The organism is Streptomyces pluripotens (assembly GCF_000802245.2).
GTDB lineage: Bacteria > Actinomycetota > Actinomycetes > Streptomycetales > Streptomycetaceae > Streptomyces > Streptomyces pluripotens.
Genome location: NZ_CP021080.1, coordinates 3,791,172 through 3,905,890, shown reverse-complemented (window position 1 = coordinate 3,905,890; position 114,719 = coordinate 3,791,172). Strand labels below are relative to the sequence as shown.

Annotated in this window: 103 protein-coding genes, 1 tRNA gene, 3 rRNA genes, 2 pseudogenes and 1 riboswitch (2 of these 110 cut by a window edge); of the genes and pseudogenes, 55 read left to right on the top strand and 54 right to left on the bottom strand. The window is 68.8% G+C overall.

The genetic code is table 11. The features are described 5' to 3' along the window. Both LK06_RS17690 and LK06_RS17685 read right to left on the bottom strand, forming a co-directional pair. On the bottom strand, nt 1-700 hold the 5' portion of the coding sequence (locus tag LK06_RS17690; RefSeq protein WP_039654713.1) for a GNAT family N-acetyltransferase. The gene continues 542 nt to the left of window position 1, outside the view; 700 of the gene's 1,242 nt are visible here — the first part of the coding sequence; the start codon lies at nt 698-700; its stop codon lies beyond the left edge, outside the window. A 57-nt stretch (nt 701-757) separates the two neighbouring features. Further along, nucleotides 758-1,357, bottom strand: a complete 600-nt coding sequence (locus LK06_RS17685) for an RsiG family protein (RefSeq protein WP_039654712.1) — start codon at nt 1,355-1,357, stop codon at nt 758-760. A gap of 159 nt (nt 1,358-1,516) precedes the next feature. On the opposite strand from LK06_RS17685, the gene dtd reads away from it, so the two are divergent. Further along, the gene (gene dtd, locus LK06_RS17680) at nt 1,517-1,942 is read left to right on the top strand and encodes a D-aminoacyl-tRNA deacylase (protein WP_043433940.1); all 426 of its coding nucleotides are present in this window, start codon (nt 1,517-1,519) and stop codon (nt 1,940-1,942) included. Nucleotides 1,943-1,989: 47 nt separating this feature from the next. On the opposite strand, the gene ygfZ is transcribed toward dtd, so the two are convergent. The 6 genes from ygfZ to LK06_RS17645 form a co-directional block, all read right to left on the bottom strand. Further along, complete coding sequence (ygfZ, locus tag LK06_RS17675) at nt 1,990-2,955, bottom strand: CAF17-like 4Fe-4S cluster assembly/insertion protein YgfZ (protein ID WP_039654710.1); 966 nt, start codon at nt 2,953-2,955, stop codon at nt 1,990-1,992. Nucleotides 2,956-2,964: 9 nt separating this feature from the next. Continuing rightward, on the bottom strand, nt 2,965-3,402 hold the full coding sequence (locus LK06_RS17670; RefSeq protein ID WP_039654709.1) for a Fur family transcriptional regulator: 438 nt from the start codon (nt 3,400-3,402) through the stop codon (nt 2,965-2,967). 68 nt (nt 3,403-3,470) lie between these two features. Next, nucleotides 3,471-4,046 carry a heme-binding beta-barrel domain-containing protein gene (locus LK06_RS17665; RefSeq protein ID WP_039654708.1) on the bottom strand — a complete coding sequence of 192 codons (576 nt, stop codon included), beginning with the start codon at nt 4,044-4,046 and terminating at the stop codon, nt 3,471-3,473. Between the two features lie 317 nt (nt 4,047-4,363). After that, entirely contained in the window at nt 4,364-5,287 is a 924-nt protein-coding gene (locus LK06_RS17655) for a hypothetical protein (RefSeq protein ID WP_039654707.1), read from the bottom strand. Next, nucleotides 5,284-6,183, bottom strand: coding sequence for a hypothetical protein (locus tag LK06_RS17650; RefSeq protein ID WP_217350000.1), 900 nt, complete (start codon nt 6,181-6,183; stop codon nt 5,284-5,286). Before LK06_RS17650 ends, LK06_RS17655 begins: the two co-directional genes overlap by 4 nt. A 26-nt stretch (nt 6,184-6,209) precedes the next feature. Then, a complete protein-coding gene (locus LK06_RS17645) occupies nt 6,210-7,001 on the bottom strand; it encodes a hypothetical protein (protein WP_078858920.1) in 792 nt (263 codons plus the stop codon). Nucleotides 7,002-7,143: 142 nt separating this feature from the next. Between LK06_RS17645 and LK06_RS17640 the strand changes: the two genes are divergently transcribed. Both LK06_RS17640 and LK06_RS17635 read left to right on the top strand, forming a co-directional pair. Beyond that, nucleotides 7,144-7,506: a DsrE family protein gene (locus LK06_RS17640; protein WP_039654706.1), complete on the top strand. Its 363-nt coding sequence runs from the start codon at nt 7,144-7,146 to the stop codon at nt 7,504-7,506. A gap of 362 nt (nt 7,507-7,868) precedes the next feature. Next, nucleotides 7,869-8,990 (top strand): aminotransferase class I/II-fold pyridoxal phosphate-dependent enzyme, encoded by a 1,122-nt coding sequence (locus LK06_RS17635; protein ID WP_159025309.1) that lies wholly within the window; start codon nt 7,869-7,871, stop codon nt 8,988-8,990. 203 nt (nt 8,991-9,193) lie between these two features. Here LK06_RS17635 and LK06_RS17630 read toward each other — a convergent pair whose 3' ends face one another. Further along, nucleotides 9,194-9,457: a DUF3099 domain-containing protein gene (locus tag LK06_RS17630; RefSeq protein WP_039654813.1), complete on the bottom strand. Its 264-nt coding sequence runs from the start codon at nt 9,455-9,457 to the stop codon at nt 9,194-9,196. Between the two features lie 188 nt (nt 9,458-9,645). On the opposite strand from LK06_RS17630, the gene LK06_RS17625 reads away from it, so the two are divergent. The 6 genes from LK06_RS17625 to LK06_RS33240 all read left to right on the top strand — a co-directional run bounded on the left by LK06_RS17625 (nt 9,646) and on the right by LK06_RS33240 (nt 14,357). Next, nucleotides 9,646-10,383 carry an LmeA family phospholipid-binding protein gene (locus LK06_RS17625; protein WP_043405053.1) on the top strand — a complete coding sequence of 246 codons (738 nt, stop codon included), beginning with the start codon at nt 9,646-9,648 and terminating at the stop codon, nt 10,381-10,383. Between the two features lie 199 nt (nt 10,384-10,582). Beyond that, nucleotides 10,583-10,690, top strand: coding sequence for an Ms5788A family Cys-rich leader peptide (locus LK06_RS35295; RefSeq protein ID WP_348273507.1), 108 nt, complete (start codon nt 10,583-10,585; stop codon nt 10,688-10,690). A 128-nt stretch (nt 10,691-10,818) separates the two neighbouring features. Continuing rightward, complete coding sequence (locus LK06_RS17620; RefSeq protein WP_039654705.1) at nt 10,819-11,664, top strand: sulfurtransferase; 846 nt, start codon at nt 10,819-10,821, stop codon at nt 11,662-11,664. Between the two features lie 32 nt (nt 11,665-11,696). Next, a complete protein-coding gene (locus LK06_RS17615) occupies nt 11,697-11,987 on the top strand; it encodes a DUF1416 domain-containing protein (RefSeq protein WP_039654704.1) in 291 nt (96 codons plus the stop codon). A 1,185-nt stretch (nt 11,988-13,172) separates the two neighbouring features. Further along, nucleotides 13,173-13,715, top strand: a complete 543-nt coding sequence (locus LK06_RS17610) for a hypothetical protein (RefSeq protein ID WP_039654703.1) — start codon at nt 13,173-13,175, stop codon at nt 13,713-13,715. 471 nt (nt 13,716-14,186) lie between these two features. Next, nucleotides 14,187-14,357 carry a hypothetical protein gene (locus tag LK06_RS33240; RefSeq protein ID WP_159025168.1) on the top strand — a complete coding sequence of 57 codons (171 nt, stop codon included), beginning with the start codon at nt 14,187-14,189 and terminating at the stop codon, nt 14,355-14,357. Between the two features lie 172 nt (nt 14,358-14,529). Here the strand turns inward: LK06_RS33240 and LK06_RS17605 are convergent, their stop codons facing one another. The 4 genes from LK06_RS17605 to LK06_RS17590 form a co-directional block, all read right to left on the bottom strand. Then, on the bottom strand, nt 14,530-14,817 hold the full coding sequence (locus tag LK06_RS17605) for a hypothetical protein (protein ID WP_234367436.1): 288 nt from the start codon (nt 14,815-14,817) through the stop codon (nt 14,530-14,532). 364 nt (nt 14,818-15,181) lie between these two features. Next, nucleotides 15,182-16,543, bottom strand: coding sequence for a hypothetical protein (locus tag LK06_RS17600; protein WP_043433942.1), 1,362 nt, complete (start codon nt 16,541-16,543; stop codon nt 15,182-15,184). 3 nt (nt 16,544-16,546) lie between these two features. Next, nucleotides 16,547-16,801: a MoaD/ThiS family protein gene (locus LK06_RS17595; protein WP_039654700.1), complete on the bottom strand. Its 255-nt coding sequence runs from the start codon at nt 16,799-16,801 to the stop codon at nt 16,547-16,549. Nucleotides 16,802-16,857: 56 nt separating this feature from the next. Continuing rightward, nucleotides 16,858-17,709, bottom strand: a complete 852-nt coding sequence (locus LK06_RS17590) for an alpha/beta hydrolase family protein (RefSeq protein ID WP_071659267.1) — start codon at nt 17,707-17,709, stop codon at nt 16,858-16,860. Nucleotides 17,710-17,888: 179 nt separating this feature from the next. On the opposite strand from LK06_RS17590, the gene LK06_RS17585 reads away from it, so the two are divergent. The 10 genes and pseudogenes from LK06_RS17585 to LK06_RS17540 all read left to right on the top strand — a co-directional run. Next, nucleotides 17,889-18,668, top strand: coding sequence for a response regulator transcription factor (locus LK06_RS17585; protein WP_039654699.1), 780 nt, complete (start codon nt 17,889-17,891; stop codon nt 18,666-18,668). Nucleotides 18,669-18,808: 140 nt separating this feature from the next. Next, a complete protein-coding gene (locus LK06_RS17580; RefSeq protein WP_071659266.1) occupies nt 18,809-19,834 on the top strand; it encodes a LacI family DNA-binding transcriptional regulator in 1,026 nt (341 codons plus the stop codon). Nucleotides 19,835-19,967: 133 nt separating this feature from the next. Next, complete coding sequence (locus tag LK06_RS17575) at nt 19,968-21,086, top strand: S1C family serine protease (protein WP_043405062.1); 1,119 nt, start codon at nt 19,968-19,970, stop codon at nt 21,084-21,086. 42 nt (nt 21,087-21,128) lie between these two features. Continuing rightward, nucleotides 21,129-21,350: a hypothetical protein gene (locus LK06_RS17570; RefSeq protein ID WP_039654696.1), complete on the top strand. Its 222-nt coding sequence runs from the start codon at nt 21,129-21,131 to the stop codon at nt 21,348-21,350. 105 nt (nt 21,351-21,455) lie between these two features. Continuing rightward, nucleotides 21,456-22,190: a response regulator transcription factor gene (locus LK06_RS17565; RefSeq protein ID WP_039654695.1), complete on the top strand. Its 735-nt coding sequence runs from the start codon at nt 21,456-21,458 to the stop codon at nt 22,188-22,190. Further along, the gene (locus LK06_RS17560; RefSeq protein ID WP_039654694.1) at nt 22,187-23,644 is read left to right on the top strand and encodes a sensor histidine kinase; all 1,458 of its coding nucleotides are present in this window, start codon (nt 22,187-22,189) and stop codon (nt 23,642-23,644) included. The genes LK06_RS17565 and LK06_RS17560 overlap by 4 nt, the downstream gene beginning before the upstream one ends. A gap of 187 nt (nt 23,645-23,831) precedes the next feature. After that, a complete protein-coding gene (gene mshD / locus LK06_RS17555) occupies nt 23,832-24,758 on the top strand; it encodes a mycothiol synthase (protein WP_039654811.1) in 927 nt (308 codons plus the stop codon). Between the two features lie 537 nt (nt 24,759-25,295). Then, a complete protein-coding gene (locus tag LK06_RS17550) occupies nt 25,296-27,653 on the top strand; it encodes an RNA degradosome polyphosphate kinase (RefSeq protein ID WP_374208149.1) in 2,358 nt (785 codons plus the stop codon). Then, on the top strand, nt 27,634-28,749 hold the full coding sequence (locus tag LK06_RS17545; protein ID WP_039654692.1) for a CHAD domain-containing protein: 1,116 nt from the start codon (nt 27,634-27,636) through the stop codon (nt 28,747-28,749). The genes LK06_RS17550 and LK06_RS17545 overlap by 20 nt, the downstream gene beginning before the upstream one ends. Before the next feature lie 18 nt (nt 28,750-28,767). Beyond that, nucleotides 28,768-29,163: pseudogene (locus LK06_RS17540) on the top strand (NUDIX hydrolase); the annotation flags it as partial. 217 nt (nt 29,164-29,380) lie between these two features. On the opposite strand, the gene LK06_RS33775 reads toward LK06_RS17540, so the two are convergent. Further along, complete coding sequence (locus LK06_RS33775) at nt 29,381-29,554, bottom strand: hypothetical protein (protein ID WP_167747946.1); 174 nt, start codon at nt 29,552-29,554, stop codon at nt 29,381-29,383. Between the two features lie 154 nt (nt 29,555-29,708). Between LK06_RS33775 and LK06_RS17535 the strand changes: the two genes are divergently transcribed. Next, complete coding sequence (locus tag LK06_RS17535; protein ID WP_039654691.1) at nt 29,709-30,566, top strand: SCO4651 family lipoprotein; 858 nt, start codon at nt 29,709-29,711, stop codon at nt 30,564-30,566. Between the two features lie 112 nt (nt 30,567-30,678). Continuing rightward, on the top strand, nt 30,679-30,846 hold the full coding sequence (locus LK06_RS33770; RefSeq protein ID WP_167747945.1) for a hypothetical protein: 168 nt from the start codon (nt 30,679-30,681) through the stop codon (nt 30,844-30,846). Between the two features lie 42 nt (nt 30,847-30,888). Here the strand turns inward: LK06_RS33770 and LK06_RS17530 are convergent, their stop codons facing one another. Further along, nucleotides 30,889-31,233 carry a metal-sensitive transcriptional regulator gene (locus LK06_RS17530; RefSeq protein ID WP_039654690.1) on the bottom strand — a complete coding sequence of 115 codons (345 nt, stop codon included), beginning with the start codon at nt 31,231-31,233 and terminating at the stop codon, nt 30,889-30,891. A gap of 206 nt (nt 31,234-31,439) precedes the next feature. On the opposite strand from LK06_RS17530, the gene LK06_RS17525 reads away from it, so the two are divergent. The 3 genes from LK06_RS17525 (at nt 31,440) to LK06_RS17515 (ending at nt 33,356) form a co-directional block, all read left to right on the top strand. Then, nucleotides 31,440-32,060: a DUF47 domain-containing protein gene (locus tag LK06_RS17525; RefSeq protein ID WP_039654689.1), complete on the top strand. Its 621-nt coding sequence runs from the start codon at nt 31,440-31,442 to the stop codon at nt 32,058-32,060. A 7-nt stretch (nt 32,061-32,067) separates the two neighbouring features. Continuing rightward, on the top strand, nt 32,068-33,066 hold the full coding sequence (locus LK06_RS17520) for an inorganic phosphate transporter (RefSeq protein ID WP_039654688.1): 999 nt from the start codon (nt 32,068-32,070) through the stop codon (nt 33,064-33,066). Between the two features lie 92 nt (nt 33,067-33,158). Then, on the top strand, nt 33,159-33,356 hold the full coding sequence (locus LK06_RS17515) for a hypothetical protein (RefSeq protein ID WP_039654687.1): 198 nt from the start codon (nt 33,159-33,161) through the stop codon (nt 33,354-33,356). 117 nt (nt 33,357-33,473) lie between these two features. On the opposite strand, the gene pstB is transcribed toward LK06_RS17515, so the two are convergent. The 4 genes from pstB to pstS form a co-directional block, all read right to left on the bottom strand. Then, nucleotides 33,474-34,250 (bottom strand): phosphate ABC transporter ATP-binding protein PstB, encoded by a 777-nt coding sequence (pstB, locus tag LK06_RS17510; RefSeq protein ID WP_039654686.1) that lies wholly within the window; start codon nt 34,248-34,250, stop codon nt 33,474-33,476. A 38-nt stretch (nt 34,251-34,288) separates the two neighbouring features. After that, entirely contained in the window at nt 34,289-35,365 is a 1,077-nt protein-coding gene (pstA, locus tag LK06_RS17505) for a phosphate ABC transporter permease PstA (RefSeq protein WP_039654685.1), read from the bottom strand. Next, nucleotides 35,362-36,351: a phosphate ABC transporter permease subunit PstC gene (gene pstC, locus LK06_RS17500; protein ID WP_039654684.1), complete on the bottom strand. Its 990-nt coding sequence runs from the start codon at nt 36,349-36,351 to the stop codon at nt 35,362-35,364. The genes pstA and pstC overlap by 4 nt, the downstream gene beginning before the upstream one ends. Nucleotides 36,352-36,509: 158 nt before the next feature. Further along, nucleotides 36,510-37,646 carry a phosphate ABC transporter substrate-binding protein PstS gene (gene pstS / locus LK06_RS17495; protein WP_039654809.1) on the bottom strand — a complete coding sequence of 379 codons (1,137 nt, stop codon included), beginning with the start codon at nt 37,644-37,646 and terminating at the stop codon, nt 36,510-36,512. 322 nt (nt 37,647-37,968) lie between these two features. Between pstS and LK06_RS17490 the strand changes: the two genes are divergently transcribed. After that, a complete protein-coding gene (locus tag LK06_RS17490; protein ID WP_039654683.1) occupies nt 37,969-39,588 on the top strand; it encodes an FAD-binding oxidoreductase in 1,620 nt (539 codons plus the stop codon). Between the two features lie 260 nt (nt 39,589-39,848). Here LK06_RS17490 and LK06_RS17485 read toward each other — a convergent pair whose 3' ends face one another. From LK06_RS17485 to LK06_RS17475, 3 genes are all read right to left on the bottom strand, one after another. Further along, nucleotides 39,849-40,556, bottom strand: a complete 708-nt coding sequence (locus tag LK06_RS17485) for a phosphatase PAP2 family protein (RefSeq protein WP_039654682.1) — start codon at nt 40,554-40,556, stop codon at nt 39,849-39,851. A gap of 229 nt (nt 40,557-40,785) precedes the next feature. Continuing rightward, nucleotides 40,786-41,793 carry a C40 family peptidase gene (locus LK06_RS17480; protein ID WP_039654681.1) on the bottom strand — a complete coding sequence of 336 codons (1,008 nt, stop codon included), beginning with the start codon at nt 41,791-41,793 and terminating at the stop codon, nt 40,786-40,788. Between the two features lie 105 nt (nt 41,794-41,898). Further along, the gene (locus LK06_RS17475) at nt 41,899-42,501 is read right to left on the bottom strand and encodes a ScbR family autoregulator-binding transcription factor (RefSeq protein ID WP_039654680.1); all 603 of its coding nucleotides are present in this window, start codon (nt 42,499-42,501) and stop codon (nt 41,899-41,901) included. A 131-nt stretch (nt 42,502-42,632) separates the two neighbouring features. On the opposite strand from LK06_RS17475, the gene LK06_RS17470 reads away from it, so the two are divergent. The 3 genes from LK06_RS17470 to LK06_RS17460 all read left to right on the top strand — a co-directional run bounded on the left by LK06_RS17470 (nt 42,633) and on the right by LK06_RS17460 (nt 44,607). After that, complete coding sequence (locus LK06_RS17470) at nt 42,633-43,577, top strand: ScbA/BarX family gamma-butyrolactone biosynthesis protein (RefSeq protein WP_063837895.1); 945 nt, start codon at nt 42,633-42,635, stop codon at nt 43,575-43,577. Between the two features lie 2 nt (nt 43,578-43,579). Further along, complete coding sequence (locus LK06_RS17465) at nt 43,580-43,843, top strand: LysR family transcriptional regulator (RefSeq protein ID WP_039654679.1); 264 nt, start codon at nt 43,580-43,582, stop codon at nt 43,841-43,843. A 65-nt stretch (nt 43,844-43,908) separates the two neighbouring features. Continuing rightward, nucleotides 43,909-44,607, top strand: a complete 699-nt coding sequence (locus tag LK06_RS17460; RefSeq protein ID WP_043433946.1) for an HAD family hydrolase — start codon at nt 43,909-43,911, stop codon at nt 44,605-44,607. Nucleotides 44,608-44,692: 85 nt separating this feature from the next. Here LK06_RS17460 and LK06_RS17455 read toward each other — a convergent pair whose 3' ends face one another. After that, nucleotides 44,693-45,259: a TetR family transcriptional regulator gene (locus tag LK06_RS17455; protein WP_234367435.1), complete on the bottom strand. Its 567-nt coding sequence runs from the start codon at nt 45,257-45,259 to the stop codon at nt 44,693-44,695. 98 nt (nt 45,260-45,357) lie between these two features. Between LK06_RS17455 and LK06_RS17450 the strand changes: the two genes are divergently transcribed. The 4 genes from LK06_RS17450 (at nt 45,358) to LK06_RS17435 (ending at nt 50,929) form a co-directional block, all read left to right on the top strand. Then, nucleotides 45,358-46,491, top strand: coding sequence for an acyl-CoA dehydrogenase family protein (locus LK06_RS17450; RefSeq protein WP_039654677.1), 1,134 nt, complete (start codon nt 45,358-45,360; stop codon nt 46,489-46,491). 140 nt (nt 46,492-46,631) lie between these two features. After that, on the top strand, nt 46,632-48,221 hold the full coding sequence (locus LK06_RS17445; RefSeq protein WP_071659265.1) for an aminotransferase class I/II-fold pyridoxal phosphate-dependent enzyme: 1,590 nt from the start codon (nt 46,632-46,634) through the stop codon (nt 48,219-48,221). A gap of 7 nt (nt 48,222-48,228) precedes the next feature. Then, on the top strand, nt 48,229-49,818 hold the full coding sequence (locus tag LK06_RS17440) for a class I adenylate-forming enzyme family protein (protein ID WP_043405077.1): 1,590 nt from the start codon (nt 48,229-48,231) through the stop codon (nt 49,816-49,818). 91 nt (nt 49,819-49,909) lie between these two features. Next, nucleotides 49,910-50,929 carry a DMT family transporter gene (locus LK06_RS17435; protein WP_039654675.1) on the top strand — a complete coding sequence of 340 codons (1,020 nt, stop codon included), beginning with the start codon at nt 49,910-49,912 and terminating at the stop codon, nt 50,927-50,929. 99 nt (nt 50,930-51,028) lie between these two features. On the opposite strand, the gene LK06_RS17430 is transcribed toward LK06_RS17435, so the two are convergent. Further along, nucleotides 51,029-51,799 carry a trypsin-like serine peptidase gene (locus tag LK06_RS17430; protein WP_039654674.1) on the bottom strand — a complete coding sequence of 257 codons (771 nt, stop codon included), beginning with the start codon at nt 51,797-51,799 and terminating at the stop codon, nt 51,029-51,031. Between the two features lie 391 nt (nt 51,800-52,190). Here LK06_RS17430 and LK06_RS17420 point away from each other — a divergent pair, with 391 nt between their 5' ends. Both LK06_RS17420 and LK06_RS17415 read left to right on the top strand, forming a co-directional pair. Further along, a complete protein-coding gene (locus LK06_RS17420; RefSeq protein ID WP_308355509.1) occupies nt 52,191-52,826 on the top strand; it encodes a DUF5753 domain-containing protein in 636 nt (211 codons plus the stop codon). 11 nt (nt 52,827-52,837) lie between these two features. Next, nucleotides 52,838-53,185, top strand: a complete 348-nt coding sequence (locus LK06_RS17415; RefSeq protein WP_043433949.1) for a DUF397 domain-containing protein — start codon at nt 52,838-52,840, stop codon at nt 53,183-53,185. 13 nt (nt 53,186-53,198) lie between these two features. On the opposite strand, the gene LK06_RS17410 is transcribed toward LK06_RS17415, so the two are convergent. Then, entirely contained in the window at nt 53,199-55,211 is a 2,013-nt protein-coding gene (locus LK06_RS17410; RefSeq protein WP_043405081.1) for an NHL repeat-containing protein, read from the bottom strand. A gap of 223 nt (nt 55,212-55,434) precedes the next feature. Continuing rightward, nucleotides 55,435-56,382 (bottom strand): oxidoreductase, encoded by a 948-nt coding sequence (locus LK06_RS17405; RefSeq protein WP_043405083.1) that lies wholly within the window; start codon nt 56,380-56,382, stop codon nt 55,435-55,437. A gap of 89 nt (nt 56,383-56,471) precedes the next feature. Between LK06_RS17405 and LK06_RS17400 the strand changes: the two genes are divergently transcribed. The 7 genes from LK06_RS17400 (at nt 56,472) to LK06_RS17370 (ending at nt 64,797) form a co-directional block, all read left to right on the top strand. Next, entirely contained in the window at nt 56,472-57,095 is a 624-nt protein-coding gene (locus LK06_RS17400) for a TetR/AcrR family transcriptional regulator (RefSeq protein ID WP_052318954.1), read from the top strand. 443 nt (nt 57,096-57,538) lie between these two features. Further along, nucleotides 57,539-57,847, top strand: a complete 309-nt coding sequence (locus LK06_RS17395) for a hypothetical protein (RefSeq protein ID WP_014673544.1) — start codon at nt 57,539-57,541, stop codon at nt 57,845-57,847. A 175-nt stretch (nt 57,848-58,022) separates the two neighbouring features. Then, entirely contained in the window at nt 58,023-58,853 is an 831-nt protein-coding gene (locus LK06_RS17390; protein WP_043433953.1) for a DUF8175 domain-containg protein, read from the top strand. After that, nucleotides 58,843-60,183, top strand: coding sequence for a hypothetical protein (locus LK06_RS17385; RefSeq protein WP_043433954.1), 1,341 nt, complete (start codon nt 58,843-58,845; stop codon nt 60,181-60,183). The genes LK06_RS17390 and LK06_RS17385 overlap by 11 nt, the downstream gene beginning before the upstream one ends. Then, nucleotides 60,180-61,739: an SCO6880 family protein gene (locus LK06_RS17380; RefSeq protein WP_039654667.1), complete on the top strand. Its 1,560-nt coding sequence runs from the start codon at nt 60,180-60,182 to the stop codon at nt 61,737-61,739. Before LK06_RS17385 ends, LK06_RS17380 begins: the two co-directional genes overlap by 4 nt. A 14-nt stretch (nt 61,740-61,753) precedes the next feature. Further along, nucleotides 61,754-63,166, top strand: a complete 1,413-nt coding sequence (locus LK06_RS17375; protein WP_039654666.1) for an ATP-binding protein — start codon at nt 61,754-61,756, stop codon at nt 63,164-63,166. A gap of 11 nt (nt 63,167-63,177) precedes the next feature. Further along, entirely contained in the window at nt 63,178-64,797 is a 1,620-nt protein-coding gene (locus LK06_RS17370; RefSeq protein ID WP_043432176.1) for a type IV secretory system conjugative DNA transfer family protein, read from the top strand. Here the strand turns inward: LK06_RS17370 and LK06_RS17365 are convergent. Then, the gene (locus tag LK06_RS17365) at nt 64,794-65,384 is read right to left on the bottom strand and encodes a GNAT family N-acetyltransferase (RefSeq protein WP_174673888.1); all 591 of its coding nucleotides are present in this window, start codon (nt 65,382-65,384) and stop codon (nt 64,794-64,796) included. The genes LK06_RS17370 and LK06_RS17365 overlap by 4 nt on opposite strands. 52 nt (nt 65,385-65,436) lie before the next feature. Between LK06_RS17365 and LK06_RS17360 the strand changes: the two genes are divergently transcribed. Further along, nucleotides 65,437-66,000: a cysteine hydrolase family protein gene (locus tag LK06_RS17360; RefSeq protein ID WP_043410174.1), complete on the top strand. Its 564-nt coding sequence runs from the start codon at nt 65,437-65,439 to the stop codon at nt 65,998-66,000. Between the two features lie 124 nt (nt 66,001-66,124). Here the strand turns inward: LK06_RS17360 and LK06_RS17355 are convergent, their stop codons facing one another. From LK06_RS17355 to LK06_RS17330, 5 genes are all read right to left on the bottom strand, one after another. After that, complete coding sequence (locus tag LK06_RS17355) at nt 66,125-68,623, bottom strand: bifunctional YncE family protein/alkaline phosphatase family protein (protein WP_199838663.1); 2,499 nt, start codon at nt 68,621-68,623, stop codon at nt 66,125-66,127. Between the two features lie 171 nt (nt 68,624-68,794). Next, a 5S ribosomal RNA gene (gene rrf, locus LK06_RS17350) occupies nt 68,795-68,911 on the bottom strand. Nucleotides 68,912-68,981: 70 nt separating this feature from the next. After that, nucleotides 68,982-72,103, bottom strand: a 23S ribosomal RNA gene (locus LK06_RS17345). 307 nt (nt 72,104-72,410) lie between these two features. Next, nucleotides 72,411-73,937 (bottom strand): 16S ribosomal RNA (locus tag LK06_RS17340). Together the 16S, 23S and 5S rRNA genes form the textbook arrangement of a ribosomal RNA operon. Before the next feature lie 653 nt (nt 73,938-74,590). Further along, on the bottom strand, nt 74,591-75,139 hold the full coding sequence (locus LK06_RS17330) for a MarR family winged helix-turn-helix transcriptional regulator (protein ID WP_039650269.1): 549 nt from the start codon (nt 75,137-75,139) through the stop codon (nt 74,591-74,593). 110 nt (nt 75,140-75,249) lie between these two features. Here LK06_RS17330 and LK06_RS17325 point away from each other — a divergent pair, with 110 nt between their 5' ends. Next, the gene (locus LK06_RS17325) at nt 75,250-76,539 is read left to right on the top strand and encodes an MFS transporter (protein ID WP_234367434.1); all 1,290 of its coding nucleotides are present in this window, start codon (nt 75,250-75,252) and stop codon (nt 76,537-76,539) included. Nucleotides 76,540-76,661: 122 nt separating this feature from the next. Here LK06_RS17325 and LK06_RS17320 read toward each other — a convergent pair whose 3' ends face one another. Next, a complete protein-coding gene (locus LK06_RS17320) occupies nt 76,662-78,341 on the bottom strand; it encodes an ATP-binding SpoIIE family protein phosphatase (RefSeq protein WP_043434197.1) in 1,680 nt (559 codons plus the stop codon). Nucleotides 78,342-78,475: 134 nt separating this feature from the next. Then, on the bottom strand, nt 78,476-79,852 hold the full coding sequence (locus tag LK06_RS17315) for an NAD(P)/FAD-dependent oxidoreductase (RefSeq protein ID WP_039650273.1): 1,377 nt from the start codon (nt 79,850-79,852) through the stop codon (nt 78,476-78,478). A 373-nt stretch (nt 79,853-80,225) separates the two neighbouring features. On the opposite strand from LK06_RS17315, the gene LK06_RS17310 reads away from it, so the two are divergent. Both LK06_RS17310 and LK06_RS17305 read left to right on the top strand, forming a co-directional pair. Then, the gene (locus LK06_RS17310) at nt 80,226-81,014 is read left to right on the top strand and encodes a TetR/AcrR family transcriptional regulator (RefSeq protein WP_039650397.1); all 789 of its coding nucleotides are present in this window, start codon (nt 80,226-80,228) and stop codon (nt 81,012-81,014) included. Between the two features lie 353 nt (nt 81,015-81,367). Beyond that, nucleotides 81,368-83,290, top strand: a complete 1,923-nt coding sequence (locus LK06_RS17305) for a sigma-70 family RNA polymerase sigma factor (RefSeq protein WP_174673887.1) — start codon at nt 81,368-81,370, stop codon at nt 83,288-83,290. A 47-nt stretch (nt 83,291-83,337) separates the two neighbouring features. Here LK06_RS17305 and LK06_RS17300 read toward each other — a convergent pair whose 3' ends face one another. Then, nucleotides 83,338-85,416 (bottom strand): asparagine synthase-related protein, encoded by a 2,079-nt coding sequence (locus tag LK06_RS17300; RefSeq protein WP_039650275.1) that lies wholly within the window; start codon nt 85,414-85,416, stop codon nt 83,338-83,340. Between the two features lie 733 nt (nt 85,417-86,149). Between LK06_RS17300 and LK06_RS17295 the strand changes: the two genes are divergently transcribed. From LK06_RS17295 to LK06_RS17280, 4 genes are all read left to right on the top strand, one after another. After that, complete coding sequence (locus LK06_RS17295; protein WP_039650277.1) at nt 86,150-87,574, top strand: NsdA family TPR-like regulatory protein; 1,425 nt, start codon at nt 86,150-86,152, stop codon at nt 87,572-87,574. A gap of 69 nt (nt 87,575-87,643) precedes the next feature. Then, nucleotides 87,644-88,861, top strand: coding sequence for an L-2-hydroxyglutarate oxidase (lhgO, locus tag LK06_RS17290; protein WP_039650278.1), 1,218 nt, complete (start codon nt 87,644-87,646; stop codon nt 88,859-88,861). Between the two features lie 245 nt (nt 88,862-89,106). After that, nucleotides 89,107-89,931: a tRNA (guanosine(46)-N7)-methyltransferase TrmB gene (gene trmB / locus LK06_RS17285; protein WP_039650280.1), complete on the top strand. Its 825-nt coding sequence runs from the start codon at nt 89,107-89,109 to the stop codon at nt 89,929-89,931. A 40-nt stretch (nt 89,932-89,971) separates the two neighbouring features. Next, the gene (locus tag LK06_RS17280; protein ID WP_043408882.1) at nt 89,972-91,273 is read left to right on the top strand and encodes a PrsW family intramembrane metalloprotease; all 1,302 of its coding nucleotides are present in this window, start codon (nt 89,972-89,974) and stop codon (nt 91,271-91,273) included. Between the two features lie 130 nt (nt 91,274-91,403). On the opposite strand, the gene LK06_RS17275 is transcribed toward LK06_RS17280, so the two are convergent. The 3 genes from LK06_RS17275 to LK06_RS17265 form a co-directional block, all read right to left on the bottom strand. Next, nucleotides 91,404-92,435, bottom strand: coding sequence for a M23 family metallopeptidase (locus LK06_RS17275; RefSeq protein ID WP_039650284.1), 1,032 nt, complete (start codon nt 92,433-92,435; stop codon nt 91,404-91,406). A gap of 9 nt (nt 92,436-92,444) precedes the next feature. After that, nucleotides 92,445-92,611, bottom strand: a riboswitch (cyclic di-AMP (ydaO/yuaA leader). A gap of 323 nt (nt 92,612-92,934) precedes the next feature. After that, a tRNA-Met gene (locus LK06_RS17270) sits at nt 92,935-93,008 on the bottom strand. Nucleotides 93,009-93,246: 238 nt separating this feature from the next. Then, nucleotides 93,247-94,380 carry a dihydrofolate reductase family protein gene (locus LK06_RS17265; RefSeq protein ID WP_039650287.1) on the bottom strand — a complete coding sequence of 378 codons (1,134 nt, stop codon included), beginning with the start codon at nt 94,378-94,380 and terminating at the stop codon, nt 93,247-93,249. Nucleotides 94,381-94,461: 81 nt separating this feature from the next. On the opposite strand from LK06_RS17265, the gene LK06_RS17260 reads away from it, so the two are divergent. Both LK06_RS17260 and LK06_RS17255 read left to right on the top strand, forming a co-directional pair. Continuing rightward, nucleotides 94,462-94,992: a MarR family winged helix-turn-helix transcriptional regulator gene (locus tag LK06_RS17260; RefSeq protein ID WP_043408879.1), complete on the top strand. Its 531-nt coding sequence runs from the start codon at nt 94,462-94,464 to the stop codon at nt 94,990-94,992. A 206-nt stretch (nt 94,993-95,198) separates the two neighbouring features. Further along, a complete protein-coding gene (locus LK06_RS17255; RefSeq protein ID WP_043408876.1) occupies nt 95,199-95,834 on the top strand; it encodes a GTP cyclohydrolase II in 636 nt (211 codons plus the stop codon). Nucleotides 95,835-96,038: 204 nt separating this feature from the next. Here the strand turns inward: LK06_RS17255 and LK06_RS17250 are convergent, their stop codons facing one another. The 3 genes from LK06_RS17250 to LK06_RS17240 all read right to left on the bottom strand — a co-directional run bounded on the left by LK06_RS17250 (nt 96,039) and on the right by LK06_RS17240 (nt 98,311). Then, on the bottom strand, nt 96,039-96,554 hold the full coding sequence (locus LK06_RS17250; protein ID WP_052318969.1) for an SRPBCC family protein: 516 nt from the start codon (nt 96,552-96,554) through the stop codon (nt 96,039-96,041). Nucleotides 96,555-97,140: 586 nt separating this feature from the next. Beyond that, nucleotides 97,141-97,608 carry an NUDIX hydrolase gene (locus tag LK06_RS17245; protein ID WP_039650295.1) on the bottom strand — a complete coding sequence of 156 codons (468 nt, stop codon included), beginning with the start codon at nt 97,606-97,608 and terminating at the stop codon, nt 97,141-97,143. Then, entirely contained in the window at nt 97,595-98,311 is a 717-nt protein-coding gene (locus LK06_RS17240) for an XRE family transcriptional regulator (protein ID WP_324609090.1), read from the bottom strand. Before LK06_RS17240 ends, LK06_RS17245 begins: the two co-directional genes overlap by 14 nt. Nucleotides 98,312-98,524: 213 nt before the next feature. Between LK06_RS17240 and LK06_RS17235 the strand changes: the two genes are divergently transcribed. Both LK06_RS17235 and LK06_RS17230 read left to right on the top strand, forming a co-directional pair. Next, the gene (locus LK06_RS17235) at nt 98,525-98,890 is read left to right on the top strand and encodes a hypothetical protein (RefSeq protein ID WP_234367433.1); all 366 of its coding nucleotides are present in this window, start codon (nt 98,525-98,527) and stop codon (nt 98,888-98,890) included. Continuing rightward, nucleotides 98,887-99,090, top strand: a complete 204-nt coding sequence (locus LK06_RS17230) for a hypothetical protein (protein ID WP_159025091.1) — start codon at nt 98,887-98,889, stop codon at nt 99,088-99,090. Before LK06_RS17235 ends, LK06_RS17230 begins: the two co-directional genes overlap by 4 nt. Nucleotides 99,091-99,861: 771 nt before the next feature. On the opposite strand, the gene LK06_RS17225 is transcribed toward LK06_RS17230, so the two are convergent. The 11 genes and pseudogenes from LK06_RS17225 to LK06_RS17175 form a co-directional block, all read right to left on the bottom strand. After that, complete coding sequence (locus LK06_RS17225; RefSeq protein ID WP_234367432.1) at nt 99,862-104,232, bottom strand: NACHT domain-containing protein; 4,371 nt, start codon at nt 104,230-104,232, stop codon at nt 99,862-99,864. Between the two features lie 217 nt (nt 104,233-104,449). Further along, nucleotides 104,450-104,989, bottom strand: a complete 540-nt coding sequence (locus LK06_RS17220) for a GNAT family N-acetyltransferase (protein ID WP_174673886.1) — start codon at nt 104,987-104,989, stop codon at nt 104,450-104,452. Next, a pseudogene (locus LK06_RS34885) lies at nt 104,986-105,540 on the bottom strand (NsdA family TPR-like regulatory protein); the annotation flags it as partial. The gene LK06_RS17220 and the pseudogene LK06_RS34885, both read right to left, overlap by 4 nt. 123 nt (nt 105,541-105,663) lie before the next feature. Then, nucleotides 105,664-105,981, bottom strand: a complete 318-nt coding sequence (locus LK06_RS17210) for a DUF6087 family protein (protein ID WP_043434175.1) — start codon at nt 105,979-105,981, stop codon at nt 105,664-105,666. A 28-nt stretch (nt 105,982-106,009) separates the two neighbouring features. Continuing rightward, a complete protein-coding gene (gene tgmC / locus LK06_RS17205) occupies nt 106,010-107,137 on the bottom strand; it encodes an ATP-grasp peptide maturase system methyltransferase (RefSeq protein ID WP_043434172.1) in 1,128 nt (375 codons plus the stop codon). Continuing rightward, entirely contained in the window at nt 107,134-108,087 is a 954-nt protein-coding gene (gene tgmB / locus LK06_RS17200; RefSeq protein ID WP_086083378.1) for an ATP-grasp ribosomal peptide maturase, read from the bottom strand. Before tgmB ends, tgmC begins: the two co-directional genes overlap by 4 nt. Further along, entirely contained in the window at nt 108,084-108,377 is a 294-nt protein-coding gene (gene tgmA / locus LK06_RS17195) for a putative ATP-grasp-modified RiPP (protein WP_043434170.1), read from the bottom strand. Before tgmA ends, tgmB begins: the two co-directional genes overlap by 4 nt. 175 nt (nt 108,378-108,552) lie before the next feature. Beyond that, a complete protein-coding gene (locus LK06_RS17190; RefSeq protein WP_234367430.1) occupies nt 108,553-108,720 on the bottom strand; it encodes a hypothetical protein in 168 nt (55 codons plus the stop codon). Between the two features lie 132 nt (nt 108,721-108,852). After that, nucleotides 108,853-109,392, bottom strand: a complete 540-nt coding sequence (locus LK06_RS17185) for a DUF6415 family natural product biosynthesis protein (RefSeq protein ID WP_043434169.1) — start codon at nt 109,390-109,392, stop codon at nt 108,853-108,855. Beyond that, the gene (locus tag LK06_RS17180) at nt 109,382-109,756 is read right to left on the bottom strand and encodes a hypothetical protein (protein WP_086083376.1); all 375 of its coding nucleotides are present in this window, start codon (nt 109,754-109,756) and stop codon (nt 109,382-109,384) included. The genes LK06_RS17185 and LK06_RS17180 overlap by 11 nt, the downstream gene beginning before the upstream one ends. Beyond that, nucleotides 109,753-110,334 (bottom strand): hypothetical protein, encoded by a 582-nt coding sequence (locus tag LK06_RS17175; RefSeq protein ID WP_052318968.1) that lies wholly within the window; start codon nt 110,332-110,334, stop codon nt 109,753-109,755. The genes LK06_RS17180 and LK06_RS17175 overlap by 4 nt, the downstream gene beginning before the upstream one ends. Before the next feature lie 232 nt (nt 110,335-110,566). Between LK06_RS17175 and LK06_RS17170 the strand changes: the two genes are divergently transcribed. Together LK06_RS17170 and LK06_RS17165 are read left to right on the top strand one after the other, a co-directional pair. Next, complete coding sequence (locus tag LK06_RS17170; RefSeq protein ID WP_052318967.1) at nt 110,567-111,829, top strand: helix-turn-helix domain-containing protein; 1,263 nt, start codon at nt 110,567-110,569, stop codon at nt 111,827-111,829. Further along, nucleotides 111,826-112,347: an NUDIX domain-containing protein gene (locus LK06_RS17165; RefSeq protein ID WP_043434164.1), complete on the top strand. Its 522-nt coding sequence runs from the start codon at nt 111,826-111,828 to the stop codon at nt 112,345-112,347. Before LK06_RS17170 ends, LK06_RS17165 begins: the two co-directional genes overlap by 4 nt. Nucleotides 112,348-112,515: 168 nt before the next feature. Here LK06_RS17165 and LK06_RS17160 read toward each other — a convergent pair whose 3' ends face one another. Together LK06_RS17160 and LK06_RS17155 are read right to left on the bottom strand one after the other, a co-directional pair. Further along, complete coding sequence (locus LK06_RS17160; protein WP_043434161.1) at nt 112,516-114,225, bottom strand: relaxase/mobilization nuclease domain-containing protein; 1,710 nt, start codon at nt 114,223-114,225, stop codon at nt 112,516-112,518. Next, nucleotides 114,222-114,719, bottom strand: the 3' portion of a protein-coding gene (locus LK06_RS17155; RefSeq protein ID WP_234367429.1) for a MobC family plasmid mobilization relaxosome protein. It continues 246 nt past the right edge of the window; 498 of the gene's 744 nt are visible here — the last part of the coding sequence; its start codon lies off the right edge, out of view; it ends in the stop codon at nt 114,222-114,224. The genes LK06_RS17160 and LK06_RS17155 overlap by 4 nt, the downstream gene beginning before the upstream one ends.

The following is a 114,719-nucleotide window of genomic DNA, read 5'->3' as shown; positions in this document are numbered from 1 at the left end:
GCCAGGTGTCCTCCGTCCGGTACGACACCATGCCGTCGACCTCCCCGGAAGCGGAGCGGTAGACGGCGTAGAACGGTTCGGTCCAGTCGGTGCCGAAACGCACGGCGCCGGTTGCCGCCTCCCACCACAGCGGAGTACGGCTGACCGCACCGGGCTGGGATCGGCGGACCCGCTCGTACAGCTCGGGGCCCAGCTTGCGCACGTCCTCGCCGTCCACCAGGTCGATCCGGCCGCCGTCCCCCGGACCGGACCAACGCCTGTCGAGGCCGGCCCGGGATACTTCGACGGTCCACTCCGCGCTCCGGGTGGCCGGTCCGAAACCGTAGCGGCCGTAGATCGGGTGCTCGGCGGCGATCAGCGTGGCCACGACGTCACCGCGTTCCCCGGCCGCCGCGAGGTCCTGGCCCATCATCCGGCTCAGCAGGCCACGGCGGCGGTGGGTAGGGGCCACCGTGACGGCGGAAATGGCGTTCGCCGGGACGGCTGAGCCGCCCACCGCGGTGACTTCCTGGGGAAAGGAGCGGAAGGTCGCGACACACCGCCCGCCGTCGAACGCACCGAGCAGGCGGGATGCCGCGGTCTGCCGCCGGAAGGCCTCGACCTGGCCCTCCTCCAGCACGGGCGGGCGCAGGAACCCGGTGGCCACGGCCCTCAGCCAGCCCTCGTATTCGGCCTCACCAACAGCGCGCACTTCGGTCATGGGGTCACCGTATGCAAGCGCCCGCCAGCGCGTCGCAGGATTTTTTCCCGACGCCCGTCACATCAACAGGTCGTCCACTTGCGCCTCGCCCATCCGGTAGCGGCGCGCGATCTCCCCACTGCAGTCGTCGGTCGTGTGCTGCAGCCGTTGGCGGCACCGGGAGACCTCCTGCTCGTAGGAGACCAGACGTCCCATGGCGGTGGCCAGCTCCAGGTCGGTGCGCGCCTGCAGGTCTGACAGCTCGACCTCGGCGAGCATCTCGGCGGCCAGCCTCCGGTACGCCTCATTGTGCGGGGTGCCGAGGGTGACATGGCGGGCGGAGGAACGGTGCTGGGCCGGTGCGTCCTTGAGGATCTCCGGGAGCCGGTCGACGACGGACCCGTCCGCGGGCGCGGGCAGGGACGCCCGACCGCGCCGGCACAGCTCCGCCCGCAGGATGTCGATCCGCCCCTGCAGCAGCCGCCGCACGTAGCTGAGGTCCGCCTCGTCGCGCTGGGCGTCGCGGCGCAGGGCACGTAGTTCGGGCAGACTCATCCGGGCCAGGTCGGGCTCGAAAGGCTCCGCGGGCAGCACCGGACCGGCCGTGCCGTCGCCACGCTGCGCGGGCGGCCGATACGGCGTCTGCGTCCCCGGTCGCCTGGTACTCGGTGTGCTCATCTGCTTCTGACCGTCCCCTCGACCGGCGTGTAAAAGCATCGTGCCACCCCAACCGACCAGTATGTGACCGAGTGCCCCCGAACGGCCCCAGATGGGCGGTAAGAGATCCATATTGGGCCCCCTGCAGCCAGGTGCGGGGCACCCGGCATGATGGTTCGCATGCGTGCGGTAGTGCAGAGAGTGGACGGCGCGAGCGTCGTCGTGGACGGCGAGACGGTGGGCGCGATCGAGGGCGAGGGACTGTGCGTCCTCGTCGGGGCGACCCACGAGGACACCAAGGAGAAGGCGGCCCAGCTGGCCCGCAAACTGTGGTCGATCCGGATGCTGCAGGACGAGAAGTCGTGCAGTGACATCGACGCCCCGCTCCTCGTGATCAGCCAGTTCACGCTGTACGGGGACGCACGCAAGGGCCGCCGCCCGACGTGGAACGCCGCCGCCCCCGGCGATGTGGCCGAGCCGCTGGTGGACGAGGTAGTGGCCCGACTGCGGGCTCTGGGGGCGACGGTGGCGACCGGCCGGTTCGGAGCACGGATGCGGGTGTCCCTGACCAACGACGGGCCGTTCACCGTGCTGCTGGAGATCTAGTGCCGCAACAGGCACCGTTCGCCCCGTCCCGGCACTAGCCGAGCCGGCTACGGCGCAACGACGACTTCCTGGGCCGCGGCCGTGTCCCCGGCGATCAGTCGGGCGTCGACCGGTACGTTCCGCTTCACCAGCGCGAGGGCCACCGGGCCGAGCTCGTGGTGGCGTGCGGACGTGGTCACGAAGCCGATCTTGCGGCCGTCGGGGCCGTCGTCCGCGAGGCGGATCTCCGTGCCGGGCAGCGGCAGGTGAACCTCGCTGCCGTCCAGGTGCAGGAAAACCAGGCGCCGGGGCGGCTTGCCCAGGTTCTGCACCCGGGCGACGGTCTCCTGACCTCGGTAGCAGCCCTTCTGCAGATGCACCGCCGTGCCGATCCAACCCAACTCGTGCGGGATCGTACGGTGATCGGTCTCAAAGCCGAGGCGGGGTCGGTGGTGCTCGACGCGCAGTGCCTCGTGGGCGAGCAGCCCGGCGGCGGGTCCGTGCGCGGCGGCGAACTCCTCCAGGTCGGCACGCGGCAGGAAGAGGTCACGGCCGTACGCTGTCTCGCGCACGACGACACCCTCGGGCACCTCGGCGATCGAGCCGGCCGGCAGGTGGACGACCGCGAAGTCGGCGGTGCGGTCGGCGACCTCCACCCGGTAGAAGAACTTCATCGACTCCAGGTACGCGACCAGCGCGTCCTGGGTGCCGGGCTCCACGTGCGCCCACACCGTCGCACCGTCGTCCACCAGGTACAGGGCGTGCTCGATGTGTCCGTGCGCGGAGAGGATCAGCGCCTCGGTGGCCTCGCCCGCGGGCAGTTCGCTGACGTGCTGGGTGAGCAGCAGGTGCAACCAGCTCAGGCGGTCCTCGCCGCTGACGGTGACGACTCCGCGGTGGGAGAGGTCGACGAATCCGGTGCCGTCGGCGAGGGCGCGCTGCTCGCGGAACAGGTCGCCGTAGTGGGCGGCGACACCTTCGTCCGCGCCTTCGCCTGGAACCGCGCCGGGCAGGGACAGCAGAGGGCTCTTCATACCGCAAGCCTACGACGTGGTAGTTGAACTCTTCAGCGAACAATCCGCGCACCGGCCGAAGAGCGCGAAGTGCTTCATGTCCGTGTCGAAGCCGAACTGCCGCCGCAACTTCGCCGTGAACTCCGCGGCCACGTCCACATCCGCCTCGATCACGTTCTCGCAGTCCCGGCACACCAGGTGAAGATGGTGGTGGCGGTCGGCGAGGTGATAGGTGGGGGCGCCGTGTCCCAGGTGGGCGTGGCTGACCAGCCCCAGCTCCTCCAGCAGTTCCAGCGTTCGGTAGACGGTGGAAATGTTGACCCCCGACGCCGTCTTCCTCACTTCCACGAGGATGTCGTCGGGGGTCGCGTGCTCAAGGGTGTCCACGGCTTCGAGGACAAGCTGCCGCTGCGGCGTCAGCCGGTAGCCGCGCTGCCTGAGGTCGCTCTTCCAGTCGGTGCTCACCACACTGGAAAGTCTAGAGCCACCCGGTGTGCAGGCTGCTGGGTGAGGCCTACTCGAAGAAGGCGGTACCGCTACTTGAAGAAGGCGATGCCGTCATCAGGCATGTCGTCGGGGAGGGCCTTCGCCCAGCGCTCGACCTCCTCCGGAGTGACGACCTTCTTCAGGTGCGCCGACATGTAGGGGCGGAGCTCGACCTCGGGGGTCTGCTTCTCGCCGACCCACATCAGGTCGCTCTTGACGTAGCCGTACAGCCGCTTGCCACCGCTGTACGGCTGCGCGGCGGGCGTCCGCGCGACGGCGTCCGTCACGAGATCGATCTGCGGCTTCTTGTCGGCCATCTCGCCGTACCAGATCTCGATGACTCCGTCGTCGCGGGTCATCGTGACCTCGACCTTGCGGTCGGCGTCGATCCGCCAGAAGCCCGACTCCGACTCCAGGGGGCGGACCTTGTTGCCGTCCTGGTCCAGCACCCAGGTGTGGGAGTGGTACTCCAGGAAGTCCCGGCCGTCGTGGGTGAAGCTGACCTCCTGCCCGAAGTTGCACTTCTGCGAGCCGGGGAAGTCGTGCACGCCCGCGCCGGCCCAGTTGCCGAGCAGGAAGGCGAGCGGGACGAGGTCCTTGTGCAGGTCGGACGGGATCTCGATCATGAGCGGCAGTTTTCCTAGGTGGGGGTCAGCGCTGGCCCTGGTACAGCTTCTTCACGGTCAGACCGGCGAAGGCGAGCACGCCAACACAGACCAGGACCAGCAGGGTTTCGAAGAAGATCTCCACGGGTGCTCCTTGAGCGAGGGTCGGGGGTCCCCCTGCCCGGAGAGCTCGGGGGAATACGACAGAGCCGGGGCCCAGCTTACGCGCCCGGAACCCCGGCCTCCCGGCGAGGTGGGCTCCTCGGGGCCGACGGCCGCCGATGTCGGTCAGCCCGAGCCGGACCGGCCGAAAAACCACCACGCGCCCTCCCTCGCTGTCAGTCCAGGAGCTGCTCCTGCAGAACGACCGTCTGCTGGAACGGGATCTTCTTCGCTCCGCCCTTGCGGGACTGCACCACGAGGGCGAGGACGTCGCCGGCGGTGAGGTAGGCCTGGCGGACCTGCTCGGCGCCGTAGGGCCGCGGCTCGACGTAGACGTGGTGCGACACGTGCGCGGTCTTGGCGGCTTCGGGGAACGTCTCGTCCAGCAGCGCCAACGGCGCCCCGCGCAGGTCGCGGACGGGCGTGGTGTAGTCGGTGAACTGCTCCTCCTGGACCCTGCCGGCGACCAGGCCCGTGTCGAACTGGAGCAGGTAGATCCGGGTCCGGGTGCCGTCCGGCATGGTCCAGCCCCGGGCCGCGATGTGTCGCAGCCCCCGGTCCCTGAGCGTGTCCGCGAGGGCGGCCCGATCCTCCTTCGTCGCGTACTCGGAGAGGAAGACCTTCGTGGTCAGCCACCCGTGGTCACCGCGCAGCCGCTTGTCGGGCTTCGCTCCCTTCGGAGCCGGCAGCACCAGTCCGCGCAGGTCGGCGTAGTGGGAGGTGCCCTTGTTGGCATCGGCGAAGGGGGCTGGGCTGCCGGCGGGCAGCGGCGGCCGGACGATCGCCGGGTAGTCCCAGCGGCCGTCGGAGCGGGTGGCGAGCCCGGGGACATCGGTGCGCTTCATCTGGGTGACGCCGTACGCCGTCGACGCACCGGCCACCGCGAAAGCCACGACCGCAACGGTCCACCGCAGGACACCGCGCGGGACCCGGCGGTCCTTCCTGCCCCGGACCGGTGCCACGACGGGCGGGTGGTCGGGCACGGGCGGTACGCCGGGCACGGGCGGTACGCCGGGCACGGGCGGTACGCCGGGCACGGGCGGTACGCCGGTGCTGGGCGCTTCACCGGTCATGGGCGCGGATGTGTGCTGCTCTGTCATACGGCCTTCCCCGGGTCCTTGATGCGGTCGAGCTGCTCGCCCACGAACAGGGCGACGGTGTGGGCGGCGAGCCGGTGGACACCACAGACCCGGGCGGAGAACAGTACGTCGCCCACGCGGGCGGAGCAGAGCATCCGATCCAGCTTGCCGCTGTCCCTCGTGGGCTCAAGGACGCAGACTGCATTCTCGTGCCCTGGGATCTCCGGCCCTTCGCCGAAGCTCTTCAGCAGCCCCGCGCCGGCGGTGGCGAGCTTCTCGGCTGCGCCGCGGTTCTCCATTTCGACCAGCTGGAAACCGATGGTGAAGGGCTTGTCGAAGGGCGAGCTGATGGAGCCTTCATGCTCGTAGCTGCGCATCACCATGCCCTTGATGTGCTGGTGGTCGATCAGGTCGTCCAGCTTCCGCCGGGCCTGCGGCGGCAGGTCGCGGATCGACTGCTTGCGCAGGGCGGTGGCCTCGCGCCCGGTGAGCTGGGCGTCGGAGCCGAACCCGGCTATGTCGGGCCCCTGGCTGTACCCGCTCTTCTGGTACGGCACCAGCATGGCGCGCAGTGCCGACACACCGTCCGTCGAGCCACTCCGCACCTCGTCGTCCGTGCCGTCCGAACCACCGACCTTCGGGAACTTCCAGACGGGCTTTCCCGGGTCCCGGTCGGCGTGCAGGACGGTCACCGCGGTGCACCCGGCACCGGCGACGACCGCCACGGCCAGCAGGACCGTGCCGACGACCCCGGCGGTCCGGCGCCGGCTCCCGCCTCGCCCGCGGGCACGCCCCGGGGTCTCGGCAGGTCCCCCGGCTGTGTCGGCGAGGTCCCCTCGCACCTCGGGCTGTGCGCCGTCAGCACCCCTGGGCGCCCCGTCGGCCTCCACGTGCCGCCCGGTCGCGTCGGCGGGCATGCCGGTGCCGTTCTCGTGTCCCCGGTTCACAGCCGAGCCGCCTGCCGCTTCGCCAGATCCATGATCCCCTCCTTGGTGATCGGCCTGGACCCGGCGACCCAGACCTCCATGAGGAGGTCACCGCGCGAGGCCACCGCCTCGGCCAGGTACACGGGCGGGTAGCCCAGGGTGGACTCGGGCCTGCTGTGCACGTACGCGGTGCCGTCGCCGGTACCCGGTATGGGCCAGCTGCGGGTGGCCGGCCTCGCGTCCTCCGCGGACGCCTGCTCCACCACCGCGCCGGCGGCGCTCAGGTACGTCTCCTGGCGGTACTGCACGAGCCGGATCTCGACGTATGTGTCACTGGTCCGCCAGCCGGTCACAGCAGCGCGTCGGAATCCTTCCTTCATCAGGGCGGCGAAGGCCACGTCCGGTTTGGTGAAATCGTCCGCGTAGCCGGCCAGATCCAGCCAGCCGTCGGAGCCACCGTCGACAGCGGCCTCCCGGGCCCCCTTGGGCCGTTTCAGCAGTAGTTTCCGCAGGTCACCGTCCGTCTTCACCCGACGGTCCTGGGCGGCTGTCAGCCGCGGTACGCCGCCCTTGGCCTGGCGGACGACCGGCTGGGACAGGGGTGGCAGCCGGGTGGGGGCGCGCCCCGCCTGGACAACGTAACCACCGCACAGGCCCGCGGCGGCGCCGAGGGCGCCCGCACCCGCGATCAGCGCGACGGTACGGCCACGGCGGCGCGCACCGGCCACCGGAGAGCCGGTCGGGCCGACGTCGGACGCGCCTGGCCCGGCGGCCGGGCTCGCGCCGGGCGGGTGCCCCTGCGGCTCCACCCCTCTCACCTGCGATGTTGCTTCGAGTTCTTCCAAGAGGTCCCCCCAACAAGACGGGAAGCACGGACTCCGCTTCCGTGCACTCCACAGAAGACTCATGGCACATCCATGGAGTTGTGGGCAACCAGATTACGATTCGGCCATGCCGAAGAAGCTGGTGATCAAGGTGACGGCCGGGGCCGATGCCCCCGAGCGCTGCTCGCAGGCGTTCACGGTCGCGGCGGTGGCCGTGGCCAGTGGAGTGGACGTCTCCCTGTGGCTGACCGGGGAGTCCTCCTGGTTCGCGCTACCGGGGCGGGCCGCCGAGTTCGAGTTGCCGCACGCGGCCCCGCTGCCCGACCTGATCGACTCGGTCCTCGCGGCCGGCCGCATCACACTGTGCACGCAGTGCGCGGCCCGGCGGGAGATCACGGAGAAGGACGTCATCGAGGGCGTCCGGATCGCGGGCGCGCAGGTGTTCGTACAGGAAGCGATGGCGGACGGGACGCAGGCGCTCGTCTATTGAGTCCCATGGATCCGGTCGAGCCCGTCGGAACCGTCTCCCCGTCCGGCAGCACGTCGTGGAGTGACGGACGCCGTCGGGCTTCCGAGCCCACGCGGCACATGCGGACGGGGAGGCGGCAACCCGCCTGAACTGACAGGTGGGGGAAGCGGCGGTGCCCAGAGTGGACCAGAGCACAAGGGGCACACGGCCCCGGCACGCCCGGGGAGTTCTGCCCCCATGCGGCGCCTTTCTCCAGTTCATCCCTTCCGGCGATCATGGAACACGAAACGCCGGAGAGCGCGCTCACATGCACGGTCTTCTCCTGTACACCTGCGGGTGAATGCCGCGAACAGGCCGTTGTGGGACGTAGTACACATGCTGCCATGACGAAAGATCAGCAGCGGTATGTGAACGACGAGATGCTCGACGTGCTGTACCGGCACCGCACAAGGCCCGCGGACAGCGGCAAGCTCGTCGAGGTGGTCTCCAACGACTACCTCGACCTCGGCGGGCACCCGGCGATCGCCGCCGCCCAGCAGGAGGCCGACGAGCGGTTCGGAAACGGCAACCGGATGGCCGCCCCACACCTTTTCGCCGACGACCCACAGCACCGGCTGGAGGAACGAATCGCCACCTGGCTCGGTGTGGAGGCCGTGGTCCTCACCCAGTCCGGATGGACCGCGAACTTCGGCCTGATGCAGGTGCTCTCCCAGGGCACAACGGTCTACCGGGACGAGACGGCCCACAGCTCCCTCACCGACGGCGCCCTCGCAGCCCGTGCCGAGATGCACGACGTCCGCCACAACGACCCCGGGCACCTAGCGGAACTGCTGCGCGGGCACGGCCCTGGCCTCGTGGTCCTCAACGCCGTGTACAACATCCGCGGAGACCTGACCCCGCTGGCCGAGATGGTGGAGACCGCAGAGTTGCACGGCGGCACCGTCGTGCTGGACGAGTCCCACTCACTCGGCGCCCTGGGCCCCGCCGGCCGCGGGCTAGCCGCCCAGCTGACTCTCGGCCACCGGGTGGCCCACCGCACCGCCTCGCTCGCCAAGGCCTTCACCGCCCGCGCCGGCATCGTGGCGACCAGCCGCGCCGCAGCCGAGCAAATCCGCTACCGGGCCCGCTCGGCCTGCTTCGCCTCCACCCTGTTGCCGCGCGACATCGCGGGCATCGACGCCACCCTCACCCTGATCGAACACGCGGACCAGGCCAGGACCCGCCTCGCCGACCGCACCCACACCCTGCGCACGGGGCTGGACCAGCAGGGATGGGGCGTCGGGCCCGGCGCCCACATCGCCTCCCTCGTCCACACCACGCTGCCCCGTCTCGCCCGCTCCGTCACCGCCCTGGACGCCGCCGCGGTCCGCGCCAGCGCCTTCGTACTGCCCGTGCCGCGCCAGGGTCACCTGCCCCTACGGATCTGCCTGCACGCCAGCCTGACCGACCACGACCTCGACCGGATCCTGGACGCCACCGCCCTCCTGCGCACGGAACCAGCCTGAGCCGAGCACTCCAGGAGAGTCGCGGACGGTCCCGGGGACGGCCTCCGGGACGACTGGGAGCCGTCGCGAAGCGATGCCTGAGAAACACCCCCGACCGTCCGCGGCGTTCCCGCACCAGCGCAGGCCAGATTCGCCGCCTCACCGATGCCCACCATGTCCCGGGGCAGACATGCACAGGTCCGGCACTCCAAGGTCGGCACGCCCTAGGAACGGGGACGCTTCTTGCCGTCCAGCTCATCCCACCATTCGTCGGACTTCGGGTCCCCGGACGGATCGTCCCACCAGCGATCCTCCGGCCCCCGCCGGTTGGCGATCACCGCCGCCACCGGCGGGATGACCATGGCCACGAGGCACAGGCCGACGGCCGCCGGAACGGACCAGATGCGCACAACTCCCCAAGCCAGGATGAATAGACCGATACAGGTCCCCATCATGGCGAAGTACACGTGCCGCCGTCGTGCGTACATGTTCTCAGGGTAGAACCGGCGGACCCTGTCACAACCGATCCACAATCCCCGTGCGGTCAAGCCCCGGGAGGTTACCGTGACGTAGCTGTGTCCAGCGCCGAACACGGCCACGACCGCCACGACCGCCGAACACACCCAGCGCCTCCAAGCACCACCGACCACCTTCACCAACCCGGGGGAACCACCACATGCGCGCCCTACGAATACTCCTGATCCTCGTCGTGGTCCTGGGTGGACTCTTCGCGATCGTCGACCGGGTCGCCGTGCACTTCGCCGAAGGCGAAGCCGCGGACAAGTTGAAGGCGACGGAGAACCTGGCCTCGACCCCGGACGTGCACATCAAGGGGTTCCCGTTCCTCACCCAGGTCGCGGGCGGCTCCCTGGACGACGTCGAGGTAGGCATCAAGGACTACGAGGCGGCCACCGGCACCGCGGGCAAGACCATCCGGATCGACGACCTCAAGGCCGACATGAAGGGCGTCACGTTCTCCGGCGACTACAGCTCAGCCATCGCGGACACCGCCTCCGGCACCGCGATGATCTCGTACGCCGAGCTGCTCAAGACGGCCAAGTCCCAGCCGACCGCGGTCGCCCCCGGTGTCACCGCCGAGGTCGTCGGCCTCTCCTACGGCGGCAACGGCAAGATCAAGGTGGCTGTGGAGGCCAAGGTTCCGTCCCTCGGGATCGACCAGACCCTGCCCGTACTGAGCACGGTGACCGTCGAGAACGACAAGGTCCAGGTGCACGCTGACTCCCTGCCCAGCCTGGGGGCCGCCGCGGTCGCCGAGAACCGCGTCCGCGAGATCACCGACTTCCAGCAGGCCATCGACCGACTGCCCGGCGGAATCACGCTGGACAAGGTGGAGGCCGCGAAGGACGGGGTGCGGATCAGCGTGAAGGGCTCGGACGTCCGGCTGGCGGGGTAGCGCGAGGCGCCCGACCGACGGGAAGCGTCCGATTGGCGAGACGACCATGTCCGTAGCGTAGATACAGCGCCCCACACGAGCGCCGGAGGCCGCGCGCCGACCGTCGGGGCGCTCGCGATTTCCCAAGATCCGGACCATATCGTCTCGCCATTTGACACGCCGGTGACATGGCCCCCCGGACGTCCCTACGATCGGCGTCATGCGGTACTCGACGAGCGTCCTCCAGCCGCGGGGACAGGCGGATCTCACGAAGCGGCGGGCAGTAGACCTGTGCCGCGTTGCCGCCATGCTCTGTCGCCCCTTCTGAGCGAAAGTCCCCGACTTCCGCATTTCACGCCTGCCCTGCTGGAAGGGCACCCGTGCGTCGCCCATCCCATCGAGCGCGCACCCCGCTATTCGCACGCCCCGCCGCAACTGCCCCGGAGGAGAAAGAGCATGAGCCGCAGCGACGTCCTGGTCGACGCCGATTGGCTCCAGGAGCACCTGGACGACACCGACATCGCCATCGTCGAGGTGGACGAAGACACGTCCGCCTACGAGAAGAACCACATCAAGAACGCGATCCGCATCGACTGGACCAAGGACCTCCAGGACCCGGTCCGCCGCGACTTCATCGACCAGGCAGGCTTCGAGAAGCTGCTGTCGGAGAAGGGCATCGCCAACGACCACACGGTGATCCTCTACGGCGGCAACAACAACTGGTTCGCGTCCTACGCCTACTGGTACTTCAAGCTGTACGGCCACCAGAACGTCAAGCTCCTCGACGGCGGCCGCAAGAAGTGGGAGCTGGACGCCCGCGAGCTGGTCTCGGGCGAAGAGATCCCCGTGCGCCCGGCGACGGACTACAAGGCGAAGCCGCAGGACACCTCGATCCGCGCGTTCCGCGACGACGTCGTGGCCGCGATCGGCAGCCACAACCTGGTCGACGTCCGCTCCCCCGACGAGTTCTCCGGCAAGCTACTCGCCCCGGCCCATCTGCCGCAGGAGCAGTCGCAGCGTCCCGGCCACGTGCCGTCCGCACGCAACATCCCGTGGTCGAAGAACGCCAACGACGACGGCACCTTCAAGTCGGACGAGGACCTGCAGAAGCTCTACGCCGACGAGAGCGTCGACCTCGCCAAGGACACGATCGCCTACTGCCGCATCGGCGAGCGCTCGGCCCTGACCTGGTTCGTGCTGCACGAGCTGCTCGGCGTGGAGAACGTCAAGAACTACGACGGCTCCTGGACCGAGTACGGCTCCCTGGTCGGCGTGCCGATCGAGCTCGGCGCCAACAAGTAGTCCAACGACCTTTACCCCTCAAGGAGTTCAACATGTGCGGTGCGAAGGCCGGCGGCCCCGACGCCTCGACGATCAAGCCCGGTGAGACCACCATCCAGGGTCAAGTGACCCGCGACGGCGAGCCGGTGACGGGTTACGTCCGTCTGCTCGACTCGACCGGCGAGTTCACCGCGGAGGTGCCCACCTCCGCCACCGGACAGTTCCGCTTCTACGCGGCCGAGGGCACGTGGACCGTGCGCGCGCTCGTCCCGGGCGGTGCGACCGCCGACCGTACGGTGGTGGCGCAAAAGGGCGGCCTTGCCGAGGTGGCCATCGCGGTCTGAGCGAACTCGGTGACGGCCTGGAGGGCCGCATCCCCTGGGTTGGACGCCAGTGGGGGTGCGGCCCTTCGGCCGTTCACCGCCGGCAAACGTCCGCCCGGCCCCCCTCCGGCACCCCTATCCGGTCTCCCTCCGGCACCCCTATAGAGGTATCGGACGACATCTTGAGCGCCGCCTGGCGCAAGAGCACCTACGGCAACTCGGACGGCGGTCAGTGAGCCTTTTCAGCGTTGCCTCTCCAGGGTGAGGACCGCGGCGGCGATGTCCGTCATGCGGTTCGGAATGCTGGGGAGCGCGCGGGCGGTGTCTCCGGCGTGTTCGTCGGCACAGTCGTCAGCGATACTGCCTTCGGAGAGATACCGGCGGAGAAAGGCGATCCGTTTAGTCTCTCGGGCAACTAGGGGAGGCGGCGGTGCCTACTGAAAGTGGCTCGAACTGTGCGGACTTGGCAAGTGGGTACTGGAGATGGAAAACCGGTAACAGGCCGACCACGCTGAACTCGCCCCACGGCCGCGGGCTGTCATCTTCGAACCGCGTGACGGTGTCGAAGCTGCGCTGATCGACCCACCGACTTCCTGGCTTTCTTGCCGGATGGGCACCGCGCCAGGAAACCCAAGGGCGCGCCTCTGACCAACACGCGGGTTTACTTCACAAAGGATTTCCAACCTCCCGCGCCAGATGAGTAGTTGGCCTGACCGCAAGGCTTCGGGCCGGGGAGGGCCTCCCCCGTTCCCGCCGGCACCTTCGATGCCTTCCAAGACCTGCAGCCAGACCCGCTCCCCCGCGGCCCTCCCGGCGTCGAGCAACCCGCCGCCCCGCGCGCACCTCAGAGTCCAAGGCCTACCGGAGTGAACCGGCCGCCATCAGGCGAACGAATCCGACATCACCCAATCAAGTTCAGTACGTGGCCGCGTGGCGCACGTCACAGCCATGACGAAGCGCTATTCCGGTTCGGCGAACAGTAGCTCATCACCTTGGCGAGAAGCCGAGGAAAGGGAATTCCGGTCACCCCCGGCGGGACACCAATGACGTGCGGCGCCTGAGGTTCTACTGAGGATGGAAGCAATGCCTCCCCCAATAATTTCAGCATCTCGACCTTGATGGAACCTGGGTGACTATTCTCGTGATCACGCGGGGGGCAATTCAGCCAGAAACCCTTCCTTCGCCGCCACCGAAAGGAACCCAAACGTGATTCCCTTGAAGTTCAAACGAGTCATTTCCGTTTGCGGGGCCACCGCTGCCCTGATAGCAGGCGGAGCCACCACCGCGCAGGCCCAGGTGCATCCGCACGGCGCCTGCCGTGGCGCGAACGGCCCCTTCCTTGAGGTCCTCCACAACTATGGCAAGCCATTCAAGGGGGTCGGAACTACCTATAGAGACTGGAACGGCGGAACCGGCACGGCGACGTCCTCGTTCACGAACAGGTGGACCGGCACGGTCAGCAGCACCGTCTCCGCCAGTCTCGGTGTCAGTGGCAACTGGCTCGCGGTCGAAGTCTCGGGCGAGATGGGCTATAGCCACACTTGGTCCAGCAGGGTCACTACCGGCCACACGGTGACCTACAAGATCCCGGCCAAGCGCTACGGCAACGCACGGTACGGAGTGTGGCAGGATCACCTCTATCTGAAGACCTACCGCATGAACGACGGCTGCAAGAAGTACGACATCAAGTACGCTGACAGTCGAATCAATCGGGGGCGGGGATGGAATTTCTGGATTTCGAAGTCCTAATCTGTCTCAAAACTGCGGCGCCGACTGAAACCGGTCAACGGGCACAGCTGCGCCAGGCCGGATGATTGAACCCGCCCCAGCCTTGCCCAACAGGTGATCCGGCAGGGTCCTGCAAGGAGCGTTGGCTTCGGGGACCCTGTCGGAACGTGGCACGTCTTATGCGTATTTGCACTCGCACTCGCACTCGCACCTAGGGATCCACTCGTGAAGCACGCTCACCGCGCAACCGCCGTCCTGCTGCTCATGGTCACGGCGGCAGCGTGTACCGACCACGGAAGCCCAGAGGCAGCCCCGAGCCACTCTGCGACCGCGAAGCACGAGTCGCCCACTTTGCCCCCGTTCCCCTCCGACATTCCGGGAGACGTACTCTTGAAGGTCACAGGCCAGGGAAACGGTGTCCACCGCACCCGTGCCGTTCCCGCGGGGACTGTCACCGCCGAGGTTTCCTGTGCTGGAGCCGGGGACCTGTCCATGGATATCAACGACCGTGCAGGCAAGGCAATCTACAAGGTGCTCTCACAGCCCTGCGAAACTACGGGCATTCAGAAAATCACCTTTGGATCGCCCGCCGAGCCGAAAGGTTTCACAGTCAGGGTCACCTCCCGCAATAGCACCCAGTACGCGCTCCTACTGACCCAGTGAGTGATTTCCAACCTGCCGGCCAGGCTGGGCAATTGGGCCGAGTGCGCGTTTGTTGTTGATTCATTTGCCAGCTCGGCAGGGCCCTGGGAACGTGACAGGCACGGGCTTCCAGGCGGGTCACGGGGCGTAGAGCACTTCATGCTCACGGGACCTTCCCGGCATCGCCCCCAGGTCACATCAACCGCGCGGCCTCGCCCGCCGCCCAGGCCCGCCAGGCATGAGGCGTGTTCGGCATGTCAGGGCGGTCAAGGAGCCAGCGCACGTGCCCTGCCTGGCACCGGGCCCACAGACTGTCCGAATCGACTGCACGATCGAGCCTGCCGCGCAGGTCAGCGCTGTCAACAGCTCGGGCACCTCGCGCGTACTCGCGGTCCTTGCAGCGATACGCGCGGAGGACGACGATCTCGACCAGATCGGTGAGCTTCGCCCTGACCGCTTCCTCCTGGTGAGCCAGGGCCACACCCCGGATAAGACTCTGCTTCGTACCCCACGCCTTCGCATGCTGCGTCCACTCCCACGGGTATCTCGCTTCCCACTCCAGGAAGGGCAACGGGCACGCCTCCGTCTGGCAGTCGGGACACCGGCACCTCTGGGACGAGGTGACGACGCCTACCTGTGGTGGAGAGGGCGAGGGTCTCCCGGTGTGACCCGCTTCGGCCTCACCGTGGACGGTACGGACAGCACGTCTGGCCGGACGACCCAGCGGGCGAGTCCCGGCCCGTCCACCATCCCGATCGAGCGGCCCCGCCCGTGCGTCCCGTCCTCCCGTCCCGCGGCGCACGGGCGATCCGCTAGGCGGGATCCCCCGGGATTCCCGAAGCCAATCAGTGGGTCAGTGCGCGTCCCAGTACCCAGACCACCGGCGCCGCCGCCGACAGCGGCAGGGCGACGCCCGCCGTGAAGTGGACGAAGCGGGACGGGTAGTCGTAGCTGGCCACCCGGTGGCCGATGAGTGCGCAGGCCCCTGCGCCGGCTCCCAGAACGGCGCCCTTCGCGCCGAGCCCGGTCATGCCGCCCACGACGACTCCCGCGCCCGCCGCCGCCAGCAGGCCCACCGCGACCGACGCCGGTGTCGGAAGTGGCAGCGCCCGTGCCAGGACGGCCACCGCCACCGCAGCCGCGCCCACCGAAGTCGCGTGCGGATCGGCGCCCAGGTACCCGGTGGCCAGGATCGCCAGAGCCGCCGAGGCGACCGTGGCCATCAGGCCGTACATCCGCTCGTCCGGCGAGGCGTGCGAGCGCAGTTGCAGGACCAGGGACAGCAGGACCCAGATGCCGAGCGTGCCGAGGATCGCGGCCGGGGCGTGGTCGCGGCCCACGGCCAGAAGTGCCGCGTCGGCCGCCAGGGCGCCCGCGAAGGCCAGCGCGATGCCCTGCCTGGCCGGCCACATGCCGTTGAGTCGGAACCAGCCCGCGGCCGTCACCGCCTGGAGCAGTACTAGGGGAACGACGAGGGCGTAGGAGCCGACGGGCGCCGTCGCGGCCAGCAGCAAGCCCAGCAGCGCGGTGAGCGCCGCCGGCTGCATACCGGGCTCGATGATGGGGGAACGGCCCTCAAGGCGGGCCCGCTGGGCGTCGGTGACCCGCGCGTTGCCGGCGAGTGTGGCGGGGCCGTAGGACGGCCCGGAGTCCGGCCCGGACGGCACTGGCTCCGGCCCGGAGGTACCAGGGCCAGATACCGGGGCCGGGACCGGCTGGGGCAGTGGGGCCGACACATGCGGCTGGGGCTGCGGTTGTGCCTGCTGGGGCGCATACGGCTGTGTGAACTGCTGGGGCTGGTGGGGCTGGTGGGGCTGCTGAGAGGTGGGCTGCTGCGGCTGTTGGGACGCGTACGGCTGCGTGAACTGCTGCGACTGTTCGGGCTGCTGAGAGGTGGGCTGCTGCGGCTGTTGTTCCCGCACCGGTGGCAGGTACGCCGTCTCCGCGGCCGGCGCCTGCATCTGCACCGACGGGTGCGTCTGCGTCTCCCAGGTCTGCCCCTGCCACTGCTGCGTGAGCTGCGGGTCGTAGGCGGGCTGCCGACCGTAGTCATCGTGTCCGGGCCACGCCTGCGCCTGCGTCTGTTGCTGCTGAGGGTGCTGCTGGTGGTGATATTGCTGAGGGTACTGCTGCGGGTGGTGTTGCTGGTACGGGTCGTAGCCCTCGTGGCCCTCATACGGGCCGCCCTGATACGGCTGGTCGCTCATCGCTCACCCTCCTGCGAACGGCGGGAGCACTTCGACCGTGCCGCCCTCGGCCAGCCGTACCGTCTCATGCGCGCGGGTCCCGACGGGGTCGCCGTCGATGAGGAACGAGCATCGCTGCAGCACGCGGGGGAGCTCACCGGGGTGTCGTGCGCGCACGGCGGTCAGCGTGTCCGCGAGCGTGTCCGCGTCGTACGGCTCCTCGGCGACTCCGGCCGCGGCTTTGGCGGCGGCCCAGTAGCGCACCGTGACCTTGGGCATCTGGTTCCTCAATCGACGGCAGGAAGAAACAAAGACAGAAAGAAGATGGTGTCAGGCTAGCCCGCTGCGGCCGTCGCCCAGGCCCCGATCCGGGACAGCAGGGCATCGCCCGCAGCGTGTTCCGCGTGGCCCATGCCCGGTTCCACCCACAGTTCGCCGTGGTCACCGGCCGCCTCGGCGAGCATCCGGGGGTGGTCGAGGGGGAAGTAGGCGTCGCGGTCGCCGTGCACGATCAGCAGCGGGGCCGGGGCGATCTGCGGGACCGCCGCCACCGGGGAGAGCGGCACCGGGTCCCATTCCCGGTGGTGGATGCGGGTGCGCAGACCGTAGCGGCCCACCAGGCGGCCCTCCGGGCGAGTGACCAGCCAGTGCAGGCGGCGCATCGGGGCCGTGCCCCGGTAGTACCAGCGGGCGGGGGCGCTGACCGACACCACGGCGTCGGCCGCACCGGCGTACAGGGCGGCGTGCCGCAGGACCACCGAGCCACCCATGGAGAAGCCGACGGTCACCACGCGGGCGTGCCCGAAACCGCGCGCGTGTGCCACGGCTGCGGCGAGGTCCAGCACCTCGCGATCACCGACGGTCGACCGGCCGCCCGAGCGTCCGTGGCCGCGGAAGGAGAAGGTGACGACCGCGCCGTAACCGCGCAGGACGCCCGCCACCCTCCGTACATGCGGCCGGTCCACGTCCCCGGTGAACCCGTGGGCGATCACGAACACGAGGTGACGGGGGTGGGGCTGGAAGGTGTCCGGTCGGGTTTCGTATACGACGGCGCCCGGATCGTATACGGAGTCGATCGACATTCCGTCGGCGGTGTACAGGAACGTCCGGATAGGGGCATGTCCGCTTGTCTCGGAATTCGGACGAACGGTGGAACGTGCCGCATGACCTGCCGGACGGTTGCTCATGTGGGCTATTCTGCTGGCAGAGGACTCGGGCAGCGTAGCCCCCGGGTCCTTTTGTGCTTTCGGACGCGTTGTATACGAAGCGGGAAACCTCAGGTGACCGCAGGTGTACGGGGCCCCCGAGATCGCAGGCAGTGCCGCACCGCACACGTCCTCGCAGGGACCGAGGAGGAACCAGACGTATGAGTTCTCTGCTGCTCCTGACCAACGCCCTCCAGCCGTCGACGGAGGTGCTCCCCGCCCTCGGCCTGCTGCTGCACAACGTGCGGGTGGCCCCGGCAGAGGGGCCCGCCCTCGTCGACACCCCCGGCGCCGACGTCATCCTGGTCGACGGCCGGCGCGACCTGCCACAGGTGCGCAGCCTGTGCCAGCTGCTGCGCTCCACCGGCCCCGGCTGCCCCCTCATCCTGGTCGTCACCGAGGGCGGCCTCGCCGCCGTCACCGCCGACTGGGGCATCGACGACGTCCTGCTGGACACGGCCGGGCCGGCCGAGGTCGAGGCCCGCCTCCGGCTCGCCATGGGGCGCCAGCAGATCGTCGCCGACGACTCCCCCATGGAGATCCGCAACGGTGACCTGTCGGTGGACGAGGCGACGTACAGCGCGAAGCTCAAGGGTCGGGTCCTCGACCTCACCTTCAAGGAGTTCGAGCTGCTGAAGTACCTCGCCCAGCACCCGGGCCGGGTCTTCACCCGCGCCCAGCTGCTGCAGGAGGTGTGGGGCTACGACTACTTCGGTGGCACCCGGACCGTCGACGTGCACGTACGACGGCTGCGCGCCAAGCTCGGCCCGGAGCACGAATCACTGATCGGCACCGTCCGTAACGTCGGTTATCGATTCGTTACACCTGAGAAGGGTGATCGGTCCGCCGAGGAGACCAAGGCCAAGCCCGAACGGGCAAAAGCGGAGGAAGCAGACGCATCCGAGGTGCTGGGCGGCGCCGAACTCCACGCTGACGCGTAGATCCGGCCCGGATCCACGCGTCGATCCGGCCCCGATCCCGCCGGGGAGGCATGGAATGGTCTCGGGCGGGGCATTGCTACCGCACATCCAAGCATCAATACGGCCTGCCCAGATTGGGTCAATCCGCGTAGACTCCGCGCGTGGCCAAGGTGACTCGGGATGATGTGGCGCGGCTGGCTGGAACTTCCACCGCCGTCGTCAGTTACGTCATCAACAACGGACCCCGGCCGGTCGCCCCGGCCACGCGCGAGCGTGTCCTCGCCGCGATCAAGGAACTGGGGTACCGGCCCGACCGGGTCGCCCAGGCGATGGCGTCCCGGCGCACGGACCTCATAGGCCTGATCATCCCGGACGCCCGTCAGCCCTTCTTCGGCGAGATGGCGCACGCGGTCGAGCAGGCCGCCTCCGAACGCGGGAAGATGGTCCTCGTCGGCAACACCGATTACATCGGCGAACGTGAGGTCCACTATCTGCGCGCCTTCCTGGGCATGCGGGTCTCCGGGCTGATCCTGGTGAGCCACGCCCTCAACGACCTCGCCGCGGCCGAGATCGACGCCTGGGACGCCCGGGTGGTGCTGCTGCACGAGCGCCCGGAGGCCATCGACGACGTGGCCGTGGTGACGGACGACATAGGTGGCGCCCACCTCGCCGTGCGCCACCTGCTGGAGCACGGCTACGCGTACGTGGCCTGTATGGGCGGTACGGCTCAGACGCCGGCCGTCGGCGACCCGGTCTCCGACCACGTCGAGGGCTGGAGGCGGGCCATGGCCGAGGCCGGCCTGCCCACCGAGAAACGGCTCTTCGAGGCACCGTACAACCGCTACGACGCCTACCGGGTGGCCCTGGACATCCTCTCCGGCCCCGACCGCCCGCCGGCGATCTTCTGCTCCACCGACGACCAGGCGATCGGCCTGCTGCGGGCCGCGCGCGAGCTGCGCATCGACGTGCCCGGGAAGCTGGCGGTGGCCGGCTTCGACGACATCAAGGAGGCCGCGCTCGCCGACCCACCGCTGACCACGGTCGCCTCGGACCGCTCGGCGATGGCCCGGGCAGCGGTCGACCTCGTCCTGGACGACGGGCTGCGGGTCGCCGGGTCGCGACGTGAACGGCTGAAGACGTTCCCGTCCCGGCTGGTGGTCCGCACGTCCTGCGGCTGCCAGGACTGACGCCTTCCTGAAGAGCGGGTGAGAGCTCGCGGCGAACCGCGAGAAGCTCCTTTATATCGGGCAAACGAGGTTCTGCCGGGCTTCTCAGGGCACACTCAGGAAGCTCTCATGGTCGCGGGGGAGGCTTCTTGTCATGACCGAGAGCAACCGCCGCAGCGGCGAGTACGAGTACGGAGCCCCGCAGGGTACCGCCCACGAGGGCACGTACCCCCAGCACGGCACGTACCCCCAGCCGGGCGCCCACGCCCAGCCGGGCGCGTACGCCCAGCAGCACAGCTACACCGCTCCCTCCCCCGTGAACCCCGAGTGGCCGCCTCCGCCGCCGTACGAACCCCCGACGGCGGTGGCAGCAGGCCCGGTGCCTGGCCCCGAACCGAAGAAGAAGCGCACCCGGGGGCCCATCGCCCTGCTCGCGGCGGTCGCGATCGTCGCGGCAGCGGTCGGCGGCGCCACGGCATACGCCTTCCAGGAGCTCACCGGCACGGACACGGCCGTCACCGCCGGCGCCACCACCAACGTGGTGCCTTCCAGTAAGAAGGGGAACGTCGCCGCGATCGCCGCGGCGGTCAGCCCGAGCGTGGTCGAGGTCAAGGCCACCCTCAGCAACGGCTCCTCCACCGGCTCCGGCGTGATCATCACCTCCGACGGCGAGATCGTCACCAACAACCACGTCATCTCCGGCTCCGACTCGATCAGGGTCCGCACCAGCGACGGCAAGAGTTACCCCGCCGAGGTGGTCGGCACCGACAGCTCCAAGGACCTCGCGCTGCTCAAGCTGCAGGGCGCCTCGGGGCTGAAGACCGCCTCGCTCGGCGACTCCGCCGGCGTCCAGGTCGGGGACACGGTCGTCGCGATCGGCTCCCCCGAGGGCCTGACCGGCACCGTCACCAGCGGCATCGTCTCGGCCCTCAACCGGGATGTCACCGTCCCGACCAGCGAGAGCCAGGGGCAGGGCCGGGGCGACGGTCAGTGGCCGTTCCAGTTCGGCGGCCGTCAGTTCAACGGCGACACCGGGTCGTCCACGACGACGTACAAGGCGATCCAGACCGACGCGTCCTTGAACCCCGGTAACTCCGGCGGCGCGCTGATCGACGCGAGTGGGAACGTCATCGGCATCAACTCCGCCATGTACGCATCGAGCCAGCAGTCCTCCTCGTCCTCGGACGCGGGCAGCATCGGCCTCGGCTTCGCGATCCCGATCAACACCGTCAAGTCCGATCTGGCCAAGCTGCGCGCGGGCTCCGGCAGCTAGCGGCGGCGGCGAGCAGGCAGTGCAGGCAGTAGGGAGCAGGTCATGATCCAGCGCGTTTCGCACACCCCGCCGGCGGGGTGCGGCCCGGCCGTCGTCGCCCTGGCCCTCTCGGTCGCGTCCGAGCTGCACACGCCCGCCCCGGCGTCCCGCGCGCCGGAGCTGGCCGCGGCACCCGTCCCCCAGCTGATGGGCCTGCACGTCTCCGCCGCCCGTCCCCACCGCCGCAAGGTACCCCTGAACCGCCTCAGCGCGGTCCGGGCCTGACCCTGGCACGCATGTCGCGCACCCCCCGGGACGTGGCAGGCTGAGAGACACCCGGGAACAGGACCCCGACGACACCACCCACCGCACCCCGAGGAATCACGAGCGATGAGCCCCGCCGAAGGCGACCGTGACCCCCAGCGCATCCTGATCGTCGACGACGAGCCGGCCGTACGCGAGGCACTGCAGCGCAGCCTCGCCTTCGACGGGTACGACACGGAGGTGGCCGTCGACGGCGCGGACGCACTGCAGAAGGCCACCACCTGCAAGCCGGACCTGATCGTCCTGGACATCCAGATGCCGCGCATGGACGGCCTGACGGCGGCCCGCCGCATCCGGGGTGCTGGCGGCACCGTCCCGATCCTCATGCTCACCGCCCGTGACACGGTCGGCGACCGCGTAACCGGGCTGGACGCCGGGGCGGACGACTACCTGGTCAAGCCCTTCGAACTGGACGAACTGTTCGCCCGTGTCCGCGCGCTGCTGCGGCGCAGCTCGTACGCGGCCGCCGGGGCGGCCGAAGCCCGCGAGGACGAGGTGCTCTCCTTCGCCGACCTGCGCATGGACCTCGCGACCCGTGAGGTCACGCGCGGCGGACGCCAGGTGGAGCTGACCCGCACCGAGTTCACCCTGTTGGAGATGTTCCTGGCACACCCACGCCAGGTCCTCACCCGTGAACAGATCCTGAAGTCCGTGTGGGGCTTCGACTTCGAGCCCTCGTCCAACTCCCTCGACGTCTACGTCATGTACCTGCGCCGCAAGACCGAGGCCGGCGGCGAACCGCGCCTGGTGCACACGGTGCGGGGCGTGGGGTACGTCCTGCGTCAGGACGGTACCGAGTGACCAAGCTGGTACGCCGGTACCGGGCCCTGCCGATCCGGGCCCGGCTGGCGATGCTGGTCGCGGCGGCGGTGGCGTTCGCCGTGGCGGCAGTCTCGGTGACGTGCTGGTTCATCGTGCAGAAGAAGCTGTACGGCCTGGTCAACGAGGATCTGAACAAGTCCTCGCAGCACCCCGTTGCGGCCGGACAGGTGTTCGACATGCTCACCACCTGCCCCCAGAAGCCCTCCGCCCCCCTCAGCGGTCTACGCGCCCGCGAGTCCCTCTACTCGCAGCTGGTCAAGGCGGACGGCACGGTCTGTGTCGCGTCGAATTCGCTGGGTGTGGTGAAGGCCACCCCGGCCGACCGGGCGGTCGCGGCGAACAACGCCGAGCGGGACGGCATCCTCCGCGACGGCACCGACTCCCAGGGCAACGACGTCCGGGTGCTCACCATGCCACTCGTGGTCAAGACGAACACCGGGCTCCAGGTGTTTCCCGGCGCGGCCTGGATGACCGCCGTCCCGCTCAAGAACACCCAGAAGACCCTCAGCGACCTCGCCCTCGTCCTCCTCCTCGTCTCCGGTGTCGGAGTGGTGGGTGCCGGTGCCGTGGGCCTCGCCGTGGCGCGCGCCGGTCTACGTCCCGTCGACAAGCTGACCGAGGCGGTCGAGCGCGTCGCGCGCACCGAGGACCTGACGATCCGCATTCCCGTCGATGACGACCGCGACGACGAGGTCGCCCGGCTCTCCCGTTCCTTCAACTCGATGACCACCTCCCTCGCCAGTTCCCGCGAGCTGCAGCAGCAGCTGATCGCGGATGCCGGTCACGAGCTGCGCACCCCTCTCACCTCTCTCCGGACGAACATCGAACTCCTCACCCGCAGCGAGGAGACAGGCCGTCCGATCCCGCCCGAGGACCGCAAGGCCCTCCTCGCCTCGGTGAAGGCGCAGATGACGGAACTGGCCTCGCTGATCGGCGACTTGCAGGAGCTGTCCCGCTCGGAGGGGCAGCGCGGGGAGCGCGTCCAGGTGGTGTCCTTCCAGGACACCGCCGAAACGGCCCTGCGCCGCGCACGGCTGCGCGGTCCCGAGTTGACGATCACCGCGGACCTACAGCCCTGGTACGTCCGGGCGGAGCCCTCCGCGCTGGAGCGGGCGATCGTCAACGTCCTCGACAACGCGGTCAAGTTCAGCCCCGAGGGCGGCACGATCGAGGTGCTGCTGGATGGTGGCGTCCTCACCGTCCGCGACCACGGTCCCGGCGTCCCCGAGGACGAACTCCCGCACGTCTTCGACCGCTTCTGGCGCTCGCCCAGCGCCCGCGCCCTGCCCGGTTCCGGGCTCGGCCTGTCCATCGTGGCCCGCACGGTCCGGCAGGCCGGCGGCGAGGTCACCCTGGCTGGGGCGGAGGGCGGCGGCACGGTGGTGACGGTACGGCTGCCGGGCGCACCCACACCTCCGCCGGAAACACCGTAGACCCGCTCCGACCCGCCCCGCCGGCGAACGGCTCCGGATCGGGGCGTTGCGCGTCCTTCTCCAGGACCGGCTTCCCCGGAGCCGGAACGGGCTTGCACCGCTCGTTCACAGGGCGAGCCCGTGGAAAACCATGTGCGGTGCCGTCGCTTTCACCGCAGCAACGGAACCGCGCCGTACCCTCGTACGCATGAGCAGCGACGACACCGCACGGGCCTTCCGCGCCCGCTCCATCGAGACCCACTCCGCGCTCACCCCGGACCAGGCCGAGGCCGTGCTCGCCCTGCTCGACGAGGCCTCCGCCGTCGACGGGCAGCAGCCGGTTTCCGAGCAGGGCCGACTACAGCTGCACGGAGGTGCCCGCGAGGGCATCTCGCACCTGCTACTGACCGTCGACGGCGAACTCGTCGGCTACGCCCAGTTGGAGGACACCGACCCGGTGGAGGCACCAGCCGCCGAACTGGTCGTGCATCCAGCGCACCGCGGTCACGGACACGGCCGTGCGCTCGGCGCGGCCCTGCTCGCCACCTCCGGCAAGCGGCTGCGGGTGTGGGCGCACGGCGGACATGCCGCCGCCCGGCACCTGGCCCAGGTCCTCGGCCTGACCATGTTCCGTGAACTGCACCAGATGCGACGGCCGTTGGCCGGGCTTGAGCTGCCCGCCCCAAAGCTGCCGGAGGGGGTGACCGTCCGCACCTTCGTCCCGGGCAAAGACGACGCGGCCTGGCTCGCGGTGAACGCCGCCGCCTTCGCCCACCACCCGGAACAGGGTTCGCTGACCCAGCGGGACCTGGACGATCGCAAGCCGGAACCGTGGTTCGACCCGGCCGGGTTCTTCCTCGCGGAGCGGGGCGGGGAACTGATCGGCTTCCACTGGACCAAGGTGCACGCCGAGGAAGGGCTCGGCGAGGTGTACGTCCTCGGGGTCCGGCCCGGCGAACAGGGGGGCGGCCTCGGCAAGGCCCTGACCGCGATCGGGCTGCGCCATCTGGCCGACCAGGGCCTGCCCACCGCGATGCTCTACGTCGACGCCGACAACAAGGCGGCGATGTCGGTCTACGAGCGGCTCGGGTTCAGCACGTACGAGACGGACCTGATGTACCGCACGGAGACGTGAGCACGTCATCCCGAGCGCGCGGCCGTGAGCATCGTCCACCGCACGACGGCCGTACGTCGCTCGTGGCCCACGGCGGGCGAGCCGCTCCCACTGCGCCGCTGCCCCCGCCGTCACCGCCCCCGCCGACAGCCATGCCCACCGCGTGTGCGCCGCGGCCCACCGCGCGTCGTCCGGCGCGGCGACCAGCGCCCAGCAGTCGGGGCAGCAACAGGAACGCCGGAACGACGGCGGTGAGGAGGACGGCCGCCACGCTCCCACCGGGTTCCGGCTCGTCCGAGCGGCGTGCGGCCAGCGTGGCCGTGGCCACGGCCACGACGTAGGCGGTCGCGGCCTCCAGGGTGAGGGCCCCGGCCGGAACCCAGCGAGCCGCTCCGGAGGTGGGACCGTACCGGAGAGTCACCTCCGCTACGGTCCACGAAAACACGCGGCACGGAATCCGCCGTTTTCACGACGAAGACCCCCGCGAGCCGCCCCGCGCTATCCCGCACGTCATGTCGCCTTAACCATCGATTCAGACGAGCTTGCGACGCTCAGCCAATGCAGCCCGCCGTGCCAGAGCCTTCGCCGCCCCCCGAGGGGCGGTCCGCGCAGAACGGGGCCGTGACGCTCCCCCTCGCACGTTCCGACGCGCCCGTGACGCCCTTGGCGCGGAAGAATGGGGTCATGAGTCAGCCAGACGCCCAGGCACCGGTCCAGCACGCCCAGCCCCCCGTGGGCTCCATAGCCGCGCACCGCCCGCGCACGGTGGCGGCCACGGTCTCCGATCTGGAACCCGACATCGACGCCGACCTCGACGCGTACGAGGAGTCCGCGGGCGCCGGGGCACCCCTGCCCCAGGGCCGTTTCCTCGACCGGGAACGCAGTTGGCTCGCCTTCAACGAGCGCGTCCTGGAACTGGCCGAGGACCCGAACACGCCCCTGCTGGAGCGGGCGAACTTCCTCGCGATCTTCGCCAGCAACCTGGACGAGTTCTTCATGGTCCGGGTGGCCGGCCTGAAGCGCCGCATCGCCACCGGCGTCGCCACCCGCTCCGCCTCGGGCCTCCAACCGCGCGAGGTGCTGGAGATGATCTGGGCCCGCTCGCGCGAGCTCATGGCCCGGCACGCCGCCTGCTACCACGAGGACGTCGCCCCCGCACTCGCCGAGGAGGGCATCCACCTGGTCCGCTGGAACGAACTGACCGAGAAGGAGCAGGCGCGGCTCTTCACGCTCTTCCGGCACCAGATCTTCCCGGTCCTCACCCCGTTGGCGGTGGACCCGGCACACCCGTTCCCCTACATTTCCGGCCTCTCGCTGAACCTGGCCGTCGTGGTGCGCAACCCGGTCAGCGGCCACAAGCACTTCGCCCGTGTGAAGGTGCCGCCGCTGCTGTCCCGCTTCCTGGAGAGCAGCCCCGGCCGGTACGTCCCCATCGAGGACGTCATCGCCGCACACCTGGAGGAGCTCTTCCCGGGCATGGAGGTGCTGGAGCACCACACCTTCCGACTCACCCGCAACGAGGACCTGGAGGTCGAGGAGGACGACGCCGAGAACCTCCTGCAGGCTCTGGAGAAGGAACTCATGCGGCGCCGCTTCGGCCCGCCGGTGCGCCTGGAGGTCGAGGAGTCCATCGACCGCGAGGTGCTGGACCTCCTGGTGCGCGAGCTGAAGATCTCCGAGGCCGAGGTGTACCCGCTGCCCGGCCCCCTGGACCTCACCGGTCTCTTCCGCATCCACAGTCTCGACCGCCCCGAGCTGAAGTACCCGAAGTTCGTCGCGGGCACCCACCGCGACCTCGCCGAGGTCGAGTCGGCTTCCGCGCCGGACATCTTCGCGGCCCTGCGCGCCCGGGACGTGCTCCTGCACCACCCGTACGACAGCTTCTCCACCTCCGTCCAGGCCTTCCTGGAGCAGGCCGCGGCCGACCCGGACGTCCTCGCCATCAAGCAGACCCTCTACCGCACCTCCGGCGACTCCCCGATAGTCGACGCGCTCATCGACGCCGCCGAGTCCGGCAAACAGGTCCTTGTCCTGGTCGAGATCAAGGCCCGCTTCGACGAGCACGCCAACATCAAGTGGGCGCGCAAGCTGGAGGAGGCCGGCTGCCACGTCGTCTACGGCCTGGTCGGTCTGAAGACGCACTGCAAGCTGTCCCTGGTGGTACGCCAGGAGGGCGAGACACTGCGCCGGTACAGCCACGTCGGCACCGGCAACTACCACCCGAAGACGGCGCGGCTGTACGAGGACCTGGGCCTGCTGACGGCCGACCCGCAGGTCGGCGCCGACCTCTCCGACCTCTTCAACCGCCTCTCCGGCTACTCGCGCCGCGAGACCTACCGCCGCCTCCTCGTCGCCCCCAAGTCCCTGCGGGACGGCCTGATCGCACGGATCAACAAGGAGGTCCAGCACCACCGAGCGGGCCGTCCGGCCTTCGTCCGCATCAAGGTGAACTCGATGGTCGACGAGGCCGTCATCGACGCTCTCTACCGGGCCTCCCAGGCAGGCGTGCCAGTCGACGTCTGGGTGCGCGGCATCTGCGCGATCCGCCCCGGCGTCCCGGGCCTGTCGGAGAACGTCCGGGTCCGCTCCATCCTCGGCCGTTTCCTCGAACACTCCCGCGTCTTCGCCTTCGGCAACGGTGGCGAACCGGAGGTGTGGATCGGCAGCGCCGACATGATGCACCGCAACCTCGACCGCCGGATAGAGGCCCTGGTCCGGGTCGTCGACCCGGGCCACCGGGCGGCCCTGAACCGGCTGCTCGACACCGGCATGTCCGACTCCACCGCCTCCTGGCACCTCAGCCCCGACGGCGAGTGGACCCGGCACGCGACCGACGCGGACGGACAGCCCCTGCGCAATGTCCAGGAGATGCTCATAGACGCCCGGAGGCGCCGGCGTGGCACAGCAACACCCTGACCCGACGGACCCCACGGCCGGGGCGGTGACGGGGGAGGCCCTAGCGGGCTATCTGCGCGCCCAGGCCACGGCGTTCCTCCGTGCGCTGCGCCTGCACCGGGAGACCGGAAGCACCCTGGCGAACAGCTCGCAGGAGTCCGTCGACGGCCCCCGCGCCCTGCGTCGCGCGGCCCGCCGCATCAGCGGCAGCCTGCACACCTTCCGCCCCCTACTGGACCCCGGCTGGTCCGAGGAGATGCGGCCCGAACTGGCCTGGCTGTCCGGCACACTGGGCCTTGAGCACGCATACGAGGCCCGGCTGGAACGGTTGTTGCTGGCGCTGCACCGACTGTCCGGGACCACGGTGATTCCCGCGCAGACGTCCGACCGCGCAGCCGCGCCCGGTCGTCCCGCAGGCATGACTCGGGCCCCGGCGACAACGGCCCCCGCCGACTCCAGCGGCCCCACCGCCCCGAAGTCCACCCCGGAACGCGGCAACCTCACGGTGGGTGCGGCGAAAGCGGGCGCTCTGCTGGAGCGCCAGTTGACGCTGGCCCGGACCCGAGCCCACTCGACCGCCCTCCAGGCCCTGGGTTCCAGCCGCTTTCACGCCGTGGCTGACAGGGTGGCCGTACTCGCCAGCGAAGTCCCGCTCACCCCTGCCGCACCCACCACCGACCTGGGCCCCCTCGCCGCCGCGGCGGAGGAACGCCTCACGGACGCCGTCGCCGCCCTGCCGCTGGTCACCGCCGGCCACCCTTACAACGCGGAAGCCCTGGTCCACGGTCTGGCCCCGGACCTCTCCGCGCACCCGCAGGACGGCCCCTGGCACCAGGTCCGGCTGCTGCTGCGCCTCCACCGGTACGCCCGCGAGGTACTGACCGGGGACGAGGCGCCCGCGGACGTACGCCTGGTGACCGCCAGTCAGGCGTTGAACCGGCACCGGGACGCCTCGGAGGCCGCCGCGGCGGCAGCACAGGCGGCCCGTACCCCCCGCATCACCCCGGCGACGGCGTACGCGCTCGGTGTGCTCCACGCCGACCAGCGGCACGAGGTGGAGGCGGCCAGGTTCGCGTTCCAGCAGGCTTGGCAGAAGCAGACCGTCAACGCTCCCTGAACCCCACGAGGAGGCGGTGTGAACGACATCCTGGTCCGCGCCGCGGGCTGCGTGCTGTGGCGCCGCTCGCCGGTCACCGGGGACCTGGAGATCTGCCTGGTCCACCGGCCGAAGTACGGCGACTGGTCCCACCCCAAGGGCAAGCTCAAACGGGGCGAGGAGCCACTCGCGGGTGCGTTGCGCGAGGTCGCGGAAGAGACCGGGTACACCGCCGAGCCCGGCGCCGAGCTGCCGACCCTGCATTACCTTGCCAACGGCCGCCCCAAGCAGGTCCGTTACTGGGCAGCCCGGGCCGTCTCCGGCCGATTCACGCCGAACGGCGAAGTGGACCGCATCTTGTGGCTCTCCCCGACCGCGGCCCGTAGCCGACTCACCCAGCCCCGCGACCGGGATCTCGTGGCCGCCCTGATGGCGCGGTTCGAGCACGCGGCGCACTCCGAACACCCCGAACGCACCGAACACCCCGAACGCACCGAACGCACCGAACGCACCGAGCACCCCGGACGCATCCAGAACGCCGGGAGCACCGCGAACACCGAGAAGTCAGCGAACACAATGAACACCGAGAACACCGAGAACACCTGAGTGCAGGGAGCACGCCGGGAACACGGCGCGGGACGGCCGAGCGCCGTCAAGCGACCGCCGCGTGCGCCTCTGCGTCCGCACGGGCCTGGCTACGGGCCCGGCGAGCCGGACCGCGCCAGCCGCACGTGCAGCGGGCCACGCAGAAGCGGCCCTGTTCGATCGTCGTCGCGAGGTGTTCCTGCCCCTGCCGAGCCCGCTCCGGCCCGTCCTGCTCTCCCACGATGACAACCGTACCCAGCTCCGGGCCAAAGCGTTCCTGTGCGGTTCACCAGGCTCGCGCCGCTGCCCCCGGCCGAGCGTGACGGCCCTCCCGACCCCTCGTTAACCCGGAGGACAGGCGGCCCACGGACGCACCCGCTGGGGGTAGGCAGGCGATGGATCGGCGGCAGCAGCACCGGCGCGCGGGCAGAACGGTCGTCGCGGTGGGAATCATGTGCGGTCTCGGAGCGGGGGCCGCCGGCTGTTCCGGCGGGGCCTCGGCCGAGGGGGCCACCGGCACGGGCGACCCGGTCGCCACCCTGCACCAAGCTGCCGACGCACTGCGCGGCGCGGGCAGCTCGAAGGCCAGCACCGCGATGGAGATGGCCACGGGCGGGACCGTGGTCACCATCCGCGGCAAGGGCGTCTACGACTACCGGCGCCGGCTCGGCCAACTCACGGTGGTCCTTCCCGAGGACCCCACAGGCGTCTCCGAACACCGGCCCATCACCGAACTCCTCACTCCCGGCGCCCTGTTCATGAAGAACCGGGGCGCCGGCGTGCCCGCCGACAAATGGGTGCGGGTGGAGACCGCCACACTGTCCGACGGCAACCTGGTCACGGGCGGCGCGACCGACCCGTACGCAGCGGCCGAGGTGTTACGCGGGACGCGGACGGCGGCCTATGTCGGCCAAACCAAGGTCGGCGGGACCCAGGTGCGGCACTACCGGGGAACGGCAGACCTGATCCGTGCGGCCGGCAGCGCCTCGGCGGACGTGCGGGCCGCCCTGGCAGCAGCGGCGAAGGGGTTCGCCACGGCCGAGGTGCCGTTCGACGTCTACCTGGACGACGAGGGCCGTATCCGCAAACTCCGCCAGCGCTTCAGCTTCGTCAACGGCCACCAGAAGGCGGCCGTGGCGGTCGCCTCGACCACCCTGCTGTACGACTTCGGCGCCCCCGTGGAAGTACGCCTGCCGCGCCCCGAGGACATCTACCCGGGCCGGATCGCCGACGACGTGTCGTCACGCGGATAGCCACGGCACTAGTCCGGTGCGCCACCCCCGAACTAGCCCGTCCGTGCCATGCGCGGTGTGTGGGGGCCTGCCTACCCTAGGAAGTCGGTGACGGCGGGGGGAGGTGAGGCGGGTGGCTCCGGTCGGCGGTACGGCGGTTCAGGACCACGTGGCCCTCGCCGAGATCGAGCTGTGCGGGGAGCTGATCATCGCGGCCTCGGCCGCCGAGGAGCGGCTCAGTCTGGAGAGCATCGACGAGGTCCTGCGCGTGGCAGAGGAACGGGAGTCGGCCGAGGTCTGAGACGTGCTCGCCCGTGCTGCCGCGTCGCCGGTACTGCCGCGCTCAGGTGCGCAGCAGGCGACCGATCGCCTTCGTCGCCTCGTCGACCTTCGCGTCGATCTCGTCACCGCCCTTGAGGGCCGCGTCCGCGACGCAGTGGCGCAGGTGCTCCTCCAGCAGTTGCAGCGCGAACGACTGCAGGGCTTTGGTGGAGGCGGAGACCTGGGTGAGTATGTCGATGCAGTACGTGTCCTCTTCGACCATCCGCTGCAGTCCGCGGATCTGCCCCTCGATCCGGCGCAGCCGCTTGAGGTGCTCGTCCTTCTGCTTGTGGTAGCCGTGCGTGGTGTGCGGGGCCTCGTCCGCGCCCTCGGAAGGTGCCGGGGTGCCGGCCTCGGTCGTCGTCATCGCGGACCTCCATATCGGGACGAGCTGCGGATAGATACCCCTAGAGGGTATATCGTATCGAATTTCGCCGGTCCCGGAGCCCTTGATACGCCCCCGTGCTGATCACCGTGCCTGATGGGCGACACTGGGATGCGGCCCGATAGCCGTGGCCGGACGATGCGCCTAGCATCAGCCTGACCGAAACCGAAGCACCCCAAGGACCCCACGTGCGCTTTCGTCTGACCCCCAGGGAGACGAGCTTCTACGACATGTTCGCCGCATCCGCGGACAACATCGTCACGGGCTCGAAACTCCTGATGGAACTGCTCGGGGCGGACTCCTCCGCCCGGGCCGAGATCGCGGAGCGTATGCGGGCAGCGGAACACGCGGGTGACGACGCGACGCACGCGATCTTCCACCAGCTGAACTCCTCCTTCATCACACCGTTCGACCGCGAGGACATCTATGCCCTCGCCGGTTCCCTCGACGACATCATGGACTTCATGGAGGAGGCCGTCGACCTGGTCGTCCTCTACAACATCGAGGAACTACCCAGGGGTGTCGAGCAGCAGATCGAGGTACTGGCCCGGGCCGCCGACCTCACGGCGGAGGCCATGCCGAACCTCCGGACGCTGGACAACCTCACCGAGTACTGGATCGAGGTGAACCGTCTGGAGAACCAGGCGGACCAGATCCACCGGAAGCTGCTGGCCCACCTCTTCAACGGCAAGTACGACGCGATCGAGGTCCTCAAGCTCAAGCAGATCGTGGACGTCCTGGAAGAGGCGGCGGACGCGTTCGAACACGTGGCGAACACGGTGGAGACCATCGCGGTCAAGGAGTCCTGAGGCGTCGATGGACACCTTCGCCCTGATCGTGACCATCGCGGTCGCGCTCTTCTTCACGTACACAAACGGTTTCCACGACTCGGCGAACGCGATCGCGACCTCCGTGTCGACCCGGGCCCTGACGCCCCGGGCCGCTCTCGCCATGGCGGCCGTGATGAACCTCGCCGGCGCCTTTCTCGGCTCCGGAGTCGCCAAGACGGTCAGCGAGGGACTGATCGAGACCCCGTCCGGCTCGACGGGCATGGCCATCCTCTTCTCGGCCCTCATCGGCGCGATCGCCTGGAACCTGGTCACCTGGTATTTCGGCCTGCCCTCTTCCTCTTCCCACGCGTTGTTCGGGGGGCTGGTCGGTGCCGCCCTGGCGGGCGGCACCGGCGTGCTCTGGAACGGTGTGCTCGACAAGGTCGTCATCCCGATGATCCTGTCCCCGGTCGTCGGACTGATCGTCGGTTACCTGGCCATGGCGGCGATCATGTGGATCTTCCGCCGGACCAACCCGCACAAGACCAAGCGCGGTTTCCGCATGGCCCAAACCGTCTCGGCGGCCGGCATGGCCCTCGGACACGGCCTCCAGGACGCCCAGAAGACCATGGGTGTCGTGGTGATGGCGCTGGTCATCTCCGGCCATGAGACCTTCGGCGAGCCGATCCCGGTGTGGGTGAAGATCGTGTCCGCCGTGATGCTGTCCCTGGGGACGTACGCAGGCGGCTGGCGCATCATGCGCACACTGGGCCGCAAGATCATCGAGCTCGACCCGCCGCAGGGCTTCGCCGCGGAGGCCACCGGCGCGTCGATCATGTTCGGTACGGCGTTCCTCTTCAAGGCACCGATCTCCACGACCCACGTCATCACCTCTGCGATCATGGGCGTGGGCGCCACCAAGCGCCTCAACGCCGTCCGCTGGGGAGTGGCCAAGAACATCGTCCTGGGCTGGTTCATCACGATGCCGGCAGCGGCCGTGGTCGCGGCGTGCAGTTACTGGCTGATCAATCTCGCAGTTCTCTAGCGCCGCGGCACCAACCCGGCCCCAGCTCGGTGACCTCGCGCGCACATCGTTCGTTCTTGCCGCGGACCGCCCCTGTCCATGGAGGGTTGGCCGTGTCGATCCGGAGCAAGCGGATCATGCCCGTCGGGGGAACACCCGCCGCCCTGAGCACCGCCGTCGTCTTCGGGGCCCGGTCGGCCTCGGCGGCCGGCTTCCCGGTGCGCACCCCGTCCTACGGCAGGCACGCGGAGGGCAGCGCCGGGTCACCGGGCTTCATCGCCGGACTCGCCACCGGCGCCGACGGCTACTGATCCACGGGTGCCGATGACGAAGTGGGCCCGCCCCCGGGAACAGGGGCGGGCCCTTTTTCGTCCTCGCGATGGCACCGCCATGCAGCACCGCGAGGGGTCTTGCGGAACGGCCCCGGCTCAGCCGAAGCGGCCCGAGATGTAGTCCTCCGTCGCCTGGACCGACGGGTTGGAGAAGATGCGCTCGGTGTCGTCGATCTCGATCAGGCGACCGGGCTGCCCCACCGCCGCGAGGTTGAAGAAGGCCGTACGGTCCGAGACGCGCGCCGCCTGCTGCATGTTGTGCGTCACGATGACGATCGTGAAGCGCTCCTTCAGCTCGCCGATCAGGTCCTCGATGGCGAGGGTGGAGATCGGGTCCAGAGCGGAGCAGGGCTCGTCCATCAGGAGCACCTGCGGCTCCACCGCGATGGCGCGGGCGATGCACAGGCGCTGCTGCTGGCCGCCCGACAGGCCCGAGCCGGGCTTGTTCAGACGGTCCTTGACCTCGTTCCAGAGGTTGGCGCCCTTGAGGGATTTCTCGACGACGTCGTCCAGTTCGCTCTTCTTGAACCCGCCGTTCAGGCGCAGGCCGGCCACGACGTTCTCGTAGATCGACATGGTCGGGAACGGGTTCGGGCGCTGGAAGACCATGCCGACCGTGCGGCGCACGGCGACCGGGTCGACGCCCGCGCCGTACAGGTCCTGGTCGTCCAGGAGGACCTTGCCCTCCACGCGCCCGCCGGGTGTGACCTCGTGCATGCGGTTGAGGGTGCGCAGGAAGGTGGACTTGCCGCAGCCGGAGGGGCCGATGAACGCCGTCACCGAGCGCGGCTCCACCGTCATCGAGATGTCCTCGATCGCTTTGTGGGCGCTGTAGTAGGCGGTCAGTCCGCTTACGTCGATTCGCTTGGCCATTACTACTTCACTTCCAGTCAGTCGCTGAGGGGCCGCGGTCAGCGACCGGTCTTCGGGGCCTTCCAGCGGGCGATACCGCGGGCCACCATGTTGAGGATCATCACGAAGGCGATCAGGACGAGGGCAGCCGACCACGCACGCTCGTAGGAGGCGTCCGTACCGAGAACGTACTGCTCGTAGACGTAGAACGGCAGCGAGGACTGCGGTCCGTGGAACGGGTCGTTGTTGATCAGCTGGTTACCGAACACGAGCAGCAGCACCGGGGCGGTCTCGCCGGCGATGCGGGCCACGGCCAGCATGATGCCGGTGGTGATACCGCCGATCGCGGTGGGCAGGACCACCTTCAAGATGGTGCGCCACTTCGGCACGCCGAGTGCCAGTGACGCCTCGCGCAGCTCGTTCGGCACGAGCTTGAGCATCTCCTCGGTCGACCGCACGACGATCGGGATCATCAGGATGACCAGCGCCAGCGAACCGGCGAAGCCCGAGTAGGAGAAGCCGAGGACCAGGATCCAGAAGGCCAGGATGAACAGACCGGAGACGACCGACGGGATACCCGTCATGACGTCGACGAAGAAGGTGACGGCCAGCGCCAGCTTGCCGCGCCCGTACTCCACGAGGTAGATCGCGGTGAGCACACCGATCGGCACGGCGATCAGGGAGGCGAGGCCCACCTGTTCCAGGGTGCCGATGATGGCGTGGTAGACACCGCCGCCTTGGTCACTGGAGAGCACCCCGCCCATCGAGTGGGTCAGGAAGTGCCCGTTGAGGTTCTTGATCCCCTTGGCGACGGTCGTCGCCACCAGCGAGAACAGCGGGACGACGGCGACCACGAAGCACGCCCACACCAGGCTGGTGGCCACCCGGTCCTTGGCCTGCCGGCGGTCCTCCAGGACAGCGGTGGTCACGTACGTGCCGAGGACGAAGAGGACGAGCGCGATCAGGCCCCACTGCAGGTGACTGGCCAGGTCGAAGACCAGCCCGGTCACGCTGCCGAGGACCACGGCGGCCACTGCGATGGCGAGGGGCGCCCAGCGGGGCATCCGGCGATGGGCGAGGGCACCACCCGGGACCAGGGAGTCCGCGACGCGCTTGCCGGTCATGGTGTCACTCATGCGTTGGCCCCCGAGTACTCCTTGCGGCGGGCGATGATCACCCGGGCCGCTCCGTTGACCAGCAGGGTGATCACGAAGAGCACGAGACCGGAGGCGATGAGGGCGTCACGGCCGAGCTTCGTGGCCTCGCCGAAGTGCGAGGCGATGTTCGCGGCGAAAGTACCGCCGCCCGGGTCGAGCAGGTGCGCGCTCAGGACGTCGGAGGACGACAGCACGGTGGCCACGGCCATGGTCTCGCCCAGGGCACGGCCCAGGCCCAGCATGGATGCGCTGATGATGCCGGAGCGGGCGAACGGCAGGACCGCGACGCGGATGACCTCCCAGCGGGTGGCACCGAGGGCCAGCGCGGCCTCCTCGTGCGCCTGCGGGACCTGGCGGATGACCTCGCGGCTGACGTTGGTGATGATCGGCAGGATCATGATCGCCAGCAGGATGCTCACGGTGAACAGGTTGCGGGGCGCGGTGCCGACGTTGGTCTGGTCGAAGATGACCGTCCAGCCGAGGTAGTGGTCCAGCCAGGAGGTGAGGCCCTCCATGTGCGGCACCAGGAAGAGGGCGCCCCACAGGCCGTAGACGATGCTGGGCACCGCGGCGAGCAGGTCGACGATGTAGGCGAGCGGGGTGCCCAGCTTGCGCGGCGCGTAGTGCGTCATGAACAGCGCGATGCCGACGGCAACGGGCACGGCGATGAGCATCGCGATGACCGAGCTGACGAGCGTGCCGTAGAGCAGGACCGCGATGCCGAAGACCGGCGGGTTGGCGTTCGCGTTCCACTCGAAGGTGGTCAGGAAGTTCGCGTGGTCCTGGGAGATGGCGCTCACGGCACGGACCGTGAGGAAGACCGCGATGGCGGCCATGATCGTCAGCAGCAGGATGCCGGACCCCCGGGTCATGCCCGAGAAGACGCGGTCACCGAAGCGGGTGACGGAGCCTGCCGCGTTCCCGGCGGGAGGCGCTGGTGAAGTCTTTTCTGTGGATATTCCCATGGTCGTTTCTCCGGTCTGGTTGGGGGATTGCTCCCCCGGCGGCGGTGCACCGGATGAGTGGCGGCGCCAGTCCGGTCCCGTGGCCACGAGGGCCACGGGACCGGACCTGGACGGGGTCCGTCCGGCTCCCTGCGGGTGCCGGACGAAAGCCCCGGGCGTCAGGAGATGTTGCTGATGGCGGAGCGGACCTTGGTGGCGATCTCCGTCGGCAGCGGGGCGTAGCTCTGGTCGGCGAGCTTGCTCTGGGCGTCCTCGCTGGAGATGTAGTTCAGGAACGCCTTGGTGGTCGGCAGGGTGTCGGCCTTGTTGCCCTTGTCGCAGACGATCTCGTAGGTGACCAGGACGATCGGCCAGGCGCCGTCCGCCTTGGTGGCGTAGTCGAGCTGGAGCGACAGGTCACCGTTGGTGCCGACGATCTTGGCGGCGGCGATGGCCTTGGAGGCGGAGTCGGTGGTCAGCGCGACCGGCTGGGCGGCGCCCGTGTTCAGCTGGGCCATCTGCAGCTTGTTGGAGGTGGCGTACGACAGCTCGTCGTAGCCGATGGCGCCGTTGGTCTGCTTGACGCCGGCGGCCACACCGGAGGAACCCTGAGCGGACTGGCCGCCCTTGGCCTGCCAGGACTTGCCGCCGCTGTACTTCCAGTCGGACGGGGCCGCGGCCTTCAGGTACTTGGTGAAGTTGTCGGTGGTGCCCGAGTCCTCGGTGCGGTGGTAGGCCTGGATCGCCAGGTCGGGCAGCTTGACGCCCGGGTTCAGCTTCGCGATCGCCGGGTCGTTCCACTTCTTGATCTTCGAGTCGAAGATCTTGGCGAGGGTGGGGGCGTCCAGCGTGAGGTTGTCCACGCCGTCCAGGTTGTAGATGATCGCGATCGGGCCGCCGACCATCGGCAGGTCGATGGCCTGGCCACCGCTGCACACCTTCTTGGACTGGGTGATCTCCTCGGGCTTCAGCGCCGAGTCGGAACCAGCGAACGCGGTGTTGCCCTGCAGGAACTCCTGGATGCCCGCGCCGGAGCCCACGCCCTTGTAGTTGATCTGGACGCCCGAGCAGGCGCCCATGAAGTCCTTGGACCACTGGCCCATCGCGTTCTGCTGCGCGGTGGAACCGGAGGCCAGCAGGTTGCCCTTGGCGTTGTCGCACTTGACGGAGCCGGCCGCCTTGGCCGAGGCGGAGGACGTGCTGCTCGCGCCGTCGTTGTTGTTGTCGGAGCCGCACGCCGTCAGGGCCAGGGCACCGGAGACGGCGACAGCACCGAGGGAAAGGGCGCGCAGCCGGTTCTTGCGCTGAAGCTTCACTTTCGGGAGTTCCTTCCAGGAGCCGCCGCTGTCGGCGGCGCGCGAGGTGAGTGAGTGCGTGAGCGCATCCATGTCCGCCCTCCGCACCTGGTACGGCCGAAATTAGGCAGAACAGGTGAAGCCACCGAAGGTCGTAAGTGAACGAATGGTGAACCCCTGCCATCGGCCCGGTGAGGTCACGGAATGCTTACGGGGAGAGCACGTGGAGGTTTCCGAAGACCGGGTTACGCGCACACGTATTCGACGTTCGTTCACCGATCGCGGGAACCCTCCTGCACATGGCGCCGTCTCGTTCCAGGAGAGCCGAGGAAAGGCGACGGACATGGAACGGCGTACGTTCATCTGGGGCAGCGCCGCTGCCCTTGCGACGACCGCACTGACCGCGTGCGGCGCGAGTGGCAGCCCTTCCGCCTCAGCGGCAGCACACGCCGGCACGCCGTCCGGCCCATCGTCCCCCACGTCCACGAAGACCACCAACGCGACCACCAACGCGACCGCAGGCTCGACCACCGGTGCGACCACCGGCGTGAGGGCCGCCGCGAACTGGACGGCCCTCGCCCACGACCTGGACGGAACCCTGGTCCGGCCCGGCGACGCCTCTTGGAAGACGGCGCACCAGCTGTACAACACCCGCTTCGATGACCTCAGACCCGCCGCGGTGGCCTACGCCGCGCACCCCGGTGACATCCGCACCGTCCTGGCCTACGCCCGCGCCCACGGGATCCGGGTGTCCATACGCAACGGCGGCCACTCCTACGCGGGCTACTCCTCCGGCGACAACCGTCTGATCGTCGACGTATCCAGGCTGAACCGGGTCCGGGTCAGTGGCGCGGAGGCAGTGGTGGGCGCCGGTTCCAAACTGATCGACGTCTACCGCGGGCTAGCCGCGAAGGGCGTGACCATACCCGCGGGCTCTTGCCCCACGGTCGGCGTCTCCGGCCTGGTGCTCGGCGGTGGCCACGGGGTCGCCTCCCGCGCCTACGGACTGACCTGCGACAGCCTCACCCGTGCCACCCTGATCACGGCGGACGGCACCCAGGTCACCGCCGACGCGAACCAGCACTCCGACCTCTTCTGGGCGCTGCGCGGGGCCGGTAACGGCAACTTCGGCGTGGTCACCGAGTTGCACTTCAGGACCCACCCGGCACCGCAGGCAGTCACCGCGTACCTGACGTGGCCGTGGGCGAAGGCCGCCGCAGTGCTGAGGGCCTGGCAGGAGTGGGGCCCCAGCCAGCCCGACGAGATCTGGTCCGCACTGCACCTGTCATGTTCGCCTGGCCGCACCCCGGCCATCTCGGTGGCCTGCTTCTCCCTGGGCACCTACGGCGAACTCCAGAACGCCGTTGACGGCCTGGCCCACCAGGCCGGCGCCGACGCCTCCTCGGTCTCCCTGCACCGCCGCGGCTACGAGGAGGCGATGGAGATCTACGCCGGCTGCTCCTCCTTCTCCGTCGACGCCCAGTGCCACCTGCCCGGCTCCTCCCCCGGCCGTTCCCTGCAGGGCAGGCTGGACCGCGAGACCTACGCGGCCCGCTCCGACTTCTTCGACCGCTCCCTGTCCGCGGCGGGCATCCAGACCGTGCTCGACCAGATCCGCTCGGTGCGGGGCGGCGCGGGCAGCATCGCGTTCACGGCTCTCGGCGGGGCGGTCAACCGGGTCTCCCCCACGGCGACCGCCTTCGTCCACCGCCGCTCCCGGATGCTGGCCCAGTACATCGTCTCCTGGGGTGCGGGCTCCTCCGGCGCTGCCGCCCGCTCCTGGCTGGCCTCGGCGCACGGCGCGATGCAGCCGTACGCATCCGGAGCCGCCTACCAGAACTACACCGACCCGACCCTGAGGAACTGGCGCGAGGCGTACTACGGGGCTGCCGCGGCCAAGCTGACCAGGGTGAAGGAGCAGTACGACCCGACGAGGTTCTTCTCCTACCCGCAGGGGCTGTAGGGCCGGCGCATGGTGCCGGGGCTGCGGCCCGGACTGGGCGGAGAGCCCCCCGCCCAGTCCGGGAGGCGACTGGGTCGGCTGTCCGGGTCACCCGGCCCGAGAACGGCCGACCGGGTCGCCTGGTCGGGGCGGCTGTCCGGGTCGCACCCGGTCCGGGGGCGGCTGTCCGGGTCACCCAACCGACCGGCGGGGAACACCGTGCGGGGCCTGCGGGTGGCGCGCGCCGCGGATGCGGGACGGTCGACACGCGGTGCCCGGGGTCACGCCGCCAGGTCGCGCTCCTCGGTTTCCGCGGGGGTCCTCGCGCCGGGCGGCCGGGTGTCCCGGTCGCGGCCCCCGGCCGCCGGCCGGGGGCGTACGAGCCATCCGGCCCGCGGTGAGCGCTCCACGGCCCGCATCAGCGGGGTGAGCAGGGCCGCGGCCAGCGGGGACAGGAGCAGGACGACCGCCGTGCCCAGCGCGAGTCCGCCGACGACGTCGGTTGGGTAGTGCACGCCCATGAACACCCGACAGAACCCCTCCAGCAGAGCGAGCCCGATCCCCACGATGCCGAATCTGCGGTGGGCGACGAAGAGCCCGACGCCGAGAGCCATGGTGATCGTCGCGTGGTCACTGACGAAGGAGAAGTCGGTCTTGCCGGAGACCAGGACGTCCAGGCCCTGGTGGTCGTGGAAGGGGCGGGGGCGTTCGACGAAGCCCCGGATCGGTACGTTCACCAGCACCGCGAGGCCGGCCGCGAGCGGGGCCCACACCAGGGCGGCCACCGAGGACGCCGCCTCCTCACCGCCCTTCCGCCGTACGGACCACCAGCACCAGAGCACCAGCAGCACCATGGCCAGGAGCAGCCCGTACTCTCCGACGAACGCCATGAGCCGGTCGAACCATCCGGGCGCGGTCTTCGCCAGGCCGTTGATGTCGTAGAGCAGGTCGACGTCGGGGTTCGATCCGGACTCGGCGAGTACAGCCATGATGCTGTGGCCCCTTCGTCGTGTTCCCGGACGCACCTCTTGTGCGTCGCTCCTGCCCCCCGTGGTGCGTAGATCCGCTTCAGCTGCACTGCCGCACTGACGTCCGCTCGGCTACGTCAACAGGAACGCACGGGCACCGTCCATACGTTCCGCTCTCCACTGAATGATCACTCAGACGTTATCGAAGAGAGACTCATCACCGCAGCTCAGGGGGTGGGTTCACACTCGGTCACACCTTGGCGGGGAGCGCTTTTGCGCCATCTTCGGTGACCCTGGTAGCACCGAAGTAATCATGGGTGTCGACCGGGTCGAACCGGATCACGGCACCCGTGCGTGGTGCGTCGATCATGTACCCGCCGCCGACGTAGATGCCCACATGATGGATGGCGCGGGAGTCAGTGAGGTCGTTGGAGAAGAACACCAGGTCACCCGGGAGCAGTTGATCCCGCGCGGGGTGTGGTCCCGCGTTGTACTGGTCGTTGGCGACCCGGGGCAGGTCGATGCCGACGCTCGCGTACGCGGCCTGGGTCAGCCCCGAGCAGTCGAAGCGACCGCCCTGTTCGGGGGTCCCCTCGCCGCCCCACAGATAGGGGGTGCCGAGCTTCTTCTGGGCGAAGGCGATCGCGCCCGCGGCCTGTCGGGTCGGGTCGATCCGATGGACTGGTGCGGCGAAGCTCTGCTCCAGGCTGCGGATTCGCTTCACGTAGTTCTGCGTCTCCCGGATCGGCGGAACCCCGCCCGCCTTTATCACCCGGTAGGCACCGGCGTTGTAGGCGGCGAGCATGTTGTCCGAGACGTCGCCGGGAACGTCCTTGACGTACTTGGCGAGTTCGCAGTCGTACGAAGCAGCCGACGGAATCGCGTCGTTCGGGTCCCAGATGTCACGCTTGCCGTCGCCGTTGCCGTCGATGCCGTGTGTGGCCCAGGTGCTGGGGATGAACTGGGCGATTCCCCGCGCGTCGGCAGGGCTGACGACGGTTGGGTTCCAGCCACTCTCCTGGTACAGCTGGGCGGCGAGCAGGGGCGGACTGAGCGCGGGGCACAGGTTGCCCCATGTCTGCACGAGCGGCTTGTAGGCGGCCGGAACGGCCCCCTTGGCCAGTCCCCGGCTGCCCGAGACGACCCCGTTGACCAGGTTCCCTGCGACGACGTACACGCCGACGACGAGCAGCATCACGAACGCGAGCGCGACTCCGAGACCGGCACCAGCCGCGATCCACGCCTTATGCACCGTCAACCGCCCCTCGCCGTCCGGGAGTACGCTGGGCGTCAGTGTACGGCCGCAGGGTCCCGCGGCGGCCGTAGGCGGCCCCGGTCGTACCCTGTCCAGCCGGGGGACGGGCTAATCACGCAGCCCTTCGAGCACGACCGTCCGCAACTCGGAGTACCGCTCCGCGAGATCGGCGCGCCTGCTGAGGACGTCGGAGATGTGCTGCATGCCGAAGAACGCGGAGACGATGACCCGGGCTGCCGAGCTCGGCGTGACCCCGGCGCGCAGCTCACCGGTCTTCCTGATCGCCTCGACCAGGCCGGTGAGGTAGTCCTCCCAGCCGATGTACGGCTTGGGCAGGTCGGCGTCGATGAGGGACCGCTCGATCTGCAGCCGGGCGCCGGCCTGCACCACGACGTCGTCACGGAAGGCCTCGGTGACCCGGTCCAGCACGGCGACGAGGGCCTCGTACGGCGGCAGCTCACGCGACGAGACTTCCTCCAGGAGCACCGGCCAGCGGGCGTAGTGCTCCTGGACCACGGCGACGGCGAGATCCTCCTTGTTCTTGTAGTGGAAGTACACCGCCCCCTTGGTCATCGAAGCCCGTTCGGCGACGTCCTGCAGCGTCACCGTGGCGTACCCGCGTTCGGCGAAGAGTTCAGCCGCCATCCGCAGGATGTGGGCACGGGTTCGCCGTGCTCGTTCCTGCTTCGGCTCGGCCCTGCTTCCCGGCATGTCGTAGCACCTTCCTTTGGTTCTCCATTGCAATATACATTCCCGAAGGTATATTTCTTGCCGGGGGGCGGCCGAGAGCCGATCGGGGCCCCTCACTCTGCGCGTACACATCGTCCTGGGGGGAATCAGGCATGTCTGTAAGCACACTGCCGTCCATGTGGGCTCCGGTGGAGCGCGCGCGGGCCGGTCTCACCTTCGACCGCACGGTTCCGCGCCAACTGGTGCACCGCGCCTCCGTCACCGAGGTTTTCCTCACCGACGGGGCACAGGTCGCCTCCGGCCGCTTCCTGGTGGGCGCCCAGTGGCCGCGCCACCACTCGCTCTACCATCCCGACCAGTCCGGACGCTGCGACTTCATGCTGCTCGCTGAAACGGTTCGGCAGGCCGGGATCTTCCTGATGCACCGCTTCTACGACGTCCCGCTGGGGCGCCACTTCGTCTTCAAGTCCCTCGACCTGCACATCGATGACCTGGACGCGCTGCGGGTGGGCGACACCCCGCTCGGTGCGGTCCTGGACGTCTCCGTGACGGCGACCGGCCGCCCGGACGGGAGCCGTTTCGACGCCCAGCTCGACGTCACCATCGAGGTCGGCGGCCAGCCCTGCGCACGCAGCTCGGTCGCCGTGGTCATGGTCGACGCACGCCGCTACGAGGTCGTGCGACACCGTGGCCGGGACCTCACCGATGTCGCCACGGTCACGCCCCCGGCGACATGCTCGGCGGCACCGGTCATCGCCGGCCGTCAGGACGCCAACGTACTGCTGCGCACAGCGGCCGACGCCGACTCCACCACCTGGCTGCTCCACGTCGACCTGCAGCACCCGGGCTACTTTGAGCACCCTTCGGACCACGTGCCCGGCATGATGCTGCTGGAGGCGTTCCGCCAGGCAGGCCACCTGACCGCAGCCAGCGGCTGTTCCCTCACCTCACTCGAAGCCCGGTTCCGGTCCTTCGGGGAACTGTTCCAGTCCATCACCATCCGCTCGTCCGCCGGCCCCAGCGGACTGCTGCGGCTGACCGCAGCACAGGGCGAGCGCACCCTCGCCGAAGCCGACGCCCTCTTCATCCGGGACTGACCATGGACCTGCAGCGTCTGCGCACCTTCCGCGAAGTGGCCCGCGAGCTGAGTTTCACCCGCGCGGCCCACAACCTGCACTACTCCCAGCCGACCATCACGGCCCAGATCAAGGGGCTGGAGGAGGCCGTCGGCACACAGCTGTTCGTGCGCCGCGGCAACCGCGCCGTCCAACTCACTTCGGCGGGCACCCGGCTGTGCCCGTACGCCGACCGGATCCTGGACCTGGTCGAGGCCGCCCGCACGGAGCTGCACACCGGGCGGTGACACTCCCGCCCGACGGCACACAGCCCGTTCCGCATCCACAGCACCCGCGGAGGTTTCCCGGTCCCATGACCACCGATCCCGTCAGAGCCGCGTTCTTCGACGTCGACGACACGCTCATCACCTGCAAGAGCATGCTGGCCTTCCTCGGTTTCCACTGGGGCCGCGAGGGCCGCACCCCCGCCCGGCTGACCGCGGCACGGGCCGCGCTCGACCACCAGCTCCGCTCGGGCGTGCCCCGTGAGCAGGTCAACCGCGCCTACTACCGGCTGCTGCGCGGCAGCCGCGAGGCGGACCTGGAGCAGAGCGGCCGCCTCTGGTTCGCCCACGAGAACCCCCGCGGCCTCTTCCACCCACCGGTCCGCGAGGCCTTGCGACGGCACCACCGCGCCGGTGACCTCACGATCCTGCTCTCCGGTTCCTTCACCGCCTGCCTGGCACCGATCGGCCAGGCAGTGGCGGCCGACTTCGTCGTCTGCACGACCCCCGAGACCGCAGACGGTCTCCTGACCGGCGAGCTGACCGACCGTCCGATGATCGGTCGGGCCAAGGCGGAAGCGGCACACCGCATCATGACGGCGTTCGCGCTGGATCCGGCCGACTGCCACGCCTACGCGGACGACGCGAGCGATCTGCCCGTACTCACGAGCGTGGGCCATCCGGTGGTGGTGGGCAGCGATCCGGTCCTGACCTCCCGGGCCACCCAGCACGACTGGCCCCGTCTGCCGGGCCCCGCCCTGAACGGCCTGTTGCCGCGGGCGGCCTGACCCACGCTCAACGGTTCCCCTCACCCCGGAAGTCTGCGGGGAACCACGCGAGCCGCCGGCGCAGCGGCGCCCGGCCCCGCACCGCTCAGGAGCCGGGCGCCGCCACAGCCCCCAACACGAGGTCCCAGACCTCAAGGACCTCGTTGTCGCTTCCCTCCTGCCTCGTGCTCCAGCGGGTCGAGTGCATCCCCATCACCAGGGCCACCACGAACCGGACCAGCACCTCGGGCCGGTGCCCCGCGTCAATCCGACCCTCCCGCTGAGCATCGACGACCAACGCGTGCAATCGCGCGCGGAGCTCTCCGAGGGGCGCCGGCTCCCGCCGGTCCGTCCGGGCCGCGTCGGTCGCCAGCCTCAGCCCCGCAGCGAACCGCACGTCGTCGTCTATGCGGCGGGCCAGCCCCACGGTGAGCTCACGCAGCGAGTTCCCGACCGAGGCCAGCACCGTGCGCCACGCCTCCTCGAACCACCGGGTCAGCTCCTCGGCCAGCTCCGCCTTGGAGGCGAAGTGGCCGTAGAGCGCGCCCTTGGTGAGCCGGGCACGGGCGACGACGTCGGACAGATTCGTGCCCGCGAAGCCATGGCGAACGAACTCGGCAGCCGCCGAATCGAGGAGCAGCTCATGTGTCCGACGCGCTCTGTCCTGCTTCACCACGTCCGTCCCCACTGTCGACCGGTGTAACCACCAAAGAAAATACCTTCCCGGTCGAATCTTTTTCTACCCGCAAACTTTCCGCTGGAGAGACAGCCATGACCACCGCTCTTCCTGCTCCGCCCCTCGCCCCGACCGCCGTCACCGCCCTGGCGGGCCAGCACGCCCACACCACCGAAGAGATCGGCCGCCTGCACCCGGACGTGGTCGGGGCCCTGCCGGCGGCCGGCTTCGCGCGCCACTTCGTCCCACGCCGCTGGGGCGGCCGGGCCGGCGGCTTCACCGAGCTGGTCAACGCGGTGGCCGCGGTCGGCGAAGCATGCACCTCCACCGCCTGGTGCTCCGCGCTGTTGGCGGGGCACGCCCGACTGGCGGCCCATCTGCCCGAGCAAGCCCAGGCGGAGCTGTGGGCCCACTCGCCCGACACCGCGATAGCGGCGGCGGTGGTCCCACCTGCCGGACAACTCACCCGAACCCCCGGAGGCTGGCGTCTGACCGGGCGCTGGTCGTGGGCGAGCGGCGTGGAGCACGCCGACTGGATCCTGCTCGCCACAGAGGAGGAACGGCCGACCCGTCCGCCTGCCTGCCGCATCCTGCTGCTGCCCCGCCGGGACGTCCGGGTGCACCACACCTGGGACAGCGTCGGTCTGCGCGGCACGGGCAGCCACTCCGTCACCGTCGCGAACGCCTTCGTTCCAGAACACCGCTCCTGCCTGCGGGACACCCTGCTGACAGGCGTACCGGATGCGGACGCCGCCCCCTGCCACCGGGTGCCGTACCCCCTGGTCGCCGCGCTGCTGTTCTGCGCCCCCGGGCTCGGCGCGGCCCGGGGTGCCCTCGACGCCTGGACCGCGCTCAGCCACGAGCGCGGCGGCCCGGCCGACACCGCCGCCCAGCAGACGTTCGCCCGCTGCTCGGGCGACATCGACGCGGCGGCACTGCTGCTGGAGGCGGCGGCACAGCGCGCCGACCGGGCTGCGCTCACCCCACCGGCGGCCTTCGAGCCGGGGACCGCGGCCCGCAACCAGCGCGACGCCGCACACGCCGCCGACCTCCTGACCGGCGCCGTGGAGCGCCTGTTCCGCACGGCAGGCGTCCGCGCGCTGGCCCGGACGAGCCCCCTGCAACGCGCCTGGCGTGACCTCCACGCGGTCGCCGCCCATGCAACCCTGCAGCCGGGCCGCGCCGCAGCGGCCTACGCGCAGGCAGCGTTTTCGCAGGTCGACGCGTAGCGCGCAGGCGTCCGCCTGGCCCGGGAGAAGCCACCTCTCCCGGGCCCGGCGGGCGCCTGCGGCAGCTGTTCCGTCAACTGCTTCATCAAGGTTCCCGATAATATTTGATACCTTCGCGAAGGTTTTGTTTTCATGGATCCATGACCGAACCCACCAGCTCCACTCCCGCCTCGGAGGACGACGCACCGGCGCCGCTCCCAGGACGACACGGGGCGAGCAGGACGCCGCTGGCCGATGCCGTACTCGCGGTGGCCCGCCGGGACATCGCCTCTTTCCACGCCCTGCCGCTCTCCCACGGCAGGTCGATCCGCGACTCCCGCATCCGGGAGTCCTACGAGGCCCTCTTCGGCGCCGCCCAGCTCGCCGCCGACGTGTCGTACAGCGGCACGATGCTCGACTCGTTCTTCCGCCCGCGCGGCCCGCTGCGCGAGGCGCAGCGGCTCTCCGCCGAGGGCTTCGGCGCCGACGCGACGTTCTTCCTGTCGACCGGCACCAGCACCGCCAACCGGGTCGCCCTGACCGCGCTGGCCCGCCCCGGGAGCCGGGTACTCGCCGACCGCAGCTGCCACCAGTCCGTGCACTTCGCCCTCGGCGCGCTCGGCGTGGACGTCACCTACGCGCCCATGCAGCGGTGCTGCACCGGTTGCCCCCGCACCTTCGGCGACCTGCCCCGGCTGCTGGAGATGTTCCGGACGGCGGTGGCCGAGGGCCAGCCCTACGACACGGTCGTACTGTCGGCGGTGTCGTACGACGGAGTCCGCTACGACCTGCCGACGGTGCTCGCCGAACTGGCCGCCGCACACCCCACGGTGTCCGTGCTGGTCGACGAGGCGTGGGGCGCGGTGCACCGCTTCCACCCCCGGCTCCGGCCGCTGACCGCGCTGCACGCGGTGGAGACCCTGCGGCGCGCCAAGGGCACACCGCCCCTGACGGTGGCCGTGACGCACTCCGCGCACAAGTCGATGTCCGCGCTGCGGCAGGGCTCGTACCTGCACCTCATAGGCGACGGCGAGGCCCAGGAACGGACCGCGCAGGCACTGTTCCAGCACCACACCACCTCGCCCAGCTGGCCGGTGCTGGCGAGCCTGGACCTGGCGCGGCTGCAGGCCGAGACCGAGGGCGAGCAACTGCTGGACCGCTCGCTGCGCCTGGCCCGCACCCTGCGCACGGAGCTGAGCACCGACCCGCGCCTGTCGGCCTACCGCGCGCTGGGCCCCGAAGGCCATCTGACCGACCCGGCCCTGCTGGTGAGCGACGACCCGACGCGGGTCCTGGTGGACATCGGCGCACTCGGCATCACCGCCGCCGACTTCCGCCGGATCCTCTTCGACGAGTACGCCCTCTACGTGGCCCGGGAGAGCGGCGACGCCGTGCTCTTCCACGTCCACATCGGCGTCGATGAGGCCACGCTGCTCCGGCTACTCGATGCGCTGCGCACCATCCAGCGCACCTACCGGACGGCGTCCGCGGCCCTGACGCAGGGCACGTCGGACCACTTCATCATCGCGTACCCGCCGGGCATCCCGATCACCGTGCCGGGTGAGCGCCTGTGCGACCGCACCCTCGGCGAGATCGACGCGCTGCGCTCCAGCGGCTGCGAGATCTACACGCTGCAGCACCCCACCGTGTCCCCGGCGGCTTCCGTACCGCCCGCACGCCCTGCCGTTTCCGCCGTTCCAACCGCCCCCGCGGTATCCGCTGCCACCGCAGTTCCCGCCGGAAGGAAGTGACCGTCAAATGATCAAGCTCTCCGACATCCGCAAGCACGCCGAGCGCCGTCCCGGACACGTCGCCGTGGTCGACGGGGAGGTCCGGCTGACCTGGGCCAGCCTCGCCGACAAGGTCGCCCGGGTGGCGACCGCGATCGAGGAGCGGCTGCCGAGCATACGTCCCGCCCGCGCGGTGTTCGTCGCCGAGAACCGCTGGGAACTGGTCGTCACCATGGCGGCGGTCTCCTCGCTCGGCATCCCGTGCGTCGGGCTCGACTACACCGCGGGCGCGGAGGCGACCGCCGGTGCGCTGGAACAGCTTCAGCCGACCGTGGTCATCAGCACCGCCGCCCACCGCACCGTGCTGACCGACGTCGGCTGGCCCAAGCGCCGGGACATCCTCGACATCCAGCTGGACAGCGACCCGGCCGACGGAGCGTTGGGGGTCTCCTTCACCGACCTGCTGCTGACCGAGCCGGGTGAACCGCAGTCGGTGGAGCAGCCGTTCGAGGCGTTCTCCTTCACCTCCGGCACCAGCGGCGTCCCCAAGCTAGTGATCCGTCGGGCCTCTTTCGAGGCGCGCCGGTTCGCCGACCTGGTGGACCAGTACTCCTTCGACGAGGACGACGTGCACCTGGTGACGGTCCCGCTGTACCACGCCTCGGGACCCGGCTGGGCGAGAATCTTCCTCTCCCTCGGCGGCACCATTGTCCTCGGCCCGTACGACGACACCGACGCGCTGATCCGGCTGATCCAGGACGAGGACGTATCCACCACCCTGATGGTCCCACCGGTCCTGAAGCGGGTCGTCGCCCACCCGGGTTCGGAACACCTGCACAAGACTTCCCGGCTGCACTTCGTGCTCTCCGGCGGACGGCACCTGAACCGCTGGGTCGTCAACAACACCTGGGACCGCCTCGGCCCCGTCCTGCACCTTTACTACGGCACCACCGAGACCGGTGTGAACGTCATGATCGGCCCCGAGGAACTGCACGTGGCGCCCTGCCGTTCCGGCCGTCCGATGCCCGGCAACACCATCGCCGTGCTGGACCCGGACAACCGCCCCGTGCCCAAGGGCATGCGCGGCCGGGTCGCGATCGCCAGCTACCAGCTGATGGACTCCTACGTCACCGCCGAGCCGGAGTTCCTCACCCTCGACTACGGCGGCCGCACCCAGCGCTTCCTGCTCACCGGCGACAGCGGCTTCATCGACGAGGCCGGCCGGCTCGAACTCACCGGCCGCAACGACGGTGTGTCACGGGCGGCCGAGGGCAAGCCGCTCGACGTCAACATCTTCGGACTTGAGAACGACCTGATGGACCTGCCCTGCGTCCGGGAGACCGCCGTACTGCGCACCAAACTGTCGGACACCGGGGAGGACGTGCTGATCGTGCCGTTCGCCCCGGTCTCCCCCGAGCGGCTGGAGAGCGGCAACCGCGCGGTCACCGCCGCCTGCGCCCGGCGGGTTCCGTGCCTTCCCGCCTACGTGATCCCGGTGGAGGCGATCCCGTACAGCCCGACGGGCAAGGTGCGGGCGGCCCGGCTGCTGGAGACGGTGCTCCCGCTGGTCCACGCCGAGGCCGCGGCCCGCCGCACCCGGGACCTCGTCCCCGCCTGACCCCGCCCCGGCCAGAGAACTGCTCCGTCCACTCCCGTCCGTCTCCGTCCCCTCTCGCCCTCTCCGGCCCCCCCACTCGACAGGAAGAGCCATGAACGATCAGAAGAACTACGGCCGAGGCGTGTTGCTCTGCCTCCTGGCCACCGTGTCCTGGGGGGCCATGTTCCCCCTCATGGACGTGACCCTGAAGCACATCGACCCGTTCACCTTCACCTGCCTGCGCTACGCGATCGCCGGCGCGATGTTCCTGGTGTTCTTGCGACTGCGCGAAGGCACCGCCGGGTTGAAACTGAAAGGCGAACGCATCGGCCTGGCCTGGCTGTTCGGCACCGCCGGCTTCGCCGGCTTCCAGTTCCTGGTGTTCTTCGGCCAGGACCTCATCGGTGAGCGGGGCGCCCTGAACGCCTCGATCATGATGGCGACCATGCCCATGATGGGCTTCCTGGTGAACTGGGTGCTGCGCAAGGTCGTTCCGCCGAAGGGCGCGCTGGCCTTCATCGCGATGTCCTTCGTCGGTGTCATCCTGGTGGTCTCCAACGGCAGCCTCAGCTCCCTGTTCGCCCACCCTGCGGACTTCGGCCCCGACGCGCTGCTGTTGTTCGCCGCGCTGTGCTGGGTGATCTACACCTCCGGCGCGACGTACTTCCCGACCTGGTCGCCGATCAAGTACACCGCGATCACCACGATCCTCGGCCTGGCCAGCGCGACGGTCATCACGGCGGTCATCCTGGCCACGGGCGGTGTCCCGGTCCCGTCCGGGCACGCAGTGGCGACGATCCTGCCCGAGCTGGCCTACATGAGCGTCATCGCCGGTTTCGTGGGCGTGCTCGGCTGGAACTTCGGCAACAAGTACCTCGGCCCGCTCAACGGCGTCCTGTTCATGGATGTCGTCCCGATCACGGCGTTCATCATCTCGGCGCTGACCGGTGTGATCCCGGCCGGCATGCAGGTCGTCGGCGCCTCGCTCACCGCCCTGGCGCTGGTCCTGAACAACCTGTACCTGCGCAAGGTCACCCAGCGTACGGCGGCGAAGGCCGCGGCACAGAAGCCGGCGGTGGCGTCGTCGGCCCCGGCGGCCGGCGAGCAGCGCGCGCCGGTGGCGGCCCGCTGACGTCCGGCGGTACCACCGGTACGACCACGGGACGCGGCTGCCGCGGGGGTTACTCCCCCGCGGCAGCCGCGTCGTGTCCGCAGGCAACACCCGGACGGTTCAGCGGTCCCCGCCGGTCGCCTGCCGGTACAGCTGCGCTGCCTCGCTCCCCAACACCACGCTGTACGAGGTGTCCGCCGTGGAGCCTCCCTGCTCATGCCCGCCGAGCACGCCGACGACCTGGTGGTCGCCGTTCACCCAAGGGCTGCCGCTGGTGCCGCCGGTGAAGTCGGGGCAGTCGATGCGCTGCTGCGTGGTGCTGTGCAGGGTCGGCTTGTTGGTGCAGCTGATGGGTACCTCGCGGGAGTCGGGGTAGCCCGTGACGGTCACCGCGGTGGCGCCGGTGGCCACCCCCGTGGCCAGCCGGTTGGCTCCCACCACGTCCTCGACCGGTCTGCCCCCGGGCCCGGCGACGGTAACGAAGGCGAGGTCGCTGTCCTCGTCCTCGCCCTCGGCCCATCCGTCGGGCAGGAACCGCTGCGTCACCTTCCACACCCCGTACGGCGCCTTCCCGTCCCGGTATCCGGGGACGAACACCAGCTCCCCGGCGCCGGACACGCAGTGCGCGGCGGTGACGACGAGATCGCCCCGCGGACTGTGCACGACCGAGGCGGTGCAGAAGTGCCCCCCGGCCAGCCGGTCCACCCGGTCCGCGCCGAACAGCGCGCCGACCCGCGCACTCTGCCGGGTGGCGACCACGTCGGCGGTGACCCCGAAGGGTCCCGGTCCGTCGTCCGCGGCGGCCACGGACGCGGAGGTCAGGGCAAGCATCACCACGGCGCCCAGCAACGCGGGACGCGAGGTGACCGAGCTGCGTGAGATGCGCGTCATCAGGCCCCACTCTGTCCCACGAAGCTGAGAAACCCGCTCCGACTTCACTGAGATTTTCCTGTGAACCCTCCGTGTGGCCGCGCACGTTCTTCCGCTCGGGTGGCACTCCGGCCACGCCGACGGGTTCCGCAGGAGGTCCGGCGCCCCGCCCGGCGTCCTCTCCACGGTACTGGGCCACCCCCTCCCCCGCGACCCTCACCGCACCCCTTTCGTAGCCCTCCGCCCCAAGGTTGACTACGGTAAGTCACCACACTGACAGTCCGCCCACAGCAGCTTCCCGCCCTTCGACCCGCCCGGCTCCCGCAGCACCGACACCCCCCATGAGTCGGCGCAGGCCCGTACCAGGTGCGGACCGCGTCCGCCTTCCGCGTCGTCGAAGACGGCGGCGGACGTGGCGTCGGCGGTGAAGCCGGGCGGCACCCGGGGGTCGGCGTCCCACACGGCGACACGCGGTTCCCTGCCCGCCGCGCTGCTCGACCTCGCCGAGCTGGAACACCATGCCACTCGTCTGCGCTCAGCCGTTGTGGTGCACATTCCGGGTCTGTTCCAGACCGCCGAATACGCCCGCGAGATCTTCCGGCAGGCGGTTCCGGAACTCCCTCCACCGGACATCGAACACCGCGTCTCGTTCCGGGTGAAGCGGCAGACCGTACTGTTCCGTGATCCGCCGACGCCGCATCAGGTGATCGTCCACGAGGCTGCCCTGCGCATGCGGTTCGGTGGCCCTCAGGTGGCCCGCGCTCAACTCCGCTATCTGCTCGACATGAGTGAACGGGACGGCATCGCGATCCACGTCCTGCCGTTCGAGTCGATCGTCTTCCCCGGATCAGGCCAGTCGATCTACTACGCCGAGGGCCCGGTGCCGCAGCTCGACACGGTGAACCTCGACCAGTCGCACGGCCCGGTGTTCCTCGAGGCCGAGGCCCAGCTGAAGAAGTACCGCGTACTACTCGACCGCATGGAGGCGGCGGCCCTCGCCCTCGGCGAGTCGCAGACGTTCATCCTCAAGATGCTCAACGACCTGTGAAGGAGTCGCACATGCCCGCGCTCACGTGGCAGAGGTCGTCGTACTGCCCGGAAGGCAACTCCTGCATCCAGATAGCCGCCACACCCGGAACCATCCACCTCACCGAATCCGCCGACCCCGGCGGGGCGGTACTCAGCGCCACACCCGCCGCCTTCGGCGCCCTCCTCTCCGCGCTCAGGCAGGGAGCGCGCGGCGCCTCACCGATCGAGATCGCCTTCGGAGAGAAGGGCGTCGTGCGGCTGCGCGAGACCAGCACCCCGGACACCGTGGTCACCACCGACCGCCGCCGGTGGGACGCTTTCGTACGCGGCGTACGGGCCGGTGAGTTCGACCACTTCGTGGCCTCCGTGGAGCGGTGACGCGCAGGTCCGTTCAGAGGTGGCGCGGGGTGCCCAGCAGGGGGGTGCGCACCGGCGCGGCGAGACCGACGAACACCACCATCTCGTGACCACCGGGGTTGGTCTGCACGGGGATGTTCCGCCAGTTGTTGGCGAGCCAGACGTTGCCGGAGGGGTCGATCTGGATGCCGGTGTTGCGCTCCAGGCCATCGCTGGTGTAGCCGGTCGCGGCCGGTGAGATCGGGTCGCCGGTGTGGAGCCCGGGCGGGCAGGCGGAGGTGCGGGCACCGCACAGGTTGGCCAGGCGGTGGCCGCCGAAGTTCGCCACCCAGACGTTGTCGTCGCCGTCGACGGCGATGCCCCAGGGCAGGAACAGACCGTCGTTGACGAACGGCTTGGCCGGCGTACTGCCGTCGGGTCGGATCATGGTGACCGACGCATCGACGTCACGGGTGACGATGTCCTTGATCGCCTCGGCCACCATGGCCGGCGTGGTGCCCTCGCAGGGCGCCACCACCGCACCGCCGTTGGACACCCAGACGTTGCCCAGGCTGTCGGAGGCGATGCCCATGGGCCGCTTGATCCCGCCGCCGGTGACCGTGCGGAGCGGCGTGCCCTGCGGGGACAGGAGCGTCACGTCGTTGCTGCCGTTGCCGGTGACCCAGGCACGCCCCCGGGTGTCCACCGCGACGCTGAACGGCTTGATCATGCTGTTGCCGCCAGGGGCGATGTTCCGAGCCCGGTCGGGGTTCCCGTGAGGAATCCTGGTCACGCTCCTGCCACCGCAGTTGGCGACCCAGATGGTGCCCTTCCGGTCAGAGACGACGCCCTGCGGCTGGAGGATGTCGCCCTTGCGCCAGCCGCTGGGCGGGGACAGCGGCCGACCGTCGGGGGTGAACTCCGAGACGCTGCGGTACAGGCGGCTGGCGTCGTTCGGGCAGCCCCTGCCCTGGAAGCCGAAGTTACCCGCCCAGACGTGGCCCTTGGGGTCCAGGGTGATGCCGTAGCCCACCCCGTACAGTCCACCGCCCTGATAGGGGGAGCCGGGGACGTCGTGCCCGCTGGGCGTCAACCGGGACAGCAGCCGTGAGCCGCAGACGGACTGCAGGGGATCGGCGTTGTACACGTAGTTGTTGCCGATCCAGGCGGTGCCCTCCGCGTCGAACGCGACGTTGCCCGGTCCGTCCAGCTCGTGCCCGTTCCCCACGTAGCGCAGGGCGAGGGTCCAGGCGTCGGGGGCCTCGGCCAGCAGGGGCTGGTAGGTGTCCCGGCCAGCCGCCAGCGCGAACAGCTCCGCCACGTGGTTGCCCGGTGCGCGGGCGATGTCCGCGACGGACTGGAAGGTCTCCCGCGGCGCCGTCGCCCCTGGTCGCCGGGCCAGGTGGAACAGAGGGTCGCAGGTCTGCCCCGCGGTGCAGCCGGACACGATGTCGGCCAGCGTGTTGAAGGCGCGCAGGGTGGACGTCTGGTCGCCGTTCGGGGCGGTGGCCAGAGTCCTGGCCACCGCCCCGTCGGTGATGTCGGCCAGGTTCTGGGAGATGGCCGCCGCGTTCTGCAGGCCGGGCTTGCGGCCGGCCACCTCGCCTCCGCTCGTGAACTGCGCCATCGCGAAGCCGGCCGCGACCGTGGTGCGCTCGTTGAGCACCACCTTGCCCGGGGGCTTGCCCTGGCCGAGCATCGCCACCAGTCGGACCGGGCGGACCCGGTGCCCGTGGCGGTGGCGGCCCGGGGTGCGGGACGGACCGGTGTCCGCGGTCAGGTACAGCACGGCGTCCGGGTCCCTGGGGACCCGGTACGCGAGGTTGAAGCGGCCGTGGGCGTCGCTGCGCGTGCGGGCCAACGGCGTGGCACCGGCGCCGGCGTGGTCCCCGGCCCGGAGCAGCGTCACCTCGGCCGCCGCGATGGGCCTGCTACCGCTGCGCACCACACCGCGCTGCTCCAGCACGTCGTGCCCGGGAGGCGGTCCCCCTGTCGCCTGTGCGTAGGAGGCCCCCAGCGAAAGGGATGCCAGGATGGCGGTGATCAGAGCAGTACTGCGTCGTCGCACGAGAGGTCCGTTTCACGCGGGGAACGGGACGGCCGCCAGGAGACCACCGGCGCGGCCGGCTGCCTCGGCGATGCGCTCAAGGTGCCAAGCCGATGCACGCCACGGCGTGCGCCACCGCGCCGTGACGTGCACCGGCCACCCGTTCGGCCGACCGGAAGGGACCAGACGGCTCAGACATCCCGCACAGCCGGCCCTGGTGCCGGTCCGCGCGGACGGACCGGGATCAGGGCCGGCTGTCCCGCGCGGCCATCTCGACGCCCCAGGCCACCCCCGTCAACTCTGCCGACAGCGTCCACAGCCGCCGCGCCGCGTCCGGATCGCTGGCCGCCGCACTGCGGCCGACCAGGGCCGGTGCACCGCGCATCTCGCCCAGCCCGTCCGGGCCGACGTAGGCCGCTCCGGGCAGGTCCTGGGACGCCGCGTAGAGGGTGGGCAGGGCGCCTGCTTCGTCATCCTGGGCGAGGACCTTGTTGCCGACGGCCATGATGGTCCGGGCCAGCGGATTCGCGGTGTGGCTCTGCAGGTTGGTGGCCGCATAGCCGGGGTGTACCGCGAGGGCCCGTACGGCAGAGCCGGCCTCACTCAGCCGGCGCTGGAGTTCCAGCGTGAAGAGCAGGTTGGCCAGCTTGGACTGGGCGTAGGCGCGGGTCGGGGAGTAGCGGCCGGTCAAGTTCACGTCGGCGAAGTGGATTACGCCGTCGCCCCCGCGGTGCAGACCGGAGGAGACCGTCACCACCCGGTCGGTCACATGCGGCAGCAGCAGGTTGGTCAACGCGAAGTGCCCAAGGTGGTTCGTACCGAACTGCATCTCGAAGCCCTGTTTGGTCCGCTGTTCCGGGAGCATCATCACGCCCGCGTTGTTGATCAGCACATCCAACGGGCGTTGCCAGCCGGCGGCGAACTCACGCACCGAGTCCAGGTCGGCCAGGTCGAGCCGGCGCACCTCAGTGCTGCCGCCCACCTTCGCCGCGGCGGCGCCGCCACGTGCGAGGTCCCGTACGGCGAACACCACGTGTGCCCCGGCCCGGGCCAACGCCCGGGCCGCGGCGAAGCCGATGCCACTGTTGGCTCCGGTGATCACGACCGTACGTCCGGTCAGATCGGGGAGGTACGTCGCGTTCCACTTGTCGTGCTTGCCGCGCCTGCCGCGCGCTTCGGTCGGATCAGCCATACCCTCAATGTAGGCAACGCCAACAATGTCGTCAATGACAACAATGGTGACGCCGCCAACAAAGCTGGCACTGGCAACATCTGGATACGATGGTTCACATGCCGCGCAGGTCACCCTCACCCACAAGCCGCCCCTACCACCACGGAGACCTACGCGCCACCCTGCTCAAAAGCGCCGAGCGCACCCTGCGGGAGAAGGGGGCCGGCGCACTCTCCCTGCGCGAACTGGCCCGCGACATCGGCGTGAGCCACGCCGCACCCGGCCGGCACTTCAAGGACAAACAGGCCCTACTCGACGCCCTGGCCCTGGACGGTTACGAACGCCTGCACCAGGCCCTGACCACGGCCGCCGGCCATCCCGACAGGGACTTCGAGGAACAAATGACGGCCCTCGCGCGCGCCTACCTCGGGTTCGCCGTCGAGAACCCCGAACTCCTGGAACTGATGTTCGCACGCAAGCGCGATCCCGACAGCTCCGCACAGCTGGCAGGCGCCGTCGACCGCTCCCTCGGCTCCCTCACCCGGATGTTCACCGCAGCCCAGGAGCGGGGCGAGATCATCCAGGGCGACCCCGAGCACATCACCACCGTCGCCGCCGCGAGCCTGCACGGCCTGGCCGCCCTCATCGCCAGCTGCGCGCTGGACGCGGAGGCAGCCCTGGACGGCCTGGACGAACACGTCCACCTGCTGCTGTACGGCCTCAAGCCCCGCTGAGCACCCCAGCCCCCTTGACGCGACCGCAAACCCAGCCGCCGAACGGCACCAGCGCCGACCACCCCGCCGCCGGCACCTAGACCAGCAGGTAGGCAGCGGGCCGCTCCCCGCACATCGCCGCCGACCGCCCCGACCGTCACCGTCCCGCACCCCATCACCCGTGAGAACATCGTCTCGACGGCTCACCCGACCAGCCGTCAGAAACCGCGCCAGGCCGCAGAAGGGGACAACGACCGGACCACACGACGGGTTCCGGTCCGACCTCGTTGCCCGGCGTGACCTGGCGTGATACACAGAGTAACCGTACGAGCTATTCGTACGAAACCCGCCGGCCAATGACGTCAAGTCGACATACGTTGGCGGCGTTGTCGGCGACAATGAGGGCTGACCTCTGCACACCGCAGAGGTACCTGCGGAACTACCCACCAGGGGCGGTGACTTACATGCTCTTTGCGGCCGACAAGGGAGACATCAACACCATCATCGGCGGGATCGCTCCGGACTGGGGCCCCTTCGGCAGCCTGGGCAACGAGGCCAAGGTGATGATCGAGGTGGTCATGGCCGTAGCCATCCTCCTCTGCCTCGGCATCGCCGTTTGGGGCGCGGCCAAACAGCGCATCGGCGCCACCGCCCTGCGTGACACCTTCAGCGCAGAACAAGGCAAGGGCCTCATCATCGCCGGCCTCACCGGGGTCTTCATCATCGGCTCCCTCGGCACCCTGTTCACCATCGTGTACGGCATGGCGGTCTGACCCCCGCTCACGCCCACCGCCCCGGGCACGCCCGGCCGTCCCCTCCACCCCACCCACCCGTCGTGCCCACCGGCTGAGGTTGCGTCTCCCTGATGTCGAGTCACCACACCGCGCCCGCGCGGGAACCAGCACGGCTACCGTCGTATGACTACAAGGTGGAGGGGGCACGCGCGGCATGAACACAGGAGAAGAACAGGGCTACACCACCGACTACGGCGACACCGGACATACCCGGACCCGACTGCCCGAGAGCGACCCCTACGGCAGCACCCCTCGCCGACCCGGCCGGTCCTCCTCCCGCGGCCTGATCACGGTCGTCGGCGTGGTCGTCCTCCTCATCGCCGCGATCGCCTTCGCGAACCGCGGAGGCGGTTCGTCTACCGACGGCTCGTCAGGGAAGGGTTCCGCGCCACAGACGTCCTCAACGGCGGCCTCGGGCACACGCCCGGTGGACACGAAGAGCGGCGGCATTCCGTCCGGATTCGCCCACACGAAGCAGGGGGCACAGAGCGCGGCGGCCAACTATGCGGTGGTGTTGGGGTCTGACGGCATGTTCAACAAGGCCAGCCGACACAGAATCGTCGAAACGATCTACACGCCAACAGCATCGAAGAAGCTTCAGGGCGCGATGGACGGGGCCTACTCGCCTGACTTTCTTAGCAAGATGGGCCTCGACGCCAACGGCGGCCCTCCTAAGGGCAGCACCTTTGTGTCACGCACAGTCCCTATCGGCACCAAGGTCGTGCAATACGCCAACACCAGAGCCGAAGTGTCAGTCTGGTACATGGGTCTTATCGGGATGTCGGGCGACTCATCCACCAACCCCGTGACATCCACCTGGAAGACCTGGACGTGCGAGCTGCAGTGGCTCAATGGTGACTGGAAGATCCTCGCGGACAGTCAGAAAGACGGACCAGCGCCGGTCCCAGGTGACGACAAGGCCGCCAGCTCCGACGACATCAGCAAGGCCATCGAGCAGTACGGAGGGTTTACTTATGCCCGGTAACCGTCGCGTACTAAAGCTCACCGGTCTGGCGATCATCGTACAAACAAACGCCGTGCTACTGGCCACACGTGCTGCCGCCGCCCCCACGCCCACACCATCGAATAGCAGCAATCCCTGCGACCTGCTAATCGGCCCTGCCAAGCAGTTCTGCGAAAAAGACAACACCGGCAGCTCCCATAAAGGCCTCAACGGCACCACCACAAACCCCCTCACCGACACCCTCGACCCCCTGTCCTCCCTCGCCAAGGGCTGCGCGGACGCCGCTTCCTGGACCATCGGGAAGCTCAGTGACGCCGTGAAGGAGACCGCGAACGTCGACTTCACCAACCAGAAGTTCCTGCAGCAGTACGCGATCGTGTTCGCCGCGTCCACGATCCTCACCCTCCTGCTGTGGCTGCTGGCCGTCGCCAAGCGAGCCGTACGAGGCGTGCCCCTCACCACCGCCATTTCAGAAGCCGTCGGCTTCCTGTGGCTCACCGTGCTGGCCTCCGCCTTCACCCCGCTGATCCTCTACACCGTGGTGTCGGCGACCGACGGGGTCACCGACGTCCTCGCCAAGGCCACCGGTGACCAGGCCGACACCTTCTTCGGCACCTTCTCCGGCGCTCTCAACAAGAGCACGGACATCGGCGGCGGACCGATCATGCTGGTGGTCGTCTCGCTGGTCAGCATCCTCGCCGCCGGCATCCTCTGGCTGGAGCTGGTCATCCGCGCCGCCCTGCTCTACGTCGGCGCCCTGCTCGGCACCGTCGTCTACGCCGGGCTCGTCGACAAGAACATGTGGGGCCACGTCCGCCGCTGGGCGGGCATCATGATCGCCGTCATCCTCGTCAAACCGGTGATCGTCATCGTGCTCGGCCTCGCCGGTGCGCTCTCCGGCGACACTGGGCCCGACGCTTTCTCCGCCGTCGTCTCCGGCCTCGCCATCATCCTGCTCGCCATCTTCGCCAGCGCGATGATCTACCGCTTCGTTCCCGGCTTCGGCGACGAGATCGCCGGCTCCCGCAACAACCGCATCATGCAGGGCGCCGAAGGCAAGGCCGCCGCTGCCATCAGCTCCCCCGCCACCCTCGTCGCCCAGGGCATCAGGACCCACAGCACCCGCGCCGACAACAACGGAGGCGGAACGGCGGCAGGGGGTCAGAGCAGCAGCACGCCCCGCCCGGTCAACCCCGCCACCAGCGGAGTCGCCGCCCACAGCAGCCGTACCGCCACCGGTGGCGGCGGAGCCGTCCCCTCCGCCACACCCGCTCCACGAGCGCCCAGCCCGACCAACACTCCGCACGCCAGCAACACCCGCAACAACCGCCCGGGAGGTGAAGGGCGTTGACGACCGAGTCCCACCTGTCCCATCCGCTCACGCCCCGCCGTACGTATCTGATCGGCCGGGCCCGGCCGAACGCCCTCGTCGGCCGGAACCGCGAGTCCGGCGAGATCGCGCTGATCATCGCCGGCGCGTTCCTCGGCATGATGTGCGGCCTCCTCGTTCCCGTGCTGCCCCTGCGGATCGTGCTGCTGACGGGCTTCCCGCTGCTCGCGCTCGCCGCGGTCTACGTGCCGTACAAGCAGCGCACCTTCTACAAGTGGTTCGAGATCAACCGCAGCTACCGGCGCACCGTCAAGGGCGGCGCCCACTACCGTTCGGCCGCCATGGAGGCCGGCACCGGCTTCGACGGACGCGAGGTGGAAGTCGGGCCGCCCCCCGGCATCGGGCGGATCACCTGGCTCGCCGCGCCCTTCGGGCCGGACGAGATCGCCGTACTGCTGCACGCCGACCGCAAGACGGTCACCGCCGCCATCGAGATCGAGGGCCCCGGTGTCGGCCTGCGCGACTCCGAGGACCAAGAAGCCCTGGTCGACCGCTTCGGCACACTGCTCAAACACGTGGCCAACGGGGACGGGTTCGTCACCCGCCTGCAGATGCTCGCCCGCACCCTGCCCGCCGACCCGGACGCACACGCCAAGGACGTCGCCCTACGCGGCGACCAGCGCTCCCCCGCATGGCTGCAGCGGTCGTACGACCAGCTGCAGTCCATGGTGTCCACCAGCAGCGAGCAGCACCGCGCCTACCTCGTCGCCTGCATGCACTTCACCCGCGACCTGGCCGCCGAGGCACATGCCATGGCCCGGGCGACCCGGCCGCAGTCCGGGCGCAAACTGGACCGGGACGCGGGGCTCGCCGTCGTCATGGCCCGCGAGCTGACCGACATCTGCTCGCGACTGCAGGAGGCCGACATCCGCGTGCGGCAACCCCTCGGGCAGGGACGCCTGGCCTCCCTAATCCACTCCATGTACGACCCCGACCACCCCATCGACCACCTCCAGGCGATGACCCAACGCAACGCCTGGCCGGCCGAGCTGGACGCCATGGAGCCCACCTACCTCCAGGCCAAGACCCGGGAGTCCAGCACCCGCGCCCCCTGGTGCCACGCCACCGCCTGGGTGAAGGAATGGCCGATGACCCCGGTGGGGGTCAACTTCCTGGCCCCCCTCCTCGTCCACACCCCGGACGTCATCCGTACGGTCGCCGTGACCATGGACCTCGAACCCACCGAGGTCGCCATCGAGCGGATGCTCACCGAGAAGACCAACGACGTGGCCGAGGCGTCCCGCGCCGCCAAGATGAACCGCACGGTCGACCCCCGCGACATCGCTGCCCACAACCGTCTCGACCAGCGCGGCGAGGACCTCGCCAGCGGCGCCGCCGGCGTCAACCTGGTCGGCTACATCACCGTCTCCGCCCGTACCCCGGAGACCCTCGCCCGCGACAAGCGCACGATAAGGGCCTCCGCCGGCAAGTCGTACCTCAAGCTGGAGTGGTGCGACCGAGAGCACCACCGCGCCTTCGTGAACACACTTCCCTTCGCCACCGGCATCCGAAGGTAGGGGCTGATTCGCAGATGCGGGATCCGCTGTCCGTGCTCACCGACGCCTTCACGTCATTCCTCTTCGGGAAGGTCGAGACGACCCGGCCGCCGGTGCGCACCTCCACGGGCCAGGCGCAGGCGGTCTACCTGCCCACAGCCGCGCCCGGCCTCGGCGACTCCGGTGTCATCATCGGCCGCGAGGTGTACTCCGGGAAGGGCTACATCTACGACCCCTTCCAGCTCTACGGCCAGCAGCTCCCGGCCCCCCACTGGCTCGTCCTCGGCGAGTCCGGCAACGGCAAGTCGGCGCTGGAGAAGACCTACGTCCTGCGCCAGCTGCGCTTCAGGGACCGACAGGTCGTCGTGCTGGACGCGCAGGGCGAGGACGGGGTCGGCGAATGGAACCTGATCGCGCAGGAGCTGGGGATAACACCCATCCGGCTCGACCCGATGGCCGCCCTGGACCACGGCATCCGGCTGAACCCCCTGGACCCGTCGATCACCACCACCGGCCAGCTCGCACTGCTCCGGACGATCATCGAAGTGGCCATGGGCCACGGCCTCGACGAGCGCTCCGGCTTCGCGCTCAAGGTCGCCCACTCCTACGTGAACGAGACGATCGTCGACCGCCAGCCGGTGCTGGCCGACATCGTGGAGCAGCTGCGCCACCCCGAACCGGAGTCGGCGGAGGCGATGAACGTCGCCATAGACGACGTGCGGGCGTGGGGCCTCGACGTCGCCCTGGTACTGGACCGGCTGGTCGATGGTGACCTGCGGGGCATGTTCGACGGCCCGACCACGGTCGGCATCGACCTGGATGCCCCGCTGATCGTCTTCGACCTGTCCCACATCGACCGCAACTCCATCGCCATGCCGATCCTGATGGCGATCGTCGGCGTGTGGCTGGAGCACACCTGGATCCGCCCCGACCGCAAGAAACGCATCTTCCTGGTCGAGGAGGCCTGGCACATCATCAACAGTCCCTTCGTGGCCCAGCTGTTCCAGCGACTGCTCAAGTTCGGCCGGCGGCTCGGCCTGTCCTTCGTGGCGGTCGTCCACCACCTGTCTGACGTGGTCGACGGCGCTGCGGCGAAGGAGGCTGCAGCGATCCTGAAGATGGCGTCGACCAGGACGATCTACGCCCAGAAGGCCGACGAGGCACGGGCTACCGGCGGCGTGCTCGGCCTGCCCAGGTGGGCCGTGGAAATCATCCCGACGCTCACCCCCGGCATCGCGGTCTGGGACGTCAACGGAAACGTCCAGGTGGTCAAGCACCTGATCACGGAGACCGAACGCCCACTGGTCTTCACCGACCGGGCGATGACCGAGTCCGCCAGCGACCATACGGCCGACGACGCCCTGCACGCCGCCGAACGGGAGGCCGAGCAGCGGGCGGCAGCCTTCGTGGAGCAGCATCTGGGCGACTCCGAATCGACGGTGGCGTAGGGGGAGGCAGCGTGAGACCGGACGCTCGCGAGCACCGTGCCGACCGGCGTGCGGGCCAGGGCGGCATCCCCGACGGCCTGCTGATCGGCATGCTCGCGTTCCTTCTCGGCATGACCCTGCTGGTGTGGACGGCAACGGGCCTGGCGGCCTGGTTCGCCAAGGGTGCCTGGCCCGACGCCGTCACGTTCACCCACACCCCCCTGGCCATGCGCCATCTCATCGGCCGACCGCACGACATCACCGGCGCCTGGCCGGCCACCCCAGCAGCCCAGCTCTCCGGCTGGGGCCTGTTCTGGGGCCTGTTCATCGCCCAGCTGATGATCCTTTTCGTCCTCGCCATGTTCGTCATGGGCACGGTGGCGCGATGGCGAGCGGCGAAGGCGCGACGGCGGACGGTGGAGCAGGGTTCCGCACGGCCCGCCGCAGTGCCCGGGCAGCGGTACGAGGTCCCGGTACCGCGCACGGAACCACAGCCCGAACCGGCGAACCCCGAAGGGACAGTCCCCGACACAGCGATCCCGGGCCCTCCGAAACCTGGCGCCGCACATCCCGGACCCGCCGCGTCCGAACCCTCGGCTTCCGAACCCTCGGCTTCCGAACCCGTGAACTCCGTGCCCACGAACCCCGCGTCGGCGGCGCGCCTCCAGGAGGAGGCGCCGCCGCCCCTCGCCGCGCGCGTCCCGACCGGTGACGGACGGCCGGGAGGGCGGGAAGGGGTACTGCTGGCACCCAGGGAAAACCGGCGCTCCACCGCGGCCCAGGCCATTCAGGACGCGCCGGGTCCGACGCTCGTCGTCACATCGAATCCGGCGCTGTGGGCAGAGACCAAGGGCGCCAGGGCCAAACTCGGCCCCGACCTCCTCTACGACCCCACGCACCTGTGCGACACCCCGGCCCGCCTTCACTGGTCCCCCACCGCAGGCTGCGAGGACAAAGAGACGGCCCTGCGCAGGGCCATCGCCCTGCTGGCCCCCGTACAGCCCACCGCGAAGATCGACCGGGCCGTAGCGGACGCGGCGACGACACTGCTGAGAAGCTACCTCCACGCCGCCGCCCTGGAGAACCGGACCATCCGCCACGTCCACCGCTGGTCCCAGGGCAGCCAGATCCAGGACGCCGTACGTACGCTCCGCACGCATCCCAAGGCCGCCGCCGGCGCCGCCGGTGAACTCGAGGCCACCCTCACCGCTCATCCGGAACGGCGTGATGTCGCACAGGAGTTGATTAGCAGAGCACTGTCCGCACTCTTCACGGTCAACGTCCGCGAGGCCTGCACCCCGAACCGAACCGATGCACTGGTCCTGGATTCCTTCGTCCACGAGGCGGGCACACTCTATGTGGTCGGTGAATCCATCGAGGACCCCAGAAGCAATCCGGGTGCGATGCCGCTGCTGACGGCCCTCGTCTCACACGTGGTCGAGCACGGCCGGCACATGGCCGCACGGTCATCCTCCGGGCGGCTCGACCCACCACTCACCCTGGTCCTGGAGGACGTCGCCGCCGTGGCCCCGCTCCCCCAGCTCCCGGACCTCCTCGCCATCGGAGCGGAGCAGGGCCTGCCGACGCTGGCCCTGCTCCGCTCCCGCGAACAGGCCCGCTCCCGCTGGCCGCACCGGGAACTACCGGTCTAGCGAGAACCGGAGTCGGTCGCAGGCCGGTCGAGGACGAACTCCAGCTCGTTCTGCGCCTCGTCCCTCACGAAGGGCACACGCACCCCGCTCGGCACGAACCCCGCCTTGCGGTATGCGGCCCGGGCTCGCGCGTTGTCCTCGTGCACAAGCAGCCGTACCCGCTCGGCCCCACGCTCCCACGCCCAGCTCACCCCGGCGTCGAACAGGGCCTCGATCAACCCGCTCCCGCGGTGTCCGGACCGCACGAACACGCCCACCACGTGCCCCTGTCTGCGCTCCACCGGGAGCCCGGCCCAGTCCTTGGTCCCGGCCTCCTCGATGAGCACGACGACCGAGGCGGCCCACGTGCCGTCGACTGCCTCGGCGACGAACTGCCTGGCCCCCGTGGCCCCCTCGCCCGCTCCGGCCACCCGCTCCTGCCAGAAGGAGTCCGGTCTGGCCGCGGCCTCCTCGTACGACTCCAGGAAGGCGAGATGGGCGACCGGGTCCCGCAGCGCGTCCAGCCTCAGCTGCTTCACGCGGGCCCATTCGTCGGGTCGTATGGTGCGGACGGCATACTCACCCGCACCGCTGGTCACGTTGCTCATGAGGTCACCGTAGACCAGCCGTTGTCAGTGGCGACGCCTACTGTGGACCGGCATGACGACACTGCCTGAACGTCCGAACACCGCCCTGCTCGTCATCGACGTGCAGAACGGCGTGATGGTGCCCGGCTCCCCGCGCCTGGAGCAGGTCATCGCCCACATCAACACCCTGATCGGCAAGGCCCGCGCGGAGGGCGTGCCAGTGGTCTGGGTACAGCACGGGGACGAGGAACTCGTGCCCGGCAGCGAGAGCTGGGAGTACGTCCCCCAGCTGAAGCGGTTGGACACCGAACCACTGGTCCACAAGAGGTACCGCGACTCCTTCGAGGACACCCAGCTGGAATCCGTGCTAGCCGGGCTCGGAGTGGGCCGGCTCGTGGTCACGGGCGCCCAGAGCGACTTCTGCATCCGCTCCACCTTGCACGGCGCCCTCGTCCGCGGGTACGACGCAACGCTGGTCGCCGACGCCCACACCACAGAGGACCTCACCCAGTACGGCGCGCCCGCCCCGGAGCAGGTGATCGCCCACACCAATTTCTACTGGAGCGGACAGCACGCACCCGGCCGCCGGGGCGGGACGGTGAGCACGGCGGAAGTGGAGTTCACGGTCACTCGTTGACTGCCCACCGCCTGACTGCCCACCGCCTGACCGCCCGTCGCCTGCCTGCCCGTCGCCTGACCGCCGGTCACCGTCGGAGAGTCAGCCGTTGTCCGACGGTCAGACACCGCTCAAGCCCTTTCGATCAGTCGTCGTCCAGGTCCTTCGCCTGATCGTTGGGGACGGCCCCGTAGAGGTCGTGCCGGGGCTCCGGCATCCTGCTCCCGGCCCCGCGCACGCTCTTCCAGATCGCTTCGTTGAAGGTGCGCTCGTCGATCTGGTCCTCCTCAGTCAGGTTCTGCTTCGCCGATACCCCGGCCATCGGCGAGTCGACCGTGTTCCGGGCACTCAGATCGATCGACGGCTTCAAGGCGGTGTACGGGGCCGTGTCCGGCTCTCCGGTGAAGGAGTTCACCATCGGCGTGGCGTACGCGTCGAACTGCGTCATGGGCCGCAGTCCCAGCAGCAGTTCCATCGTGCGCAGCATGGACGCGGTCGAGTAGAAGGTCGAGTCGACCCGTCCGGTTTCCGTGTACGGGCTGATGACCTGCGAGATCGTCCGGTGCGCGTCCACGTGGTCCGGCCCGTTCTGCGCGTCGTCCTCGGTCACGAAGATCGCGGTCGACTTCCAGAACTTCGAGTGTGAGACCGTGTCGACGAGTTGCCCGAGCGCCCAGTCGTTGTCGGCGACGTAGACCTGCGGGGTGGGCATGCCGGGCTTGGTACCGGCGGTGTGGTCGTTGGGCAGCCGCACCATCTCGAAGGCCGGGAGGGCTCCGTCCTTCACGTACCGGGCGAACTCCTTCTTCCATTCCTCGATCCGCGGTCCGCCACAGGCCTTGGTACGCGCGGTGAAGGTGCCCGCAGAGTCCGGACAGCTCAGGTTGAACGGCCCGAAGGCGTGGTCGGTCTCCGCGTTGAGCACGGGGTCCTGGGCCACGGCCGCACCGCTCGCGTCGGTACTCACGTAGAAGCCGTAATTGCGGAAAGACACGCCCTTGTCGTCCAGGCGCTGCCAGATGTAGGAGTGTTCGGGGTCCTTGTTCGGCGCGATCGCCGGGTCCCCGTTCTCGGACGGGTAGCTGTGGTGGCGGCCCGAGTAGTTGGCCGGCCACCCCTCTTCGCTGTAGGGGTTGGAGTTGGCGGCGACGGTCCAGTTCCAGCCCTGCGCGCTGACCTCGGCGTCGGCGTAGAAGTTGTCGAGCGTCACGAACCGCCTCTGCAGCGCACGGGCGTTGGGCGCCGAGTTCTCTCCGAAGAGGTTCAGGGAGGCGTCCCCGTTCCCCTCGCCGAGCGACCCGAACTCCTGGTCGTAGGTGCGGTTCTCCTTCACCACGTAGATCACGTGCTTGATCGGGGTGTGCTCCCCGACCCTCCTCGGTACGACGGCCCCGACGGCCCGCGGGCTGTTGCCCTCCCGGAAGCCGTTGTTGGCGATGACGGTCCGCGTCCAGTGCCGCAGCTGCCGCCGACCGCCGTCCAGCGCGATGGTCGACAGGGTGCCCTTCATCATCGAGCCCGAGTACTGATCCGGGGACTGGGGCGTGGTGGAGGTGGGATTCGGATGGCCGGGCCCGTCGTTCGGTCCGGCACCCAACCCCTTGGCGTTGGTGACGTAGAGCCTTCCGCCCAGCGGTACGACGGAGGTCGGGTACCAGGCGGTAGGAATGAGCCCGGCTGTCCGGCTGTTCTTCAAGTCGATGACGGCGATGTCGTTGTTCCCGGCGTTGGCGACGTACAGCCGGCGCCCGTCCTCGGAGAGGGCGAGGGCATCGGGATTGCTGCCGACGGGCGCGTGCCGGTACGGCGCGAGCGAGATGGTCCGTCTGACCTTTCGGGTGGCCACGTCGACGACGTTCACCTCGTCACTGTCACCGTCGGCCACGTACAGGGTGTTCTGCGCGGTGTCCGCGACGACGGCGTTGGGATGGGTTCCGACCCGGATGGATGTCTCCTTCTCGGGCTTGGCGCCGCCGATGTCGAGGACGCTGACCGTGTTGCCCCCCTGGTTGGTGACGAAGGCGGTCCGGCCGCCCTCCGCGAGCGCGACGGCGTACGGCGCATGACCCACCGCAACCGTCGACATCGACCCGTCGACCAGGTTCACCACGGTGGCGGCGTCCGCAAGGCGGTCGGCGACGACCAGCCGCTTTCCGTCAGGTGTCACCGCGATACCGGCTGGAAACATGTTCACGGCCCGACCCTCGGGGTTCTTGGTGGGCAGTCTGATCGGCGCGGTCTCGTTGAGCCGGCCGTCGTCCACGTCATACGTGTGGATGATCTCGCGTCCCCCACCACTGGCGTAGGCGCGCTTGCCGTCGGGGCCGAAGGCGAGTCCGGTGAAGACCGCCTGCGGCCTCTTGTACTCGATGGTCTGGACGACCTCCGAGTCTGCGGGGTCAACCACCTGCAGGGACTGGGTGCCCTGGCCCGCGTTGCTCACCAGCAGCACGCTCTTGTCCGGCGACAGTACGGCGTTGAGGGGGAGATCGCCCAACAGGGCCTGGTGGCCGACCGGAGTGACCTGGTAGCCGACGGGGGTCACGGCGGTCCCGTCGCTCCTGGGTCCCGCGGGGCCCTGTCCGCCTGCGGCCGCGAGCGCGACGGCGGCCCCGGTGGCGAGCGCGGCGGTACCGGCCAGCACAGTGACAACTCGACGTCGGTTTCTGCGTCTGAGGACCATGGGTCACGACCCTGACACGGAGCGTCAACGGCACCATGGACCCGTGATGACGTGCACATGACCGTGTTGTGAACGCAAAAGAGCCCCAACTCACCGGTTTTCACCGGGAATTGGGGCTCTTTTTCACAATTTGTTCGGCGGTGTCCTACTCTCCCACAGGGTCCCCCCTGCAGTACCATCGGCGCTGTGAGGCTTAGCTTCCGGGTTCGAAATGTAACCGGGCGTTTCCCTCACGCTATGACCACCGAAACACTATGAAACAATCAACAACCGAAGGCTGTTCGTGGTTTCAGAACCAACACAGTGGACGCGAGCATCAATGGACAAGCCCTCGGCCTATTAGTACCAGTCAACTCCACCGGTTACCCGGCTTCCATATCTGGCCTATCAACCCAGTCGTCTACTGGGAGCCTTACCCCATCAAGTGGGTGGGAGTCCTCATCTCGAAGCAGGCTTCCCGCTTAGATGCTTTCAGCGGTTATCCCTCCCGAACGTAGCCAACCAGCCATGCCCTTGGCAGAACAACTGGCACACCAGAGGTTCGTCCGTCCCGGTCCTCTCGTACTAGGGACAGCCCTTCTCAAGACTCCTACGCGCACAGCGGATAGGGACCGAACTGTCTCACGACGTTCTAAACCCAGCTCGCGTACCGCTTTAATGGGCGAACAGCCCAACCCTTGGGACCGACTCCAGCCCCAGGATGCGACGAGCCGACATCGAGGTGCCAAACCATCCCGTCGATATGGACTCTTGGGGAAGATCAGCCTGTTATCCCCGGGGTACCTTTTATCCGTTGAGCGACGGCGCTTCCACAAGCCACCGCCGGATCACTAGTCCCGACTTTCGTCCCTGCTCGACCCGTCGGTCTCACAGTCAAGCTCCCTTGTGCACTTACACTCAACACCTGATTGCCAACCAGGCTGAGGGAACCTTTGGGCGCCTCCGTTACTCTTTAGGAGGCAACCGCCCCAGTTAAACTACCCATCAGACACTGTCCCTGATCCGGATCACGGACCCAGGTTAGACATCCAGCACGACCAGACTGGTATTTCAACGACGACTCCACAAACACTGGCGTGCCCGCTTCAAAGTCTCCCAGCTATCCTACACAAGCCGAACCGAACACCAATATCAAACTGTAGTAAAGGTCCCGGGGTCTTTCCGTCCTGCTGCGCGAAACGAGCATCTTTACTCGTAGTGCAATTTCACCGGGCCTATGGTTGAGACAGTCGAGAAGTCGTTACGCCATTCGTGCAGGTCGGAACTTACCCGACAAGGAATTTCGCTACCTTAGGATGGTTATAGTTACCACCGCCGTTTACTGGCGCTTAAGTTCTCAGCTTCGCCCACCCGAAAGTGAGCTAACCGGTCCCCTTAACGTTCCAGCACCGGGCAGGCGTCAGTCCGTATACATCGCCTTACGGCTTCGCACGGACCTGTGTTTTTAGTAAACAGTCGCTTCTCGCTGGTCTCTGCGGCCACCCCCAGCTCAGGAAGTAAATCCCCTCACCAGAAATGGCCCCCCTTCTCCCGAAGTTACGGGGGCATTTTGCCGAGTTCCTTAACCATAGTTCACCCGAACGCCTCGGTATTCTCTACCTGACCACCTGAGTCGGTTTAGGGTACGGGCCGCCATAAAACTCGCTAGAGGCTTTTCTCGACAGCATAGGATCATCCACTTCGCCACAATCGGCTCGGCATCAGGTCTCAACCACATGCAAGGCGGATTTACCTACCTCACGGCCTACACCCTTACCCCGGGACAACCACCGCCCGGGATGGACTACCTTCCTGCGTCACCCCATCACTCACCTACTACCAGCTCGGATCACCGGCTCCACCACTCCCCCTGACGGCAAAGCCGACAACGGGCGGTTTCACGGGCTTAGCATCACTGGATTCAATGTTTTTCGCTTCACAGCGGGTACCGGAATATCAACCGGTTATCCATCGACTACGCCTGTCGGCCTCGCCTTAGGTCCCGACTTACCCTGGGCAGATCAGCTTGACCCAGGAACCCTTAGTCAATCGGCGCAAACGTTTCTCACGTTTGTATCGCTACTCATGCCTGCATTCTCACTCGTCAACCGTCCACGACTACCTTCCAGTGCCGCTTCACCCGGCAGACGACGCTCCCCTACCCATCACAGCCTCCGTTAGGAGTACATACTGCAATGACACGACTTCGGCGGTACGCTTGAGCCCCGCTACATTGTCGGCGCGGAATCACTAGACCAGTGAGCTATTACGCACTCTTTCAAGGGTGGCTGCTTCTAAGCCAACCTCCTGGTTGTCTCTGCGACTCCACATCCTTTCCCACTTAGCGTACGCTTAGGGGCCTTAGTCGATGCTCTGGGCTGTTTCCCTCTCGACCATGGAGCTTATCCCCCACAGTCTCACTGCCGCGCTCTCACTTACCGGCATTCGGAGTTTGGCTAAGGTCAGTAACCCGGTAGGGCCCATCGCCTATCCAGTGCTCTACCTCCGGCAAGAAACACACGACGCTGCACCTAAATGCATTTCGGGGAGAACCAGCTATCACGGAGTTTGATTGGCCTTTCACCCCTAACCACAGGTCATCCCCCAGGTTTTCAACCCTGGTGGGTTCGGTCCTCCACGAAGTCTTACCTCCGCTTCAACCTGCCCATGGCTAGATCACTCCGCTTCGGGTCTTGAGCGTGCTACTCCACCGCCCTATTCGGACTCGCTTTCGCTACGGCTTCCCCACACGGGTTAACCTCGCAACACACCGCAAACTCGCAGGCTCATTCTTCAAAAGGCACGCAGTCACGAGAAACACCAAAGTGCTTCCGACGCTCCCACGGCTTGTAGGCACACGGTTTCAGGTACTATTTCACTCCCCTCCCGGGGTACTTTTCACCATTCCCTCACGGTACTATCCGCTATCGGTCACCAGGGAATATTTAGGCTTAGCGGGTGGTCCCGCCAGATTCACACGGGATTTCTCGGGCCCCGTGCTACTTGGGAAATGAACAAGCAAGCCGTCACGATTTCAGCTACGGGGGTCTTACCCTCTACGCCGGGCCTTTCGCATGCCCTTCGCCTACCGCAACGGTTTCTGACTCACCCAGCCGCCGGCAGACGACTGAAGCTCACTCCCACAACCCCGTATACGCAACCCCTGCCGGGTCTCACACGCATACGGTTTAGCCTCATCCAGTTTCGCTCGCCACTACTCCCGGAATCACGGTTGTTTTCTCTTCCTGAGGGTACTGAGATGTTTCACTTCCCCTCGTTCCCTCCACACTGCCTATGTGTTCAGCAGCGGGTGACAGCCCATGACGACTGCCGGGTTTCCCCATTCGGAAACCCCCGGATCAAAGCCTGGTTGACGACTCCCCGGGGACTATCGCGGCCTCCCACGTCCTTCATCGGTTCCTGGTGCCAAGGCATCCACCGTGCGCCCTTAAAAACTTGGCCACAGATGCTCGCGTCCACTGTGCAGTTCTCAAACAACGACCAGCCACCCATCACCCCGAACCCCCACAAGGAGCCCAAGTACACTGGGACCGGCAACCGAGGAAAATCATTCCCTCAGACACCCAACAGCATGCCCGACACAGCCAGCCAATGACCATCACGTTCCACGCCGAAGCAGTACTAGCGATCCCATACAGACCCACTGTGCCGAATAGTCAACGTTCCACCCATGAGCAACCAGCATCAGACACTCGCTGATGTACTGGCCTCTGAACCAGGCAAAAACCCGGCTAGAAATGCTCCTTAGAAAGGAGGTGATCCAGCCGCACCTTCCGGTACGGCTACCTTGTTACGACTTCGTCCCAATCGCCAGTCCCACCTTCGACAGCTCCCTCCCACAAGGGGTTGGGCCACCGGCTTCGGGTGTTACCGACTTTCGTGACGTGACGGGCGGTGTGTACAAGGCCCGGGAACGTATTCACCGCAGCAATGCTGATCTGCGATTACTAGCGACTCCGACTTCATGGGGTCGAGTTGCAGACCCCAATCCGAACTGAGACCGGCTTTTTGAGATTCGCTCCACCTCACGGTATCGCAGCTCATTGTACCGGCCATTGTAGCACGTGTGCAGCCCAAGACATAAGGGGCATGATGACTTGACGTCGTCCCCACCTTCCTCCGAGTTGACCCCGGCGGTCTCCCGTGAGTCCCCAGCACCACAAGGGCCTGCTGGCAACACGGGACAAGGGTTGCGCTCGTTGCGGGACTTAACCCAACATCTCACGACACGAGCTGACGACAGCCATGCACCACCTGTACACCGACCACAAGGGGGCACCCATCTCTGGATGTTTCCGGTGTATGTCAAGCCTTGGTAAGGTTCTTCGCGTTGCGTCGAATTAAGCCACATGCTCCGCCGCTTGTGCGGGCCCCCGTCAATTCCTTTGAGTTTTAGCCTTGCGGCCGTACTCCCCAGGCGGGGCACTTAATGCGTTAGCTGCGGCACGGACAACGTGGAATGTTGCCCACACCTAGTGCCCACCGTTTACGGCGTGGACTACCAGGGTATCTAATCCTGTTCGCTCCCCACGCTTTCGCTCCTCAGCGTCAGTATCGGCCCAGAGATCCGCCTTCGCCACCGGTGTTCCTCCTGATATCTGCGCATTTCACCGCTACACCAGGAATTCCGATCTCCCCTACCGAACTCTAGCCTGCCCGTATCGACTGCAGACCCGGGGTTAAGCCCCGGGCTTTCACAACCGACGCGACAAGCCGCCTACGAGCTCTTTACGCCCAATAATTCCGGACAACGCTTGCGCCCTACGTATTACCGCGGCTGCTGGCACGTAGTTAGCCGGCGCTTCTTCTGCAGGTACCGTCACTTTCGCTTCTTCCCTGCTGAAAGAGGTTTACAACCCGAAGGCCGTCATCCCTCACGCGGCGTCGCTGCATCAGGCTTGCGCCCATTGTGCAATATTCCCCACTGCTGCCTCCCGTAGGAGTCTGGGCCGTGTCTCAGTCCCAGTGTGGCCGGTCGCCCTCTCAGGCCGGCTACCCGTCGTCGCCTTGGTGAGCCATTACCTCACCAACAAGCTGATAGGCCGCGGGCTCATCCTGCACCGCCGGAGCTTTCCAGCCCCTACCATGCGGTAGGAACTCATATCCGGTATTAGACCCCGTTTCCAGGGCTTGTCCCAGAGTGCAGGGCAGATTGCCCACGTGTTACTCACCCGTTCGCCACTAATCCCCTCCCGAAGGAGGTTCATCGTTCGACTTGCATGTGTTAAGCACGCCGCCAGCGTTCGTCCTGAGCCAGGATCAAACTCTCCGTGAATGCTTTCCCCGTCATCGGGGTGAACACCACGAGAGCGGAACAATCAGGGGAAATAACCCCGACCGTTCACAGCGTCCTCGCTGTGTGTTTTTCAAAGGAACCTCGCCACCGGAATGATCCGGTAGACGGGGTATCAACATATCTGGCGTTGACTTTTGGCACGCTGTTGAGTTCTCAAGGAACGGACGCTTCCTTCGTACTCACCCTCTCGGGCTTTCCTCCGGGCGCTTCCCTTCGGTGTTTCCGACTCTATCAGATCTTTCCGATCCGATTTCCTCGGTGCTTTCCAGGTTCCCGCTTCCGCGTTTCCCTTTCCGGCTTTCCCGACTCTATCAGATCCTTTCGGCGTCTGACTCCCAGTCAGGGGGGCTTGCCTTCCCGGCCGTTGGGCCGTTCCGACGTCCCAAACCTTAGCGGATCTGTCCGACGATTCCCAATCGGGATGCCGAACCCCCATTCGAATTGAATTCGGGCACGCCGAAATCAACCCGGTGAGGTGATCGTGCTGATGGTGTGAGAGGGCCGCTCGAGGCGGCTGAGGCGCTACCGAAGAACCGTTACGGCCCCGCGGCAACCCGGAGAACTCTACGGATCGGGCAGAAGCGCGTCAAGTGCCGCCTGTCAAGATCTTTTCCTGGTGCTGCGGGCCGGCCTCAATCGAGGTCGCTGAGCCGACCGCCGGCGTCCGGCTGGGCGTGTTCCACCCTGCGCAGCAGCGTGGTCAGGACCTCCCCGAGCGCCGCGCGCTCCGCCGGGGTGAGGTCTTGGAGCAGATCCTCCTCGAAAACGGTGGCCAGGCGCATCGCCTCCAGCCACTTCTCGCGGCCGTCGGAAGTCAGCTCGACGATGACCCGAACCCGGTTGGACTCGTCACGCTCCCGGGTGACCAGTCCCTCGGCGACCATGCGGTCGATCCGGTGGGTCATCGCGGCCGGGGTGAGACCGAGCCGCTTAGCCAGGTCGCCGGGGCCCATGCGGTACGGGGCGCCGGAGAGGACCAGCGCCTTGAGGACCTCCCACTCGGCGTTACTGATACCGAGGGCGGCGGTCTGCCGGCCGTACGCGACGTTCATGCGGCGGTTCAGCCGGGACAGCGCCGACACGATCTCCTCAACCTGAGGGTCGAGGCCCTGGAACTCGCGCTGGTACGCGGCGATCTGCTCTTCGAGAGTCGGCTCCGGGACGCCGGGGGTGTCGGCCATGCCCGCAGTATCGCATGCGGCCCCTTTGCCTTGAAGTCCTTCACTGTGTACTCTTTAGATTCGAACTTTAGCTTCGAAGTCTTCAATGCTAACTAGTGAGAGAGGTGAACGTGACCAGGGCGATGGGCGCAGCGCTGCGCCGGATCCACGTGGGCAACGCACTCAGCGCTTTCGGGCTCGGCTTCACGGTCCCCTACCTGTACGTCTACGTGGCGCAGGTGCGGGGCCTGGGAGCCGTGACGGCGGGACTGGTACTCGCCGTCTTCGCCGTCGCCGCACTGATCGTGCTGCCGTTCGCCGGCCGGGCGATCGTGCGGCGCGGCCCGTTGCCGGTCCTGCTCACCGCCCTGATAGCCGCCGCTCTGGGCGCGATGAGCCTCGGGCTAGCGGCCGATGCGACCACCGTGCTGCTGTCCGCCGCGGCGCTCGGCGCCGGACAGGCCGTGATGCAGCCGGCGCTGGCGACGATGATCGTGGACTGCTCGTCGGCCGACACTCGCTCGCGTGCTTTCGCCATGCAGTTCTTCCTGCAGAACCTGGGCCTCGGCGTCGGTGGCCTCATCGGCGGTCACCTCGTCGACGCCACACGCGTGTCTTCGTTCACGCTGCTGTTCGCGATCGAGGCGGCGATGTTCCTGTTGCTGGTCGTGGTGATGGCGACGGTGCGGATGCCCCACTCGCCGCGGCTGGCGGGCACCCCCGCGCAGTCGGCGAAGGGCGGCTGGAACCAGCTGCTCGGGAACCGGGCGATGGTGCAGCTGTCCGTACTGGGTTTCGTGCTGTTCTTCGCTTGCTACGGCCAGTTCGAATCGGGGCTGAGCGCGTATGGCGTGGAGGCCGCCGGCATATCCACCTCCGCGCTCGGTACCGCGCTGGCCGCGAACACGCTGGTGATCGTGGTCGCACAGTTCGCCGTGCTCAGGTTCGTGGAACGGCGTCGGCGGTCCCGGGTGATCGCCGGCGTGGGACTGATCTGGGCCGTGGCCTGGCTCACGGCCGGATACGCGGGGCTGGGCCACGGCAGCCAGGAGATGGCCACGGCTGCGTTCGTGTCGGCGTACGCCCTGTTCGGGCTGGGCGAGGCGATGCTGTCTCCGACGGTCGCACCGCTGGTCGCCGACCTGGCACCGGAGGGCATGGCCGGGCAGTACAACTCGGCTTTCGCACTGGTCAAGCAGCTGGCGCTGGCAGTCGGTCCGGTGGTGGGCGGGCCCATGGGTGCCTCGCTGCACGCCCCGTACATCGTGACGTTCCTGCTGTTCTCGCTGGGCATCACCTGGCTGGCGCTGCGGTTGGGGCGACGGCTCACCGCCGTACAGGACCAGCCGTGGCTGGCGCGAGGCAGCCGGGTGGTCGCCCGTGGGGGGACGCCCGCGGAGCCGGTGGCCGCGGGCGCGTGAGCAGGCGGTCCGCGATGGCCGTCATATCCTCCGTGCCACGGGCGTCATCACCTTTGGTCCGGACGTCCGAGCATCGAGCCGGTCGTACGGTCGAGCGACGCGCGAGCCAGGTGCGGCAGGATTCAGCACGGTGCCTTCAGGAGGAATTCGCACCACACGGCCTTGCCGCCTCCCGGGGTACGGCGGCACCCCCAGTTCGAAGCGATCGTCGCCACGATCGCAATGCCCCGGCCGGACTCGTCTGCGGGTTCGGCACGACGACGCCGGGGCAGGTGGTCGTCGCCGTCAGTGACCTCCACGATGAGCCGGCGGTCGGTGCGGCGGAGCCTGAGGCGCATGGGCGGGATGCCGTGCTGAAGGCTGTTGGCCACCAACTCGCTGGTGGCAAGGACCCCGAGGTCGTGCAGTTCGGCAGGGAAACGCCAGCTGGTCAGGACTCCGGAGGCGAAGGCTCGCGCGCGGGGGGCCGCCTCGACACCGCCCAGGAGTTCCAGGGCCGCATTGCGGAAGAGGTCACCTTCGGGGCCGGTACGGGCCGGGTGCTGGAGGACGAGTACCGCCACGTCGTCGTCGTGGTCGGCGGTGACGCCGGCCGAACGGACCAGACGGTCGCAGACCACCTGGGGCGTGCCGGTCGCACCGGCGAGAGCGCCTTCCAGGGCGGCGATGCCCTCATCCAGGTCCTCGTCCCGGCGCTCGACCAGGCCGTCGGTATAGAGGACCGCGGTGGCGCCGGGGCCGAGCGCGATGGAGCCGGAGGTGTGCATCCAGCCTCCGGTGCCGAGCGGCGGTCCGGTCGGCTCGTCGGCGCGGGCGACCGTGCCGTTCTCATCCCGCACCAGGATGGGAAGGTGCCCCGCGGAGGCATAGACCAGGCGGCCCTCGTTGGGATCGTGGATGGCGTAGACGCAGGTGGCGATCTGGTTGGCGTCGATCTCGGTGGCGAGGCCGTCGAGGAGCTGCAGCACCTCGTGCGGGGGCAGGTCGAGGCGGGCGTAGGCGCGCACGGCGGTGCGGAGCTGGCCCATGACGGCGGCGGCCCGCACACCCCGCCCCATGACGTCGCCGATGACCAGGGCGGTCCGGCCGCCGCCGAGGGTGATGACGTCGTACCAGTCGCCGCCCACCGCGGCCTCGGTGCCCCCGGGCTGGTAGGTGGCGGCGATGCGCAGGTCATCGGGCTGCTCCAGTTCCTGTGGGAGGAGGGATCGCTGGAGCGTGACGGCCGTTTCCCGCTGGCGTCGCTCACTGGCGCGCAGGCGTTCGGCGGCCTCGGCGTGGTCGGTGACATCGGTGGCGAAGACGAGGACTGCGCTGTCGGTGCTGTCGGTGCCAACAGCACGGTCAGCGCGGTCAGCGCCCTCGGCGACGGGGGTGCAGGTGAAGGTGTAGGAGCGGCCGTCAACTGCCTTGCGGGATTTCAGGGTCCGGGGCTTGCCGCTGCGCAGCACCTGGTCAAGGAGCGGCAGCAGACCGAGTTCATTGAGCTCCGGCAGGGCCTCGCGGGCCGGGGCCCCGACCGGACGGGTGCCGAAGGCCGCCGTGTAGGCGTCGTTGAGATAGGCGATGCGGTGGTCGGGGCCGTGGACCAGGGCGACGAGAGCCGGGACGCGGTCGAGGACGTCGCGTGCGGGCAACTGGTCGACGGCAGGCACCGGAAGTGTGCCGTCGGACGGCTGTTCGGCGCGGGCCGCGGGCACGGAGCCTTCCCCCCGCCGGTCCGGGGAGACCGGGGTGTCGGTCCGCGCTGCCGCGCGGCGCTGCGTTCCGGGGAGCCGGGCGCTCCAGCGCGTGAAGTTCACTGTGGGGAAAGCCTCGTGGGTGCTGGGGCGGGCGGGTGGCCCGTCCGACGTCGTGGTGCAGTCTGTCAGGGAACCGGCCGCGGCGAGCGACATCCGTCGGACACCGGGGTGGGCAGCCGGGTTCCCAGGGGCGGTCAGGACCCCTCCGGATCGTCCGAAGGGCTGTGGGGAGGCTTTCCACCGGCCGCGAATTCGAACTCCGCTCGCGGATGTTCGAGCGAGCCGAGGGAGACGATCTCGCGCCTGAAGAGCCCGGCGAGGGTCCATTCGGCGAGCACCCGGGCCTTGCGGTTGGAGGTGGGCATCCGGCTGAGGTGGTACACGCGGTGCATGAACCAGGCAGGGTAGCCCTTCAGCTTCCGCCCGTGGATCTGGGCGACGCCTTTGTGCCAGCCGAGGGAGGCCACGGAGCCGGCGTATGCGTGCGCATACGTCTCCAGTGGCTCGCCGTGCAGCACATGGGCGATGTTGTCGCCCAGCACCCTTGCCTGGCGGACGGCGTGCTGGGCGTTGGGCGCGGTCTCGGTGCCGGGTTCGGCGGCGGTGACATCCGGGACAGCCGCCGCGTCGCCGGCCGACCAGGCGTGTTCCGCTCCGTCGACGGTGAGTTGGGCGGTGCACTTCAGACGCCCGCGGCCGGTGCGCGGCAGGTCGGTGGCGGCGAGCAGCGGGTGGGGTTTGACCCCGGCCGTCCACACCACCGTACGGGTCGGGAAGCGCTGGCCGTCGCTGAGCACGGCGACGCGGCCGGCGCAGGACTCCAGGCGGGTGCTCAGCAGCACCTGGATGTTACGACGGCGCAGCTGGGTGATGGTGTAGCGGCCCATCTCCTGACCGACCTCGGGGAGGATGCGGTCAGCGGCCTCCACGAGGATCCACTTCATGTCCTCGGGCTGGACGTTGTGGTAGTAGCGCGCGGTGTAACGAGCCATGTCCTCCAGTTCGGCGAGGGCCTCCACGCCCGCGAAGCCGCCGCCGACGAAGACGAAGGTGAGGGCCGCGTCACGGATCGCGGGGTCGCGGGTGGAGGAGGCGATGTCCATCTGCTCGATGACGTGGTTGCGCAGCCCGATGGCCTCCTCGACGGTCCTGAAGCCGATGCCGTGCTCGGCGAGTCCGGGGATGGGCAGCGTGCGGGAGACCGATCCGGGGGCGAGGACGAGTTCGTCGTAACCGAGGAGCTCTGCGGCCTTGTTCTCCTCGACGCTGGCCAGGGTGGTGAAGGCCGCCGTGCGCACGGCGTGGTCGATGGAGGTGACCTCGCCGCTGATGACGTCGCACCGGTCGAGGACACGACGGAGCGGTACGACGACATGACGAGGCGAAATCGAACCTGCGGCGGCCTCGGGGAGGAACGGCTGGTAGGTCATGTAGGGGTTGGGGGTGACGACGGTGATGCCGACCTCGCCCCTCCTGATCTCGCCCTTCAGCTTCCGCTGCAGGCGCAGGGCCGTGTACATCCCGACGTAGCCACCGCCGACAACCAGAATGCGCGCACGTTCCTTCACCATCCCATGACGCACCCGGCGCTCTTGTTTGTCCACAGCCTCGGCAATTTGTGTGACTGGCGGCCGGGTATACGCGGAGCCCGGCGCGGTGTCTGGACGGGACGAAAGGGGGCAGGTCAGCAGGGTCGGGCGGGAGGGTGCAAAGGTGAGGAACTGGGATGTACATGCCCCGTACTCCGATCGGGGGGCGCACGGTGCGGAACCTGCCCCTTCTGAATTGACCCTCTCTCAACTATGTTCGTGTGTCGACGGAGTGTAGGGAATGTGGTCGAACGGGCCCGTGACGGCGGACCAGGTCGAGACCTGTGCCACTTCCAGGCGCTCCGGAATTCAGGCGGGGAGTCTCCGGGGGGAGACGTCATTACCGGGGGAACACATGCATATTCAAGACACTCATTGGTCAGCAGCAGCCGCCACGTCCGGTGACGGGACGGTGAGCGCGACGACGGGACACGGGCGCGGCAGCGGAACGCGTACGACGCCGCTGCGGGTGGATGCACAGCGCAATCTGGAGCACGTGCTGCGCGCGGCGCGTGAGGTGTTCGGGGAGCTGGGCTACGGCGCGCCGATGGAGGACGTGGCACGTCGCGCGCGGGTCGGCGTCGGCACCGTGTATCGACGCTTTCCCAGTAAGGACGTGCTGGTCCGGCGGATCGCCGAGGAGGAGACGGCGCGGCTGACCGAGCAGGCGAGGACCGCTCTCGGACAAGAGGACGAACCGTGGTCGGCGCTGTCGCGGTTCCTGCGGACGTCCGTGGCATCAGGTGCGGGGCGCTTGCTGCCACCGCAGGTGCTGCGGGTGGGCTCCGCCGGTTCGGACGTCCCAGATGGCCCGGCGGCGCCGGGCGGGACGGCCGCCGCAGGGGATGAGGCCCGGGTGCCGCAGCAACGGACACAGACCGGCGCCGGTGCGCTGCGGCTGGTGTCGGAGGAGCCTACGGCGGTGGTCGATGACTCCGGGGCCGGGGCGCTGTTGGAGGTTGTCGGCCAGTTGGTGGAACGGGCTCGGGCGGCGGGCGAGCTACGGACGGATGTGTCCGTGGCGGACGTGTTGCTGGTGATCGCCACAGCGGCGCCATCGTTGCCGGATGCAGCGCAGCAGGCGGCGGCGTCCGCGCGGTTGCTGGACATCCTGCTGGAGGGACTGCGGTCCCGGCCCGCGTAGGGCGTCTCCCCGGCCCCGGCCCGACCCCGGCCTCGTCTTCGCCTTCGCCTTCGCCGGAAGCCGGGTCCCGCCTGCTTCGGCCGTACAGTCGTACGGCCGAAGCAGGCGGGACCGTGAGTGCACATGGGGGTGACCCCGTGGGTCGGTCGCCGTCGGAGGGGGCCGAGGCAAGCGAGCGGGTGGTCTCCTGCAACGTCGGAGTGACACATTCCGGTGACGTTCAGCACGCGGCGGTGACACGTCCTCCCCTCGGATGAGTGGATGGGGCGCACGCAGGGTCCTTGCGCACAGGACGATGTGGCACTCTGAGCCGGTGACGGGTTGGGCTGGGCCGGTGTCGGGGGCTTTCCGCGATGAGCGTTGACAGATCGGGCAAGTCACGCGGTGACGACGGGGACCCGGGCTCCATCGAGCTGACCCCGCCCCAGGTACCGAACCAGGCAGGCAGGCCGACCGGACCGCGCGACGAGAGCGTGCCCGCCCAGCGCGGGGGGACCGTACTGCCACCCCCGCGGGAGGCGTCGCCGGCCGACGGCGAGCTGATCGAGCGGATGCGCGGCGGCGATGACTCCGCGTACGAGGAGTTGTACCGCAGGCACGCGGATGCCGTGCGGCGCTACGCCCGCACCTGCTGCCGGGACGGGCACACCGCCGACGACCTCACTGCCGAGGTCTTCGCCCGGATGCTGCAGGCCGTGCGCGGCGGGTCGGGGCCCGAGCACGCCGTACGTGCCTATCTGCTGACCTCCGTGCGGCGCGTGGCCGCGAACTGGACCAAATCCGCCCGACGCGAGCACCTCGTCGACGACTTCGCCGTCTTCGCCCAGCAGGCTGCGCGGGCGTCGAAGGTGTCCGAGGACGACACGCTGGACGTGGGCGCCGATGCCCGTGCCCTGCACGAGGCCGAGCGGTCCCTGGCGATGCAGGCCTTCCGCTCACTGCCCGAGCGCTGGCAGGCCGTGCTGTGGCACACCGAGGTCGAGGACGAGTCCCCGAGCGAAGTGGCCGTGCTGTTCGGGCTGGACGCCAACGGCACCCGGGTTCTCGCCAGCCGCGCACGCGAGGGGCTGAAGCAGGCCTACCTCCAGGCCCACGTCAGCGCCACCCTCACCAGTGACCGGGACTGCGCCCGCTACGCCGACCAGCTCGGCAGCTACGCCCGCCGCAAGCTGCGCATCCGCGCCGAGCGGGGTCTACGCAAGCACTTGGAGGAGTGCGCCAGGTGCCGGCTAGCGGCGGCGCAGATCGAAGAGGTCGCAAGTGGTATCCCCGCGGTCGTCCCGGTCGCCGTCATCGGCTGGTTCGGCGCCGCCGGATACGCCAAGGTCCTCGGAATCGTGGCCGGCAGCACCGGGGCCGCCGCGGCCGGGGCCGCCGCGGCGACCGCCGGATCGTCGGGCGGGGCGTCCGGTGCGGGCGGGGCCGCCGCCGCGGAGGGACTCGGGGCCCCGGTGAAGGCGGGTGTCGCAGCCGGTGTGGTGGCGGTGGCCGCCGCCGTGGTGGCGCTGGCCCTCATGGACGACGGTCGTCCCGCGAAGGAGGTCGCGAGGCCGGAGCCGTCCGTGCCGGTCGTGCAGTCCGAGCCGCCGAAGCCCACACAGCACGAGGAGAAGCCTTCGCCGCGTCCTGTGGTGCTCGCTCCCGAGCCTGCTCCCACGCAGAAGCCGTCCCCCGTCCCCACTCCGCACCCCACCCCGACACCCACGCCGACCCCGACGCCGAAGGCGCCCCCCGCGCCCAAGTCCGCGCCGACCCCGACACCACCGTCCGCGCCGACACCCACCCCGACCGCGACCGCGCCACCCACCCCGACACCCACGCCTCCGCCACAGCCCTCCCCGACCATCTACCACGTGAGCGACCTGCGCTACGACATCGGCGGCGACGGCACCCGGCCGGAGATCCGGCTGCGCGAGAGCAGCTGGCTATGGCGGCGGCACGGCATGTCCATCAGCGGCAAGCAGTACACGCGGGGGGTGACCGTCCACGGCGAGTCCTCCGTCACCATCGCTCTCAACCGCCAGTGCACCGCCTATGACGCTCTGGCCGGCGTGGACGACCTGACGCTGGGCCTCGGCAAGGTCACCTTCTCCGTCTATGCCGACGGGGTCCGGCTGTGGCAGTCCGGCCCGGTCAGGGGCCGCGACCAGGCCGTACCCGTCCATGTCGACCTGACCGGGCGCACGACCGTGCGGCTCGCCGTGGAGCCGCACAACAACGCCTTCGACCGGGCGGCACTGGCGGACTGGGCCGATTCACGGTTCACCTGCCGGTAGCCGGCCCTGGCCTCACTCGGCGACCGGCAGCCCGTGTGCCGGAACCCTCACGCGCCCGACGTCAGTGCGTCCCTGCGCCGCTGGATCCCGGAGGGGACCGCTCGGGCGCGGGCCGGGGTGCCGGTCCAGCAGGTGCCGCGGCGGGAGAGGAGGCGGCGGAGCCACAGTTCGAGAGAGATCAGGTCCGCGAGGCCGTCGAGGGGGAGGGATTCGCCGGACGCGGCGGCGCGCAGGGCCTCGCGGATGACGCGGGCCTCCACCAGGCCGGCGTCGGCCAGGAGGGGCGTGGCGAAGAGGTCCAGCAGGGGGTCGGCCGACACGCGCAGGCCGGCGCGCGCGGCGGCCGCGGAGGAGGCGTGGGACGGAGCGCCCCAGCCAGGCGGAAGGCCCGTGACGCCCGCGCCCTCCAGGACCGTGCGGAGAATGGCGGCTCGGGCACCCGGCTGGACGCGGAGGGCCTCTGGGAGGTCGCGGCAAGCGCGGACCACCTGGTTGTCGAGAAACGGGGTGTGCAGGCGCTGGGAGCGGATCTCGGCGGCTTGCTCCAGCACGCGCAGATCGGCGGCGTACCGGGCGAGCGCGGCACGTGCGCGGTGGTCTCCCGGGCGCCGGTCGGGGCCGGTGGTCGAACGTTCCGCGACCCCTTGCAGCAGAACCGATACTTCAGCCAGCGCCTCGCCGGTCAGCCAGCGGGCCGCTGGCCCTGGTCTGGCCCAGGCCAGGGCGGCGAGGGACGCGCCGACCGCCCCCTTGGGCTCGTCGAAGCGGCGCCGCATCAGCCGCTCGGCCAGCACCTCCAGGCCGACCCGGTAGGGGGTACGGGCCAGGCGGCGGGCGGCCCCGTACACCCGCGCGGGGACCAGCACCGAGCCGTCGACCCGGGCGAGTGCGGCGACCGGTCGGACCAGGTGGCGCCGCTGGCGGTCCATCAGGAGGTCCGCGAGCCGGGCGGGGTGGGCGTCCAGCACCTGGCGGGCGCCGTGGCCGGTGAAGTGGTCGGCGCTGCCGGCGGCCAGCCGGGCCCGGTGCCGGGCCGCCGAGATCAGCGAAGGTCCCGGTTCGTCGGTGAGGGGGCCGTCGAGGTCGGCGTAGGGCAGGGTCTCCTCGCCACCGGTGACCACGACGTGGTGCAGCCGAGGGCTGGCCGCGAGCGCTCCGGCGCGTTCCCGTTCGGCCTCCCGGCCACCGACGGCGAGGTCGTTGAAGGTGACCGCGAGGAGGCGTTCGCCCGCGCCCGTACCGTGCCCGAGGAGCGTGCCCGGTCTACCGGGCAGCCCCGCGGCCAGCAGGGCGAGGGTGCCGGAGGCCGGTCCGCCGGACAGGTCCGCGCCGATGCCCGGCACCGGCATCCCGCGAGCGGCGCGCCGCTCGGCGGGGCCCATGCCCGGCACCGGCCCGGGGTCGAGGTCGGGCAGGTGCCGGGGAGCCGACAGCCGGGTACGGACCGCCTCCACGAGAGCGTCCCGTACGGAGTCCACCGCACGGCCGGGGTCGGCCGAGGGCGCGGCCACGGCGAGGGAGGCGACCGGCTCGTACCCCGTGATCTCGCGCGCGCCGGCGCGCAGCACCAGCGCGTGCCCGGGGGGAATCCGTCGTACGCCTTCGTACGGAGTGGTGTCGCGCAGTGCGGCCGGTACGTCGGGGGCGGCGAGCAGGGCGGCCAGGTGACCGAAGTCGAGGTTGGCCTCGACGAGGTCGGCGAGGGGCAGCGCGGCGGTGGCGTAGGCCGTACCACCGGCCCAGGGCGTGTGGAACACCGGGCGTGCGCCCGCGAGATCGCCGCAGACGGTGACACGGCGTCCCACCTGGACGACGGCCGTGTAGCTGCCCGGCCAGGTGGTCAGATGGCGCAGTGCGCCCCCGCGTGCGGTGAACAGCCCGCGTCTCAGGTCCTCGTCGGAGGCGCCGCAGATGCCGAGCACGGCGATCCGGGTCTGCGCGTCGGCGTTCACCACGCGTACCTCGTCCGGGCGCCAGTCGCCGACCGCCCACAACGGGTCCGGGCCGCCCCACAGGAGTTGGGAGCCGACCGGGTGCAGGCTCTCGCCGTCGTATCCCATGGCGCCCGCGGAGCCGGTCCCGACGGCGCCCGCGGCGGTGCTGCTCCAACCCACCAACCACCGCATCGACGCCTCCACAGGCTGCGGACCACCAGTGCACCGTACGAACGGCTCCCCATGCTGCCACGAAGGGCGCGCCATGGTGGGGTGGTGGCACCGCCTTCGATCGAGGGAAGTCGGGTGCGGGCGGGGCGGAGTTCGGGGGGAGTCCTGGAAGGACCAGTGTGCGCGTGGCGCCCTCGCCGCAACGGGCCCCTGATAGATGCGACGCGAATGCGCCCCCGATTCGCTCCCCCAAAACGCCCTTCACGCCTTCGAGTTGCATGGTGAGGGCAGTGGTCAACCGCATCGGGCATGGTCGATTTTCAGCCAAATAAACTGAGAGAGGCCAGGTTTGAGCACGCTCCGTACAGGCCTGCGGAGCGTACGGCGGCGCGAACACGCGCACAGTCCGGGAGGCGGGCATCGCCTCCCGGACCGGTCCGCCACCCGCGGGGATGAAGGTGGCGGTGTCCCCCAGCCCGCTGGATCCAGTACAGCGGGCCGACCCACGCACGAGCCATGGAATCGCTCCCCCGGTGGCTGGAGAAGAGCGCACGGACGGGCGCACGGCCACACGCACGGGGGCACGCCACGGTGGACCGTGCACGGTGCGTACAGGGCCGCACTTCCGTACGGACCACAATCCCGCCAACCGGAACAATGCCCCTTAACGCTTGGGATGCATCGAACTACGCTGGGTTTACGAATGCCGCGTGGTTATGCCAGAGCGGCAGCCGTCTGTGTCGAGGGGTGGCGCATGTCCAGGGAGCAACGCGGGCCGAACGAAAAGCTCGGCGCCGTTCTCGCCCTCGCGGGAATCAGCAACGCGGGACTCGCACGACGCGTCAACGACCTTGGCGCTCAGCGAGGGCTGACTCTTCGCTACGACAAGACGTCCGTGGCGCGCTGGGTTTCCAAGGGCATGGTGCCGCAGGGTGCAGCACCGCACCTCATTGCAGCCGCCATCGGCCAGAAACTCGGCCGTCCGGTGCCGCTCCACGAGATCGGCCTGGCGGACGCGGACCCCGCACCCGAGGTGGGCCTCGCCTTCCCCAGAGACGTGGGACAGGCGGTGAAGTCGGCGACCGAGTTGTACCGCCTCGACTTGGCCGGGCGCCGGGCCGGCTCCGGCGGCATCTGGCAATCCCTCGCCGGGTCGTTCGCAGTGAGCGCATACGCAACGCCCGCCTCACGATGGCTGATAACCCCCGCCGACAGTTCGGTCGCGCGGGAGACGGGCACCGCCGAGGGCTCCAGCGCACCGATCAAAGTCGGCCACAGCGATGTGCAGAAGCTGCGGGAGGCCGCCGAGGACGCCCGGCGGTGGGACTCCAAGTACGGCGGCGGTGACTGGCGCTCGTCGATGGTTCCGGAGTGCCTGCGGGTGGAGGCGGCACCACTGCTGCTCGGCTCCTACTCCGACGAGGTCGGGCGCGCCCTGTTCGGCGCCTCCGCGGAACTCACCCGGCTGGCCGGCTGGATGGCCTTCGACACCGGGCAGCAGGAGGCCGCCCAGCGGTACTACATCCAGGCGCTACGGCTCGCGCGCGCGGCGGCCGACGTGCCACTGGGGGGCTACGTACTCGCCTCCATGTCGCTGCAGGCCACCTACCGGGGCTTCGGTGACGAGGGCGTCGATCTGGCCCAGGCGGCCGTGGAGCGCAACCGAGGACTGGCGACCGCCCGCACCATGAGCTTCTTCCGACTGGTGGAGGCACGGGCGCACGCCCGCGCCGGGGACGCACAGGCGGCCGGGGCGGCACTGAAGGCGTCCGAGGGCTGGCTCGAACGGTCACGGGACGGGGACAATGATCCATCCTGGCTCGGTTTCTATAGTTACGACCGCTTCGCTGCCGATGCTGCGGAGTGCTACCGCGATCTGAAGGCGCCGCGCCAGGTGCGTCGCTTCACCGAGCACGCACTGTCGAAGCCGACGGAGGAGTTCGTGCGGTCGCACGGGCTGCGGCTGGTCGTCTCGGCGGTGGCGGAGCTGGAGTCCGGGAACCTGGATGCGGCGTGCGAGCAGGGGGTGCGGGCCGTGGAAGTGGCCGGACGGATCTCCTCCGCGCGGACCACGGAGTACGTGAAGGATCTCCTGCACCGACTGGAGCCCTACGGGGACGAGCCACGGGTGGTGGAGCTGCGGGAGCGGGCCCGGCCCCTGCTGGTGGCTCCCGCCTGAACCAGCACGTCCGGCGTCGGTCGCGTTTGAAGGCGTTGTCAGTGGCGCAATGCACTATCGAGGTGGGAGGTGGTGCAGGTGCCGCAGGGTGCGTACGACTGCGACGTGCTGGTGATCGGCGGGGGGATCGTCGGCCTGTCGACGGCCCATGCGATCACACGGGCCGCGCCTGGCACGCGGGTGACCGTGCTGGAGAAGGAACCGGGACCGGCACGGCACCAGACCGGGCGCAACAGCGGGGTCATCCACAGCGGGATCTACTACCGCCCGGGCTCGCTCAAGGCGCGCTACGCGGTGCGGGGCGCCGCGGAGATGGTGAAGTTCTGTGCCGAGTACGGCATCGCGCACGCCGTGACCGGCAAGCTGATCGTCGCCACCGAGCGGGAGGAGCTGCCGAGGCTGCACGCGCTCGTGCAGCGAGGGCGGGAGAACGGGATTCCGGTGCGCGAGCTGGGGGCCGCGCAGATCGCCGAGTACGAACCGGAGGTACACGGCCTCGCAGCGATACACGTCGGTACGACCGGGGTATGCGATTTCACCGGTGTCGCCCGGCAGCTGGCACAGACATCCGGGGCGGAGATCAGGTACGGCGCCCAGGTCGTCCGGGTCGACCGGCGTGTGGAGCGGGGCGTTGCCGTACTCACCGCAGGCGGAGACGTCGTACGCGCGCGCGTCCTGGTGAACTGCGCCGGGCTGTACTGCGACGAAGTGGCACGGTTGACCGGGGACGAGCCCGGTATGCGGATCGTGCCGTTCCGTGGGGAGTACTACGAGCTGGCGCGTCCGGAGTTGGTACGGGGGCTGGTGTATCCAGTGCCGGACCCGGCGTTCCCGTTCCTCGGGGTGCATCTGACCCGTGGTGTCGACGGGAGTGTGCACATCGGGCCCAACGCCGTACCGGCGCTGGCCCGGGAGGGGTACGACTGGGGGGTCGTGAGGCCCCGCGAGCTGGCCGACACGGTGGCATGGCCGGGCTCGTGGGTGATCGCCCGGCGACACTGGCGGTACGGAGCCGGGGAGCTACGGCGGTCCATGTCCAAGGGGGCCTTCCTGGAAGCCGTGCGCAGGTTGCTCCCCGGAGTGGAGTCCGGGGATCTGGTGCGGGCCCCCGCCGGGGTCCGGGCCCAGGCGGTGCTGCGGGACGGGACGCTGGTCGACGACTTCCTGATCCGGGAGGGGGCGCGAGCGGTCCACGTGCTCAACGCACCGTCGCCCGCTGCCACCGCCTCGCTACCGATCGGTCGGGAGGTGGGGAACCGGGTGCTGGGGATGCTCGACTCCGTGTAGCGCTGAACCGGGCGGGTCGAACCAGGAAGAGGGGCGTACCAGAGGTGCACACCACCGGGCCGACACAGCAGAATCGAACCGGGCGGGCTCGAACCTGAAGGGTCCTCCTCCCCCTCTCCTCCCCGTGCCCCTCCCTGCACAACCCCGCCCCTCTTCGCCGCCACCCGCCGGTCGGCGCCTGCCCTGCGTGCACAGCCGCCGCCCCGCTGTGGGGCCACTGCGGGGCGCCGTAAAATTGGCTCACTGTGTCTGACTTCCTCAACAGCTCCGAAGCTCCGCCGTCGGCTCCCCAGGTTCCCGGTGCCTCCGTCCGGCACACCCGGGCCAAGGGTGAACCGCGTTTCCCGGACGGGCCCAAGGCCGATCCCGCCGGATCACACTTCGAGCGGCGGATCCGGAGTTTCCAGCCGCGGCGCAGCCGGGTGACGGCCGGGCAGGCCGACGCCCTTCAGCGGCTGTGGCCCCAGTGGGGGCTGGACATCGACGGGCAGCGGATCATCGATCCGGCCGAGTTGTTCGGGAACGACAACCCCGTGGTGCTGGAGATCGGGTTCGGGATGGGTGAAGCCACCGCTCAGATGGCCGCCGCTGACCCGGACACCAACATCCTGGCCGTCGATGTGCACACTCCAGGACAGGGCAACCTACTCAATCTCGCCGACCAGACCAGGCTGTCCAACATCCGGGTGGGTAACGGCGACGCGATCATCCTGCTGCGCGAGATGCTCCGACCCGACTCACTGGACGGACTGCGCGTCTACTTCCCCGACCCCTGGCCCAAGAAGCGGCACCACAAGCGGCGGCTCATCCAGCCTGAGTTCCTGACTCTCGCCGCGACCCGGCTCAAGCCTGGTGCGATCGTTCACTGTGCGACCGACTGGGAGCCGTACGCCGAACAGATGCTTGAGGTGCTCGCCGCGCACCCCGACTTCGAGAACACGCAGGCAGGGCGCGGTTTCGCGCCGCGTCCGGAGTTCCGGCCGCTGACCCGTTTCGAAGGCCAGGGCCTGGACAAGGGGCATGCGGTGCACGACCTGCTCTTCCGGCGTGTGCCGCACCAGGCCCGATAAAGCGTCCAGCCCTCACCGCTCCACCGTTAGGGTCGATGTCGTGGCCACCAGTCCTCCGTACCCGACTCCTCCCAACGGCCCCGGCGACGGGGTACTACGCCACCCGCACTGGTGGCAGCGCGGGTGGGTGCGGTACGGAGCGCTGATCACCCTGCTGGCGCTGTCCGGACTAGTCATCCTCGCACTCGTGCGGCGGCAGACCGGCACGGAGGGGTTCCTGGTCGGCCTCGGGCTGGCCGTGCTGCCCGTGCCCTGGCTGGTGGCCGCCTTCCGCTGGCTGGACCGGGTCGAGCCGGGCCCCTGGCAGAACCTGGTCTTCTCCTTCGCTTGGGGGGCGTGCGCGGCGGCACTGATAGCCATCGTGGCGAACAGCTTCGCGACCAAGTGGATAGCCACCTCCACCGCCGACCCGGCCGGTGCCGACACCCTCGGCGCCACCGTCATAGCCCCGATCGTCGAGGAGTCCGCGAAGGCCGCGGCCGTGCTGTTGGTCTTCCTCTTCCGCAGACGTGACTTCACCGGGTTGGTGGACGGTGTGGTGATAGCCGGGGTCACCGCCACCGGGTTCGCGTTCACCGAGAACATCCTCTACCTCGGAACTGCCTTCGGGACCGACCAGCTCTCCGGCGGCAGCGGCATCGCCTCCGTCACCGCCGCCACCTTCTTCGTGCGCATCGTCCTGTCCCCCTTCGCGCACCCCTTGTTCACCGTCCTCACGGGCATCGGCTTCGGCCTCGCCGCGCTGTCCGCGGAACGACACCGGGTCCGACGGGTGCTGCTGCCGTTGTGCGGGCTGCTGCTCGCGATGAGCATGCACGCCCTCTGGAACGGCTCCGCCACCTTCGGCCGGTTCGGCTTCTTCGCCGTCTACGGCGGGTTCATGGTGCCCGCGTTCGCGCTGCTCACCTGGCTCGCGATCTGGACGCGGCAACGCGAACTGCGGACCGTGCGGGAGGAACTACCGGCGTATGTGCTGGCCGGATGGCTGGGGCCCGCCGAACCGTTCGCGCTCGGGTCGATGCGGGCGCGGCGGGAGGCGCGGAACTACGCACGGCACCATTGCGGGGGACGGGCGGCAGCCCGGGAGATGTCCCGGTACGAGGCGTGCGCCACCTCGCTCGCGTTCCTCCGGCACCGGGGCCGGCGGGGGCGGGCCGGCGCCGATTTCGTCGTACGGGAGCGGGTGCTGCTGGCCGAGCTGTGGCACCGCAGGAACGTGGCGCGACCGGCGCTGGAGTACGCGGCCAGGGCTGCCATGCCGGTACCGGTACCCACCGCGCACTGGCCCGCGTACGGGTATCCGGCGGTGCCGTATCCCGCCTACAACCCGTACCGGACGTAGTCGGCCGGGACTCACGGGGTGTCCGGCACTGCCGGGGTGCGGTTGTGCGGGCTACACGCCACCGTGGCGGGGGAGGCCTGCCGCAGGCGGAGCGCGCGGCGGAGCGGAGTCAGGACGAGACTTCCGTCCGTCAGGGGTTCAGGCCCTTGCTGCGCAGCCAGGGCATCGGGTCGACGGCGGTGGCCTGGCCGCCCGGGTGGACCTCCAGGTGGAGGTGCGGACCGGTGACGTTCCCGGTGGCGCCGACGCGGCCGATGACCTCGCCGGTGGAGACCTTCTGGCCGACCTTGACGTTGATCGAGGACTGGTGGCAGAACCAGAGCTGGGTGCCGTCGTCCAGGGTGAGGATCGTGCGGTAGCCGTAGGCGCCTGCCCAGCCCGCCTCGGTGATCGTTCCGCCGTGGATCGCCTTGATCAGGGTGCCGGTAGGAGCGGCGAAGTCAAGGCCGGTGTGGTGACCGGAGGACCACATCGACCCGGCCTGGCCGAAGGTGGAGGTGATCGTGTACGAGGACGTCGGCAACGTGTACTGCTTGGCCAGCTCGGCGAGCCGCTTCTTCTCAGCCGCCTCCTTGGCTTCTGCCTCAGCCTTCTCCTTGGCGGTGGCGGCCTTGGCGGCAGCTTCCTTCTCCGCCTTGGCCGCTGCCTCGGCGGTCTGCTTCTCGATGGCGGCGAGCGCGGCGGCGGTGGCCTTGCTGTCCACCTGACCCTGCTGCTGCTCGGCCTGAGCCATGATCCGGTTACGCAGGGCCTCACCCGCATCGGAGTCCTGCGCGCTGCCGGCGGGGGCCGCGTTCAGGTCGCTGAGTGCAGTGGTGGTGGCCTGGTGGGCGTCGGAGGAGTCCTCGCCGAAGAGGGAGCCGACGGAGGGCAGGTCCGGCATGGAGAGGGAGACCGGCGCCTTGCCGGTGCTGGCACTGGCCATGCCGCCCGCGCCGACCGCGGCCATCACACCGACGCCGAGGACGGTGGAGCTGCGCGCGAATCCCCCGCGCTGTTTGACCACGCGGTGTCGTCCCCGGACCGAGGCGACGGAGTCCTCGGTGGGGTTCCACTCCTCCCGGGGGCCCTCTTCGGCACGGTAGGCGCCGTAACCGAAGGTCTCGGACTCGCGCGGGGCAGGCACGAACAGGGCTTCTGGGGCAGGCCGGTTGGACGCCACTCGGGCGCACTCCTTTCCTTCCTCCGCCTACCGGGTTAGCTGACGGGTTCGGAGCAGGAAGGTCTCCTACGCGCGTATACCGGTCGTGTACTCAGCGAGTTCACGACGGCATCCACGTGATTCACCCCAGGGTGGTGGTTCCCCGGCTCCCTTGCGGGACTCGGCGTGTGCGCACGGAGCCGTCTCTTGTGACGGCCGGGACGACCGTGCTGCGTTATCGAACGTTAATAGACCTGCCAGTCACTTTCCAAGCCGTTCGGCTTGATCATTAACGTTTCCACCCTGGACTTACCGGCCACAACCCCTACACACCGGGCAAGTTGCTCGACGTTCAGGAGTCTCGGCATTTTTGATGGTGACTCAGATGTTATGCAGACAGGGGTCGTACGATCACCATCGGTGAAGCCGCTGAATCCACTGAAGCTGCTGAAGCTGACGAGCACGCGGCAAACGCTCAGGGCCGGAACCCATGTACTGGATTCCGGCCCTGAGCCTTCAGTAGCGGGGACAGGATTTGAACCTGCGACCTCTGGGTTATGAGCCCAGCGAGCTACCGAGCTGCTCCACCCCGCGTCGTTGTGTGTTCAGTGTACGCCATGCGCAAGACAGAATGCACATCGGTTTCCCGTGGGGGTGTGAGCCGAGGCCTCCCACCCCCGGGCACCCTGCCGCAGCACCAGGAGGAACGGGGTGGTGCGGATACGGCGTACCTCCGGGACGGGGCCGCCCTGACGACGTCCGCGGCAACCGGCACGCCCTCGGTTTCCGGGGGCATCCGGAGCGGAACCCGGCCGGGACACCGGTCGGTCGCTCAGCCTGGCAGATGTTCGTTCGGGGCCTTGGCCAGGGGCGCGAACTCCGGGAGCACCACGACCTCGGCCCCTGCGTTCCGCAGGACACCCGTCCCGTCAGCCGCCGCCACGAAGGTGTCAGGCTCCCGCCAGGCAGTGACCACCCGGCGCACTCCGGCCCGCAGGATCACCTCGGCACAGGGCATGGGGCGGGAGGCACGGCGGGTGCAGGGCTCCAGACTGCTGTAGACGGTGGCACCGGCCAGCCGCGGATCGGCCGGGTCGATCTTCGCGAGCGCGACCTCCTCCGCGTGGACCACAAGATCGTCGCCCTCCCGGGAATGGCCGCGGGCCAGTTCGGTGCCGTCGGTGGCGACCACGACCGCGCCGACGCTGAAGGCCGTCTCCGACGGCGGGCACAGTGCGGCGAGTTCGCAGGCGATGCGCAGCCAGTGGCGGTCTGCCGCGGTGGGCAGCGGACCAGTACCAGGGGCGGTGGGCTCGTAACGCATGAGTACGACGTCCTCGATCCGACGGGAATCGACCAGCCGGAGGCGCCCGTCCTGGTAGGTCCCCGGGCCGAACAGGCGCGGGGCCCCCGGGTCGCCGACGAAGAGCGGGGCGAGGACCAGTTGGAGTTCGTCCGCAAGGCCCTGCTGGAGGAGCTGGGTGTGCACGCGCCCACCACCCTCGACCATCAAGCGCTGCACGCCGCGCTCATCGTGCAGGTGCTCCAGCAGCTCCCGCCAGTGCAGTTCGGCGCCGAGCGGGACGACCTCGGCGGTGCTGCCGAGGAGGCGGGAGGCCCGTTCGGCACCCTGGTCGGTCGTGTAGACGAGCCGGTCGCCCCCCGTGTGCCAGAAGTTGGCGCGGGGATCGAGGTCGCCGGAGCCGGTGACGGTCACCTTGAGCGGGTACTCGGGCTTGCCCGACGCCACCCGGGCCGCACGGCGCTCGGCGGAGTTGACCAGCAGGCGCGGGTTGTCGGCACGGATCGTGCCGGCGCCGATCAGGATGGCGTCGACCGAGGCCCGCACCTCGTCGACCCGGTCGAAGTCGGCCGGGCTGGACAGCAGGAGCCGCTCTGGGGCGGCGTCGTCCACATACCCGTCGAGGGAGACGGCGGCGGACAGCAGCACATACGGCAGGGACATCGGTGCACTCCCTCGCGGCGGCCCGGGAGGGCCACAAGCCGGCTTCTTGGTTAAAATTTGAAACAAATCTACACTGGCAGCATGACGACCCGCTGGCTCACCCCCGAGGAGCAGCGCGCCTGGCGCGCCTACATCGCCGCCTCCCAGCTGCTGGAGGATGCGATCGACCGGCAGCTCCAGCAGGAGGCCGGCATGCCCCACCTTTTTTACTCCGTACTGGCCAACCTGTCCGAGGCGCCCGGCCGAAAGCTGCGGATGACCGACCTCGCCGAGAAGCTGAAGATCACGCGCAGCAGGCTGACCTACGCCGTGACCCGGCTGGAACGGGACGGGCTGGTACGCCGGGAGGACTGCCGGTGGGACAGGCGCAGCAGCCTCGCGGCGCTCACAGGGGAGGGGATGGCCGTACTGGAGCGCACGGCGCCCGGCCACATCGAGGCGGTACGCGCCGCCCTCTTCGACCGACTCACGCCGGAGCAGGTGGGGCAATTGGAGGACATCTGCACGGGGATCACGCGCGGGCTGCAGGGGGAGGGCGGCACGGGCACGGCCGCGGAGGACGTGCCGTGGCGGCGGCGGTCGTCGCCCTGTCCCGGACCCCCACCTGGATAGCGCCGGTGGCACCACGACCTCCGTCCGGATGGAACCCGTCGCACCCGAGCCGGTACCCCCGGCGGACGACCACATGGGGCTCACCGCACCGGGACACCACCCTCATTGCTTTAATTTTCAAGCATGCGGTAGGGTCCAGATCCAGGCATCTGCTTCAAATCTGAAACAGAAGTGGAACCCGTACGGCCCCGAATCCGGAGACCTGCATGCCCGACATCCCCGCCGCCACCCCGCGCGCCCGCGTCCGGGTACCGCTACGCTTCCACGACGGCTACAGCGCCGACGCGGAACTCGTCACCTTCCACGGCCTCACCGACGGCCGGGAACACATCGCGATCGTCCTCGGCGACCCCGGCCCGGTCCCCCTGGTGCGCCTGCACTCCGAATGCCTGACCGGCGACGTCCTCGGCTCCGCCCGCTGCGACTGCGGACCGCAGCTGCGCGAGGCGGTCGAGCGCATCGCCGACCAGGGCGGCGTCCTGCTCTACCTCCGCCAGGAAGGGCGCGACATCGGCCTCTACAACAAACTCGACGCCTACGCCCTCCAGGACCAGGGTCTCGACACCTACGAGGCGAACGCCGCCCTCGGCCTGCCGGAGGACGCCCGCGACTACACGGCCGCGGCACAGATGCTCACCGCGCTCGGCGTCAGCGAGCTGGACCTGCTGTCCAACAACCCCGACAAGGCTGATCAGTTGCGCGGCCTGGGGGTTGGCGTACGGGACCGGGTGGCGACCGGCGTCTTCACCACGGTCCACAACGTCCGCTACCTCAGGGCCAAGGTCCTACAGACCCAGCACACGCTGCCGCTGGGCGAGTTGACGGAACTGACCGTGGGCTGAACGCGCGGGCCGGCCGCAGGGGCCGCCCGGCGGAGCGTAGCGCGGCGCCAACACCCACTGCGTGACGGCACTTGGCGCAGCAGGAGCGGATCAGCACCGACCACCGGGTGCGAGGCTGAGCTCTGCCGGGGCGCCGTCACGGTGTCGACGTGCGGTCGCGCTGTACCGTGCCACCGTACGCGCCGGGTTCGACACACCCCCTAGCTAAACCTCCGCTTCCGCCTCGGCCTTCACACCGGCCAGGGTCTGTTCGATGCCGGTGCGCAGCAAGGCGAGACGACCGTCGACGATCTGCTCCTCGCGGTCCGGGTGCCGCTCGACGAACTCGTGCACGGGGCCGCGGGCCGACCCGAAGCGCATGCCGTGTCGAAGGCGGGTGCCGGAGCCGCCCTCAAGCGGTTCCAGGGTGTACGTCCAGATGGCCAGCGGCTCACCGTGGCGCCGGTCGTTGAAGCGGACGACCTCCCACTGGAAGACGCGCTCCTGCGACACCTGCGCGATCCGGCTGACCGTGCGCCACTCCCCCAGCCCGCTGTTGCGGTTGCGGCCGGAGAAGCAGGCGCCGACCACGGGTCCCTCGGCGCCGTCGAGCCACTCCACCTCCTGCAGTTCCGGGCTGTGCCGGGCTGATGTGGAGATGTCCGAGACCAACTCCCACACCTGCCGCGGCGCGGCGGCGATCTCGGTCACGCACTCCACACAGGCATCTACGAGACGCATCGCTTCTTCCTCCTGGACACGGTTGGTTGCTGTGGTGATCAGGGGTGGATCGGGCGGGGACGTCGGGAACGGAACACAGGGATCAGAACACGGGGTGACCGCCCGGTAGGGCAGCGCGGGCAGAGTACTGCGCGGCCTTCAGGACGCGCCCGCCTCCGCCCCGACCACCGTCGCGATCACGCCATCGGCGATGCGCCACCGGCCAGACCGCGGACAGTCGAGGTCCCGCGGTGCGCGCCGGACCCACACGTACCCCGGCGAAGTCCCACCGCCGCACGTACCCCGCACCCGCCATGAACTCGCCTCGGCGGGCACCAGTGCCCCACCAGTCCTCGCCCCCCTACCCAGCGTGGCCCCTGCTGCCCCACATCGTCTCAGCCGCCCGCATCCCGGCCACACTGCCCTGGATCGCCGGCGCGCCCGCAGCGTCCGATGCAGACCCGGCCCGGTGTGATGACCCGGTTCGGCGACCGCCTGGACGACCACGAGCAGCGCATCACCCGGGTGGAATCCCAGACGCCACTCAGCGGCACCACACCCTGAACCACCGCTTTCACGAGGGTAAGACCAGTCGCGACACCCCCGGTCAACGTAGGGCGGGAGTCACCCCGGACCGCCAGTCATCAATCCTCTTGCGGATACTCGCCACCATAGGCAGATCATCCACCTCCGATGGCTCGAACCAACGGACGTCGGTGGACTCGTCGGACACGGTCAGGCAGCCACCCACCGGACGAGCCAAGAAACAGATGGAGAACTCCTGCCGCACCTCTCCATCGTCGTAAGCGAAGACGTGCCCCGGGTTGGTGTACGTACCGACGATCCCGACCACATCCACATGGAGGCCCGTCTCCTCACGCGTCTCACGCACGGCGCATTGCGGCAGGGACTCCCCGATCTGCATAGCTCCGCCAGGAAGAGCCCACATCCCGTTATCGGTGCGCCGCTGCAGCAGGATGTGTCCCTCTCCGTCGGTAACGATCGTTGAGGCTGCTGGCACCAGGCTGTTAGCAGGCGGCGCCGCCGGGTCGTCCTCGTAGTCACGCCTGCTCATCTGTCCCCTTCCACACGGGTGCCCCCCGGGTCCACAGTTCCTGAACGTGGGAAGCGAAGCGGTCGAACATGCCGTCGTCCTGGCACCGTCGTAGGTGCAGGGTCGGCGCATCGTGGCCGACCCTGTGTGTCAGCAGCGGCGTGACGATCATGTCATTGTCGAAGCGGAACACGCTCAGGTATGCGTGACCGCTGGAGAGCCGGGCGTCGATGCCGTCCTCCTTGAGTTTCTCCAGCTCGGAGAGGGTGACGCGAATCCGTGTGGATAGCGACAGCGCTACGCCCTCTTCCTGCTCTCTCACTCGGGTCAGCTCGCTGTCAGGGTCGCCGACCAGGAACCGGACCCGGCACCCGGCACCCGCCTTGCGGCGGAGTACCGTGCCGAAGCGGGCATGTTCAAGCCACAAGAAGTAGTTGGTGTACCCGGCGAACGTCAGCTCCCGTTCTGCCTTCGTGATCAGTGTGCGCCACAGGGAAGCGGGACAGGCCGAGCGGTACGGGAAGACCTCAGCAACCTCGCGGTCTGGTCCAGCTTTGACGAGCTTCTTCGCGGCTGCTGGCCATAACACCGATTCGTCCTCTCCGAGTGCCTCACTGACGGCCCATCGGTGGCGAGCGTGAGGGACGCGGCTTGTCTGTGTGATCCACCTGCTGACCGTCTTGCTGTCGACGCCGCAATGCTCCGCCAGTTCCCTGTCGCTCATGCGCGCTTGGGACATGGCCCGGCGTAGTGCTTCGTCCACCCGTACCCCCTGGGACGTTCGGCACGCTTTGGACGCTATCTCTCTCCGATCCATAACGGCCCCGGAATGAAGTGGGAACGACCCGCGTACGGGGTCAGCGTGGGGCGCACGCACAAAGGACCCCCGCAGCCGCGCGAACGGCCCGGGGGCATGTCCGACTGCTAAGGAGTCGACGTGTCGAACCGTACCGCTGGAGGAGCCGCCACGGCAGAGCGGCCACCCGCAGACGTTCCACTCGAAGTACTGGACGCCCTCCAAGTCCCCACGCTCGCCGCCCTCGGCGAGGACCAGACCGCCGGCCGCACCTGTGTGTGGGGAGAGGAGCCGCTCACGCTGGAGAGCGCCGTGGACCTGGGCGAGCGGGTCGCCGAGGACGGACGCTGGTTCCCCCGAGCCTGCCGCAACTGCACCAGTCTCCGCGCCCACCGCGCCATGCTCGACCACGGCACCCACTGCCCACTGTGCGCGTCCGCGGCGACGGCCGCGCACTGCACCGTCGGCCGCGGCCTGTACCGCCTCCAGCGAGCGTGCCGCCGGTGACCGAGACACGGAAGGATCTCGCGACGCGCTGGGCGGAGGCCGCACAGTCCGGCGCCCGCGCGGCCGGCTACTGCGCCCTGGAACACCACAGCGGCAGAGCGTCCTGCACCCGGACCCCGGGCCACGACGGGCCACACCGGGACTACTACAACGGCCGGACATCCATCACGGACGTACCCGGCACCCAGTGGTCCGAGTAGACGACCGTGCCCGGCGCAACACCGGTCGCGCCGGGCACGGGCTGGACTCCAGCGAACTCGTCTGACGGCGACGGACGAAGGTCAGCACTGGAGACGGACGGCCGCCCCGACGACGAGTCGGGGCGGCCGTTTCCGCATTCATGATCGTCTGCACTTCGGTTGAGCTTCGACTGAGCCATCGATCGCTGAGACCCCGAAAACGCCGTGAGCCCCAGTTCAGATGCCATCTGAACTGGGGCTCTGCTGTAGGCCCTGTGGGACTCGAACCCACAACCAATGGATTAAAAGTCCTGGCCAAGGCATGACGGGTGGTTCCGGACGCTGGTTCGGTGTCCGGAACCGCCTGGTCAGAGCATGTGCGCCGTGAGTGCCGATCCGCCGCGCGGCGGGTTGTGCCACACCGTCCGCTCACGCATCGCTCACGCAGAACATGCCGCTGACCAGAGCGTTCGCTCCTGCTGCCTCACAGGATTCGCGTATATCCGCCGCTCCCCCTTCGAGCGGCCTTCTCCACCGGGCGCTGAGTGTAGCGACGGCAGGATTCGATCCCTGCGACACCCGCTTTAGGAGTGGGATTGGATCCATGCCGCGGGGTGCTCGACGCTGCCACGCAGTACTGTTTCCGCTGGTCAGAAGCGCGCAGCGAGCCACCTAATCCGGCTCACTTTTCATCCGCCGTACGTGGCCCTCGTTTCACCCGTTGCCGAGAGCGCAGGACCGGCCCGGCGCTCTGCTGATCGCCAATGGTGTGGGAATCACGCCCGTTCACTACTATCGCTCAGACTTTTCTACCAAGTCCGCCACACCAAAGGCCCCGATAAGCAGAAGTTGATCCAGTAAATCAAGAACCTGCCCGCGGCTTGTAGTCGATGTAGCTTGCGCGTACGCCCGAACTAGTAGCTCACCAACATGCCGTGCGTCTGCTGCTGCGCGATTCCGAATGTCTTCCGAGCCCTCTCCATGGATCTCAACGAATCGACGACCGCACTCCAACGCCAAGTCGTCGACGCGGTCAGGGGCGTGCTCAAGAGTAATTAGCAGTTGCGGTAGAGCCTCCTCGAAAGAGGCAGAATGAATTAGTGCTTTGAGAGAGACCTTCAGGGGACGTAGGCGTTGACCGCGAACTACCGATGCAAATTCAGCAATAGCACCGCGTACTTTGTCTTCAGGGTCATCGATAAATTGCTCGAAGGCTCGCTGAGCAACGGCGGTATCGGTCGCATTAGACAGCCCGTGAGCACAAGCCCCGGCAGCTCCAATACGGCTGGCTACGTCTTCGCCTGAGAGCACCGAGTCCAACAGCTCTACCAAGCTCCAATGCATCGCAGCCAGAGCAGCCAATTGCCCGCCACACTGTCGCGTCTCGTATCTCTCCGATTGAAGCATGCGTTCAATCACAGGCTTCACTACGTCAAGGTCCTCAAAGCCAATGTGAGCCATAAGCCGCACTACAGCATGTGTAGCCAGAAGTTCATCGTCTGCATTAATGAGGCGAGCGAATGCTTGCAACGCCTGAGGACGAGCGTGACGCATAGAGGCATGAATCACATGCGCGACACAAGAGCGTACGGTGACAGCAGGATCCTCGGCCATTGCATCGAGCACTGGGAGAACCAACGCTGTTCGAGAGCCATCCGCGTCGTAGATAAGAAGGTCACCCAGAATCTCTGCCGCACTTCCTCGCGAAGAATTAATCCCCGACGTATACAGGTCTCGTCCCTGAGTGTGCTCTTGATTGGCGGTTTGGACAGTCAAGCTGCCATCAACTGGGTCACTAGCACCGGTCGCGCGGTCAATAATAAGCTGAACGATATCTTGAGGAACTGTCTTGAGATACTTTCGGATGGCAGATCCCAGCCACCGATTGTTTGCCTCGTGTCCGAGGGAAGCGATGTGTCGGACGGCTTCAAACACCGGCGCAGGGTCAGCAAGGGCATCGGCGTTGCCTAGTCCCATGAGGATTGCATCACCGTAAGCAGCATGGACGCTTTCATCAAATCGAAGAGCTAGCCGAGAGAATCTCTCAGGATCGCTCTTCGTTTGCTCCTGTAGGACATGTGATTGCTCGTAAGCGCCACCGGTGTGAGTCCGCCAGTCGGTTCTCTCTGAGTTATGTTTTGCTATGGCACCCAGCCACTGTTCATCGTTCATGCGTCCGGCGGCAGCCTGATTAATGGGAGCGCCGATCGCGCCTCCCGTTACGCCCTGAGGCTCTGCCGGCTGATCGGAATCAAACTTCCTGCGTAGTTCGCCGAGTCGACGGCGCCCTAGCTCAGATAGCCGATCTTCTTGCATCGCTGAAAGCAGATTAAACGGGTACCAGCCCGTAGGCTTGGACTCCCATGGAAAACGAACTTCGAGAATCGCAGCTTCAATACTGGCGAATGCCTCATCAGGCATGAACTGACTCGTGCCCTGGATGAGTTCCCGCGTTTTCCACACAGCATTTGCCGCATAGTAGCCACTAATAAACCGGTGGGTCCCCTGAAGTAGAAGCTCGGCTGCCCAATCTGCGTAGTGACTACCTGCCGCCCGCAATGCCTCATAGAGGAGCCACTGCGCTGTGTCGTGAGGATCAAACGCGAGGCTTTCGAGGACTGGACGAGCCGATGCGGCGTCCCTTTCAACGATCCCGCGAAGCGCTGTAGCAGCCCCTGCTAGAAGTGCATCTTCAAGTTCACGAATGTTGGTTCGTGGGTGGCGGTGGGAGAAATGCCGATCCCTATGAGGGCGGCTGTCATCGTGCTCGTAGGCTGTCTTAGCCATTACTCCCAACATGTACGGGATGAGACGTTCACAGAAAAGCTCTGGTGCTCCCGCTGCCGCGAGTTGCGTTAGTTGGATTACCGAGTAATCTCGGTCAAGTAGGGTCTCGATCTTCCCATTGTCATCTACGGCCATGGCACTAGGCCGGTCCACGAGGTGTGCGGCCAACAGTTCGACCATCCAATCGGGCCGCTGCTTACCGAGATCATGAGCAGAAAGCCAGACTTCATCCTCCATTCCCACATATTGCCCGCTCCTCACGGCGTCGAGGAGCAAATCAAATAGAGGGCGACTCTGATGGATATCAGAGAACCGAGTTACCCATCGTAGCCACTGCGGGTATTCGGCTACAGCCTTGTACCTCTGAAGGATCTCAGCAAGACGATCAGGGCTTGATTTCGCAGCCCCTGCCATCACTTCGATGGCTCGTCCCTGCTCTGTTTCGTCTTCCCCGTCAAGCCACTCTTCGATGACACCCTCCGCATCGAGACGCTCAAACCACGGTGCTGTCTGGAGGATTCGCCACAGTCGTGCCTCGAAGGCTGGGTGTGTCTCTTGGACGTTGGTCACCATCTCCCATTCACGGGATGTTGGGTCAGACAGAGATCCAAGAAGTTTAAGGACCACATCTTTGATGTGGTACCTGATGTCGGGGCTCGTAAGTAGGGCCTCCGTCTCGGCAGCGAAGCGGTCTGGCTCGAGTTCTCGAAGATGGTTCATAACTTGACGAACTTGCGCCCGCCGGAAGAGTTCTTGCTCTCCTCCCAACAGGAACGATACGAGTGACTCATCGCGCTCGATCCAGCCACGAGCAAAGGCGTAGTCGAAGAAGCTCTCATGGAAGAACGCGATCTGCTGACCATCGCGAACGAGAACATGCTCCGAGACAAGGACTCCCGCATCATCAGCCAGATCATCGGCATCAAGAGCAGTAATCGGGACAGAGAGCCGCTGCCTCGCACTGATGGCCTCAGCAAGAGTCGAGATAACCTTGTTAAAGCGAACTGAATCACGCCTCTGGCGACAGTCGGTCAGCTTGCGTTGCCAGAAGGCGTCGAAGAGATTTTTCGTGGTTTGAAATGCCATGGCGTCTTCGTCGCCGGCGATACTCTTCAACAGAACAAGGTTCAGCGGAGAGCGCAGTAGCGTCTTTTGGTGGTCAGCTAGCGCGTTCGCATTCAATCCCATTGCACGAACCGACTCTGTGACTTGCGCGTCGGAAAGCTCCCCGACCTCGACATGCGCGCAATTCTTGGCATCTGCAAGTTCGCGGATCCGGTAGTCGTTCTCGACATCAAATTTCCGACAAGCGAGAACGACCGTCATTGCAGGAAATGCTGACGCTTCGCGCACCAAACTCGCAACGGCATCAAAGTTCCTCGGCATTCTCCCTGATGTCAGACTAACGGCGTCCAACTGGTCCACGATGAGAACACTGGAGCGCTCTCCAGCAACTGCAGCAAGTGCCGTGACAGGAGAAACACCTACGCCAATCCTTTCCCCTAGCTCAGTCGTAGAGGAGAAGGGCTCGAGACGATCCAGCCGGAAAGCTAGAAGTGGCACCGAATCCGCGTCAAGAGATTCGTAGACGTGATGAAGCGCGGCACTCTTTCCGCCGCCGCCATGCCCCATCAATAGAAGAAGTTTATTCGACCCATTGATTAGCCCTACTAGCTGGTCGGCCTCGGAGCGATCAATAGTCGGTTGAAGGAGCTCTCGCTCAATATTCGATGCCCACCCCTTAGAAACCGAGCTAACCTGTTCAGCAATCCCACTCGCGTTAAGCAGTCGGGCCCGACTCAGTCCATAAGTGCCCAGGCGAGAATCAATTGCCGGGGCATCAAGCGTGACACCAAGGGAATTCTGAATCAAGTCCCCTAGACCAACTGCCGCTAGACTTCCGGCTGCACCTTCCAAAAGGAGTTGTGCCAATGCTCCGTTCATGCTCACAATGTCTTGCTCATCTGGCCATGAGATCGAAAAGCCTCGCAAGATTTTCCATGCTGTCTCCGAAGATTCAAAGATTTCGGAAGATGAAAGGTCGTCGAATGGGTCCCTGAGCCCTTTCGTTAGCCAATGCTTGATGAAATCATCATGGTTTCCTGAGCGCCTTGCGCGATCGCCAAGCTCTTGAAGGGGACTGGCAGGCAATAGGGAAACGAAGCGGAACTGACGTCCATCCTCGACGTGCGAGCGAACGTTCTCCCAAATCCCTTTGTCTTGGAGAGATTTGACCGTCCAGGTGTTTGCGCTGCCGTTCTGCCGCTTCAACTGATGGACTTCTACGGTGTCGCCGTGGCGATAGGTGAACTCGGCTCCCAGGCCCAGCTCATCGATGTCCTCGACCGTTACAGAATGACCCGTACCAAGAAGCACGTAGAGAACGTGTCGAATCGTCCAGGCGCCTTCATAGCGGTTACCAAATTTGTCAGCCTCACCCCCTGGCCTAGGACTCATGAGCCTTTCCCCCTTCACTGCGTGACGGCATCACGAACGGTGCCCCTTGAGCTGAGTGCTTCAACGATAGCGCCGGGTGCTGACAGGGGATGCGAATCCCCTACACCACGTTGTGGGGCACGTCCTCGGGGGCTGTTCAGCGAATGGTACGGATCATCACGGCGAGCACCGGCGAGGCCGGTGACGGCTGACTCTGGCCGATGTCCTTGTACCCCCACGACTTGTAGAGCGCGTGGACCTTTCCGTCTCCAGCAGCCGGGTTGACCATGAGCGTGACGAAGGACTCGTGGCGTGTGGCGAGGAGGGCGTCGTGGATGCGGCGAGCGGTGCCTGTCTTCCGCCAGGTTGGCCGGACGCCGATCTCCTTCAAAGCCACGGCCGGATGCGCGGTGTACTTCTCCGCCGGCGTCGGGCTGGTGCGCTGCCAGTAGCGGTCGCCGTGCTCGATGGTGTTGCCGTAGGCGTAGCCGACCGGATACCCGTCCGCGTACGCGAGGACGGCCGTGAACCCCGGCTCGGTGCCGTGTCGGTCCAGGCGTTCGCCGAACGCGGTGACCGCGTAGTTCGGCAGGTGGAGGAGTGGGGCGCGTACGTCGGCGTACACGTCGAGGAGGTCGCCGCGGACGGTGTCGAGAGTGGTGAAGGTGCGCAGTTCGATGGCGGGCGCCGTGGTCATGCGGCCATCCTCCAGGTGACGGTGTGCTCGGTCCAGGTCTGCACGGTGGAGCTGCCCGGCGCGGTGGCGCGCAGTGCGGCCCCGAACTCCTGCAGCATGCGCGTGACCCGAGCGTGCTGGGTGGCGGCTTCGGCGGGGACCTTCATCGCGGTGGCCGTGGCGGCGTCGGGGGCGCCCTGGGCGAGCTGGGCGTGGGCGAGCCGGGTGGTGGTGATGGCACGGGAGCGGATCATGTGGGGCCGGAGGGCGGACAGGCAGCGGTGGGCGTGGTACTCGGCGGTCGAGTAGTCGCCGAGCGCCAAGTGTGCCGACAGAGCCAGGGAGTCCAGCTCGGCCTGGTCGTAGAAGGCGAGCATCCACACCGGCCGGTAGTCGGCGGGGTCGGCTCGCAGCATGGCGTCCTGGGCCTGCTCGAAGGCCCGGCGAGTGCCAGTGCGACCCTGTGCCGTGCCGTGGATGGCGCCCTGGCGGGCCAGGCCGAGGCAGGCGAACAGGGGGTCTCGGCGGGTGAGGTGCAGGTTGCGGGCGACGTCGTTGGCGGCGAACGCGTCCTGGCCAAAGCTTGGTGGGTGGTTCCGGACGCTTCTTGGGTGTCCGGAACCACCAGGTCAGGACAGATTCCAGAGCGGCGCCCGTCCCGGGCATCGCGGACAGGCGCATTTGGTAGGGGTCGGTCAGTGCTTCCGGTGACGCCCTCGGCCGGGGCCGAGACCAGGCGGAGCAGGCTGGATGTCCGGCCCGCTCTCGGGGGCAGGCTCGGGAACGTGGCCGAGGAACTCCCTGGCGGCATCCGCGTTCGGTGCCACGCCGACTGTCACCCATGTCTGTCCGTCCCACTCCATCAGGGCGCGCGGGGCGTTGGGGGCGACGTGGGAGGCGCGGGCTCCGTCGGCGAGGGGGACGGCGCGGCGGGTGCCGGTCATCTCCCGTTCCGCAGCCCGGCGCCGGTCGCGTCGGGCGGCCCACTCGTGCAGGGGCTCCTCTTCCGGCATCGTCCGCGCCTCCTGGTGCTCGTTGCCGTCAGACCTTAGACCAGGCCACGGTCTGCCCGTCGGGGGTGACGGTGACCTCGAAGTGGTCCAGGCCCGGGGCGCCGTCGGCACGCCATCGGGTGACGGTCTCCTCGATGTCGTCCCATAGGCGAGCGGGTCCGCCCTGGCGGACGGTCCAGGTCTCGCCGTCCTGAACAGCGGCGGCCCAGGCGCCGGCGTCCACGTCGATCAGGAGGTGTTCGGTTCGGCCGTCCCGGTTGAGGGTGAGTCGTTGCGCGTGGGGGGCGGCGAGTTGGGCGACGAAGCGCGTGTTCCAGTCGTCCAAGGCGTCCGCGGCAAGCCCAGTGGTGCGTTCCTCACCGTCGTCGATGTCCGGCAGGAGGCCCAGCGGGGGCGGGAGCTGGGGGCGGGCGATCATGAAGGAGACTTGCCCGCCGAGGAGTCGGCCTCGTGCGGTGCCATCTTCGCCCACGGTGAGCCGGGCGAGTTCGGAGGAGTAGAGCCAGCCGGACAGGGTGGCCAGGATGATGCCGCCGGGCCGGGTCTGCTCCACCCACGTATACGGGAGCTCGGTGACGCCGCACGTCGCAATCAGCCGGTCGTAGGGGGCGCTGTCGGGGTGTCCGGCGAGCCCGTCGCCTGTGATCAGAAACGGCGCGTACCCGGCGTGCCCGAGCGCGGCGCGGGCACGGGTGGAGACCTCCGGGTCCACTTCCATGGACGTCACGAGGTCTTCGCCGAGTCGATGACAGAGCAGGCCGGTGGAGTATCCGGTGCCCGTGCCGATCTCCAATACGCGGTTGCCGTCCTCGACCTGGAGGTCTTCGAGCATCCGGACGACGAGGCCGGGCAGGGTGCTCGATGATGTGGGCTCGCGCAGGATCTCGCCGCGGATGTCCCGGGGGGCGATGGTCCCGGCGATCTGGGTGACGAGGGAGGTGTCTTGGTAGCAGCCGCCCAGCCATCCGGGGTCTTCGGGGAGGACCGGCCGCCACGCGGTGGTTCCGGGGCTGTCGGCCCGTTCGAAGTAGCCACCGCGCAGGAACTCGTGCCGGGGCACGGCTTCGACGGCTGCCCGCCATGGGGCGGAGTGCAGGTGGCCACTGTCGGCCAGGCGCTCGGCGAGCGCGAGGCGGAGGCCCTTGTCGTCGGTCACGTCGCGGTCTTCCTCTCCAAGAGGTCGGCCAGGGCTGCGCACATGGGCAGACCCGTTTCAGGTTCCAGCCAGTACCACTGACCGGAGGGGTTGCACTCCAGGAACCACCATTGCCCGTCCTCGCCTACGCAGAAGTCGAAAGCCCCGAAGACAAGCCCGAAGTGGTCCATGTAGTGGCGCAGCGCCGAAGCAATGCCCGGCGGCGGCTCCACGGGCGTGTAGGCAAGCCGGTCGTAGTCGGTGCGCCAGTCCAACAGGTCGGAGTCGATGCGAACGCAGAACACCCGGGTGCCGATGACGGTCACCCGCACGTCCGCGGTCTTGGCGACGCGCTTCTGGAACAGGTGCGCCGTGCCCGCCACCCCGTCATCGATGTCCGCGGCGGACACCTCAGCGACCTTGACGACGTTCGACACCCCGCCCACCCGGTACACCGGGTTGTGCAGCGGCTTGTAGATGACCGAGCCCTGTCGCTTGATGAAGGCCCGTGCCGCGTCCGGGCTGGAGGTGATCAACGTGGGCGGCACCAGGAAGCCGGCCTCTACCGCCGCGGCGAGCCCGGACGGTTTGAACTCCGCATCCCCGATGCGGTGCGGGTGGTTGACGTAAAGGCAGCCGGGCAGGGCGGCCAGCACCCCGCCGAGCCCGTACCGGGCCTGCGTGATGGCGAACCGAGCGTCCTGCTCTCTGAGGTGTGGGAAGGCGAACCCGGTCGGCCGGCGGTAGTACATGGCGCGGACGTTGGCCAGGTTCGCGGTGCGGGAGGGAGTGAGGAGGTGGCCCTCGATCCCGTGCGGGGTGATCTCTGCCTCCACCGACAGTGATGCGGGGAAGTCCCCCGAGTCGAGCCGCACGACCGGGATGTCCCGGCCGTGCAGCTCGCGAATCACCACGTCGGCGGTGGGGTCGTGCAGGCTGGTGACGACCAACACCGGACGTGTGTCAGTCACTGGTCGCTGTCGCTCCCGGTGTCGCTGTCCTGAGTCGTGCCGTTGCCGTCAGGGCTGGTCCCGGTGGAGGGGCTGGTGCCAGTGCTGGTTCCGTGGCCGGGCATCTCCATGACCTGACCACTCGCGTCGAAGAATTGGGCGGTCTGGGTGTCCGGGTCCAGTCGGACCGTGGTGTACCCGGGGGCCATCGTGGGATACGGCTCCATACGGCCGACTCCCCACGGTGGCGGGGTGATGGTTCCCTGCGGGACCGCCGTGCCCGTCGGCAGACGGTCAGAGTGAACGAACATGCCTCTCCTCGGTGTCGAAGTGATGGATCCCGGCCGGGGCGGGTGGAGCAACGAGGCAGCCCCGGCCGGGGTCGTACCGCCCGCCGTTCTGGCAGCAGGCGACAGGGGTTGGCCCCCTCGGGGTGGGGACCGTTTTCCCCCACGGCGTCTTGCCGGAGTCCCGCGGGGGCGTCCGTCAGGCGATGGCCGGCTGCCGCTGCATGAAGTGGGCGAGTGCCTGCGCCTTGAGGCGGTTGAGGTCGTCCTCGCACGCGTAGACCGGTGCGTGCTGTCCGTCCCACTGCAACGGTCCGAGCCAGATGGACCGGTAGGTCGGTGCGCCCGCACCCGAGCCAGCAGTCACCGATGACCCAATGCGCTTCCACAGGGCAGTCCTCCCTTCGCGTGGTGCAGGTGGCTTCGGGCGGGCGTGACGGAACTCCCGGAGCCACCACCCTGGGGACAGCACGGGCTGACCCAGGGGGTTCTGTGGGGGTTAGGGCACAGCCCGCAGTTGTGCCCGCACTACCTCGGTGAGGACGGCGCAGGCGCCGGTGTGGCGGTAGCCGCGGATGCCGCCGCTTGCCTCGCTCATGAACACCGCCCGCTCGAACGGCTCGCCTTCCTCGATCGACTGCATGCACATGCCGCACATACGCCGCCTCACGGTCGCCTCGATCTCCCCTGCCCGGTACGGACTGCCGAGCGGGCCCGGGTGCTCGTACAGGGCGAGGAGGGCGCGGGCGACGATCGCGAGGTCCTGTAGACGGATCTCCGGCGCTGCGGGGTTGTCGTCTTCCTCCTCCATGAGCTGATACGCCCAGACGAGGCAGTGAACGGCCGTGCACCGTGTCATCCCCCGCATGCGTGCCGCGAGGGCCATGACCTCTGGCACGAGGAGCAGAATGTGTCCTCTCAACCGGCCGAGGGAGTTGCCGAGTTCTGTGGCCTCTGGCAGGCCGGCAGCATAGAGAATCCCGGTGTATGTCTCCCGGACCATCCGCACGTCCAGCCTTGCGCCGTCGTTACTCCCCACTTTCGGCCTCCGCGTCCTCGGCGGCCTGGACGGCCACGAGATACGGCTCCAGCAGCGCACCTCCGGGTGTCACCTCAGTGCGGAGCGGCACGCCGGTCGTCTCATGCGCCGGCGGAACGAGCCAGCCCCGGGCGTTCACCGTCTCCGGGTGGCACCGGGGCGGCGGAGGTAGCAGGACAGTGAAGCCGAGGCTCACGGCGACCTCCGCAAGCTGCCCTCGGCTCCACGCCGTAAGGACCTGCTCCAGGCGCCCCGTGGCCGTGAGCCACGGCATCGGGCCTACAGCGGTGGCCGTCCGCTCCCCGCTCGGTATCGGACGCTGGCCGGGGAGTTGCGGCACGCCCCGCAGCGTCTCCGCGCTCACCGGCCGCCTCTCTCGCCCAAGGCCGCTCGCCCGGTGAGGACGAGCGACTCCACCTCATCCAGGTAACAGAGGTCCCCGGGTGACTGCATCGGCAGGCACCAGTACCCGCGCCCCTTCGGTTCGGTGATCCGACTCGCAGGGACGCCAAGGAAGTTGTCACGGCCCAGGTAGCTCACGCCGGGGAAGTCGCGCTCTCTCAACCGCCATCCGGCCGTGCCGGGCACCAGGGCGTAATACCGCTGGGCGTGGAGGTCCATGAACGCGGCGCCGCCGTCGAACCACCGCGCGAGGAAGGCGTCGACCTTCCCGAGCTCATCCGACTTGGCCGCGGCCCACACGATGCGAGCGGGGATCCGTACGGCGGAGAGTATGCCGCCGCAGCACAAGAGCGCGATCCCCTGCTCGTCCCACTGACGACGCGCCGTATCCCGATCGTCCGCGGCACCGAGGAGCCAGGAGGTAGCGGCGAACTGCCGCTCTGGCAGGGTCGTCGTGCCCGTTGCCTCAAGCACGGCGGATGACAGATCGGGGACGGCGGTGGCCTCGGCTCTTTCCTGCTTGGTTCCTGATTGGGTCATCGTCAACGCCTTGGTCGGGGCGGAGGGGGGAGCCCCGCTCGCATGCCTCGGGGAAGAAACCTGCGGGCGGGACAGCCGACGGAGGAACTTTCACGGATGCATCCCTCGTGGCCGGCAGCCAGTCAACGACGACCGAGCCAGGTGGGGAGACTCCACGAGGTGACTCCAACACGGAGTCAGCGCACGGTCGTTGGACATAGCATCGAGTCACCGCTACTCGGGGGAGCCGTAGATGAGCCATCAGTCACCGGATCCGCGGGTGATCATTTCCGGCCTGCTCGGGGACGACCGTCTGCTGCGAGCGCTGGCCGAGCGGGACATGGGCTCGGTTTTCCGCATGCTCAACAGCCGGGGTGTGAGTACGCGGCGGCTCGCCGCGGCGGTCGACATCACACAGGGGCGGCTCTACGACTACATGAACGGCAAGAGCCGGGTAGAGAAGCTGACCCTGTTCGAGCAGATCGCCGACGCCTTCCACATCCCCGGCCACTTACTGGGTCTGGCCCGCCGGGCATGGGAGCCAGCCGCTGCCGTACAGCACCAGCGAACGGACCATCCGCCACCGGACGGCGACGATCTCGCCGCCGTGGATCACTTCCGCAACGCGGACCGGCAGACCGGCGGCGGCCGTCTGTACGGGGCCGTGGTGCGGCATCTGTCGGACCGGGTGGCACCCCGGCTCGTCGACACGGCGAGCGGGCCGCAGGTGTTCGCTGCGGCGGCGGCCTTGACGGAGATGGCCGGCTGGATGGCCCACGACTCCGGACAGGATGACCTTGCCGGGCTGCACTTCGCGCGGGCTCTGCCCCTGTCCCGTACCTCCGGTGACCTCCCCCTGGCCGCCAATATCGCCGCGAGCAGCAGCCACCTCGCGCTTCAGACCGGTGATCCGGTGGCGGCCGTGGGGTGGGCGCGCACCGGGCTTGACCTCGCGGCGCAGGGGCCGCGGATTCCGTCGCTGACCGCGCGGTTGCACACGATGCGGGCCCGCGCCCTGGCCGCGGCCGAGCAGCACGCCCCGGCCGCCCATGCGCTCGAAGCGGCACAGCGGGATCTGGAGGGCGCCGCGGATGCTGAGCACCCGTGGCTGAGTCCGTTCGACGCTGCCGCCCTGGCGAGCGAGTCCGCGCTGATCCTCCGCGACCTGGAACGGCTCGACGACGCCCTGCAGCATGCCGAACAGGCCATCGCGCTGCGGGAGACCGGGCGGGCGCGGTCGCTGGCGCTGAGCCAGATCAGTCTTGTGGACATCCAAGTGCGGCGCAGGGAGTTGGACGCCGCGGTGCACGCCGCACACGCGCTGTTGAGTACGAGCCCGACCCTGGGGTCTGTCCGGGTCGTCCAGCAGCTCGATGAGTTGCGCCGCCTGCTGGAGCAGCACAAGGCGCATCGGCCGGTGCGTGAGTACCTGGTGCGCTTCGACGATGCGCGCAGGGCCAGAATGCTTCTCCTGGCCGATCTGATCCCGCCGTCACCAGGAGGCAAACCCGTATGAGTCCCACCGCACCCGACCCCGGCGACACAGAAGCCTGGAACGCCTATCTGGCCGAAGGCAACGCCAAGCAGGCCCGCAAACGCGTGGCGGCTGACGTCCTCTTGCGTGATCCGGCCGGGCGCGTACTCCTGGTGAACCCCACCTACAAACCGGACTGGGACCTGCCGGGCGGCATGGCGGAGGCGAACGAACCGCCGGAGGAGACGGTAGGCCGCGAGCTTCTCGAAGAGCTGGGGTTGAAGATCACGGTGTGCGGGCTACTGGTGGTGGACTGGGTCGCCCCGCACGGTCCATGGGATGACCAGATCGCGTTCGTTTTTGACGGCGGCACGCTGCCCCAGGACCAGGCCGACCAGCTACACCCCCGGGACGAAGAGCTTGCCGAGGTCGCGTTCGTCGAGCCGGAAGAAGCCCGCGCCCGGCTCGGCGAACGCATCCAGCGCCGCTTCACAGCGGCGATGGCCGCCCTCGCAGCGGAACGCCCCCTCTACCTACACGACGGCGTACCAGCACACTGAACGCACCGCAGGCCGACGCCTCGACAGCCGGACACGGTCCAGAGGCGACACCGTGGGCAAACAGCGCGGACGGCCCGTGCGCGAGGCCCGCTACCTGCTCTCGACCTGAAGCCTGAAGGGGGTATGCGAGCGGGACCACAACCCAGGTAGCAGCCGAAGCACCCATGGCTACCGGCGCCGTCCGGGCCGCTGTTCGGTGGGTGTCGCCGCTGCAGGTTGGGGGCGGCGGCTCTGCTGGGTGGGGATCGAGCCTGCCCTCGTCGAGCCAAGGCGGGCGGCTTCAGCGCGGCGGTTGGGTGCCGGGTTTCGGCCGGTGTGCTGGATGCGGGTGATGAGGACGCGGGCTGGTTGGCGGGCGGTTGTCAGTTCGCGCTGGGCAGCGGCTTCCTTGAGGAGTTGGTGGGGTTTGTGACCGCGGGCTTCGGCATCGGCGAGGACAGTGGCGAGCGCGGGCCAGGCCGGGTCGGCGAGGATCCGCTCGGCGTAGTCGGGGACGGCTGCTCGCACGTCGCTGGCCAGAACGCGGCGTGCTTGATCCCTGGGGGGCCGGGCTGTGAGTTCGGCGAGCGTCGGGGCGAGGGCCAGGTCGGCGGCCACCTGGAGGTGCTGGGCAGCCTGGCGGGCTGCGTCAGCTTGGTGGGCGTGGTTCTTCGCTTCGTGCCAGCGCCTGGCGACGATGGTGGCCCAGACGAGGGCTGCGACCAGGGCGGCCACGGCGCTGCCGTCGGGGCCGGTGGCGGTGTGGACGATGTCGCGTGCCGCGCTGCGCAGGGCGTGGGCGACACGGTCTTCCGCCCGGACCTGGGAACGCTGGGCTCGGGCGAACGCCTTGGAGGCGGCCTGGAGTTCGGCGCGCAGGTGATCCGGGGCCTTCTGAGCAGTGGCTTCAATCAGTTCACCGAGGGCGGTGACGTGCGCCTGGGCGTGGCTGTCGTCGGCGAGGTCGATGTGGAGGGTGTCGAGGGCCTCGGTGGCCTGCTGCCAGGGGGTGCTGGGGCGGCTGCGGCGGGCGGTGGGGTGTTCTTCGGGGCGGCTGGATTCGAGGCGAGCCTTGATTTTGGGCAGGGAGAGGTCGGGGGCGATCTTGCCTCCGGGATGGAAGATCTGCTCGCCGGCCTCGTTGACGTCGCCCGAGCGGCCGGCGGCGTAGCCGAGGAGATCTCCTGATGGGCCGCGTCGGGCCTGGACCTCGACGCCCTCAGCTTGCAGGTAGGCGATGAATTCCTCCGCGTTGCTCACGTGCGGGATGGCAGCGCGGATGCGGTCCTGGAGCCACTCGGGGCTGGTCTGGTCCCAGCCGAGGCGTTGTGCCTTGTGCATCTCGGCTTGGGTGGGGCGGCGGGTGCCGGTGCGGTCGCCCTTCTTCAGGCGGCGCAGCCCGTAGCCCTTTTCGATCGCGCGGCAGGCGTCGCCGACGCGCAGGCCGCTGTCGTGGAGTTTGGGGCGACGTCCGTCTTCGCGGACGGTGGTGGCGAGGATGTGGATGTGGTCGTCAGCGTGGCGTACGGCGATCCAGCGGCAGGCCAGGTCGTCACCAGCGGGGGCGATGCCGGCGGCCTGGACGATGCGCTGGGCGATCTCGCCCCACTCCGTATCGGAGAGGTAGCGGTCCTCGGGGGCAGCACGCACGGGGCAGTGCCAGACGTGGTCGGTGACCGGCTTACCGAACTCGGCGTTGCGCAGCCGCACGGGTTCGTCGAGGTAGCGGGCGAGTTCGGTGAGGGTGGCGTTCTCGTCGCGGCCTGGGTCGGGCATGCCGAGCATCGCGAACCCGGCCACGATGTGCGGGTCGAGGTGCTCGTCGTGGTCGCCGGGGCCGTAGAGGTAGGCGAGCAGACCGCGGGTGTTGGACCCGGCCCGTTTGATGGCGGCGATCACGCAGGTGCCTCCGTCTCCGGGTCGGCGGGTCGGCGCAGGGCTTCGGCGATCAGCTCCAGCAGGTTGTGGAGGTCGTCGAGGTGCCGGCGGATGTCGGGTGGGGTGTGGTCGCTGTTGAGGGCGCGGGCGATCTGGTTGACGTTCACGCCGATCCGGTTGAGCTGACGCAGCACCTGGGCGCGGAAGATATGCGTGCGTCGGCGGTCCTCGGACAAGGGCAGGTTGGCGGTGAAGTGGCCGGTGAGGAAGGCGAGGACGATGTCGGCGGCGAAGCCGGAGTCGCCCTTGTAGCCGTGCTCGGCGGCGGCCTCCTGGAGGCGGGGGTGCTCGTCACCGGTGAAGCGCAAGGGGCCGACGCGCACGACGCGCTTGGTGCCGGTGAAGCGACGGATCGCGGGCTGGACGCTCTTCACGACAGGCTCACCGCCGACGCTCTCGGCGGTGTCGGCAGCGCGTACGGAGCGCAGAATCTCGCGCTGGACGGTGTGGAGCGG

What these genes read in the sequence shown, in the direction of transcription:
- LK06_RS17685 (WP_039654712.1), bottom strand. Translation starts at nt 1,357, where the DNA reads ATGAGCACACCGAGTACCAGGCGACCGGGGACGCAGACGCCGTATCGG.
- dtd (WP_043433940.1), top strand. Translation starts at nt 1,517, where the DNA reads ATGCGTGCGGTAGTGCAGAGAGTGGACGGCGCGAGCGTCGTCGTGGAC.
- ygfZ (WP_039654710.1), bottom strand. Translation starts at nt 2,955, where the DNA reads ATGAAGAGCCCTCTGCTGTCCCTGCCCGGCGCGGTTCCAGGCGAAGGC.
- LK06_RS17665 (WP_039654708.1), bottom strand. Translation starts at nt 4,046, where the DNA reads ATGATCGAGATCCCGTCCGACCTGCACAAGGACCTCGTCCCGCTCGCC.
- LK06_RS17655 (WP_039654707.1), bottom strand. Translation starts at nt 5,287, where the DNA reads ATGACAGAGCAGCACACATCCGCGCCCATGACCGGTGAAGCGCCCAGC.
- LK06_RS17650 (WP_217350000.1), bottom strand. Translation starts at nt 6,183, where the DNA reads ATGCCCGCCGACGCGACCGGGCGGCACGTGGAGGCCGACGGGGCGCCC.
- LK06_RS17640 (WP_039654706.1), top strand. Translation starts at nt 7,144, where the DNA reads ATGCCGAAGAAGCTGGTGATCAAGGTGACGGCCGGGGCCGATGCCCCC.
- LK06_RS17635 (WP_159025309.1), top strand. Translation starts at nt 7,869, where the DNA reads ATGACGAAAGATCAGCAGCGGTATGTGAACGACGAGATGCTCGACGTG.
- LK06_RS17630 (WP_039654813.1), bottom strand. Translation starts at nt 9,457, where the DNA reads ATGTACGCACGACGGCGGCACGTGTACTTCGCCATGATGGGGACCTGT.
- LK06_RS17625 (WP_043405053.1), top strand. Translation starts at nt 9,646, where the DNA reads ATGCGCGCCCTACGAATACTCCTGATCCTCGTCGTGGTCCTGGGTGGA.
- LK06_RS35295 (WP_348273507.1), top strand. Translation starts at nt 10,583, where the DNA reads ATGCGGTACTCGACGAGCGTCCTCCAGCCGCGGGGACAGGCGGATCTC.
- LK06_RS17620 (WP_039654705.1), top strand. Translation starts at nt 10,819, where the DNA reads ATGAGCCGCAGCGACGTCCTGGTCGACGCCGATTGGCTCCAGGAGCAC.
- LK06_RS17615 (WP_039654704.1), top strand. Translation starts at nt 11,697, where the DNA reads ATGTGCGGTGCGAAGGCCGGCGGCCCCGACGCCTCGACGATCAAGCCC.
- LK06_RS33240 (WP_159025168.1), top strand. Translation starts at nt 14,187, where the DNA reads ATGGATATCAACGACCGTGCAGGCAAGGCAATCTACAAGGTGCTCTCA.
- LK06_RS17600 (WP_043433942.1), bottom strand. Translation starts at nt 16,543, where the DNA reads ATGAGCGACCAGCCGTATCAGGGCGGCCCGTATGAGGGCCACGAGGGC.
- LK06_RS17595 (WP_039654700.1), bottom strand. Translation starts at nt 16,801, where the DNA reads ATGCCCAAGGTCACGGTGCGCTACTGGGCCGCCGCCAAAGCCGCGGCC.
- LK06_RS17590 (WP_071659267.1), bottom strand. Translation starts at nt 17,709, where the DNA reads ATGAGCAACCGTCCGGCAGGTCATGCGGCACGTTCCACCGTTCGTCCG.
- LK06_RS17585 (WP_039654699.1), top strand. Translation starts at nt 17,889, where the DNA reads ATGAGTTCTCTGCTGCTCCTGACCAACGCCCTCCAGCCGTCGACGGAG.
- LK06_RS17575 (WP_043405062.1), top strand. Translation starts at nt 19,968, where the DNA reads ATGACCGAGAGCAACCGCCGCAGCGGCGAGTACGAGTACGGAGCCCCG.
- LK06_RS17570 (WP_039654696.1), top strand. Translation starts at nt 21,129, where the DNA reads ATGATCCAGCGCGTTTCGCACACCCCGCCGGCGGGGTGCGGCCCGGCC.
- LK06_RS17565 (WP_039654695.1), top strand. Translation starts at nt 21,456, where the DNA reads ATGAGCCCCGCCGAAGGCGACCGTGACCCCCAGCGCATCCTGATCGTC.
- mshD (WP_039654811.1), top strand. Translation starts at nt 23,832, where the DNA reads ATGAGCAGCGACGACACCGCACGGGCCTTCCGCGCCCGCTCCATCGAG.
- LK06_RS17550 (WP_374208149.1), top strand. Translation starts at nt 25,296, where the DNA reads ATGCAGCCCGCCGTGCCAGAGCCTTCGCCGCCCCCCGAGGGGCGGTCC.
- LK06_RS17535 (WP_039654691.1), top strand. Translation starts at nt 29,709, where the DNA reads ATGGATCGGCGGCAGCAGCACCGGCGCGCGGGCAGAACGGTCGTCGCG.
- LK06_RS17530 (WP_039654690.1), bottom strand. Translation starts at nt 31,233, where the DNA reads ATGACGACGACCGAGGCCGGCACCCCGGCACCTTCCGAGGGCGCGGAC.
- LK06_RS17520 (WP_039654688.1), top strand. Translation starts at nt 32,068, where the DNA reads ATGGACACCTTCGCCCTGATCGTGACCATCGCGGTCGCGCTCTTCTTC.
- pstB (WP_039654686.1), bottom strand. Translation starts at nt 34,250, where the DNA reads ATGGCCAAGCGAATCGACGTAAGCGGACTGACCGCCTACTACAGCGCC.
- pstA (WP_039654685.1), bottom strand. Translation starts at nt 35,365, where the DNA reads ATGAGTGACACCATGACCGGCAAGCGCGTCGCGGACTCCCTGGTCCCG.
- pstC (WP_039654684.1), bottom strand. Translation starts at nt 36,351, where the DNA reads ATGGGAATATCCACAGAAAAGACTTCACCAGCGCCTCCCGCCGGGAAC.
- LK06_RS17490 (WP_039654683.1), top strand. Translation starts at nt 37,969, where the DNA reads ATGGAACGGCGTACGTTCATCTGGGGCAGCGCCGCTGCCCTTGCGACG.
- LK06_RS17485 (WP_039654682.1), bottom strand. Translation starts at nt 40,556, where the DNA reads ATGGCTGTACTCGCCGAGTCCGGATCGAACCCCGACGTCGACCTGCTC.
- LK06_RS17475 (WP_039654680.1), bottom strand. Translation starts at nt 42,501, where the DNA reads ATGCCGGGAAGCAGGGCCGAGCCGAAGCAGGAACGAGCACGGCGAACC.
- LK06_RS17470 (WP_063837895.1), top strand. Translation starts at nt 42,633, where the DNA reads ATGTCTGTAAGCACACTGCCGTCCATGTGGGCTCCGGTGGAGCGCGCG.
- LK06_RS17465 (WP_039654679.1), top strand. Translation starts at nt 43,580, where the DNA reads ATGGACCTGCAGCGTCTGCGCACCTTCCGCGAAGTGGCCCGCGAGCTG.
- LK06_RS17460 (WP_043433946.1), top strand. Translation starts at nt 43,909, where the DNA reads ATGACCACCGATCCCGTCAGAGCCGCGTTCTTCGACGTCGACGACACG.
- LK06_RS17450 (WP_039654677.1), top strand. Translation starts at nt 45,358, where the DNA reads ATGACCACCGCTCTTCCTGCTCCGCCCCTCGCCCCGACCGCCGTCACC.
- LK06_RS17445 (WP_071659265.1), top strand. Translation starts at nt 46,632, where the DNA reads ATGACCGAACCCACCAGCTCCACTCCCGCCTCGGAGGACGACGCACCG.
- LK06_RS17440 (WP_043405077.1), top strand. Translation starts at nt 48,229, where the DNA reads ATGATCAAGCTCTCCGACATCCGCAAGCACGCCGAGCGCCGTCCCGGA.
- LK06_RS17435 (WP_039654675.1), top strand. Translation starts at nt 49,910, where the DNA reads ATGAACGATCAGAAGAACTACGGCCGAGGCGTGTTGCTCTGCCTCCTG.
- LK06_RS17430 (WP_039654674.1), bottom strand. Translation starts at nt 51,799, where the DNA reads ATGACGCGCATCTCACGCAGCTCGGTCACCTCGCGTCCCGCGTTGCTG.
- LK06_RS17415 (WP_043433949.1), top strand. Translation starts at nt 52,838, where the DNA reads ATGCCCGCGCTCACGTGGCAGAGGTCGTCGTACTGCCCGGAAGGCAAC.
- LK06_RS17405 (WP_043405083.1), bottom strand. Translation starts at nt 56,382, where the DNA reads ATGGCTGATCCGACCGAAGCGCGCGGCAGGCGCGGCAAGCACGACAAG.
- LK06_RS17400 (WP_052318954.1), top strand. Translation starts at nt 56,472, where the DNA reads ATGGTTCACATGCCGCGCAGGTCACCCTCACCCACAAGCCGCCCCTAC.
- LK06_RS17395 (WP_014673544.1), top strand. Translation starts at nt 57,539, where the DNA reads ATGCTCTTTGCGGCCGACAAGGGAGACATCAACACCATCATCGGCGGG.
- LK06_RS17390 (WP_043433953.1), top strand. Translation starts at nt 58,023, where the DNA reads ATGAACACAGGAGAAGAACAGGGCTACACCACCGACTACGGCGACACC.
- LK06_RS17385 (WP_043433954.1), top strand. Translation starts at nt 58,843, where the DNA reads ATGCCCGGTAACCGTCGCGTACTAAAGCTCACCGGTCTGGCGATCATC.
- LK06_RS17375 (WP_039654666.1), top strand. Translation starts at nt 61,754, where the DNA reads ATGCGGGATCCGCTGTCCGTGCTCACCGACGCCTTCACGTCATTCCTC.
- LK06_RS17365 (WP_174673888.1), bottom strand. Translation starts at nt 65,384, where the DNA reads ATGAGCAACGTGACCAGCGGTGCGGGTGAGTATGCCGTCCGCACCATA.
- LK06_RS17360 (WP_043410174.1), top strand. Translation starts at nt 65,437, where the DNA reads ATGACGACACTGCCTGAACGTCCGAACACCGCCCTGCTCGTCATCGAC.
- LK06_RS17330 (WP_039650269.1), bottom strand. Translation starts at nt 75,139, where the DNA reads ATGGCCGACACCCCCGGCGTCCCGGAGCCGACTCTCGAAGAGCAGATC.
- LK06_RS17315 (WP_039650273.1), bottom strand. Translation starts at nt 79,852, where the DNA reads ATGGTGAAGGAACGTGCGCGCATTCTGGTTGTCGGCGGTGGCTACGTC.
- LK06_RS17310 (WP_039650397.1), top strand. Translation starts at nt 80,226, where the DNA reads ATGCATATTCAAGACACTCATTGGTCAGCAGCAGCCGCCACGTCCGGT.
- LK06_RS17305 (WP_174673887.1), top strand. Translation starts at nt 81,368, where the DNA reads ATGAGCGTTGACAGATCGGGCAAGTCACGCGGTGACGACGGGGACCCG.
- LK06_RS17300 (WP_039650275.1), bottom strand. Translation starts at nt 85,416, where the DNA reads ATGCGGTGGTTGGTGGGTTGGAGCAGCACCGCCGCGGGCGCCGTCGGG.
- LK06_RS17295 (WP_039650277.1), top strand. Translation starts at nt 86,150, where the DNA reads ATGTCCAGGGAGCAACGCGGGCCGAACGAAAAGCTCGGCGCCGTTCTC.
- LK06_RS17265 (WP_039650287.1), bottom strand. Translation starts at nt 94,380, where the DNA reads ATGTCCCTGCCGTATGTGCTGCTGTCCGCCGCCGTCTCCCTCGACGGG.
- LK06_RS17260 (WP_043408879.1), top strand. Translation starts at nt 94,462, where the DNA reads ATGACGACCCGCTGGCTCACCCCCGAGGAGCAGCGCGCCTGGCGCGCC.
- LK06_RS17255 (WP_043408876.1), top strand. Translation starts at nt 95,199, where the DNA reads ATGCCCGACATCCCCGCCGCCACCCCGCGCGCCCGCGTCCGGGTACCG.
- LK06_RS17250 (WP_052318969.1), bottom strand. Translation starts at nt 96,554, where the DNA reads ATGCGTCTCGTAGATGCCTGTGTGGAGTGCGTGACCGAGATCGCCGCC.
- LK06_RS17245 (WP_039650295.1), bottom strand. Translation starts at nt 97,608, where the DNA reads ATGAGCAGGCGTGACTACGAGGACGACCCGGCGGCGCCGCCTGCTAAC.
- LK06_RS17240 (WP_324609090.1), bottom strand. Translation starts at nt 98,311, where the DNA reads ATGAGCGACAGGGAACTGGCGGAGCATTGCGGCGTCGACAGCAAGACG.
- LK06_RS17220 (WP_174673886.1), bottom strand. Translation starts at nt 104,989, where the DNA reads ATGACCACGGCGCCCGCCATCGAACTGCGCACCTTCACCACTCTCGAC.
- LK06_RS17210 (WP_043434175.1), bottom strand. Translation starts at nt 105,981, where the DNA reads ATGCCGGAAGAGGAGCCCCTGCACGAGTGGGCCGCCCGACGCGACCGG.
- tgmA (WP_043434170.1), bottom strand. Translation starts at nt 108,377, where the DNA reads ATGTTCGTTCACTCTGACCGTCTGCCGACGGGCACGGCGGTCCCGCAG.
- LK06_RS17175 (WP_052318968.1), bottom strand. Translation starts at nt 110,334, where the DNA reads ATGACCCAATCAGGAACCAAGCAGGAAAGAGCCGAGGCCACCGCCGTC.
- LK06_RS17170 (WP_052318967.1), top strand. Translation starts at nt 110,567, where the DNA reads ATGAGCCATCAGTCACCGGATCCGCGGGTGATCATTTCCGGCCTGCTC.
- LK06_RS17165 (WP_043434164.1), top strand. Translation starts at nt 111,826, where the DNA reads ATGAGTCCCACCGCACCCGACCCCGGCGACACAGAAGCCTGGAACGCC.